This is a genomic window from Mycobacterium liflandii (assembly GCF_022354805.1).
In the GTDB taxonomy this organism is placed as follows: Bacteria; Actinomycetota; Actinomycetes; order Mycobacteriales; family Mycobacteriaceae; genus Mycobacterium; species Mycobacterium marinum.
This window is the reverse complement of sequence record NZ_CP023138.1, coordinates 3919115-4034457: the sequence shown is the minus strand read 5'-3', so window position 1 is coordinate 4034457 and position 115343 is coordinate 3919115. Positions and strand designations below refer to the sequence as shown.

Genomic DNA, 115343 nt, shown 5'->3' with positions numbered 1-115343 from the left:
GAGCCATTGCCGCTGCGCAAGCGGCTGGAAGAACTGCGTACCGACGAATCGGGGACCGGGACCGAAATAGAACGCATTGCCCTGGATGTGGAGCACCGGATCAACCGGGCCACCCCGGTGACACCCACCGCGGTGGTAAGTCTCGCGCTGTTGGGCGCGGATCGGTCATTGTCGATCAGCGAAGTGCTGGCCACGGTGCGCCCGCTGGCGAGCTACATCGCCGCCCGCAACTGGGCGGTGGCCGGTGCGGCCGACCTGACCAACCGTTCGACGATCCGATGGACCTTGCACCAGATGGTGGCCTCCGGGGTCGTGCGGGTTTATGACGCTGGTACCGAAGCCGTGTGGGGTATCGGCGAAGATCAACACCTCGTCGCCGCGTTCTATCGCAACACCGCGATCCACATTCTGGTTGATCGCGCCATCGCTGAGATGGCGTTGCTTGCCGCCGCCGAGATATCGGTGATGTCGGCGGATAGCTCGGTTGCACCGGCGACGGTGCGCGACGAGGCGTTGCGGCTGCGTGAGTTGCTGAAGTTCGAGTTCTTATTCTCGGCGCGCGCGCAGTTCGAGAAGGACCTGGCCGACGAGGTGCGCCTGATCGGGCCGGTGGAAGACATCACCAAGGCCGTCAACACGGCCGATGTCCGCGAACTGCTGGAATCGGCCGACTTGCTGCTGGCGCATTTGGTGTTGCGTCCGTTCCTGGACGCCTATCACATCGTCGCCGATCGACTGGCCGCCCTCGAGGATGAGTCGTTCGACGAAGAGGCCTTCCTGGCCGAATGTCTGGATGTCGGTAAGCAGTGGGAGTTGCAGCGCCGCATCGCCAACGCCGAGTCGAGGTCGATGGAACTTTTCAAGACCGCGCTGCGGCTTGCTCGCCATCGCGAGCTGGTGGATGGGGCCGATTTTGCGGACATTTCTCGGCGCCGGCGACAGTTCGCGGACGAGGTCGCTACGGCGACACGACGGGTTAACACGATCGCCGAGTTGGCCAGGACGCGCTGAACCGCGACTAGTCGATGTCCTTGGCGATCATCTTGAGCGCCACCGCAACGACGACCCCGACGGCGGTCGCACCCAGAACGGACGGTGCCGCGCTGCTGGTGATCGCGCCGACAAGCACGACGGTGACCAGCCCGGCTATCACGGCAAACAGCTTGTGCCGAGGCCAGGGCACGCCCGCGATCAGCACATCGCCTCGGTTCGCGGCGGCGAACGTCGAGAATCGTTCTGCCGTGGTCATGGTTTCAGCCTACCCCACTCTGATTTTCGGGTCACCGAAAATTTGGTGTCGGCGGCGCTGATCGCGGCGGGGTGCGGGGGCGCACGGCCTAGAGTGGTGCGTATGCCGCTAGAAGGTGAATACGCACCCAGCCCACTCGACTGGTCTCGTGAACAGGCCGACAAATACTTGGAATCGGGTGGTACCGAGGGCACACAGTTACAAGGGAAACCGGTAGTGCTACTGACCACCGTCGGGGCCAAGAGCGGCAAACTGCGCAAGACCCCGCTGATGCGCGTCGAGCACAACGGGGAGTATGCGATCGTCGCATCGCTGGGTGGGGCCCCCAAAAACCCGGTTTGGTGCTACAACGTCGTGCAGAATCCTCGAGTCGAGCTTCAGGACGGCACTGTCATCCGCGACTATGACGCTCGTGAGGTGTTCGATCACGAGAAGTCGATTTGGTGGGAACGGGCTGTAGGGGTGTGGCCGGACTACGCCGAATACCAGAAAAAGACCGACCGTCAGATTCCAGTTTTTGTGCTGACGCCGGTGAGCTGAGTTGCTTATTGGTCGGCATGGCACCATTGACCGGTGTCCGCCGAACTGAGTCAGACTCCAAGCAGGTCGCCGCTGTCTGCGGCTGATATCGACAACGCTGCTGAGCGGATCGCCCCCGTCATTACCCCCACCCCGCTGCAGCTGTGCGAGCGGTTGTCCGACATCACCGGCGCGACGGTCTACCTCAAGCGCGAGGACTTGCAGATCGTACGGTCCTACAAGTTGCGCGGCGCCTATAACCTGCTGGTTCAGCTAACGGCCGAGGAGCTGGCCGCGGGCGTGGTGTGCTCTTCGGCGGGCAACCACGCACAAGGCTTCGCTTTCGCCTGCAAAACCCTGGGTGTGCGCGGTCGGGTTTATGTACCGGCCAAGACGCCCAAACAGAAGCGGGATCGCATCCGCTACCACGGTGGAGAGTTCATCGACCTGATCGTTGGTGGGGAGACCTACGATCTTGCCGCCGCCGCGGCTCGTGAGGATGTCGAACGTACCGGTGCGACTCTCGTGCCGCCCTACGATGACCTGCGCACGATGGCCGGACAGGGCACCATCGCCGTCGAACTGCTCGCCGAACTCGATGCGGAGCCCGACCTGGTGGTGGTCCCGGTCGGTGGTGGCGGCTGCATCGCCGGCATCACCTCCTACCTGGCGGAGCGGACGACCAAGACGGCGGTGCTGGGCATCGAGCCCGCTGGGGCCGCCGCAATGATGGCTGCGCTGGCAGCGGGTGAACCGGTCACGCTGGACCATGTTGACCAATTCGTCGACGGCGCGGCGGTGAATCGGGCGGGGGCGCTGCCCTATGCGGCATTGTCCGCGGCCTGCGACATGGTGTCGATCACCACCGTTGACGAAGGTGCGGTCTGCACGGCGATGCTTGACCTCTATCAGCACGAGGGCATCATCGCCGAACCCGCGGGAGCATTGTCGGTCGCGGGATTGCTGGAAGCCGATATCGAACCCGGATCGACCGTGGTGTGCCTGATCTCGGGGGGCAACAACGACGTCTCCCGCTACGGGGAGATCCTGGAGCGTTCGCTGGTGCACCTGGGCCTCAAGCACTACTTCTTGGTGGACTTCCCACAAGAACCCGGCGCGTTGCGACGATTCCTCGACGAGGTGCTTGGTCCCAACGACGACATCACCTTGTTCGAGTACGTCAAGCGCAACAACCGGGAAACCGGTGAGGCGCTGGTCGGTGTCGAGCTGGGGTCTGCGGCGAATCTCGATGGCCTGCTGGCTCGGATGCGTGAGACCGAAGTTCACGTGGAACCCCTTGCCCCGGGTTCGCCGGCATACCGGTACCTCCTGTAACCGCAGCCCGGCGCGGGGGCGGCGCGGTCACCGCAGATAGGCCGGCAGTGGGGTAGCGGGGTCTAGATCCGCGGCGGGCTCCGGGGTTCCGGCCCTGAGCGCTGTGGTGGCGGCTAGTTCACGCGGGTTCGGGCCCCGGCAGTCCGCGGCGCGCCCGGCTTGGATGTGGTCGAGTAGCGCATGCAAGGCCAGCAGCTTCTCGTCCGGGTCTTCCACCACACGCGCGGTGCCCAACACCATCACCGAGCGGTAGTTCAGGGAATGGTGCATTGCCGAGCGGGCCAGCACCAGCCCGTCCACGAGGGTGACGGTGATGCAGAGGGGCAGTTCGGCGACCCTTGCCGCGAGCATTGGGCCGCTGCCGGTGGACCCATGGATGTAGAGCGTTTCGCCGCGGCGTGTGTGGGTGGTTGGCAAGACCACCGGCTCGCCGTCCCGGATGTATCCCAAGTGGCAGATCAAGGCCTCATCGAGGATTCGATGGACGGTCTCGCTGTCGTAGCGTGCTCGCTCCCGGTAGCGGGTGGGAGTGGTGCGTGCCGTCGGGCCGTAGGAAGTGGTCATGTGGTTGCCTGTTCAATATGTACTAGTACATATTAGTAACTATGCCAGTACAATATAGGAGAGCGGGTGGTGGCGCCGAGTCCATAGCGGCCAGCATTGAATCGGCCATCTCCCAGGGCGGCTTGGCGCCCGGCGACGCTCTGCCGTCGATCCGCGAAGTCGCCGGTCAGCTGGGTGTGAATCCCAACACCGTGGCCGCGGCCTACCGCCTGTTGCGTGATCGCGGGACGGTCGAAACCGCGGGACGGCGCGGGACCAGGGTGCGCGACCGGCCGGCATCCACGCCCCGGTCCTCGCTTGACCTTGGGGTGCCTGCCGGCGCGCGAGATCTCTCGACCGGCAACCCGGCCCCCGAGCTATTGCCGCTGGCCGCCGTCGGATGGCCGGACGGTTCGGTGCTGCCGTTGCTCTACGGTGCTCCGGCAATGTCAGCGGAGCTGGTCGACTACGCTCGAGCCGCTTTGGCGGCCGACGGTGTAGCGGCCGACCATCTCGCGGTGACCAACGGTGCGCTGGACGGTATCGAGCGAGCGCTGAGCGCGAATCTGCGCCCGGGGGACCGGGTTGCCGTCGAGGACCCGGGCTGGGCAAACCTCCTGGATCTCCTTGCCGCACTTGGGCTTCCCGTTGAGCCGATGGGCGTCGACGACGACGGTCCGCTGGTTGCTGACCTGCAGCGGGCGCTGGGCCGCGGGGTGAGGGCGGTCGTGGTCACCAGTCGCGCGCAAAACCCAACCGGAGCGGCGCTGTCGGCGGCCCGGGCCGAGGAGCTGCGTGAGGTGTTGAGCCAGGGTGCTGAGGAGGTGCTGCTGGTTGAGGACGATTATTGCGCCGGCATCGCCGGCGTACCCCTGCACACCCTGGCCGGGGCGACGCAGCACTGGGCCTTCGTCCGGTCGGCGGCCAAGGCCTATGGGCCGGATCTACGGCTTGCCGTGTTGGCCGGGGACCAGCGCACGGTCGAGCGGGTGCACGGGCGGCTGCGCCTAGGGCCGGGCTGGGTGAGCCACATTCTGCAGGATCTCGCCGTGCGGCTCTTCGCTGACGATGCCGCTACCGGGCTGGTTCGCCAGGCGCAGGAGCGCTACGCAGACGCCCGCGGCCGGTTGTGCGCCGCGCTGTCCGCCCGCGGTGTCGCCGCACATGGCCGGTCTGGGCTCAATGTCTGGATTCCCGTCCCCGACGAAACCGCGGCGATTACCCGCCTGCTGAACCGGGGTTGGGCCGCTGCGCCGGGCGCGCGGTTCCGGATCCGTAGCGCGCCGGGGATACGGGTCACCATTGCGGGTCTAAGCGCCGAAGAGATCGAGCCTCTTGCCGATGCGATTGCCGAGGCGATACAGCGCACCGGGCGCCCCACCGTCTAGCGGCGACGACGCTCAGGCGGGCTCGGCGGGCGCCGTCGATTGGTCACAGCGCAGCACCGCAACCGAATGCCCGGCTAGTTCGGTGCCGGAGTCGCTGGTGTTCGGCTCACCCCAACCCAGCACCAGCGCACCGGATAGCGGCACCGTCGTCGCCTCGGTACCGAGATTGCACGCAATGCCAAACCGGCTGCGGCGCATGATGATCCAGCTCTGCTGCTCGTCATAGTCGATCACCAGGTGGTCCAGCCACGGATCGGCCAGGTCGGTCTCGTGGTGTCGCAACGCGATCAGATCGCGGTAGAAGCGCAGTAGCTGGGCATGCTCGCCTGAATCGCCTTCGCCCCAAACCAGTTTGGAGCGCAGAAAAGTCTGCGGATCTTGGGGATCGGGGATCTCGTCGGCATCCCATCCGTGCTCGGCGAACTCCGCTTTGCGTCCCTGCGCGGTGGCAACCGCCAACTCGGGCTCGGGGTGCGAGCTGAAGAACTGAAAAGGACTGCTGGCCCCCCATTCCTCGCCCATGAACAGCATCGCCGTGTAGGGCGAACCGAGTACCAATGCGGCTTTGATGGCCAGCTGGCCGCTGGTCAGGTTTTGTGAAGGGCGGTCGCCAAGCGCACGATTGCCGACCTGATCATGGGTGCAGGTGTAGGCGAGCAGACGGGTGGCCGGAATCGTGGCCGTGTCCAGCGGACGTCCGTGGCGGCGGCGCCGGAACGACGAATAGGTACCGGCGTGGAAGAAGCCCCGACGAAGTGTGTGTGCCAGCGTGGCCATCGAATCGGAATTGGCGCCGAAGTCCGCATAGTAACCCTGGCGTTCCCCGGAAACCGCTGTGTGAATCGCGTGATGGATGTCGTCGTCCCATTGCGCGGTGATCCCGTAGCCACCACCATCGCGCGGGGTGATCAGCCGCGGATCGTTGAGGTCGCTCTCGGCGACCAGCGACAGCGGGCGACCGACTTGCTTTGACAGCCAGTCGGTCTCGGTGGCCAGTTCTTCGAGGATGGGTACTGCGGTGGTGTCCACCAACGCGTGGACGGCGTCCAGCCGCAGACCGTCGGCATGGAATTCGCGCATCCAGCGCAGCGCGGCGCCGATGATGTAGCGGCGAACCTCGTCCGAGTCGGCGTCGGCGATATTGATGCCTTCCCCCCACGGGTTGCTCGCCGAGGACAGGTAAGGCCCGAATCGGGGCAGATAGTTTCCCGAAGGCCCGAGATGGTTGAACACCGCATCGATCAGCACTCCCAGACCGCGCGCATGGCAAGCGTCGACGAACCGGACCAGTCCGGCGGGGCCGCCGTAGGGCTCGTGGACGCTGTACCAGAGCACACCGTCATATCCCCAGCCGTGAGTGCCGGCAAAGGAGTTCACCGGCATCAGCTCGACGAAGTCGATCCCGAGATCGACTAGGTAGTCCAGCTTCTCGATGGCGGAGTCAAATGTGCCCGCGGCGGTGAAGGTGCCGACATGCAGCTCGTAGATCACCGCGCCGGTCACGGAGCGACCGGTCCAGGCGCCGTCGGTCCAGGTGGCCGCGGCGGGGTTCCACAGCTGGGAGCAGGCGTGCACCCCATCGGGCTGGCGGGCAGATCTGGGGTCGGGCAGCACCTTGGGGTCATCGTCGAGCAGAAATCCGTAGCGGGCAGCTGGCGCAGTCTCGATCGCGGTGTGCCACCAGCCGTCGTCGGTGCGCCTCATCGGGTACACGCCGCCCTCGACATCTAGCCGCACCAATTCGGGCTTGGGCGCCCACACCCGGAATTCAGTCATGCTTGGCGCTCCAACAGGACGACGGGCAGCTCAGAGAACAGTTCGGCGGCAGGTGCCGGCCCGCTTGCCAAGGCGCCGGTGAGAGTGTCGGTCCAGGACCCCTCGGGCAACGGCAATACCGTGTCATCCCAGCCATTTTCTTGCAGTCCTACCGTCCAGCGGGTCACCGCGACCAGGATGTCCTCGCCACGGCGAAACGCCACGATGTGATCTTCGGCGGTGCCACTGGCAAGCACCGGAATGTAGGCGCCGCGCAGGAAGCACTCCGGGTGGGAACGCCGCATTCGAAGGGCCGTGCTTACGACCCGGATCTTGGGATGCCGCAACTCTCGCAGCGCGGCTCGGCGGGCGGCGTAGTCGACGGGGCGCCGGTTGTCCGGATCGACCAGGCTGTCCTCCCACAGCTCGGTGCCTTGATAAACGTCGGGTATCCCGGGCACGGTCAGCGCGAGCAGCTTCTGGCCCAGCGCGTCACTGGCGGCATGGGGATTGAGGCGATCCACGAGTTGGGTCAGCTGCCCGGCCACCGGACCATCCAGGACAGCGTCCAGCCACCGGTGTACCGCGTCTTCGAAAGTGGAGTCCGGGTCGTTCCAGCTGGTGTGCCAAGCCGCTTCCCGAATCGCTTTCTCCGCGTAGCTGTGCAGCCGGTCGCGCAGCTGCTCGCTGACTTCCCCGGTGACCGGCCAGACGCCGAAGATGTTCTGCCACAGGAACTGTCCCGTTGCTCGGTCAGGGGAGGGGGCTTGGCTTTCGGCGCGGGCGACGAATTCGGCCCATAGTGACGGAACCTGGGACAACACGCTGATTCTCGCTCGCACGTCTTCGCCGCGTTTGGTGTCGTGGGTGGTCAACGTCGTCATGGTCTGCGGCCACATCCGGGTGCGGGTGGCCGCACTGTGATGAAACTCTGCGGCGCTGACTCCAAACCGGTGCGGCTCGCCACCCACCTCGTTGAGTGACACCAGCCGGGCGTCTCGGTAGAACAAGCAGTCCTCGACGGCCTTGGCGGTCACCGCGCCGCACAGTTGCTGCAGCCGGTTGGCGGGTTCGCCGCCGTGGGCCAAAGCCATCGCCACCAGCTGCAGCGGCGGGCCTAATTCGGGTGCCGCAATACAGGTTTCGGCGATCGCGGTCGGCATGATCGAGGCCAGCCCGGGGTAGTCGCAGCGGTAGACGCCGATATGGGTAAGCAACGCGGCCACCGCCTCACCCAGCAGCGGATGATCCCGGCCGGCCGTTGCGGCAATGCTTCGTCTCAACCGGCTCAATTCGCTGGACAGGGTGTCGGTTGTCGCCCGGATCTTGAGATCGGCCAACAGTGCCGCCATGGCCTGGTAGTCCACGTCGGCGGACTCGACCAGCGCGGTGAGCTCTGCCGCTCCGGCCGGGTCGGCGAAGAGTCCGCCGAGTTCTCGTAGCACGTCATAGCCCGTTGTGCCGTCCACCGGCAGCGTGGGCTTCAACGCCTCGTCGGCGGCCAGGATCTTCTCGATCACAATCCAGGCCTGCTGGCCGACCAGTTCGCGCAGCCATTGCAGATAGCCGCAGGGATCGGACAGCCCATCGGGGTGGTCGATACGAAGACCATCGACGAGTCCGTCGGCGAACCAACGTGCGATCTCGACATGGCTGGCATCGAAAACCGCGCGATCCTCTTGGCGTAGCCCGGCCAACGAGGTGATCGAGAAAAACCGGCGATAACCGCACAGGCCGCGTCGCCAGCCCACCAATCGGTAGTGCTGGCGCTCATGCACCTCGGCTCCGGTGCCGGTACCGGTACCCGCAGCGATGGGGAATGCCAGCGAGCCCAGCCGCAGCAGGTCCCCGTCGACCAACAGGTCGGCCACGTCTGCGTCAGAACCCAGCACCGGCAGCACGATTCGACCGTGCTCGTCGAGATCCCAGTCGATGTCGAAATACCCCGCATACTCGGAGTTGCGGCCGTGACGCAGCACATCCCACCACCACATGTTCTGTTGCGGCCGATCGACACCCACGTGGTTGGGCACGATGTCCACAATCAGGCCCATGCCGCGAGCCCGCGCCGCCGCGGATAGCCGCGCCAAGCCGTCGAGGCCGCCGAGCTCGGCTGACACCGTGGTCGGGTCGGTGACGTCATAGCCGTGGGAGGACCCCGCTACGGCGGTCAGGATAGGGGACAGGTAAAGATGGGAAACACCAAGCTCGCTGAGGTAATCCAGCACATTCTCGGCGTCTGCGAAAGTAAATCCGAATCCGCTTGATGGGCCGCGCAGCTGTAGTCGGTAGGTGGACAGGACGGGAAAGCCCATGGGCTACGCGGTCTTACGCAGCAAGATCAGCGAACGGCCGGGCACAGATACGGTGTCTTCGGCCTTCACCACCGCGTCGGCATCGCCGGCTGGATGGTTGGTGTCCAGCTCCACCGTCCATTCGTTGGCATAGTCATCGTGCGGCATGACGAACTCCACCGTTTCGTCATGGGCGTTGAAGCACAACAGAAATGAGTTGTCAACGACTCGTTCACCGCGGGCGTTGGGTGCGGTGATCGCCTCACCGTTGAGGAACACCGCAACGCACTTGTGGAAGCTGCGGTTCCAATCGTCGTGCAACATCTCCTGGCCGCTCGGGGTCAGCCAGGCGATGTCTCGCACCTCGTCGCCGGTTCGGATCGGCTCACCCTCGAAAAACCGTCGCCGACGAAAGACCGGATGGTTTCTGCGCAACGTGGTCACCTTGCGGGCGAATGCCAGCAGGTCGGCATTCGCTTCAACCAATGACCAGTCCATCCACGATATTTCGGAGTCCTGGCAGTAGACATTGTTGTTGCCCTGTTGGGTGCGCCCGATTTCGTCGCCATGGGCAATCATCGGTGTGCCCTGGCTGACCATCAAGGTGGCCCAGAAGTTGCGCATTTGGCGGTAGCGCAGCGCCACGATGTCGGGATCGTCGGTGGGGCCCTCGATGCCGCAGTTCCAAGAGCGGTTGTGACTTTCCCCGTCACGATTGTCTTCGCCGTTGGCGCTGTTGTGCTTTTCGTTGTAAGAGACCAGGTCGTTGAGGGTGAACCCATCATGAGCGGTGACGAAGTTGATGCTGGCGCTCGGCCGTCGACCGGTCGCCTCATAGAGATCCGACGACCCGGTCAGCCGGGAAGCGAATTCGCCAAGGGTTGCGGGCTCGCCCCGCCAGTAGTCACGCACAGTATCGCGGTATTTCCCGTTCCACTCCGTCCACAAACCGGGAAAGTTGCCGACCTGGTAGCCACCTTCGCCGACGTCCCACGGCTCGGCAATCAACTTGACCTGGCTGACCACCGGATCCTGCTGCACCAGGTCGAAAAACGCGCTCAGTCGGTCTACGTCGTGCAACTCGCGGGCCAAAGTCGCGGCCAGGTCGAAGCGGAATCCGTCGACGTGCATCTCGATCACCCAGTAGCGCAGCGAGTCCATGATCAGCTGCAGCACGTGGGGGTGGCGGGCGTTGAGGCTGTTGCCGGTGCCGGTGTAGTCCTTGTACCAGCGCAGGTCGGAGTCAACCAGCCGGTAGTACGCGGAGTTGTCGATACCGCGGAAGTTGATCGTTGGGCCGAGGCGATTGCCTTCGGCGGTGTGGTTGTACACGACGTCGAGGATGACCTCGATGCCTGCTTCGTGCAGGCTGCGCACCATGGACTTGAACTCTCCCACCGCGCTGCCGGCTTGGCGGTTGGCTGCGTATTGGTTGTGCGGGGCGAAGAATCCAAAGGTGTTGTAGCCCCAGTAGTTCCGTAGGCCTAGGTCCAGCAGTCGCGAGTCGTGCATGAATTGGTGCACCGGCATCAGTTCGATGGTGGTGACATTGAGGGACTTCAGGTGGTCGATGATCGCCGGGTGGGCCAGCCCAGCGTAGGTGCTGCGAAGTTCCTCGGGGATGTCCGGATGGGTCTGGGTCATGCCTTTGACGTGGGCTTCGTAGATGACGGTCTCGTGGTAGGGAATCATCGGAGCCCGGTCATAACCCCAGTCGAAGAACGGGTTGATCACCACACTTGTCATGGTGGAGCCCAGGGAGTCGACCATGGGAGGGATACCGGGGTCGGCCGAGCCCAGGTCGACAGTCTTCATGTCATAGGAGAACAGCGCCTGCCCGAAGGTGAAATCGCCGTCGAACGCCTTCCCGTACGGGTCGAGCAGCAGCTTGCTCGGGTCACAGCGGTGCCCGGCCGCGGGGTCGAATGGCCCGTAGACCCGAAAGCCGTAGCGCTGGCCGGGGCTGATGTTGGGGAGATAGGCGTGCCAGACGTATCCGTCGACCTCCTCGAGAGAGATCCGCGATTCGCTATCGTCGTCGGCGATCAGGCAGAGGTCGACCCGGTCGGCGATTTCGGAAAAGAGCGAAAAGTTGGTGCCGGCGCCGTCATAGGTGGCTCCCAGTGGATACGCGCTGCCCGGCCATACGGTGGGCAGCGGAGGTGGCGTTACGCCAGAGTCCACGGCGTTGTTCGGCGACATCGTATGACCTTATCCGCGTTGGGGGTTGGTCCGCGTATTTCGCGCTGACAAGCCCGGCGCCCTGTCGGGCCGGCGCGGCCGGACAGGCGAGGGCGGATCTCACCACCAGCCGGTGATTGCTGCGATCTGCCGCCCGAGTTCGGGGGCCATGGTGCGGGCATAGGTGGGTGTCATGTGGTGAGCGTCACGGTAGATCAGCACATTTCCCTCGACCGCGCGACAGTAGTCGGGCCGACATATCGCGTCTGACATGTCGATCGGTTTGAGGTTCGGGAACCGGTCTACGAAAGCCAACGTGGTGTTGTAGTCCGACAGCAGTTCAGAGCGCTTGATTCCGCAGGACTGCGCATCGCCCCCCTTGGCCAGGCAGTCCGCCGGTTTGAACGGCTGGCCGTCCTTGACCATCCAGGGGGTGTCCCGAACCGCGAGGACGGGAATGTTGTTGTCGGCAAATGTTTGCCAGATACCGATGTAGGTGGCCGGCATGACGTCGCCCGGCTTGATGTTCCACGGCCGTGTCGACGTGGTGAACACATAGTCGGGACGGTCGGTGACCAGTTTCTCCATCGTCTTCTGCACCCACTCGCGGCACTGCGGGTACGGGGCGTTGTTGCCCATGATCAGCGGGACTTCTTCGGTGGACAGCGGGCAGCCCATCTTGAGGTACGTCACCACCTTGAAGTGATGCAGACGCCCGAGTAGATCCAGTGCCGGAAGCCAATGTTCGGCGTGCGAACCTCCGGCGAGCGCGATGGTCCGGGAAGCGTCCACATCGCCGTAGGTGCAATTGACCAGCGCCGGATTGACGAAGTCACTGATGCAGCCGTCTCGAGTGGAAGCGGGAAAGTCGCCTTTGGCTTCGAACACGGTGGGGCGCATCCGCAGTTTGGGCACCCGGACATGGTCGGTCAGGGCACGTGCTCCGGGATAGTCGTTGGCGCTGAGTCCCCGGAGCTCTTTGCCGGAGGCGCGTTCGACGATCACGTGCTCTCGCCAGGTGAACGACGTAGCGGTCAGGGTGACGCCCAGCAACACCACGACCGACCCCATCGCGATGGTCGGCCGGCGCAACCGGAGCTGCCAGGGAATCGCTTGCGTCTTGACTGCGGCGGCGGTGCCCGACGGCGCGCGATACCGCAATGGGTCTTCGACGTGGCGAGTGGTCAGAAATGCCAGTACTCCCGATACCAGCAGTATCGCTGCACCCTCGATGAAGTTTGCGTGCCGGTGGCCGGTGTAGGAGAGCCAGAAGATCAGCAGCGGCCAGTGCCATAGGTACAGCGAGTAGGCCATCGCGCCGAGCGTCACCAGTGGCCCGGCGGCCAGCAGTCGATTGGGTAGCGGAAGACGGTCGCGGGTGCTCGGATGGGCCTGCCGGTTGGCCCCAGCCATGATCATCAGCATCGCGGCGCCGACTGGTACCAACGCCCATGGGCCAGGAAATTCTTTGACGCCGTTGATCAGGGCGCCGCACGACAGGACTATCGCCAACCCCACGGTGGCCGCGATGGTGCGCAGCCACATCGGCCAGCGAATGTAGGGCACCAGCGCACCCACCAGCGCCCCCAGGAGCAGCTCCCAGGCCCGCGCAAAGCTGTTGTAGTACGCGGTCGGCTGGTAGGCCTGGTGGGCGATGATCGCATAAACAAAGGACGCGATCGTGAGCGCGCTGAGCAGCACCACGAACATGGTCCGCAGATGGGTGCCGAGCAGACGCCGGAACAAAAAGGTGCACCCGGTGATCAAAAGCAGGAAGGCCAGATAGAACTGGCCCTGCACCGACATCGACCAGATGTGCTGTAGCGGGCTGACCGCTTCGCCGGCGCGCAGGTAGTCCGCGGCAGAGTTGGCCAGTTCCCAGTTCTGGTAGTAGCCCAGACTGGCCAGGCTCTGGTCGGCGAACGCTTCCCATCGGGTCTGCGGTTGAACCAGGATGGTGAGCAACGCACAGGCGGCTAGGACCACGACCATGGCCGGCAGCAGCCGGCGGATCAGCCGGATCAGCTCAGTTATCGGTGAGAGCTTCAGACTCGGATTCAGGGCGGTGCGCAGAATCTTGCCGCCGAAAAAGAACCCCGATAGCGCCAAGAAGACGTCCACTCCGCCGGAAACCCGGCCGAACCAAACGTGGAATATGGCTACGAGGGCGATCGCGATACCGCGCAAACCGTCCAGATCATGGCGGTAAAAGCCGGTTTTTCGGGTCCCCATAGCGACCGGCGCCGCGGCGGCGGTCGGTGATGTGGGCGGTGTCAGCGTCTGCATGGTCGACTGACAATTTACCGAAAAGCCACCTGCTTCCCTCGCTGAGCAGCGATGTCAGCGAGAGATGCAGGTGGCGTGGGTTGGGAACTACCCAGGTTGACGGTCGGTTACCGCGCGGTGGTGGCCGGAGCCGGCTGCAGCGGCACCAACTGTGTCGGTGCCTGCTGAACTGGGGATTGCTGGGTCGGCAGCTGTTGCAGGGGGACTTGTTGGGTCGGCGCCTGGCGGGTCGGTGCCTGCAGCGGTGCCTGCTGAGTCGGCAACTGTTGGGCGGGTGCCTGTTGCAGCGGTGCCTGCTGAGTCGGCACCTGCTGCAGCGGTGCCTGTCGAAGCGGGGTCTGCGGCAGCGGTGTCTGCTGCAACGGCGCTTGCGAAGCGCCGATGATCCGGACTAGGTAAGGCATCATGTCGGTGGTGCGTACCGGCGAGACCTGCACGACGTCGCCCACCTCCAACATCTGCCCGTTTCCGAGGTACATCGCCACGCTCTGGGTGCCCTCGGGGCCGTAGAAGAGCAGGTCGGCCTTGCGGGCCTGCTGCGGCAGGACCTTCTGGCCGACTTTGTACATCTCACCGGAGGAGCGCGGCAGCTTGATCCCAGCGCCGGCGTAGGCGTATTGGATCAACCCCGACGCGTCGAATCCGACGGTGTAGATGCCCGTCCCCTTGCCGCGGGACGGACCCGTGATACCGCCGCCGGCCCAGGAGAACGGCACGCCGCGCTGCGAAAGTCCGCGCGCGACCACGACGTCGGTTGCCTGCTGGTAGTCCACCGGCCGGACACTGGGGTCGGCGGCCGCGATGCCCGGGGCGGCCGCCATCGGGGCCGCCATCATCACCAAACCGATCGCGAAGGCGTAGATGCGTTTCATCGGGATTCCAATCTCCTAGGCTCTCCCAGGCCCTCTTGTGGGCCTCCTGTGCCTCAGCGCGGTGACTTCGCGCGTCCGCCGCTGTTCCATGACTCACGCGATGGCCGCTACGTCGAGACCTAACGCCGTTGCATGACAGTTGGAAACGTGAACCAGTCGGTTAGGTCGCTGTATTCACATCAGTCACTACAGCCACTTTGACAACGGATGTGTTCGCTCGCCAGGTCCCCAGGTCATTTTTTGTCTTAACGTGACCGGACGGTGACTGTGCTGGTCAGTGGCCTATCGGCGGTTGTGATTTCGGTCTCAGCAGCCTTGCTGGCCGCGCTCGGGGAACCGTGTCGGTCAGTGCCAGTAGGTTTCACTGAAGCCGGTCAGCGCGTACCCGATCACCGAAGTGACCGTGATGACGGCGATGGCGATGATCGGCCAGAAGGACATGTACCAGCCCTTCACCATGGAAACCAGCGGGCCGATCACGGCTGCGGCCACGGCCGCGCCGATGCCGCCCCACATGACCGGATAGATGTAGTAGTTGACGGCGAATGGCACAGGGGGGCAGTCCTCGGAAATGCACACGTTCTGGGAGAAGGCGAATAGCTGCGACGGCCAACTGGTCGTGGTCACCACAACCAGTAGCGCGCCCAAGAACGCGACCGTGAGGATCACATCCAGTGGAGCAATGCGCAGCGTGAGGATCTGCGGTGGCCGATCCTCGGTGTGGTCGGGGATCGGCGTTGCGTCGGTATCTGAACCGGTCGTGTGGTCGTGCTGGTTCGGCAAAGCCATGTCATGCATGCTTCCCGATGTCCGGGCTTTGTGCGACCCGCAGCCGCGTGGGCCCCGGTGCGGCCGCGTTCGGCTCGGTTACCCTCGGATTCCATGTCTGCCGCCGACACATCGAGGGGCGGTTTGACGCCCGAGCAAATCGGTGCGATCGATGCCGCCAACGTGTGGCACCCCTACAGCACCATTGGCACCACGGCCGCACCCAACCTGGTAGTGGTCTCGGCTCGCGGCGCCTGGCTGACCTTGATCCACGACGGCCAGCCGATCGAGGTGCTCGACGCGATGAGCTCCTGGTGGACCTCGGTCCACGGGCATGGGCACCCAGTGCTGGACGCGGCCGTGAGCGCCCAGGTGGGCACGATGAGCCACGTCATGTTCGGTGGGTTGACCCACGAACCGGCGGCCAGGCTGGCCAAACTGCTCGTCGATATCACCCCGGCCGGTTTGGAAACGGTCTTTTTCAGCGACTCCGGATCGGTGGCGGTAGAAGTCGCGGTGAAGATGGCGTTGCAGTATTGGCGCAGTCGTGGCCGGCCGGGAAAGCACCGCCTGATGACCTGGCGCGGCGGCTACCACGGCGACACTTTCACGCCGATGAGCGTCTGCGACCCCGAGGGCGGGATGCACTCGCTATGGACCGACATCCTGGCCCGGCAAGTGTTCGCGCCGCACGTGCCTCACGATTACGACCCCGCCTACAGTGCGGCGTTCGAAGCGCAACTGGCACAGCATGCCGCCGAATTGGCGGCCGTCGTCGTCGAACCGGTGGTGCAAGGAGCGGGCGGGATGCGCTTCCACGACCCGCGCTATCTGGCTGACCTGCGAGATTTCTGTCGGCGCCATGAGGTGCTCTTGATCTTCGACGAGATCGCCACCGGCTTCGGCCGCACCGGCGAACTCTTCGCTGCCGACCATGCCGGGGTGAGCCCGGACATCATGTGCGTCGGCAAGGCGCTCACCGGTGGTTATCTCAGTCTGGCCGCCACGTTGTGCACGACGGACATCGCGCACACCATCAGCGCCGGTGCGGCCGGCGCGCTGATGCACGGACCGACCTTCATGGCGAATCCGCTGGCCTGCGCGGTGTCGGTGGCCAGCGTCGAGCTGCTGCTCGAACAGGACTGGCGAGGCACGGTCGCCGGGATCGCTTCCGGTTTGACCACCGGACTCGAACCCGCTCGGGCATTGCCAGGGGTGACCGACGTGCGGGTACGCGGCGCGATCGGCGTGATCGAATGCGACCGACCGGTCAATTTGTCTGTCGCCACCCCAGTTGCCCTAGAGCACGGTGTCTGGCTGCGTCCGTTTCGCAACCTGGTCTACGCGATGCCGCCATACATCTGCGCCCCGGATGAGATCGCGCAGATCAGCTCCGCGATGGTCGAGGTCGCGCGTCTCGTAGGCTGAAGACTCATGGGCGCCCCCACACAGATTCCGATTGAGACGTCGCCACTGGCCTGGCTGGACGCTGTCGAACGGCAGCGCCGCGATGCTGGGCTGCGTCGCTCGCTGCGCCCGCGTCCTCCCGTCGGTACCGAGTTGGACCTTGCGTCCAACGATTACCTGGGGCTGTCCCAGCACCCCGACGTGATTGAAGGCGGTGTCCAGGCACTGCGCATCTGGGGCGCAGGCGCCACCGGTTCGCGCCTGGTCACCGGCGACACCGAGCTGCACCAGCAGTTGGAAGCCGAACTCGCCGAATACGTCGGCGCTGCCGCGGGCCTGTTGTTTTCGTCGGGCTACACGGCGAACTTGGGAGCCGTCGTCGGTCTGTCCGGGCCGGGTTCGCTTTTGGTCTCCGATGCGTACTCGCACGCGTCCCTGGTGGACGCCTGCCGCCTTTCGCGCGCTCGGGTGGTCGTGACGCCGCACCGCGACGTTGCTGCGGTGGACGCGGCGCTGGCCTCGCGCGACGAGCAACGGGCCATGGTCATCACCGACTCGGTGTTCAGCGCCGACGGCACCTTGGCCCCGCTTCGTGAGTTGCTCGCCGCCTGCCGCCGGCACCGGGCCCTGCTCGTCATCGACGAGGCGCACGGACTGGGCGTTCGCGGTGGCGGGCGCGGGCTGTTGCACGAGCTGGGGCTGGCGGGTGCGCCCGATGTGGTGCTGACCACGACGCTGTCGAAAGCTCTCGGCAGCCAGGGTGGTGCCGTTCTGGGGCCGGCCGCGGTGCGTGCGCACCTCATCGATGCGGCCCGGCCGTTCATCTTCGACACCGGTTTGGCGCCGGCCGCAGTGGGCGCGGCGCGGGCCGCGCTGGGTGTGCTCAAGGCCGAGCAGTGGCGGCCCGACGCGGTGTTGCAGAACGCCCGTGAACTCGCGGACATCTGCGACGTGCCCGAGACGCCGCAGTCCGCGGTGGTGTCCGTGTTGCTGGGCGACCCGGAGGTGGCGCTGGCCGCCGCGGCGGCCTGTCTGGACGCCGGTGTCAAGGTGGGGTGCTTCCGGCCCCCGACGGTGCCCGCCGGGACATCACGGCTGAGACTGACGGCGCGCGCGTCGTTGAGTCCTGACGAGATGGAGCTGGCCCGGCGGGTGCTGACCGACGTTCTTCTCGGCCCTGCCGCGGCATGCCGTTGACCGTCCTGTGCGTCACCGGCACCTGCACCGGGGTCGGCAAGACGGTCGTCACCGCGGCGCTGGCGTCCCAGGCGAACCAAGCGGGTATCGACGTGGTTGTGTGCAAACCCGTTCAGACTGGCACCGGCAACGGCGACGACGATCTGGCCGAGATAGGTCGGCTATCCGGGGTAACCGAGCTGGTCGGCTTGGCGCGTTACCCGTTGCCGATGGCGCCTGCCGCGGCGGCGGAGCAGGCCGGGCAGCCGCTGCCCAGCCGCGATCAGTTGGTGCAGCACATTCGGGGTCTGGACCGTCCGGGCCGGTTGACGCTCGTCGAAGGTGCAGGCGGATTGCTCGTCGAGCTCGCCGACTCCGGCGGCACGCTGCGGGACCTCGCCGTCGATCTGGGTGCCGCCATGCTGGTGGTGGTCGCCGCGGGACTGGGCACGCTCAATCACACTGCATTGACCCTGGAAGCGCTTGCGGCGCAGAAGGTTTCATGCGCCGGTCTGGTGCTCGGCAGTTGGCCGGCGCATCCCGGATTGGTGGAATCCTCGAATCGGGACGCCCTGGCTCGCTTGGCTCCCATGCGGGCCGTGCTTTCCGCCGGAGCCGCGCAGCTCAGCGTTGCGGACTTCGCGGTCATGAGTGCGGGCGCGTTCGACCGCGAATGGGTAGCCACGTTGGTCGGTTGAGATGGTGCATTCGATCGAGCTGGTCTTTGACCGCGACACCGAGGCCGCGGTCCGCCGCATCTGGGAGGAGCTGGCCGGTGCCGGGATCCCCAGCCAGGCGCCGGCGAGCCGTCCGCACGTGACAATGGCCGTCGCCGATCGGATCAGCTCCGAGGTGGACGAGCTGCTGAGCCCGGTTGCCGCAACACTTCCCCTGAGTTGTGCGATCGGTGCGCCGGTCTTGTTCGGCCGGGCAAGTGTGGTCTTCGCACGCCTGGTGGTGCCAACAGTCGAGCTGTTGGCACTGCACTCCGAGGTACACCGGTTGTGTGCGCCCTATCTGGACCCGGCGCCGATGCCGAATAGCCTGCCCGGGCATTGGACCGGCCATGTCACCCTGGCCCGGCGGGTCGGTGGGGCCCAGCTGGGGCGGGCATTGCGGATTGCCGGCCGCCCCGCACAAATCAATGGCAGTTTCGCCGGCCTGCGCCGCTGGGACGGGAACAAACGCGCTGAGCAACCGATCACATGACGGTGCTCAGCACGGTGAAATCACAGCACAGCGCGCGGTGGGCTACCGCGTCAGGTTTGTGCAGCCGTGCACGGCTACCCTAAGTTGGCAGTTCTGTGCTCGACAGGCTCGGGCCAGACCACAGATTTTGACGAAGACCAGGGGAGTACTTGGTGACTCAGGCGGCTACTCGACCCAGCAATGACGCCGGCCAGGATGGCGTGACCGAACCAGACATTCTGGCCGTGGCGCGGCAGCAGGTGCTGGAGCGTGGGGCGGGCTTGAATCAGGAGCAGGTCCTGCAGGTCCTGCAGCTATCGGAGGACCGCCTGGAAGAACTGCTGGTGCTGGCCCATGACGTCCGGATGCGCTGGTGCGGCCCCGAGGTCGAGGTCGAGGGCATCATCAGCCTAAAGACCGGTGGCTGCCCGGAGGATTGCCACTTCTGCTCGCAATCGGGCCTGTTCAGCTCGCCGGTACGCAGCGCCTGGTTGGACATCCCCAGCCTGGTCGAGGCGGCCAAGCAGACGGCCAAGTCCGGCGCTACCGAATTTTGCATCGTGGCGGCGGTCCGCGGTCCCGATGCCAGGCTGCTGTCCCAGGTCGCCGCGGGCATCGAGGCGATTCGAAACGAAGTTGAAATCAACGTCGCCTGCTCGCTGGGCATGCTGACCGCCGAGCAGGTGGAACAGCTCGCGGCGATGGGTGTGCATCGCTACAACCACAACCTGGAGACCGCTCGCTCGTACTTCACCAACGTCGTTACGACGCACACGTGGGAGGAGCGCTGGCAGACGCTCACGATGGTGCGCGACGCCGGCATGGAGGTGTGCTGCGGCGGCATCCTCGGTATGGGGGAGACGCTGGAGCAGCGCGCCGAATTCGCCGCCAACCTGGCCGAGCTGGACCCCGACGAGGTCCCGTTGAACTTCCTCAACCCCCGCCCCGGCACCCCCTTCGGTGACCTCGAGGTGCTGCCGGCCGGCGAAGCGCTCAAGGCGGTTGGTGCGTTCCGATTGGCGCTACCGCGCACGATGCTGCGCTTTGCCGGTGGCCGCGAGATCACCCTCGGCGACCTGGGCGCCAAGCGTGGGATCCTGGGCGGCATCAACGCGGTGATCGTCGGAAACTACCTGACCACGCTCGGCCGTCCGGCCGAAGCTGACCTGGAACTGTTGGAAGACCTACAGATGCCGTTGAAGGCGCTCAACGCAAGTTTGTAGGAAATCAAGGACATTGTGGTGGGAAGTCTCGGTGCTCCGGTCACTGCCGGCGTCTACAACGTCTACACCGGCGAACTGTCGGGTACGACCACGCCCACAGCGGCCCAGTTAGGTCTGGAGCCGCCGCGGTTCTGTGCCGAATGCGGACGGCGGATGATCGTGCAGATTCGTCCCGATGGTTGGTGGGCACGATGCTCGCGGCACGGGCAGGTGGACTCTTCGGAGTTGGAGACGCGTCGGTGACCGAGGAATCGGTGCCTGCTGTTCCCACCACGTCCCACGAGCCGCAGCCGCCCGTCGACGCGGTGGGGTTGCCGGATTCCGGTGGCCCTCGAACGTCGCGAACCCGCGCAATCACCACCGTGATGCTCGGTCTTACCGCGGTTGGCCTCTTGGTTGGCGGACTTTGGGCCTGGGTGGCGCCGGCCGTTCATGCCGTGGTCGCCGTCACCCGGACGGGCGAGCGTGTGCACGATTACTTGGGTAGCGAGTCAGAGAATTTCTTTGTCGCACCGTTCTTGATGCTCGGGCTGTTGGGTGTGGTGGCCGTGGTGGCGGCGGTGCTGATCTGGCAGTGGCGTGAACACAGAGGGCCCGCGATGGTGGCCGCCTTTGCGGCCGGGCTGGTGGGCGCCGCGGCGGCGGCAACCGCCGTCGGTGCGTTGCTGGTGTACTGGCGCTATGGCGCGTTGGATTTCGACACGGTGCCGCTGGCCAGCGGCGATCACTCGTTGACATACGTGATCGAGGCGCCGCCGGTGTTTTTCGCCCGCCACGCGTCTTTGGTAGCGGCCACCCTGTTGTTGCCCGCGGCCGTCGGGTCACTGGTGTACGCACTGATGGCGGCCGGAACCGTGCGTGATGATCTGGGCGGTTACCCGCCGGTCGAGCCCCGGCCGGCCGCACCCGCAAAAGCCCCCGAAGCGCCCGTGCCGTAACGGATTTCGGTGCGGCTCAAAGTGGACAATCCACGGTGGGCGGCCTTACAGCGGGCGGCGATGAATCTTGCGTCCGGTGATCATCTTGGCGGCGATGACGGCCAATCGTGCCATGCTCGCATAGGTCATCGGGTTGAACATCGTCGGCCACGTGGTTCGAATGACGTGTTCGGTCAGCGGCAGGCCTGCGAATCGGTCGGTGAGCCAGCGCAGCGTCATCGGGGCGGACAGCGGGTGCAACATCATGTGCTCGTTGAAGGCATCCCGGTGGTAGGTAACCCTGGCACCACCCGTCGAATAGGACTCGGCCAGCGTGTCGATGTCATCGACGGAGATGAGATAGTCGTGGACGGCCTGCACGATCAACACCGGGGGTGCCGGCACGGCGGCGCCCAGTTTGATGTCGTCGAAGACGTGCACAACTTCTGGTGTGGACAGAACATCTTCGAGCGGCTCGTCCAGGTAGTGGCCCAAGTCGTTGTTGGCCATCCGGATGACCGCTTCGGCGGTGGTCATCTGCTCGAGCCGCTCGAGCAACTCGATCCCATCTTCGTTGGCATGTTGTTTGATCACCCGGTCCAGCCCCGGGTAGGCGTGTCCGAGGGCGGCCACCACCATTGCGGGCAGGCCCGTAAGCAGGGTTCCGTTGAGCCGACGGAAGGTATTACCCAGGTCGCCGACCGGCGAACCCAGCACGGCTCCGACGATGTTGAGCTCAGGCGCGTACTCGCCGCACATTTCGGCAGCCCATGCGCTGGCCAGGCCCCCGCCCGAGTAGCCCCACAATCCGATCGGCGCCGATTGCGGCAGCGCCAGACGTTCGGCGCTCAGGGCCGCCCGGATACCGTCCAGGACCCGGTAGCCCGGCTCGTAGGGCGTTCCCCAAAGCCCCCGGACACCCTCGTGGTCAGGTACTGAGACCGCCCACCCCTCGGCAACGGCGGCGGTGATCAGCAGCAGCTCCAACTGGGTCAATGAGCCGATCGCTTTGGCTCCGCGGCGCAGCGCGTAGGAGGGAAAGCAGCGCGAGGACATGGCGTCGATCGCGCACTGGTAGGAGAGCAGCGGGTAGGTCTGTCCGGGCGCAACTTCGGCGGGAAGAATCACCGTGGTCACGGTGGCCTCGGGATTGCCGTACATGTCCGTGGTCCGGTACAGCAGTTGAGTGGCGGTGATGGACTGCGGGATCAAGCCCAGAAACGCCAGCTCGACCTCGCGCGAGCGCAGCACGGTACCCGGTTCGGCATGGTGGTAGCCGGCGGGCGGGTCATAAAACGGATCGTCACTCGGCAGCAGGGGACGTACCTTGCGCTGCAGTTCCTCATGCGGCGGCCGGCCGATCCATTCGGCGGCGCGCGCGTCTGCCAGACTGCCGAGCTTCACCATTAAGGCTCCCTTCATGGCCTTCGGCATTCTCGCGCACGATCCATCCCGAACCAGATGGGATGGCAGCGCAGTAAGCCAGTTACGGTTCTGTGCCGGCAGCCGAACGGCGCCAGCATCTCTTAACGAACTCTTAGTAGTCTCATACAAGCTACAGGATTCAACCGCGAAATTGACATTGACATGGCGTGGTCCCGGTCACAATTTGCACCGGGCTTGGATCGGCAATGTCGGTTGTTTCGTAACGGCACCCTGGGGCCCGCCAAAATGCCACTACAGGCTGGGTATTTGGAATCGGGCTCGGGTATTTGGCGGTGGCGAAAAAATGGTGGTTGATGCCGGTCTCAAGCCGGCCGGCCTCAGCCTGGAGGGCGCAGCGCCGCGAACTCGTCGGTGACTCTGAGCTGGGAATCGGTAAACCTGTACATCGCTGCGGGGCGGCCGCCGCTGCGGCCGGACTGCGCGAAGGTACCGGTCTGGGTGATCACCTTTCGGCGGGCCAAGACTCGTTGCAGATTCGTCGTATCGACCTGATAGCCCAGTGTCGCGCCGTAGATGTCGCGCAACGTGGAGAGTGCGAATTCTTTAGGTGTCAAGGCAAATCCGATATTGGTATACGACATTTTCGCCACCAGTCGAGCGTGGGCGTGGGTCACCATCGGGCCGTGGTCGAATGCCATCGGGGGCAGTGCATTCACCGGATGCCAGCGCGTGTCGGCCGGCAGCTCGGGGGTGGCCGGGGAGGGGACCAGGCCGAGGAATGTCGACGCGATGACGCGGGTGTCGCCCGGCACCCGGTGCGGATCCGAGAACACCGCGAGTTGCTCTAGGTGGGACAATTCGCGCAGGTCAACTTTCTCCGCGAGCTGGCGACGCACCGAGGTGGTCAAGTCCTCGTCGCTGCGCAGCCGCCCGCCAGGTAGTGACCAGGCGCCTTTCTGTGGATCTTGCGCACGTTGCCATAGCAGCACGTTAAGCTGCGGTTTCCCCCCTCGAGATGCCGCTGTGATCTGGCGAACCTGAAAGACCGCAGCCAGAACTTCATGAGCGGTGTTACTATTGGGCATGTTTTCAATTGTAAGTCGAAAACCTCCTGGGCGTGAAAGGAGCCGCCGTGACGGTCTTGAATCGCATGGACACGCTCGCTTGTGACGTGAGTGGTATGACCGACCGCATCAGCGATTCGCCGCTGGGCTACGTCGGGGTCGACGGTGACCAACAGTGGGCCGCAGAAGTTCGCCGGTTGGCGCGGTTACGAGGAGCTACGCTGCTGGCGCACAACTACCAGCTGCCGGCCATCCAAGACGTAGCCGACCATGTGGGGGACTCGCTGGCGCTGTCGCGCATCGCCGCCGAGGTGCCCGAAGGCACCATCGTGTTCTGCGGGGTGCACTTCATGGCCGAGACCGCGAAAATCCTGAGCCCGAACAAGACGGTATTGATTCCCGATCAACGAGCCGGCTGTTCATTGGCCGACTCCATTAGTCCCGACGAATTGCGGGCCTGGAAAGCCGAGCACCCGGGTGCTGTCGTTGTCTCTTACGTCAATACCACCGCGGAAGTGAAAGCGCTCACCGACATTTGCTGCACCTCGTCGAACGCCGTCGACGTGGTCGCGTCTATCGATCCGGACCGCGAGGTGCTGTTCTGCCCCGACCAGTTCCTGGGCGCCCACGTGCGTCGCGAGACCGGCCGCGAAAACCTGCACGTCTGGGCCGGTGAATGTCATGTGCACGCCGGGATCAACGGCGATGAACTCAGTGAGCAAGCTCGCGCCAACCCCGATGCTGAACTCTTTGTGCACCCCGAGTGTGGGTGCGCCACCTCTGCGCTCTACCTGGCCGGAGAAGGTGCCGTCCCCGCGGAGCGGGTAAAGATCCTGTCCACCGGCGGGATGCTCGACGCGGCGCACGAGACCCGCGCGCGCAAGGTGCTGGTGGCCACCGAGGTCGGGATGCTCCATCAACTGCGCCGGGCCGCACCGCAGGTCGGCTTCCAAGCGGTTAACGACCGGGCGTCATGCAAGTACATGAAGATGATCACTCCCGCAGCCCTGCTGCGTTGCCTGGGCGAAGGGGCCGACGAAGTTCATGTCGATCCCGACGTGGCGGCAGCGGGCCGGCTCAGTGTCCAGCGGATGATCGAAATCGGCCAGCCCGGTGGTGGCGAATGAGGACGAGTCCCACTTGGCGGGATGCGGCCGACGTCGTCGTAATCGGCACCGGTGTGGCCGGTCTGGCCGCCGCACTGTCCGCTCATCGTGCTGGCCGTAGCGTCGTCCTGCTCAACAAGGCCGCCGACACCGTTGGAGCCACCGCAACCCACTACGCGCAGGGCGGCATAGCGGTGGTACTGCCGGGCGGCGACGATTCGGTCGATGCGCACGTGGCTGACACCGTGACCGCGGGTGCCGGGCTGTGCGATCTCGAAGCCGTGTACTCGATCGTCGCTGACGGGTTCCGCGCGGTGATCGACCTGGTCGGCGATGGTGCGAAGTTCGACGAAACATCAACCGGTCGTTGGGCTCTCACGCGTGAAGGTGGGCACTCGCGGCGGCGCATCGTGCATGCCGGAGGCGACGCGACCGGTGCCGAAGTCCAGCGCGCACTCGATCAAGCCGCTGGTTTGCTGGACATCCGCGCCAGCCACGTGGCGCTGCGAATACTGCACGACGACACCGCGGTAACGGGAGTGTTGGTGCTCAACCCGAACGGTGTGGGCATCATCAGCGCGCCGTCGGTGATCTTGGCCACCGGTGGGCTGGGGCAGTTGTACAGCGCGACCACCAACCCCGATGGCGCCACCGGTGACGGAATCGCGCTGGCGCTATGGGCCGGCGTCACGGTCAGCGATCTCGAATTCATCCAATTCCACCCGACCATGCTGTTCGACGGGAGCAGTGGTGGCCGTCGTCCGCTGATCACCGAGGCAATTCGCGGCGAAGGCGCGATATTGCTTGACCGGCAGGGCCGGTCGATTACCGCCGGTGTTCACCCGCTGGGAGACTTGGCGCCTCGTGATGTGGTGGCGGCGGCCATTGACGCGCGGATGAAGGCCAACGGAGATCCATGCGCCTACCTGGACGCGCGCAGCATCAAGGGTTTCGAGTCGCGGTTCCCGACCGTCACCGCATCGTGTCGGGCGGCTGGCATCGATCCCGTTCGGCAGCCGATACCGGTGGTCCCGGGAGCCCATTACAGCTGCGGCGGCGTCATTACCGATGTGTACGGAAACACCGAGCTGCCAGGCTTGTTCGCGGCAGGTGAGGTGGCCCGCACCGGCATGCACGGTGCCAACCGGCTGGCGTCCAACAGCTTGCTCGAAGGGCTGGTGGTCGGTGGCCGGGCCGGCAAGGGCGCGGCCGCGCATGCGGCGGCCGCCGGGCTTGCGCACGCGACGATGCCCGAGCCGATTGCGCATACCGCGCCCCGCCGTGATGACCTGCAGCGGGCGATGAGTCGGGACGCGTCGGTGGTTCGCGATGCGGCGGGGTTGCACCGGCTGGCCGAGATGCTGGACGGGCCGACTCGTGGCATTGCCGACCGCAATGATTTCGAAGACGTGGCCCTGGCGCTCGCCGCCCGCGTCGTGGGTGCTGGCGCCCTGGCGCGCAACGAAAGTCGCGGTTGCCACCACCGCGCCGAGTACCCGGACGTGGTGCCCGAGCAGGGACGCGGCATCGTGGTCCGATTGGCTGGCGACCAGGACACGGTTTGTGTGGAGGCGTTGGCGGCGGTGGGTTGATGACGCTTACCGATCAAGAACGCGACGCGGCGCGCGAGACCATTCGGCGCGGCCTCGACGAGGACCTCCGCTACGGGCCCGATGTCACCACGATCGCGACGGTGCCGGCTGATGCGACCGCGACGGCGTCAATGGTTCCCCGGGAGGCCGGAGTGATCGCCGGGGTGGACGTCGCGCTGATGGTGCTCGATGAGGTCATCGGTAAAGACGGCTATCAGGTGCTCGGCCGTGTCGACGATGGCGCCCGGTTGCAGACCGGCGAGCCGGTGCTGACGATCCGGGCGCAAACGCGAGGTCTGCTGACCGCCGAACGCACCATGTTGAACCTGGTCTGCCACTTGTCGGGGATCGCGACGGCAACGGCAGCCTGGGTAGAGGCGGTGGACGGAACGAAGGCCAAGATTCGCGACACCCGCAAAACCCTGCCCGGCCTACGGGCCTTGCAGAAGTACGCGGTTCGCGTTGGCGGCGGAGTCAACCACCGGCTCGGTCTCGGCGATGTCGCGCTGATCAAAGACAATCATGTCGCCGCCGCCGGATCGGTGCTTGAAGCATTGCGGGCCGTGCGGGCTGCGGCGCCCGATCTGCCCTGTGAAGTCGAGGTTGACTCCCTCGAACAGCTTGACGAGGTACTGCCCGAGAAGCCCGAACTGATCCTGCTGGACAATTTCCCGGTTTGGCAGACCCAGACGGCGGTGCAGCGGCGGGATTCGCGAGCACCCACCGTCTTGCTCGAGTCCTCGGGCGGGCTCAGCCTTGACACCGCGGCGACCTATGCGGCGACAGGTGTGGACTACCTCGCAGTCGGTGCGCTGACCCATTCGGTGCGGGTGCTCGACATCGGTTTGGACATGTGAGCCCTGGCTGACGGGATCATCCGCGCGCCGACGCTGCCGTTGCTGTGGCAGCGTGCGGGCCTCAGGCGATATCCCAGGGCTCCGGCGTTGTTGATTAGCAGGCTTGTGAGCTGGGGAATTGTGGATTGAGGAGGTCTAGGCGGCGGTTGGCGGTCAAAGCGGTGATCCGGCAGGCTTCGGTGATGTTGTCGGCGCCGTTGAGGCGGTGCAGATTGATCGCGGTGTTGCGTAGCGTTGCTAGGACCTGTGCGCCGTTTCCGGTATGTGCCCTTTGACGGTCTTCGTCGAAGGTGACGTCGCGTATCCAGTGCAGGCTGTTCTCGATTCCCCAGTGTTGACGCATCCAGGTCATGATCGCGGTAGGGCGGGCGTGCTCGAACGGCAGGCTGCAGATGGCATAGACCACCTCCACGCTGCGCTGGTCGGTGGCGGTGATCAAGCGTTCACGAGTGATCCGGATGATTTGTTTTGCGTAGGGGAAGCCGATTCCTCGTACAGCGGTGATGATTTGCAGGGTGCGGGTCTCGACACGGCCGTGGCCGCGGGAGTCGTCGGTAGCGGCTGTGGGCACCTCGGCCCAGGGCAGCGCGGTGATACGCGCAAGTATTTTGGCTTGGTTGGACTTGACGATCATCAGGTAGTGCGACTTCAAGGTGGCGCAGATCAACTTCGCGGTGACGACCTGGGTATGCATCGCATCCACGGTGACCAGCCACCGCAAGCTACCCGGCAGCAGCGTGAGCAGGGCACGTACGCAGGGAATTTCATTGCTTTTCTCGGCGACAGCGAGTTGACCGAGCACCAATCGGGCACGGTGGGCGAACACCGACACGAGATGCGTGGCTGTCGCTTTGGCGCGTAAAGCACCACGCAGCATCTTGCCGTCCAACGCGATCGGCACCAATCCACTGGGGTCGCTGCTGGCCACGTGTGCAGTGAAGTAACTGCCCATCCTGGCGTTGAGGTCGGCGGGGTCTAGCCGAGACAAAACAGCGCGGAAGGTCTTCTCACTGGGCCGCCGGAACCGGACCCCTAATTGGGCCAACACATCATCGGGAGCGGTGGCCGCCCATGTGGCAAAACCAGCATAGCCGCGCATCCCCGCGGCAGTGGCCAGAACCGCGATCGCCAACAAAGCCATCAGCGAATACCTCCGACCGCGTGGGTCCCTCGGGTCTGGCACCGAGGCCAACACATCGAGAAACTCCGATCCGATGAGCTCGCTGCGCTCACCAGGACTCCAGCGGTCGAACACCTCTGGAACCGACGACACAGGCAATACTGAAACGGTAGGCACGGGCAACTCCAGACCAACGACGAACAGTAACCAACTCGATCGTTCTCCAGATAGCCCGTGCCTACACTCCGGCCCCAATAGCGCGGCGCCAAAGATCATCAACCCAGCTCACAAGCCTGCTAATCAACAACGCCGGAGCCCTGGTTCGGCGTCAAGCGCGGACTGCTCGGCAAATTGATGCCGGTCAAACGCACGACGTTTGTCATCGACACCGATCGCAAAGTTCTCAACGTGATCTCCAGCGAATTCAGCATGGACACCCACGCGGACAAGGCTCTAGAGACCCTCCGCGCCCGCGCATAACGCCCCGGCGACGCGCCCACGCTCTCAGGGGCTGACCGCAAGAAAGATGTATGCGGCCAACACCACCAGATGCAGTTCGCCCTGTAGCCGCGTCGCCCGACCAGGCAAGACGGTGAGCGCACTGACGACAACGGTCAGCACCAACAGCACCAGCTGCAGAGCTCCCAGGCCCAGCAAGAGCGGGCCGCTAAGCCAGATGGAAGCCAGCGCGATGGTCGGAATGGTGAGACCGATGCTGGCCATTGCAGAGCCGTACGCCAGGTTCAGGCTGATCTGGAGCCTCCCCTGCCGCGCCGCGCGCCCGGCGGCAAGCGTCTCCGGCAGCAGCACCAGCGTTGCGATGATCACGCCGACGAAGGACTGCGGAAAACCAGCCGCCACCACCATCCGCTCGATGATGGGCGACTCCATTTTGGCCAGTCCGACCACGGCGACCAAGGCAACCACCAAAAGCGCAAGACTCGTCATCGCCGCCCGGGTACTCGGCGGATCGGCGTGCTGGTCATCGTCGACGGCGCCTTTTTGCGCCACCGGCAGGAAGAAGTCCCTATGGCGGACGGTTTGGGTGAAAACAAACAGCAGATAAAGCGCCAGCGAGGCGACCGCGGCAAAACCGAGCTGGCCAGGTGAAAACTCGGGACCCGGCTGACTAGTGGTGAACGTGGGCAGCACCAGGCTCAGGGTCGCCAAGGTAGTCACCGTGGCGAGCGCGGTGCCGCTGCCATGGGCGTTGAACAACGTCACGCCGTACCGCTGCGAACCAAGCAGCAATGACAGCCCAGCAATCCCATTAGTAGTGATCATCACCGCAGCAAACACGGTGTCGCGTGCCAGCGTGGCCGCCTGGTGCCCGCCAGAAGCCATCAGGGTGACAATCAGAGCCACTTCAATGACCGTTACCGCGACCGCGAGCACCAGTGAACCGAATGGCTCACCGACCCGGTGCGCGACAACCTCGGCGTGATGCACGGCGGCCAGCACCGCCCCTGCGAGCAGCACTGCTTCCAGCAGACCCACCACGGGGCCGATGTGCTGGCCCCAGGAAAGTACCAACGCGACAAGCGCAAGCAGCGGGGCCATCACGGTCCACGACAGGCGTTTCCACATCAACTGCCATTGTTGCTGAGGGCTCCAAACAGCCGAGCACCCCCCAAGGCCGCTGGTCAACTCCGCAGCCTGTGTATTGTGCTGCGACGCGACACCCCCCGAGCATCGGGGCACCAACGTGATTGGTGAACTTCGAGATTGCTATCCGGCTTCTGTCCGGCAGCCACAGCCCCGGCCTGGGAGTCACCACTGCTCTGGGTAGTTTCCCGATGGCCCCCTCGGCGCGATCAGTAGCATGCTCACATGCCGACAAGCGCTGGCCACAGCGAAGGCCTCCAAGAAGGTGAGCTGTTCGCCGGGTACACCATCGTGCGCCGGTTAGGTGCGGGCGGAATGGGTGATGTGTACCTGGCGCAGCACCCCCGACTGCCCCGGCGCGACGCACTCAAGATCCTGCCCGCCGAGTTCACCTCCAGCCAGGAGTTCCGTCAGCGCTTCAACCGTGAGGCCGACCTCGCCGCAACCTTGTACAACCAGCACATAGTCGGCATCCACGATCGCGGCGAATTCCACGGACAACTCTGGATCTCCATGGACTACGTGGAGGGAACCGACGCCGCTCGACTACTGAACACCCAGTACCCGACCGGAATGCCATATGCCTAGGTGGTGGAAATCATCGCGGCGGTGGCCGACGCGCTTGATTACGCCCATTCACAGGGCTTGCTCCACCGCGACGTAAAGCCGGCCAACATTCTGCTGGGCGAAGCCAATCACCGACGCCGAATCGTGCTTGCCGATTTTGGGATCGCTCGCGAAGTCGGCACGATCAGTGGGCTGACCGCGACCAATATGTTGATGGGAACCACCGCATACTGCGCCCCCGAACAATTGCAGGGCGCGCCTCTGGATGGACGCGCCGATCAGTATGCACTCGGCTGCACCGCGTTTCACCTGCTGGCCGGTTCTGCCCCATTCCAACACACCAATCCGGCGGTGATCATCACCCAGCATCTGTCCGCACCACCGCCACTAATCAGTGCGCGCCGCCCCGAATTGGCGCATCTCGATGGCGTCATTGCCAGAGCTCTGGCCAAGAACCCCGCAGAGCGTTATCCCACGTGCTCGGATTTCGCGGCCGCGCTGGCGGGTCAGCACCCTTTAGCCCCACCAATCGCGCTGAACCCCGTCGCATTCGGGTCCGCGCCGACACAGGTGATCGCGACACCACCTGCAGCGGCACCGACCGCACACGGGAGGCGAATCAAGCCCGCGACCCTGATTGCCGGGCTGGTCGCCGTCGCATTGGTCGCGGTCGCGGCGGTACTCGGTATTCAGCTGTTGAGCGACCGATCCAGCAGTGCGGATCGCGGTGCCGCATCCTCATCGGCACCCCCGGGCGTCGGCGCGACACCGCCGTCAAAGCCAACCCTTCAGTTGTCTGACCACGTCACCGACCAGTCGGCGGTATTGACTCCGGCCGAGCGCGTGGTCATCGCGCGAGCGGTCACCAAGCTCTACAACCAGCGCGGCATCGGCCTCTGGGTGGTCTACGTCAAGGATTTCGGCGACCTCACGCCGGCGAAGTGGGTCGAGAACACCATGCGCGCCAACGGCTTTGCCGACACTGAGGCGATGCTCGCGGTGGCCACCGAGACGCCGGAATTCTCCTTCCGGGTCCCGGCCGCGGTCAGTTCCGGACGGGTGGTTGCTATCGAGGTGATCCGCCGTCAGCGCATCGAACCGGCCGTGTCCCAGCGCGAATGGACTCGCGCGGCGCTGGCCGCAGCCGAAGGCCTCGCCAACCTTTCCCCCTAGCTACTTCAGCCGAAAAAGCGCGCGCGTGTGGGTTGCGGGCTTCGGCCGACGTTTTCCAGCCGAGTGTCTTTCTGGGCCTGATGTTGTGGGCGTGAGCGACTGCTTCGATGTCTTCAGCGGACCATCGGGATAGATCGGAGCCTTCGGGAAGTACTGGCGCAGTGCGCCATTGGTGTTCGGTTAGCGCCACACCCTCACCGTCGTCAGTGATCCCGCTGCGCCAGAACGTCACTGTCGCCGGCATCGGCTGGCATGGCACCGATCACGCCGTCACTGCCATCGTTCAACGCACTGTGATGGCGGCCCCACACGAAGTAGAACACCAGCACCACCGAGACCCCATATGGAGAACGCCAACCAGGTGTACCAGGGCAGGCTGAACAGGATGTACCCACACGCCAGGACCGACAACACCGGTGTCACGGGGTAGAGGGGCACTTTGAATCCACGCGGGAGATCGGGTTCACGCACCCGCAGGATGACGACGCCGACGGACACGACGATGAACGCGACCAGGGTGCCGATGGACACCACGTCCGCCAGATAGCTCAGCGGGACGAAGCCGGCAAGAATGCAGATCACCACCGCGACGATGATGGTGTTGTACACCGGTGTCATGTTGGGTGGGCGAACCTTGGCGAACACTGGGGGCAGAAGACCGTCCCGGCCCATGGCGAACAGGATTCGAGTCTGGCCGTACAGGACCACAAGTGTGACCGAGAATATGGAGATCACTGCGCCGGCCGCCAAGACCGAGCCCCAGTAGTGGCCTGAGACGACTCTGTCGAGGACGGTGGCCAGGCCAGCTTGCTGGCCCTCGAAATCCCGCCAGGGCTGCGCGCCCAGTGCGGCCACGGTAACCACCACGTAGACCGTTGTCACGGTCACCAACGCGGCCATGATCGCCAAAGGCATGGTCTTCTGCGGATTCTTGACTTCGTCACCGGCGGTGGACACCGCATTCAGGCCGATGTACGAGAAGAAGATCGTGCCTGCCGCCGCGCCGATTCCGGCGACACCGAAGGGCGCGAACTCAGCGAACCGATCGGCGTCGAAGGCCGTTAAGGCGATGACGGCGAACATCACCAGAACGCTCAGCTTGATCAGCACCATGATGGTGTTGACCTTCGCCGACTCGCTGGCTCCGCGGATGAGAAGGACGGCGCACAACCCGACCAATACGACAGCGGGAAGGTTGATGATTCCCGGGGATGCGTCACCCCACGGCGCAGCGGAAAGCGCCTGGGGCAGATGATGGCCGAAGAAATTGTCAAGCAGCTTGTTGACGTACTGGCTCCAACCCACCGCAACCGCGGCGGTGGACACGCCGTATTCGAGCAGCAGGCAGGCCGCCACACCCATTGCGACCAGCTCGCCGAGAGTGGTGTAGGCGTAGGAGTAGGTTGACCCCGAAACCGGTACGGCTGAGGCGAGTTCGGCATAACAGACCGCGGCAAGTCCTGCCGCGATTCCGGCGATCACAAATGAGGCAACAACCCCAGGACCGGCTTCTGGAACCGCCTCGGACAGCACGAAGAAGATGCCTGTGCCGACGGTGGCACCTACCCCGAACAGCGTGAGTTGGAACGTGCCGATACTGCGTTTCAGTTGATCGGAGGCGCCGTGAGCCACGGGCGCCCCGATCACGGGCCGTCGGCGCAGCATCTGCTGGATCAGGCCGATTGTCGGGGCCGCCATGCGCTCCTCCTTGATTGGGTCCAAGCTGATTGTCGGCCCTAACCGCTACGCTTGCCTGTCGAACGATTGCGCTCAACCCACCCGCGAAGGCCCGACTAATTGAAACAGTCGAATGGAATGGTTCGTGGGCTAACCCAGTTAAGCCGCGCAGCAGGACCGGCGGTTCCTGCGATAAAATCTGCCGCCGCCATGCCGATGGCAAGACTCGCGCAGGCAATACACAAGAATGCGCGGGGGCCACGATGTCGGGATTTCCGAGCGAAAACTAGCGAGCACGTTTGATCGGCGTTATCGATCCAGATACCGCAATAACCGCTGTAGCGGCCTGCCAGTGGTAGCGCGGGAATACCGCCACACTGTGCCCCAGACTCTCCGGGCGGCGACCACCGGGCCAACACTCGGCCCCGGTCCGGTCGGGTTGCCGGCGTTGGCCGGTCACCCTCTCCCCTCACCCATAAGGAGCCAGGTTCCTCGTGATGCTCCGGTTCTGCGGATGAGCGTTCCGCATGTTGGACTATGCTCCACTGCGTTGCGCGGCTCTGTCTGACCGCGTTCTCGTGTGCAGACACCCGACGCTTGATGAGGATGCCCCATTGAATATCGATTCCATTTCGGTCTAAGTCGGTCCGAACGTTCATGCGCTGGAGGCGGTAATCCGGCTCCAAGTGGACGTCAAGCCGAGCTATGCGGAAACCCTCAGGGGCCTGGGGGCGGGCGTGATCGACAAACTGGCAGCGGTGTTGCCGGGGCTTGCGCTCGAACATTCCGAGTGGGTTGCCGCATTGCACGCCGGCGCGGGGCTTTCCATCGGCGATCTGGTCGCAAGGCTGGCTTTGGCGCTCGAGCATGCCGCTGGCATTGACGGCACACTGGCGTGGTCGAGATCGACGGACGATCCCGATATCGTCGAGGTGTTCTACAGCTATGGCAATGAAGACATCGGTATCGAGGCCGGCGAGGTTGCCTGCGACATGCTCGCGGCCATTGCCCGCGCCGACTCCGATGATCAAGAGGCTCCCGACCTCGACAAGAACGTCGAGGATTTCCTGACCTATGCCGACAGGCGTTCGCTGGGGCCCTCGGCCATGAAATTGGTGCGTACGGCCCAGGCCCGCGACATTCCGGTCTACCGGCTCAACGACGCCAGCCTGATCCAGATCGGCCAGGGCAAGTACCAGCAGCGGATTGAGGCGGCGCTGACGTCGAAAACCTCGCATATCGCCGTCGAAATCGCCTCTGACAAGAATCTCGCCAATAACCTCCTTGCCGATCTCGGTCTGCCCGCCCCGAGGCAGAAGCTGGTCTACAGCGTGGACGAGGCAGTGGGGGGCGGCCGAACGCATCGGCTATCCCGTGGTTATCAAGCCGCTCGACGGCAATCATGGCCGGGGCGTCACCGTCAACATCACGTCCGAGGACGGCATCGCCGAGGCCTTCGAGACCGCCGATGCCGAGGGATCGGCGGTGTTGGTGGAGACCATGCTGCGCGGCGACGACCACCGGCTTCTGGTGGTCAATGGCCAGCTCGCCGCCGCCGCGCGCCGGGTGCCGGGTCATGTGAAGGGCGACGGGCGCCACACCATTGCCGAGCTGGTGAATATCGTCAATCAGGACCCTCGCCGTGGCGTCGGGCATGAAAACGTGCTGACCCGGCTCGAACTCGATGACCAGGCGACGCGCTTGCTCGAGGAAAAGGGCTACACCGCAGAGACGGTCCCCGCCGAGGGCGAGGAAGTGTATCTGCGCAAGACCGCAAATATTTCGACGGGCGGCACGGCGGTGGATGTCACCGACACGATCCATCCCGACAACAAGCTGATGGCCGAGCGGGTGATCCGGGCGATCGGGCTCGATGTCGGCGCCGTAGATTTCCTGACCACCGATATCACCAAGAGCTATCGCGAGACCGGCGGCGGCATCTGCGAGATCAATGCGGGACCAGGCCTGCGCATGCACATCGCGCCCTCCGAGGGCACGCCGCGCGACGTGGGCGGAGCGATCATGGACATGCTCTTCCCGCCCGGAACCCAGGCGCGCGTTCCCATCGCCGCCTTGACCGGAACGAACGGCAAGACCACGTGCTCGCGCATGCTGGCGCACATCCTGAAAATGGCGGGTCATGTCGTGGGGCAGACCTCGACCGACGCCGTGCTGATCGACGGCAACGTGACCGTCAAAGGCGACATGACCGGGCCCGTCTCCGCCAAGATGGTGCTGCGGGATCCCTCGGTCGACATCGCAGTCCTGGAGACGGCGCGCGGCGGCATCGTCCGCTCCGGCCTGGGCTACAACTTTTGCGATGTAGGCGCGGTGCTGAACGTCGCGTCCGATCATCTGGGGCTTGGCGGCGTCGACACGCTGGATGACCTTGCCCGGGTGAAACGCGTCGTCGCCGAAGTCACGCGCGGCACGGTGGTGCGGAACGCCGACGACGAGCAGACACTGAAAATGGCGGCCTTCTCGCCCGCCAGGCAGGTCATGTATGTGACGCGCAACCCGGAACATGAACTGGTGCGCGAACATATCCGGCTCGGCAAGCTTGCGGTCGTACTCGAGCAGGGCGTGAACGGCGACCAGATCGTGATCTACGACAACGGCACCCAAATGCCGCTGATGTGGACCCAGCTCATCCCGGCGACTCTGGAGGGCAAGGCACTACACAACGTCGAAAACGCCATGTTCGCCACCGGCATGGCCTATGCGCTCGGCAAGACACTGGATCAGATCAGCGCCGGATTGCGCACCTTCGACAACAGCTTCTTCCAGAGTCCAGGCCGGATGAATGTCTTCGATGAACACGGATTCCGGGTGATCCTCGACTACGGGCACAACGAGGCGGCGGTGGGGGCCATGGTCGACCTGGTCGACCGGCTCAAGCCGCGCGGGCGCCGGATCGTCGGCCTCACCTGCCCGGGCGACCGGCGCGACGAGGACGCGACGGCGATTGCGGCGAAGGTCGCCGGCCATTTCGACACCTATATCTGCCACCGCGACGACAATCTGCGCGATCGCGAGCCAGACGAAGTGCCCGAGCTGTTGCGCGACGCCCTGATCGCCGAGGGCGTCGCGCCCGACGCGATCAGCATCATCGGAGAGGAAGAAAAGGCCCTCGACGCGGCGCTCGAGCAGGCGCAGCCCGACGATTTGGTGCTGTACTTCTGCGAGGCGATAACGCGCTGTTGGAAGCAGATCATCCACTTCACCCCGAAATTCACCGCGCCCGAACCGGAGTCCGTCGCAAAGCGTCTGGCAACGTCCATATTCGACGTTCCCGATGGCTTCGCTCTCACGTCGGATGATCGAGGTGTGCTGATCGTTCCGGCGAAATGACACGGCAGCTCAGCAGAATCTCACTCACTGACCGTGGGAGCGCAACCCCGAAACTGGCGATCATCGGCGGCCGACTGGAGGACGACAATGCCGCCGTCTATCACGAGATGCACCGTCTGGCAGGCGGAAGGATCGTCGTCTTCCCGACGGCTTCGTCGGTGCCTGATGAGGTCGGAGCCGAAGCGGTCGGTGTGTTTCGCGCCTATGGTTTCGATGCCGCCCTGGCCGGGGTTTACGGCGCCGGGGCGGCGGCGGCCGCGCAGGACACGGCGATCGCCGATCTCGTCGAGGACTATGGCAGCGTCTATTTCACCGGCGGCGACCAGGCCCTGATCACCGGGGCGCTGGCGCCGAAGGGCACGGAAAGCCGGGTGCTGAAGGCGATCCGCACAGCGCAGCTCAACGGTGCGATGGTCGCCGGGTCGAGTGCTGGGGCCGCCATGATGTCCGATGTGATGATTTCCGGCGGCACATCGCTGGAAGCTGCGACCTACGGTGTCGTCGATGACCCGGACGAGCCCGGAATGCTGCTGGAGCCGGGGCTCGGCTTCTTTCCCTGGGGCATGGTCGACCAGCATTTCATCAAACGCGGCCGATTCGGCCGGTTGGTCGTCGGCATGCAGGCGTCCGGCGCCAAGCGCGGCTTCGGCATAGACGAAAACACCGCGTTGTTCATCGAGGGCACGAGTGCGCGGGTGATCGGCGAATATGGCGCCTTCGTGCTCCATCTCCAGGAGGCGAAAGTCGATCGCCGCCGCAAGCTGATCGAAAGCATCGGTTTCAGCTATGCCGACGACGGTGACAGCTATGACCTGGAAACGGGTGAGGTCCTCCCCGGTCCGAGCAAGCGGCCGGTGACCCAGCGCGACATCACCTACCGGGCCCCCGCCCGCTCGCTTCGCAACGTCTTCGCCGCCTATACCCTCTACGACCTCACGGCGCGGCTGGTGTTGGGGGACCCCGAGGCCTATCCGGCGGATCGGGCGCGCGCGATAGAGCCCAAGGCGGGTGCCGCCACCAGCGTCGAAATATCCCGCCAGGGCGGCCGTGCGGCCGCCTACATTCCCGGAGCCGGGCGTGATTTCCGCATGACGGCGGTGGATTTTCGGGCCAGCAGGCGCACCCGCCAGCTCAATGCGGCGCAACTGGCGGAGAACCGGTGGGCGGCGCTGTCCCGCGACTACGGTATGAAGTCGGGGCAGCAGGCGCGCATGATGATGCTGGGCTCGGCGCCACTCGACCGCGGCAGTCCGCTGCTTGCGGAACTGGCGGCGCAGTGTGAGGGGCCGGTCGGTGTGCTTGCCGCCGCGTCCGCCGAGCCCAACGCGGCCGCGCGCGAGTACATCGGCGCCTTGCGCGGCCACGGCGTCGAGGCCACCGATCTGCGCGTCACCATCGACAATGTTGATCGCCGGATGCGCGAGGAAGCGTTGGTCGAGCAGATCGCCGCCCTGCGCACCATCATCCTGACCGGCGGTAACCAGATCAGGCTGGTGGAATCCTTGCTCTACCGTGGCGATGTCACGCCGCTGCTGACCGCCATTGCGCGGGCGCGGGCCGCCGGCGCCATGATCGTCGGGGTCGGCGGTGCCGCCTCGGCGCTGTCCGGTTTCATGATCGGAGGCGGCACGTCCTACGAGGCGCTGCGCTTCGGCATCGCCTCGGATATGGGACGGCACGGATTGGTGATCCAGGAAGGGTTGGGGTTTTTCGGCGCCGCCATCGTCGACCAGAAACTGTCGTCCTCGCTTCGTCTCGGCCGCCTCGCCGTCGCCTGCGCCGAGGAAAGCGTGCGCTTCGGACTCGGTCTTCTCGAAGACAGCGGGGTCATCGCCAACCACGACAACACCCAACTCACCGCGATCGGCGCGCGCGGCGCCGTCCTGGTCGAGCTCGATCCGCTCAAGACCGAGCTGGCTGGGGACGATTTCATCGCACCCGACACCAAGCTGTGTTTTGCCGGTCCAGGGGATGTCATCGATATGGTGACCGGGACCGTCACCCGGGCGGCGCCGGCCACCGCGTCCGCCGCCGCGCTGGACACGCTGGTGGACGCACTGATCAAGGATTGCGTTGGCGATGCCGGCCCGGTAACCACGCCCGGTGCCACACACGAAGCGCATATTGCCTTGCGCTATCGCTCACACGATGATGGCACCGGCCATCTCGATATCGAAAGCATCCGTGATCGGCACGGATGAAAATCAATAGAAAGGACAGACATGTATTTCGATGGGACCACCCTGACCACACTGCTTTCCGATACGGAGAAAGCGGCTGCAAACGCCCCCGTCATTGCCGCCGCAGGGCCGCGCTACACCTCGGCGCTCGCCGTCATCGAGGCCGCCATGGAGCTGCCGGAATTGGGTGAGGCCGGCGTGACGAACTTTCTCGATGTGCAGGGAATCGAACTGCGCGACATGCCCCCCGGTCATCGTTTGATCGCAGGGGCGCTGGCGACGGAAGGCAAGCTGAACGATCGCCTGCATGCCGCCTGCGCGGCCTATTTCGAGACAGAGGTGTTCGTGCTTCCGACCGGTGAGCCGGCTGCTCCGCCGACGGAGTGAGAACGTGCTGCGCCAGACCCACGAACTGCCGGGCTCGCCACATCGACTGACTGTGCTCAGCTTCGGTGCGGCGGGTACGGGCAGGAAAGCCTATTTGCAGGCCGGCCTGCATGCCGACGAGTTGCCCGGCATGCTGGTCTTGCGCATTCTGGCCGGGCATCTGGCCGAAGCGGAAGCTCGCGGCGCGGTCCATGGTGAAATCCTGCTGGTGCCGCAGGCAAACCCGATCGGCCTGACACAGACCGAAACCAGCTTCCTGTTCGGTCGGCTCGAAAGCGGCACCGGGGAAAACTTCAACCGGAACTATGCCGATCTGTCAGACCTTCCAAGCCTGTCGCTGGGACCGGATGCGGCGGCGAACGTCGAAACGATCCGGGCCGCGATGTCCGCGCGGCTTGCGGCGATCCCCCCGGATGGAGCCTTGGCGCAGCTGCGCCACAGATTGCTGACGCTCGCCCATGACGCCGACCTCGTGCTCGATCTTCACGCCGACAACGAGGCTGAGCCGCACATGTATGTCGGCCCGGCGCTATGGCCGGCGGCCAAGGACATCGCCGCCGCGATCGATGCGCGAGCAGTGCTTCTGGCAGAGGTGTCGGGCGGTCGCCCCTTCGATGAGGCCTGCGCCGGTCCGTGGTGGGCGCTGGCCGCGAACCATCCCGGTCTGCCCATTCCGCCGGCCTGCCTGGCCGCCACGCTGGAAATGGGCTGCAATGACGATGTCGATCCCGAACGTGCCGCCGATCAAGCCATGGCGCTGCTGCGCATGTTGGCCGGACGCGGCTTTGTCGATGGGCCGGGCGGGCAGCCGGCTTTGTCCTGCCGCGCCACGGCGTTGACGGCCATGGCGCAGCTGCGCTCGCCGGTCACGGGGCTCGTCGCCTATCGCCGCCGGCTGGGAGATCTGGTCCGCAAGGGCGATCTCGTCGCCACGGTGATCGATCCGCTTGGCGAGGAGACGGAATTGCGGGCCGAGACCGACGGGCGGCTCTTTGCTCGCCATAGCCAGCCTTATGCCTGGCCGGGACGGGTGATCGGCAAGATCGCGGGCGAGATTCCGCTGGAGGGTAGAAAGGGCAATTTACTTTCGGATTGATGCAGGTCGCGCGGAATGTGTCGCGGCAGCCCGATCCGGCGGTCCTTCACTTCCCGTGCGTCACTTCACTGTTCGTCGGAAGGCTGGCCGCTGCTGTTTCGGCTCGGCGGCACCTTCCCCGTTCAAAGCAGCACGGTGGCGTCGAAGCAGGTGTGGTCACCCGTGTGGCAGGCCCCACCCACCTGATCAACGGTGAGCAGCACCGTGTCACCGTCGCAGTCCAACCGCACGGAGTGCACATACTGGGTGTGTCCAGAGGTCGCTCCCTTGACCCACTGTTCGCCGCGAGATCGCGAATAGTAGGTTGCTTCACGGGTTTTCAAGGTCCGATCCAAAGCATCGTCATCCATCCAGGCGACCATCAACACGTCCCCGCTGCCACGCTCCTGGACCACGGCGGTGAACAATCCGTCGGCGTTGCGCTTCAGGCGGGCGGCGAGGTTTGGGTCAAGAGTCATCGCACGGTGATCCCTTCTGCGGCCATCGCGGCCTTGACCTGGCCGATCGTCAGCTCCCGGAAGTGAAAGACACTGGCCGCCAATACCGCGTCAGCGCCGGCGGCAACAGCGGGAGCAAAATGGTCCACGTTCCCGGCGCCGCCGCTGGCGATCACCGGAACCGTGACCGCCGCGCGAACCGCGCGCAACATTGCCAGGTCGAATCCCGCCTTTGTGCCGTCAGCATCCATGGAATTCAACAAGACCTCCCCTACTCCAAGGTCGGCGCCGCGGGCGGCCCATTCCACGGCATCGATACCGGTGCCGCGGCGGCCGCCGTGAGTAGTGACCTCCCAGCCCGAAGGTGTCGGGGCTGAGCCAACCGGCACCTTGCGCGCATCCACGGACAACACGATGCATTGGGACCCGAATTGCGTTGCCATGTCGGCCAGCAGGTCAGGGCGAGCGATCGCGGCCGTGTTCACCGAAACCTTGTCGGCCCCCGCACGTAGCAATAGATCGACATCAGCCACGGTACGCACCCCGCCGCCAACCGTGAGCGGAATGAACACTTGCTCCGCGGTGTGGCGCACCACTTCCAACATGGTGGCCCTGCCCGACGACGACGCGGTGACGTCGAGAAAGGTAAGTTCGTCGGCTCCCTCGGCGTCATATGCGGCCGCAAGCTCCACAGGATCGCCCGCATCCCGCAGATTCTCGAAATTGACCCCCTTGACCACCCGTCCGGCGTCAACATCCAGGCACGGGATGACGCGCACCGCAAGGCCGGTATCCGTGTACATATCAGTCAGTAGTCCTCCGGGTCGCCTGTCTTACGCACGATCTCAAGGATCTCTTCGTGGACTCCCGGCGCCGCGGCCAGCACCGAACGCGAGGTTGGGGTCCACGGATCACCGGTCAAGGTCGTGACGGTACCTCCCGCGGCCCGCACCTGCGCGACTCCCGCAGCATGATCCCAAACCTGACCACCGAAACTAATTGCACCGCCTAGGATCCCGTCGGCTACATAAACAAGGTCGATGCCGGTGGACCCATGGATACGCAACCGCGACGACACCCGGCTGAGGTTCTCCAGCACCGCAAGCCGATAACGCCCCGGAAAACGGCCCCGGGAGTCGGCGCTGAATGTGCCTACACCCATGAGGCTCTCCGACAACTTCGCGGGAGCCAGCGATGCCTGCGGGAGGCCATTTCTCAGCAACGGGCCACCTGCCACCGCGGTGTAGCGCTCGCCGATGAACGGTAACCAGGTCAGGCCGGCCACCGGTTCACCCTCGTGCAGCAGGCCCAGCAATATGGCGGCCATCGGCGAGCCGGCGGCATAGTTGAAAGTGCCGTCGACCGGGTCGAGCACCCAAACCCAGGGCGAATCCACATCGGTACCACCGAATTCTTCGCCGTGTACCCCGATTCCGGTAGCAGCTTCCAGCGCCGCAACGACTTGTCGCTCAATCGCGAGATCCACCTCTGTGGCAAAGTCGTTGCCCTTCTTGGGAACTGCCGAATCGGCACGGTGGCCGCCGAGGAACCTCGGCACCGCGGCATCCAAAATTGCCGACGCCTGCTCAACCAAGGTGACCAACCGTGCAGCCAAATCCATTGCGGTCTACTCCCGTACCGCGGTCAGCGCCTGCGGCAAGGTGAACCTTCCGGCGTAGAGCGCTTTACCCACGATGGCACCCTCGACCCCCTGGCCCGTCAGGGTTGCGATCGCACGTAAGTCATCCAGGCTGGAAACACCGCCGGATGCGATCACCGGCGCCTCGGTACGACCGGCCACACCTGCCAGCAGTTCGAGATTGGGGCCTGCCAACGTGCCATCTTTGGTCACGTCGGTGACGACGTAGCGTGAACATCCTTCGCTATCCAGGCGCTGCAGCACCTCCCACAGATCACCGCCGTCGGTTTCCCACCCCCGGCCGCGCAGTCGATGCTTGCCGTCCACGATTTGGACGTCGAGTCCGACCGCCACCTTCTCACCATGCTCGGCGATCATCCGGGCGCACCATTGTGGGTTTTCCAGCGCCGCGGTACCCAGGTTCACCCTGGCGCAACCGGTTGCCAGTGCCGCGGCCAGCGAGTCGTCGTCGCGAATACCCCCGGATAGCTCTACCGCAACGTCGAGTTTGCCCACCACCTCCGCGAGTAGTTCGCGGTTTCTCCCTCTGCCGAATGCGGCGTCGAGGTCGACCAGGTGAATCCACTCCGCGCCGTCGCGCTGCCAACCCAGCGCGGCATCCAGCGCCGAACCGTATTCCGTTTCACTGCCGGCCTTGCCTTGGACCAATCGCACGGCGCGACCCTCGACCACGTCGACAGCGGGCAACAATATCAATGGCACAGTCTCTTCCTTCACAAGTTTTCTACCCAGTTGCTCAGTACGGCCGCACCGGCGTCCCCGCTCTTCTCCGGGTGGAACTGGGTTGCGGCCAGCGGGCCATCCTCGACCGCGGCCAGGAAAGGTACCTGATGGGTGGCCCATGTCAATCGGGCTCCGGACGACCCTTCCCAGCGCTGCGCGGCATAGGAGTGCACGAAATAAAACCGGGCCTTGGGCTCCAGGCCTTTGAACAGCACACTGTCCGCGGGAGCGGTCACGACGTTCCAGCCCATGTGCGGGATCACCGGGGCGTCCAGCCGGGTAACGGCACCCGGCCACAGGCCACACCCCTGAGTTTCCACCCCGAACTCCACCCCGCGGGCGAACAGAATCTGCATGCCGACGCAGACTCCGAGCACCGGGCGCCCCGCGGCAACCCGCGCGGCGATGATGCGTTCACCGCCGATCTTGCGCAGACCGGTCATACAAGCCTCGAACGCGCCAACCCCCGGCACCACCAGTCCGTCCGCGGCCATCGCAGCCTTCTCGTCGGCGGTCACGACGGTGTCGGCACCAACCCGCTGCAAGGCGCGCTGCGCCGACCGCAGATTACCGGAACCGTAGTCGAGCACGACCACCGATTTTGGCCGCGGCGTGCCACTCATAGAACGCCTTTGGTGGACGGCACGCCCGATACCCGAGGATCCGGCTCGACGGCTTGGCGCAACGCCCGGGCAACAGCCTTGTACTGCGCTTCAGTGATGTGGTGTGGATCGCGACCGTAGAGCACCCGAACGTGCAGCGCGATCCGGGCATTCATGGCCAGCGACTCGAACACGTGCCGGTTGATCACGGTGTGGTAAGGCACCGAATTCCCGGCAATAGTGGTGTGCTGCAGGTGATCCGGCTCTCCGGTGTGCACACAGTACGGGCGCCCGGACACGTCCACCGCGGCGTGGGCCAGTGTCTCGTCCATCGGAATGAAGGCGTCTCCGAACCGCCGGATGCCTTTCTTGTCACCCAGGGCCTGCCCGAGCGCCTGGCCCAGCGCAATCGCGGTGTCCTCGACGGTGTGATGCGCCTCGATCTCAACATCGCCCTTGGTACGCACCGTCAGATCAAAGCTGGCGTGACTGCCCAGCGCCGTGAGCATGTGGTCGAAGAACGGCACACCGGTGTCGACGTCGACTTGTCCGGTGCCATCCAGATCCAGGTCGATGACGATGTCGGATTCGCGGGTGCGCCGCTCGATGCGCGCCCGACGGACGGCGGTGCCTGTTTCGGTGGCTGTCATGGTGCTCCTACGAGGCTTGCTGCAGCTGGGGCCAGGTCGGTGGCAGCAATCCGCGCACTCGCCCGCAGAAACGCATCGTTTTCGTCGGCCAGCCCGGTAGTTGCCCGCAAGTAGCCGGGTATCCCAACGTCACGGATCAAGACACCCTGGTCGAGGTATCGCTGCCAGGCGGCCGGGGCATCGGCGAATTCGCCGAACAACACAAAGTTGGCATCGCTTGGTATCACCCTAAAGCCCATGCCGGCCAACTTTTTTGACACACGCTCACGCTCGGCGATCAACGTCGCGACACTGCCCAGGGTGTCCTGGGCGTGCCGTAGCGCGGCTCGCGCTGCCACCTGAGTTACCGACGACAAGTGGTAAGGCAGCCTCACCAGTAGTAAGGCATCAATAAATGCCGGCGTAGCCACCAGGTAGCCGAGCCGCCCGCCGGCGAACGCGAACGCCTTGCTCATGGTGCGGGTGACGACCAGCCGGGTCGGGTACTCCTCGATCAATCCCACCGCGCTGGGCTGCGAGGAAAACTCGCCGTAGGCCTCGTCGACAATCAGAATGCCCGGGACCACGTCGAGCAGCCTGCGCAGTTCCGTCAGCGAAACGCTCTGTCCAGTGGGGTTGTTGGGACTGGTAATGAATACGACATCCGGTCTGCGGTCGGACACGACGGCGATGGCAGCGTCGATGTCAAGGCCAAAGCCATCGGCCCTGGCTGTCTCGACCCATTCCGTGTGAGTGCCGTCGGAGATGATCGGGTGCATCGAGTACGAGGGGACGAAACCGATGGCGGTGCGGCCCGGCCCGCCGAATGCCTGCAGAAGTTGCTGCAGAATCTCGTTGGAACCGTTTGCGGCCCAGACGTTCTCGAAGCCGATGCGGGTACCGGTCTGGGCGGTCAGGTAATTAGCGAGGTCGGTACGCAGGGCCACGGCGTCGCGGTCGGGATAACGGTGCAAGTCGACCGCCGCCTCCCCCACCGAACGCACCACATCGTCAACGAGCGCCTGAGTGGGCGGGTGCGGGTTCTCGTTGGTGTTCAGACGTACCGGAACCGCCAGTTGTGGCGCTCCGTAAGGCGATTTGCCACGCAGATCCTCACGCAAGGGCAGATCGTCCAGGGTGGGCCGTGGCCGGGGCGCGCTGGTCATCGTTCGAACCTCCGCCTTACCGCTTCCCCGTGCGCCGGCAGATCTTCGGCCTTGGCGAGGGTAAGCACATGCCCCGACACGTCTTTGAGAGCCGCCTCGGTGTAGTCGACAACGTGGATGCCACGCAGGAAGGTCTGCACCGACAGGCCGCTGGAATGCCGCGCAAATCCCGCGGTCGGCAACACATGGTTGGACCCCGCGCAGTAGTCACCGAGGCTCACCGGCGCCCACGCCCCAACGAAGATGGCGCCAGCCGAACGTATCCTGCTGGCGACTTGTGGCGCGTCTGCGGTCTGGATCTCGAGGTGCTCAGCCGCATAGGCATTCACCACCTTGACGCCGGCATCGAGATCGTCGACCAAGATGATCGCCGACTGGCGACCCCCCAACGCGGTTGTCACTCGCTCGTGATGCACCGTCGTCGACAACTGAGCAGCCAGTTCGGCATCGGTGGCATCGGCGAGGTGCTCACTCGGGGTAACCAGCACACTGGCAGCCATCTCATCGTGCTCGGCCTGACTGATCAGATCCGCGGCAACGTGTGCGGGGTCGGCTGTGTGGTCGGCCAGGATCGCGATTTCGGTCGGCCCCGCTTCGGCGTCAATGCCTACCTGCGAACGGCACAGCCGCTTTGCGGCCGTGACGTAGATGTTGCCCGGCCCGGTGATCATGTCGACCGGCGCCAACTCGTGACCGTCGACGTCGGTGCCGCCATAGGCCAGCAAGGCAACCGCCTGTGCCCCTCCGACCGCCCATACCTCGTCGACTCCCAACAGGCGGGCCGCGGCCAGAATGGTCGGATGCGGCAGCCCGCCATGGCTGGCCTGGGGCGGGCTGGCGACCACGAGCGAATCCACCCCCGCCGCCTGCGCGGGCACCACGTTCATCACCACACTGGACGGGTAGACCGCGTTGCCCCCCGGCACGTACAAACCGACTCGCTCGACGGGGATCCAACGCTCGGTCACGGTAGCTCCCGGGCCGAGCGTCGTGACGACATCGGTTCGGCGCTGATCGGCGTGCACCGCCCGGGTCCGCTCGATCATCACCTGCAGCGCGTCGCGAACGTCTGGGCTGAGCTCGTCCAGCGCCGCTGCCAGCGCGGCCTGGGGCACCCGGACGGCCGCGGGCCGCACCCCGTCGAACGACTCACAGAATTCCAGCGCGGCCTGCGCCCCGCGTTCGGCCACCGCCGCCACAATCGGCCGGACCTTCGGCAAGACCGCCTCCACGTCGGCTCCGCCACGCGGTAGAGCGGCCCGCAACCCGGCGGCAGTCAACTCTGCTCCCCGTAGGTCAACACGGGCCAACAGTGAACGCGGTGTACTCACGCCAACCATTGTCCCATAGCAACTCAAGTCGAATTCCGACCGGTACAGTGCCGGTAGAGCCGCCCAGGTACGCACTTGCGAAAGGGAGCCAACATGTCGGCAAAGGACCACCCGAACAACGCTCCCGGCGTGCCGATGGTGTTCCCGCCCTGGTTCGAGCGTTTCCAGATCAAATACATCAATCCCGCACTCAAACCCATTGCGCGCTACCTTCCGGGTACGGCCACTATCACCCACCAGGGCCGCAAATCCGGCAAACCGTACAAGACAATGGTGACGGTGTACCGCAAGGGCAATGTGTTGGCCATTGCGCTGGGTCACGGAAAAACCGACTGGGTGAAAAACGTTCTGGCCGCGGGCGAAGCCGATGTTTTCTTTGCCCGCCGTCAGGTGAACATCGTCAATCCGCGAATTCTGCCGGCCGGCTCCCAAAGCGATGAGCTGCCGATGATGGCGCGTGTGCAATTGCGCCGCATCGGAGTATTCGTCGCGGATATCGCCCAGGGCTCCGGCGTTGTTGATTAGCAGGCTTGTGAGCTGGGTTGATGATCTTTGGTGCCGCGCTATTGGGGCCGGAGTGTAGGCACGGGCTATCTGGAGAACGATCGAGTTGGTTACTGTTCGTCGTTGGTCTGGAGTTGCCCGTGCCTACCGTTTCAGTATTGCCTGTGTCGTCGGTTCCAGAGGTGTTCGACCGCTGGAGTCCTGGTGAGCGCAGTGAGCTCATCGGATCGGAGTTTCTCGATGTGTTGGCCTCGGTGCCAGACCCGAGGGACCCACGCGGTCGGAGGTATTCGCTGATGGCTTTGTTGGCGATCGCGGTTCTGGCCACTGCCGCGGGGATGCGCGGCTATGCTGGTTTTGCCACATGGGCGGCCACCGCTCCCGATGATGTGTTGGCCTAATTAGGGGTCCGGTTCCGGCGGCCCAGTGAGAAGACCTTCCGCGCTGTTTTGTCTCGGCTAGACCCCGCCGACCTCAACGCCAGGATGGGCAGTTACTTCACTGCACACGTGGCCAGCAGCGACCCCAGTGGATTGGTGCCGATCGCGTTGGACGGCAAGATGCTGCGTGGTGCCTTTACGCGCCAAAGCGACAGCCACGCATCTCGTGTCGGTGTTCGCCCACCGTGCCCGATTGGTGCTCGGTCAACTCGCTGTCGCCGAGAAAAGCAATGAAATTCCCTGCGTACGTGCCCTGCTCACGCTGCTGCCGGGTAGCTTGCGGTGGCTGGTCACCGTGGATGCGATGCATACCCAGGTCGTCACCGCGAAGTTGATCTGCGCCACCTTGAAGTCGCACTACCTGATGATCGTCAAGTCCAACCAAGCCAAAATACTTGCGCGTATCACCGCGCTGCCCTGGGCCGAGGTGCCCGCAGCCGCTACCGACGACTCCCGCGGCCACGGCCGTGTCGAGACCCGCACCCTGCAAATCATCACCGCTGCACGAGGAATCGGCTTCCCCTACGCAAAACAAATCATCCGGATCACTCGTGAACGTTTGATCACCGCCACCGACCAGCGCAGCGTGGAGGTGGTCTATGCCATCTGCAGCCTGCCGTTCGAGCACGCCCGCCCTACCGCGATCATGACCTGGATGCGTCAACACTGGGGAATCGAGAACAGCCTGCACTGGATACGCGACGTCACCTTCGACGAAGACCGTCAAAGGGCACATACCGGAAACGGCGCACAGGTCCTAGCAACGCTACGCAACACCGCGATCAATCTGCACCGCCTCAACGGCGCCGACAACATCGCCGAAGCCTGCCGGATCACCGCTTTGACCGCCAACCGCCGCCTAGACCTCCTCAATCCACAATTCCCCAGCTCACAAGCCTGCTAATCAACAACGCCGGAGCCCTGGACGCCGAACTGGCCGGCGACGGTGCCTTCGGCATCTGACAGCAGGGGATAGTCGAAATGCTGCATGTCGGCGAACTTGGCCTGCTTTTGCACGGAGTCAGCGCTGATACCGACGCGGCTCGCGCCGACTGCGGTGAATTCGGCGGCCAAATCGCGGAAATGACAGGCTTCCTTAGTGCACCCCGGGGTCATCGCCGCGGGGTAGAAGAATAGAACCACCGGCCCGTCGGAAAGTAGAGCGCTGAGCTTGCGTTGTTTTCCCGTCTGATCGGGAAGCTCGAAGTCGGCCACGGTGTCACCAATTTTCATGGCCGTCAGGCTACGCTCGGGCCGGATGGCGCGTCTGATTGGATAGGCCGATGCGCGCAGACCTTGCAACCACGATTACTCGTGAAAATTTCCGCTCATTGGCCGCGGAACATCGGGTGGTTCCCGTCACGCGCAAGGTGTTGGCCGACAGTGAAACTCCGCTGTCGGCGTACCGGAAGCTGGCTGACGGCCGGCCGGGAACTTTCTTACTCGAGTCGGCGGAGAATGGCCGGTCGTGGTCGCGGTGGTCGTTCATCGGTGCCGGGGCGCCAACAGCATTGACCGTGCGGGACGGCGAAGCGGTGTGGCTGGGTACCGCGCCCGAGGGCGCTCCGACCGGTGGGGACCCGCTGCGCGCCTTGCAGTCCACCTTGGAGGTGCTTGCCACGGGCGTGATGCCGGGGCTTCCGCCGCTGTCCGGCGGCATGGTCGGCTTCTTCGCCTACGACATGGTGCGCCGGCTCGAGCGTCTGCCGAACCTGGCCGTGGATGATTTGCATCTTCCCGAGATGCTGTTGTTGCTGGCCACAGATTTGGCGGCGGTCGACCACCACGAAGGCACGATCACCCTGATCGCCAATGCGGTGAATTGGGATGGCACCGACGAGCGAGTCGATTGGGCCTATGACGATGCCATCGCCCGGCTGGATGTGATGACCGCTGCCCTGAGTCAGCCTTTGCCGTCGTCGGTGGCCACTTTTAGCCGACCGGAGCCCCACTACCGTGCTCAGCGCACCGTCGAGGAGTACGGCGCGATCGTCGAGCACCTGGTGGAAGAGATTGCTGCCGGCGAAGCTTTTCAGGTGGTGCCGTCGCAGCGTTTTGAGATGGACACCACGGTGGACCCGATCGACGTCTACCGAATCCTGCGGGTCACCAATCCGAGTCCCTACATGTACTTGATTCAGGTTCCGAATGACCATGGCTCGGTTGAGTTTTCGATTGTTGGGTCAAGCCCGGAGGCGTTGGTCACCGTTCATGACGGCTGCGCAACGACTCACCCGATCGCCGGAACCCGCTGGCGTGGTGAGACCGACGAAGAGGATCAGCTCCTGGAGAAGGAGTTGCTGGCCGACCAGAAAGAACTGGCTGAGCACCTGATGCTGGTCGATCTGGGGCGCAACGACCTTGGACGGGTGTGTATACCGGGCACGGTTCGCGTTGAGGACTACAGCCACATCGAGCGTTATAGCCACGTCATGCACCTGGTCTCCACCGTGACAGGTCTGCTCGACGCGGGCCACAGCGCTTTGGATGCGGTGACCGCGTGCTTCCCGGCCGGGACGCTGTCTGGTGCTCCCAAAGTCCGGGCCATGGAGCTGATCGAAGAGATGGAGAAAACTCGCCGTGGTTTGTACGGCGGTGTGGTCGGCTACCTCGATTTCGCCGGGAATGCTGATTTCGCAATCGCTATCCGCACCGCGCTGATGCGTAACGGCACGGCGTACGTCCAAGCCGGTGGTGGTGTCGTGGCCGACTCCAACGGGCCCTACGAATACAACGAAGCGCGAAACAAAGCGCGGGCGGTACTGAATGCGATTGCGGCCGCTGAGACCCTGGCCCGTCCGGATGCGGCGTGCAGTGACTGATACTGGGAATGACCGCCGGGCGCGGCGGAACAGCCGACTAATGATCGGGATCGCCCAGTTGTTGCTGGTGATCTCGGCCGGCGTGCTGTGGATTGCTTCGCGGTTGGGGTGGGTTGTCATCCGGTCATTCGACGGACTCGGCCCGCCCAAGGAGGTGACCCTGTCGGGCGCGACGTGGTCCACCGCGCTGCTGCCCATGGCGCTTCTGATGTTGGCCGCCGCGGTCGCGGCGCTGGCAGTGCGTGGCTGGCCACTGCGGGGGCTAGCGGCCTTGCTGGCGATGGTGAGCCTCGCGGTCGGATATCTCGGTGTCAGTCTGTGGGTGATTCCCGATGTCGCACTGCGTGGGGCCGAGCTCGCTCAAGTCTCGGTGATCACGTTGGTGGGTAGCGGGAGGCACTACGTGGGGGCGGGACTCGCGGTGGGCGCTGCCGTGTGCACGCTGGCCGCCGCGGCGTTGTTGATGCGCTCGACATCGATCGTCGAATCACTCGGCGACAACGCCACAAAGTACGCGTCGCCCGCTTCCCGTCGTTCCGTGGCGCGTGCCCAGGACGCGGCTATAGCCACGGAAAAGGCGTCGAAGAGCGCGGAATTGGACATGTCGGAGCGCACGATCTGGGATGCTCTGGACGAGGGCCGGGACCCTACCGATCGGCCGCCTGAGCCAGACACCGAGGGTCGGTGAACAAGGGTGCGCCGACGGTCGCTACCCTTCATGGACGTCGTCGTAAATCGGCTGTAGAGCCTGGTTTAAATCGGAAGGAAACGACAGGCATGAGTCCGGCAACAGTGCTTGACTCGATTCTCGAGGGAGTCCGGGCCGACGTTGCCGCGCGCGAGGCGCTTGTCGGCATGACCGAGATCAAGGCCGCCGCCGCGGCGGCGCCGCCGCCACTGGACGTGATGGCCGCCCTGCGTCAGCCGGGTATTGGTGTCATCGCCGAGGTGAAGCGTGCCAGCCCATCTGCTGGCTCGTTGGCGCCCATCACCGACCCCGCCAAGCTGGCGCGTGCCTATGAGGATGGCGGCGCGCGCATCATCAGTGTGTTGACCGAGGGCCGGCGTTTTCAGGGTTCGCTCGACGATCTCGATGCGGTGCGCGCGGCAGTCTCTATTCCGCTATTGCGCAAAGACTTTGTGGTTCAGCCCTATCAGATCCATGAGGCGCGGGCGCACGGTGCGGACATGCTGCTGCTCATTGTCGCCGCATTGGACCAGTCAGCGCTGGTGTCCATGCTGGACCGGACCGAATCGCTGGGGATGACCGCGCTTGTCGAGGTGCACACCGAGCAGGAGGCGGACCGGGCATTGAAGGCTGGGGCCAAGGTCATCGGCGTCAATGCGCGCGATCTCACCACCTTGGAGGTGGACCGGGACTGCTTCGCGCGAATCGCTCCGGGATTACCCAGCAACGTGATCAGGATTGCCGAGTCCGGCGTGCGCGGCACCAATGATCTGCTGGCGTATGCCGGTGCTGGCGCAGACGCCGTGTTGGTCGGCGAAGGGCTGGTCAAGAGTGGTGACCCACGGGCGACGGTTGCTGATCTGGTCACCGCAGGCACCCATCCGTCCTGCCCAAAACCAGCCCGCTAACCGGGGATGACAACCGTGCCCGTTGAGCTTCGGTGATGGCTGACCTATCTCGCCCGGACCTGCCGCGGACCAGTTCCGCGATTGCAGAACGGACCTCCCACGATCCCGATTCAGGCGGGCATTTCGGCGCCTACGGTGGCCGTTACGTCCCAGAGGCGCTCATGGCGGTGATCGAAGAGGTCACCGTCGCGTACGAGAAAGAGCGGGTAAACCAGGACTTCCTGGACACGCTCGATCGGCTGCAAACGCACTACGCCGGTCGGCCGTCGCCGCTGTACGAAGCCACCAGGCTCAGCGAGCACGCTGGCTCAGCTCGAATCTTCCTGAAGCGAGAAGACCTAAACCACACCGGCTCTCACAAAATCAACAATGTGCTCGGTCAGGCATTGCTGGCCCGCCGGATGGGGAAGACCCGGGTGATCGCCGAGACCGGCGCCGGACAGCATGGTGTGGCTACGGCCACCGCGTGTGCGCTGCTGGGCCTGGAATGTGTCATCTACATGGGGGCCGTTGACACCGTGCGTCAGGCGCTCAACGTAGCCAGGATGCGGTTGCTCGGCGCTGAGGTCGTCGCCGTGGAAACCGGTTCAAAAACCCTCAAAGACGCCATTAATGAGGCATTCCGGGATTGGGTCACCAACGCCGATCGCACCTACTACTGCTTTGGTACCGCGGCTGGGCCCCATCCCTTCCCGACCATGGTTCGCGATTTTCAGCGGATCATCGGCATGGAGGCTCGTGTGCAAATCCAAGGTCAGGCGGGCAAGCTGCCTGATGCGGTCGTGGCATGCGTCGGTGGAGGATCCAATGCAATCGGGATCTTTCATGCATTTCTCGACGATCCCGATGTTCGATTGGTGGGATTTGAGGCGGCAGGCGACGGCGTCGAGACGGGTCGGCACGCGGCGACGTTTGCCGGTGGTTCGCCCGGAGCGTTCCAGGGCTCCTTCTCCTACTTGCTGCAGGACGAAGACGGTCAAACCATCGAATCCCATTCGATCTCAGCGGGTCTGGACTATCCCGGGGTCGGCCCCGAACATGCCTGGCTCAAGGACATCGGGCGCGTCACTTACCAGCCGATTACCGACTCCGAGGCGATGGAGGCATTCGGCCTGCTATGCCGGATGGAAGGCATCATCCCCGCCATCGAATCCGCCCATGCGGTGGCCGGTGCTCTCAAGCTGGGTCGTGAGCTGGGAAAGGGTGCGGTGATTGTGGTGAATTTGTCGGGGCGGGGCGACAAGGATGTCGAAACGGCCGCCAAATGGTTCGGTCTGCTGACGCCTGGCGGCAGCGCGAACAAGTCGGTTTGATCATGACTGTTGAACAACGGGAAGCCAGCAGGCTGGGACCGCTTTTCGATTCGTGCCGCGCAGAAAATCGCGCGGCGTTGATCGGATATCTGCCCACCGGTTACCCCGACGTGAACACATCGGTGCGAGCGATGACTGAGCTCGTCGAATCAGGTTGCGACATAGTCGAAGTCGGCGTTCCCTACTCGGATCCGGGCATGGATGGCCCGACTATCCAGCGGGCTACCGAGGCGGCGCTGAGCGGGGGAGTGCGAGTCCGGGACGCGTTGACCGCGGTCGAATCGATAAGCAAGGCCGGCGGGCGTGCCGTTGTGATGACGTACTGGAACCCGGTGCTGCGGTACGGGGTCGATGCATTCGCACGGGATCTGGCGGCCGCCGGCGGGCACGGGCTGATCACTCCCGACCTCATCCCCGACGAGGCCCAACAGTGGCTTGCCGCCTCCGATGAACACGGGCTGGACCGCATCTTTCTGGTGGCGCCGTCGTCAACACCCGAACGCCTGGCCAACACCGTCGCGGCGTCACGCGGGTTTGTATATGCCGCGTCGACCATGGGGGTGACCGGCGCGCGCGACGCTGTGTCGAACGCTGCGCCCGATCTGGTGGCGAGGGTCAAGGCGGTGTCTGACATACCCGTCGGTGTTGGTTTGGGGGTGCGGTCGCGGGAACAGGCCGCCGAGATCGGCCGCTACGCCGACGGTGTCATCGTGGGATCGGCGTTGGTATCGGCGTTGGGCGACGGATTGCCGAGTTTGCGCTCACTGACGGAGGAACTTGCCGCTGGCGTTCGCCAGAGGAACTCGCCATGACGGCGACCGTACTTGCGTATTTCCCCAGTCCGCCGCGTGGCGTCTGGCATCTCGGGCCACTGCCGATTCGCGCGTACGCATTCTTCATCATCATCGGGATCGTTATGGGCCTGATGATCGGTGACCGGCGTTTCGCCGCACGCGGCGGTGAGCGCGGGGTGATCTACGACATCGCTTTGTGGATGGTCCCGTTTGGTTTGATCGGCGGGCGTCTGTACCACCTGAGCACCGACTGGCAGACATACTTTGGCGAAGGCGGCGCCGGGTTGGGCGCGGCGCTGCGCATCTGGGATGGCGGCCTCGGTATCTGGGGTGCAGTGACGCTGGGCACCGTTGGAGCCTGGATCGGCTGTCGTCGTCGCGGAATTCCACTACCTGCCTTCTTGGACGCGGTCGCACCAGGCGTGGTGATGGGCCAAGCGATCGGTCGGCTCGGGAATTACTTCAACCAGGAGCTGTACGGCCGCGAGACCACGGTGCCGTGGGGCCTGGAGATTTTCTATCGTCGGGATCCCTCCGGATTCGTCGACGTTCATTCGCTCGACGGCGTCTCGACCGGGCAGGTCGCGGTCGTGGTGCAACCGACGTTCCTCTACGAGTTGATTTGGAACCTGCTGGTATTCGCCGCGTTGATCTATCTGGACCGCCGCTTCACAATCGGTCACGGTCGATTGTTCGCGTCCTATGTGGCCTTGTATTGCGTCGGGCGGTTCTGCGTCGAGTTGTTGCGCGACGACACCGCTACACACATCGCTGGCATCCGAATCAACTCTTTCACGTCGACGTTCGTGTTCATTGGCGCAGTTGTCTACATCATCTTGGCGCCCAAAGGCCGCGAGGATCCGGCAAGCGTGCGTGGTACGGCCGCCGCTGCTGACGAAGTGCCCGAACCCGAACCTGCCGGCGAGGTCGCGACCGCCGCAGCGCCAGCTGGCGATACGGAAGGCGACGAGCCAACCGGACTGGCAGAAACGGCCAAGGCGGCCGAAGTCGCCGAACCAGAAACCGTTGGTTCGGCGGTCGCCGGAGATGAGTCGACAGCCGATACGAAGCGTCCGACGCGGTCGAGGGTGAGGTTGGCGAGGCTGCTGAGGCTGAGGCGCCTGAGGCTGAGGTGGGTGAGGTAGAGGTTGCTGAGGCGGTCGCGGGTGAGGTTGAGGAGGCTGAAGAGGCTGAGCCGGGTGAGGTAGAGGTTGCTGAGGCGGTCGAGGGTGAGGTTGAGGAGGCTGAAGAGGCTGAGCCGGGTGAGGTAGAGGTTGCTGAGGCGGTCGAGGGTGAGGTTGAGGCGGCTGCTGAGGCTGAAGAGGCTGAGGTGGGTGAGGTAGAGGCGGTTGACGAGGCGGCTGAGGCTGAGGCACCCGAGGTGGGTGAGATAGAGGCTGCCGAGGCGGTCGAGGGTGAGGTCGAAGTGGCCGCTGAGGCCGAAGAGGCTGAGGCGGGCGAGGACGAGCCAAAAGAGGCAGAAGAGGTCGCTGAGGCCGAGGGGTCTGAGGCCGAGGACAAGACAGCGCAGGCCATAGATGGTGGCCAAACGGGGGTTGACGAGGCAGGCGAGGCCGATGCTGAGCCAGACGACGACTCCACCGCGGCAGAACCCGAGGTCGTGGTCGAGCAAGCAGATATCGAAGAGATCGAACCCCAAGAGCCCGAAGCGGAGGCGGTGGCGGCCGCTGAAGCGACGGACGCCGACGAGGGTGATGGCGAGCCCGCCGAGCCGGCGAGCGACGATCTCGACGCTGTCGCGGCCGAGGACGCTGACGTTGACGGTGACGCCACGGCAACCGAAGCCGAAGAATCCGGCGATGAGTCGCCCGAGCCCGCCGCAGACTCCGAGGAGCCCGAAGCCGACGAGTCCGCACCGGAGGACTCGGCCGAGGACACTTCGTCCGGTGAATCCGACACCCAAAGTGAGTTGGAGCAGAGCCAAACTATCGAGCAGGGCTCCGACCAAACCTCGGCTGGCGACGGCGAGGGCCCGCCTCCGAGCGCGGCGGTGGACGGCGATACCGGCCCAACCCGGCAAGGTTGGCGTGGCCGGCTGAGGAACCGGATGCGTCGTTCGGGCCGGTAGCCGTCAGGCCGCCAAGTTCGGCGAGCGGCTCGGGCACCAGCTCATCGGATCTGGCATGCTGAAATGGTGACTGACCAGTCGTGGGCCGGCGGCGGCGCTGGTCCCGGACAGCAACCGGGATACCCACCGCCATTTCCGCCGCCGTACTATCCGGACTACTCGGCGCCCCGCAGTTACTACGACCCAGCGGCGCCTTTTGGCCGGCATCCCGTTACCGGCCAGCCGTTTTCAGATAAGTCGAAGACGGTTGCGGGGTTGCTGCAGCTACTGGGGCTGTTCGGAATCGCGGGCATCGGCCGGATCTACATGGGTCACACCGGGATGGGTATCGCGCAATTACTTGTGGGCTGGTTGACGTGTGGCCTAGGCGCCTTGGTCTGGGGTGTCATTGACGCGGTGCTGATCTTGACCGACAAAGTCAGCGACCCGTGGGGTCGCCCGTTGCGTGATGGAACCTAGTCAGGGCTGCGCCGAGCCGGGGCGGCGCGATGTACATAGCCAGCGCCCCGGCCGCTATGGCGCCGTAGCGTCGGCCGGATTGTTGGCCGCGGCCCTTGGCTACATCGGTTTGGTCGACCCGCACGGCGCGAATTCGGCCTACCCAGCGTGTCCGTTCAAGTGGCTCACCGGTTGGGATTGTCCCGCCTGCGGCGGCCTACGGATGGTGCATGACCTGTTGCACGGTGACCTGGTGGCCAGCATCAACGACAACATCTTCCTGCTTGTCGGGATCCCTGTGCTGGGAGCGTGGGCCCTGCTGCGCCGACGCCGGGGCCGCACATCGCTGCCGCTAGCGGCGATGATCGTGGTCGGGGTAGCGATGATCGTATGGACGGTGCTGCGCAACCTGCCCGGATTTCCGCTGGTGCCCGCCGTCTATGGTCCTTGACCGCGGTCGAGGGCACCGTCCTCAGTTGCCGAAACCGGACGACGGAGCCGGCACCGGCCCGCCTGGGTCTCCACCGAGTCGGCTGGCGGCAAACGCCACCCCCTGATCGACCACGGCCCCGTCGTCGGCGTAGGCATTATGCGCGGCGAAATTGAGGCCGTCGGAACAAACCGGATCCTCGGGGACGCAGACTTTGATGGTCTTCGCCTGGTAGGCAGGGCCGATTTCAACGGCGGGTTCACCCAGAAAGTCCATGGCCCGCACATTCGGCATGCCGAACAGGACCACCGCAGCGACGTGCTCAGCCACATCCGGTTGCAGCGGCTTGGGGACGGTCGCGGGATCGACTCCGGCTGGCACCGCAGCAGAGGTGACAAAGCCCATCACCGCTGCGCCCTGTGAGTAGCCGCCCAGCACCATCTTGGTCTGGGGGCATTGTCCCGCCATCGAAACGACATGAGTGCCCGCATCTCTGATGCCGTCCAGGCCGGTGTCCCAGTTGTCGCTGGCCGGATAGTTGACCGGGTACACGTCGAGTGATCGCCCGCCGATGTGCGAACGCAGAGAGTTGACGAATGCCTGGCCGGTGGGGCCAAGGCCGGGCGGTTCGCCGGTGCCGCGGGCAAACACCACCTCGACATCGGGGCATGGCTCGGCGGATGCAGACGGAATGGCGACGGCAGAAAACACGGAAGCGCTGAGGCCGCAAGCCGTTATCACCGCCGGCCCTAGGAAACGGACGACGTGAGATGCATTCATGCCGCTGTAGTTGCCCATGTGACCAGTTTCTCAAACTGGGAATTGTTCGGCACCTTTTGCAAGAGGCGTGTCCGGCATCTCCGCCGGACCCGCGCACGCCCTTGCCCGCGGGGCTGTTGAGCTGAAACTCGCGTTCGGCTGGCGGCGGGCCCGCGCGTGCGTCGACCCGCGCCGCGCTGGCCCGGATCCCAAAGTTGCCCGGGCAGCGCAGACTTCCAGCGCCGGATCCAGCCCCGCATCCGAGGTTGGCGGCGGTGGACGCGGGTGACGATGTGCCTTGGTCACCGCGGGTTTTGGTGCCCCGCCAGAGGACTCCGTTGCACTAACGGTGAGCGAAGCCGCGGTTGATGATCCGCGGATCCAATCCGGGCCGATATCAGTGCGAAACACCGGCGACTCACAACCACGACTATGCTTTGACGGCGTGACTAGACGCGGAAAGATCGTCTGCACCCTCGGGCCGGCTACGCAACAGGACGACTTGGTCAAAGAGCTGGTCGAAGCCGGAATGGACGTCGCCCGAATGAACTTCAGCCACGGCGACTACGCGGATCACGAAGCCGCATATGAACGCGTGCGTGCTGCCTCTGACGCCACGGGGCGTGCGGTCGGCGTGCTCGCCGATCTGCAAGGCCCGAAGATCAGGTTGGGCCGCTTCGCTGATGGGCCGACCTATTGGGCTGACGGGGACACGGTCCGGATCACGGTCGAGGAGTGTGAAGGGTGCCGTGACCGGGTATCCACCACCTACAAGAGGCTGGCCCAGGATGCGGTAGCCGGTGACCGAGTGCTCGTTGATGACGGCAAGGTCGGATTGATCGTCGATCACATCGACGGCAACGACGTGGTCTGCACAGTCGTAGAAGGCGGCCCGGTCAGCAACAACAAGGGAATCTCCCTGCCGGGGATGAATGTATCTGCGCCGGCGCTATCGGAGAAGGACATCGACGACCTCACGTTCGCGCTCAACCTGGGTGTCGACATGGTCGCGCTGTCCTTCGTGCGGTCGCCTTCGGACGTGGAACTCGTGCATGAGGTGATGGACCGGATCGGCCGGCGAGTTCCGGTGATCGCGAAGCTGGAAAAGCCCGAAGCGATCGACAATCTCGAAGCCATCGTGTTGGCATTCGACGCCGTCATGGTGGCCCGCGGCGACCTGGGGGTAGAGCTGCCGCTGGAAGAGGTCCCGCTGGTACAGAAGCGGGCCATCCAGATCGCCCGGGAGAACGCCAAACCGGTGATCGTGGCGACCCAGATGCTCGACTCGATGATCGAGAACTCGCGGCCCACCCGTGCCGAGGCCTCTGACGTCGCCAACGCCGTGCTTGACGGCGCCGATGCCCTGATGCTGTCCGGTGAGACCTCGATGGGCAAGTACCCACTTGCTGCGGTCCGGACGATGTCGCGCATCGTCTGCGCGGTTGAAGAGAACTCGACGGCGGCCCCGCCGTTGACCCATGTGCCGCGCACCAAGCGGGGAGTGATCTCCTATGCGGCCCGCGACATCGGTGAACGACTCGACGCCAAGGCGTTGGTCGCCTTCACTCAGTCCGGCGATACCGTGCGACGGCTTGCTCGGCTGCATACCCCATTGCCGCTGCTGGCCTTCACCGCTTGGCCCGAGGTGCGCAGTCAGCTCGCGATGACCTGGGGCACCGAGGCTTTCATCGTCCCGGAGATGGACTCGACTGACGGCATGATTCGGCAGGTCGACAAATCGCTGCTAGAACTCGGCCGCTACAAGCGTGGTGATCTGGTGGTCATCGTCGCGGGTGCACCGCCGGGGACCGTGGGTTCGACCAATCTGATTCACGTGCACCGGATCGGTGAGGACGACGTCTAACCTGGCCCAGGAGCCGGGGAATTGAGTCCCACCCAGGAATCCGCGCGACCGCGAAGCGCCGCCTGAGCTGGGCCGCCGAATCTGGAGGAGAGCGAGCCCATGCCGGCCGGCGATGAGCCCAACGTGCGAGACGAAGCCAAGTCGGACTTCGAGGAACTGCTCGCGGTCCTAGACCTCAAACGCGTCGCGGATGATCGGTTCATCGGGGCCCATCCCAGCAAGAACCCGATGCGAACATTCGGTGGGCTGCTGATGGCTCAGTCATTTGTTGCCAGCAGCCGCACGTTGCTTCGAGACGATCTACCGCCCAGCGCGCTCTCGGTGCACTTCATCAACGGTGGCGACACGACGAAAGACATCGAATTCCAGGTGGTGCGGCTGCGCGACGAGCGTCGTTTCGCCAATCGACGGATCGACGCGGTGCAGAATGGGACGCTGCTGTCCTCGGCGATGATCTCCTACATGTCGGGCGGGCGTGGGCTCGAGCATGGTGTCGAGCCGCCGCCGGTGGCCGATCCAGAAACTCGCCCGCCCATTGGCGAGCTGCTGCGCGGCTACGAGGAGACCGTTCCGCACTTCGTCAACGCGCTGCAGCCGATCGAATGGCGCTACACCAACGATCCGTCCTGGGTGATGCGTGACAAAGGGGAGCGGCTGCACTACAACCGGGTCTGGGTAAAGGCTTTGGGTAAACTGCCCGACGATCCGATCCTGCACACCGCGACGATGCTGCATTCCTCGGATACCACCGTGCTGGACTCGGTGATCACCACCCACGGCCTGTCCTGGGGGTTTGACCGCATTTTCGCCGCCTCGGCCAACCATTCGGTGTGGTTTCACCGGCAGGTCGACTTCAACGATTGGGTGCTGTATTCCACATCGTCACCGGTGGCGGCAGACTCACGCGGCCTGGGCACTGGGCACTTCTTCAATCGCACCGGCCAGCCGGTGGCGACGGTGGTGCAGGAAGGCGTGCTGAAGTATTTCCCCGCCGCACGACGATAGACCCCGCGCGAGGATGCGCGCAGCGGCGACGACAAGCACCTGAACTTGGGCCGGTCCGGCTCTGCTCAGGCGTAACGTTCCTGGTAGTAGGCGCACCGCCCAGCTGAGAATCGCGCTGTCGGGAGGTGAGTGTGGACGGATCGTCGGTCGAGGTTGTGCCGCGCGTTCGGGCACGCGAACGCGTTGTCGTCAACGTCGACTCTGTCACCGCCCGCTGCGTTGGGGCACTGGCGGTGTTCTGCGCGGCCTGCTGGCTCATTGCGTTGCTGGCCCGAAACTACCGGCACGAGGATTGGCAGGCCGCTGGCCGGCTGAGCTGGTCGTTGACGGTGCTGGCCGCGGTGGCGCTGATCGCGCGAGGCATCTTCCTGGGGCGCCCGGTGACTGCGATGCATGCGATTGTGGCCGCCTTGATCCTGGTCCTTGGCTTGGGCGCGCATGTGTTGTCTTTTAGTCTGGCCGGTGAACTATTGATCGCCGGATCGGGACTGGTGCTGATGTGGCCAACGTCGGCGCATCCGCGGCCCGAGGAACTACCGCGAGTGTGGGCCTTGATCAACGCCACCAGTGCGGATCCGTTGGCGCCGTTCGCGATGCAGGCGGGCAAGTGCTATCACTTCAACGCGGCCGGCACCGCGGCGCTGGCATATCGGACGCGGATGGGTTTTGCGGTCGTCGCCGGCGACCCCATTGGTGCGGAATCGCAGTTTCCGCAACTGATCGCCGACTTCGCCGCCATGTGTCACACCCACGGCTGGCGGATCGCGGTCTTGGCTTGCAGCGAGCGGCGGCTTGACCTATGGGCCGACCGTGCGGTGGTCGGCCAATCCCTGCGCGCGGTTCCCATCGGTTGCGATGTCGTCATCGACGTGCGGAGCTTCGCCATGGTGGGCCGAAAGTTCCGCAACCTGCGTCAGGCCGTCAAGCGCACCCGCAACGCGGGCATCACCACCGAAATCGTGGCCGAGCAGGAGCTCGACGACACACGGCGGGCAGAGCTGGCCGAGATGCTGCTGGCATCACCCAAAGGGGCCCGAAACGACCGTGGCTTCTGCATGAGTCTGGACGGCGTGCTCGAAGGTACATACCCCGGGGTGCAGCTGATCATTGCTCGCGATGTTTCCGGGCGGGTACAGGGATTTGACCGGTTCACGACGGCCGGGCGCGGTAGCGACTACTCCCTGGATGTGCCGTGGCGTCGGAGTGGGGCCCCGAACGGGATCGACGAACGGCTCAGCGTCGACATGATCATTGCTGCCAAAGACGCGGGGGCGCAGCGACTGTCACTGGCATTCGCGGCGTTTCCGGAAATCTTCGACGAGTGTCACCGTAGCCGGCCGCAGCGCCTGTTCTACCTGTTGATCCACTTGCTTGACCCCTTGATCTCCCTCGAGTCGCTGTACCGCTACCTGTGCAAGTTCCACGCGCTCGACCAGCGGCGGTATGCGTTGATCACCGTGACTCAGGTCATTCCGCTGCTGGTCGTACTGCTCTCACTGGAGTTCATGCCGCGCCGGCGTCACCTTCGGTGAAACCTCTTGCCGGGAAGGGATGTTCATTCGGTCACACCGAATGTTTTCGGAGAGGTGGTGGGTGGCCACCACGATGGTCTTGGCGACGGGTAGCAGACCGGTCTCCGAGGATAGGAGGTCACGAAGAATGCGATCGGCGTCGATTGCGTCGAGGTGCTCGGTGGGTTCGTCGAGGAGCACGATCTGGGCAGGCGAAAGCGCTGCGCGGGCGAGCAGGAGCCGTCGGCGCTGGCCCGCGGAGACCGCCTGCGCGCCACCGATCAAGACCGTCGACAGGCCGTGGGGAAGACCGGCGAGCCACGCGCCGAGGCCGACCCTATCCAGGGTGGTCACCAGCTCGTCATCGGTGCAATCTCCGCGGACAACCAGCAAGTTGTCGCGCACGGTAGTCGCGAAGATGTGCGCGTCTTCAGCGAAAAACCCAATGGTGCTGCGTAATTCGGCGTCATCGAACCGGGTCAGACTGATTCCGTTCAATAGCACCTGCCCCTGTAGCGGCGATAGCAGCCCGGCCAGGGTCATTAGTAGGGTCGTCTTTCCGGAGCCGCTGGGGCCCGTGACGGCCAGCGGAGCCCCCGGTGACAGCTCGATCGTGGTCCGGGTGGCGTGGGCCCGTGAATGGCCGGAATAGATATCCGCTGACAGCTGGCCGAGCGTGGGGGATTCCAGCGTTGCGATCGCGGTATCGGTCGGCGGGTTGACGTCGCGCCCAGCGAGTTCGATCAACCGGTGCAACGCGATTCGGGACCGGGTCAGCTGAACCGCAGCGGCCGGGAGAGCGTTCGTGGCCTCGAAGGCAGACAGGGGCAACAACATCAGGACCGCCAGGGTGGTGGGCGCGACGGTGGGGGCCATGAGGATTCCGGCCACCACCGCTCCGAGCACGCTTGTTCCGATTGCCGCTGTCGGTACGGCTTCGGCGATCGCGGCGGGACGCGCCGCCGCATCCATGGCCTCGCCCCAGGCATGTTGTTGCCGTTGTGATTTCGCGATCACTGCAGGTAGCACGCCGCCGACCCGGAGCTCGGGGGCATGTTCGAGGGCGACCATCGCCGACTCATCCCGGCCGGCATGATGCTGGCGGGCCAGCGCTTCCTGTGATTGCGCCGCTCTGCGGGCAAGCGACGGCGCAATTATCCCGGCCACGATGAAGCACATCGTCAACACGGCAGCTGCCGGCAGTGATATGACCGCGACCGCCCCGATCGCAGCCGGTGCCAGCACCGCCGCCACGCCCACCGGAACCAGGGCGCGCACCAGCACGTCAGCCAAGGTGTCAACGTCGCTACCGACGCGCGCCACCAGGTCGCCGCTGGATAACCGGAATGCCGCTGCTACCGGTCCTTCGGCTAGTCGCTGATAGATCCGGGCACGCGCGGTGCCTGCCGCGCGTAGCGCGATGTCGTGGGTGGCCAGTCGTTCGCAATAGTGCAGAACGCCCCGCGAGATCGCGAACGTCCGCACCGCGACGACGGCGATCGATAGGTCAAGCACCGGCGGCATCTGCGATGCCCGGGTTATCAGCCAGGCCGACACGCCGGCCAGTGCCAGGGCGCTGCCCAGGGACAACACCCCCAGGGCGATCGCGGCGAGCACCCGGGGCAGCCTCGGACGCAACAGGTCGTATGCGGCCGATAGGGAATCAGACCGGGACATAGCCGGCCTGAGTATCGAGTCCGTCGCGGGTTACCTCGACTACCTGGTCGCCGATGGCAACCACCGGTTCGCGATGTCCGACCACCACCACGGTCGCACCGGTGCGGGCCCGTTCGGCGATGGCCTGCAGCACTTGCTCCTCGGTGCGCGAGTCCAGGTGTGCGGTGGGCTCGTCGAGTAGCAGCACCGGGGAAGGCGATCCCAGGACGCGGGCCAGGGCCAAACGTTGTCGCTGCCCCAGCGACAAACCGACGCCGTCTCGGCCCAGCACCGTGTCCAATCCGTCCGGGAGCTCAGCCAGGACCGCGTCGAAGCCCGACGCCGCGCAGGCGCTGTCCAAATCGGCCGGCTCACCAAGTAGCACCAGGTTGTCACGGACCGTTCCGGGGATCAGCACCGAACGCTGCGGCAACCAGGACAACTGGCGCCACCAGTCGACGGGATCCAGCTCGCTGATGTCGATTCCAGCGACGGTAAGCCGCCCGTTTGACGGCGTGGTGAGCCCCGCGATCAGCTGCAATGTGGTGCTCTTGCCCGCGCCGTTTTGTCCGGTCAGCACCGTCACCTGGCCGGGTTCGATGGTGGCGGTCAAGTTGTGTGGTGATCGGCCGTCGCGTCCGGTGACGCTGAGATTTTGGAGGTGGATCGTCGCCCCACGGGCGGTTACCGCTCGTCGAGCCGGTGGGGTGCAAGCCGTTTCGCCGATGAGCGTGAATGCCTGGTCGGCCGCGGATTTCCCGTCCTGGGCGGCGTGAAACTCCACGCCAATGCGGCGCAGCGGCCAGTACACGTCCGGGGCCAGCAGTAACACCGTGAGACCGGCGGTCAGTGTCATTTCACCGAACACCAAGCGCAGTCCGATGCTGACGGCAATCACAGCCACGCCCAGAGTCGCCAGCAGTTCGAGCACCAGAGCTGACAAGAAGGCAATTCGCAGTGTCGCCAGGGCCGAGCGCCGATGCGCGGCGCTGAGCTCGGCGATGCGTTGTTCAGGGCCGGAGGCTCGGCCCAGCGCCCGCAGGGTGGGGATTCCGGCGATCAGATCCAGCAATCGGGCCTGCAAGGTGGCCATTGCGGCCAGAGCCGCCGCTGACCGCTCAGCGGTAGCCAACCCGATCAAGACCATGAAGACCGGGATCAGTGGAAGGGTGATCACCGCGATCAGCGCCGACTTCACGTCGTAGACCGCGATCATGACCACGGTGGCCGGGGTCAGGATCGCCGCAAGAAACAGCGTGGGCAGGTAACCGGTGAAATAGGGTCGCAAGCCGTCCAGTCCGCGGGTTACCACCACCGCGGCGGCATCGCGTTGTGCCGCCAATTCGTTGGGCTGGTGGGCCGTCACCGACTCCAGCACCTGCCCACTGAGCTCGGCGATCACCGCGCTGGCCCCGCGCTGGCCCAGGCGCGCCTGTAGCCAGTGCGTCACCGCGCGCAACGCCCACAGCGCCGACAACATCAACAGCGAGCCCAGCCAGCAGCGTAGACACCGTGCCGAGGGGTCGCTGGCGACGCGCGCGACCATGCTCGCCAGCACGATCGCCGACGCAATGGCACAGCCCGAGATGACCACTCCGCAGGTCACCGAGGCGATCAGATAGCACCGCAACGCGGCCGACGCCCGCCACAGCCGCGGGTCCAGCGGCGCGCGGGTGGTCGAGGCCCTTGCGGTCAGGAGGGGCGCCTAGCCAGACCTATCGACGGCGGTATCCGCTCGGCCGAAATCCGCTGCCGGAAGGCCCAGTACGTCCAGGCCTGGTAGACCACCGTCAGCGGGGCGAACAACGCGGTAACCCAGGTCATGATCTTGAGCGTGTAGGGCGTCGAGGAGGCGTTGTAGATCGTTACGTTCCATCGCTCGTTGAGCGTCGACGGCACCAGATTCGGGTATAGGGCACCGAACAGCAGGAGCACCACGGCCGCCACTACCACCGCGATGCAGAGGAACGCCCAGCCATCGGATACGCGTCGCCAGACCAGCAGCACCGCCGCCAGCTGCGCAACCACGGCCACCCCCAGCAAGGCCCAGGTCCACTGCTTGCCATAAGCCAACTGGGTCCAAACCCCAAATCCGGCGACCAGGACCGTGACGGGAAGCGACAACACGACGGCAAACCGGTATGCGTCGTCGCGAATCGGGCCCGCCGTCTTCAAGGCGACAAACACCGCCCCGTAGAACAGAAACAGGCCGGCGGTGGCCAATCCGCCCAACAGGGTGTACGCGTTGAGCACATCGCCGATCGACAGGGCCACGCGACCGTTGGCATCGACGGGCAGGCCTCGCACCAGGATGGCGAATGCGACGCCCCAGAGTATGGCCGGCAACCAGGACCCGGCTGCAATGCCGAAGTCGGCCAGCGCCCGCCACTTTGGGTCATCGACCTTGCCGCGCCACTCGATGGCCACCGAGCGCACGATCATGCCGAACAAGATGGCCAGCAGCGGCAAGTACAGCGTGGAGAACACCGTGGCGTACCAGCCGGGAAATGCGGCGAACATGGCCGCGCCGCTGGTGATCAGCCACACCTCGTTGCCGTCCCAAACCGGTCCAATGGTGTTGAGAGCGGTGCGCCGGTGGATCTCCGGATCACCCGTGCCGAAATGTGCGAAGGGTGCCATCAGCATGCCTACGCCGAAGTCGAATCCCTCGAGGATGAAGAATCCAAGGAACAGCACCGCGATGACAGCGAACCACAACTCTTGGAGTCCCAACGGTCAGCTCCCTTCTCTTGAGTTGGTGGCTTGGGCCTTGCCCGGTCTCAATAGGCGAACGACAGAGGTGCTACCTCGTCGTCGTCGGGTGCGCGTGGTGGAGCAGGCTCGGCGTCGTGTTCCAGCGGGCCCTCGACTATGTAGCGTTTGAGCAGCCAAAACCAGATGACCGCGAGCACCGCGTAGACAAGCGTGAATGTCACCAGGGAGGTGACGACCGTGGCGGTGGTCAGGTTGGACACCGCGGTTGCGACGGTGAGCCGAACGTTGGGGTCACCGGTTGGGTTCGGGGCCACGATCCAGGGCTGGCGGCCCATCTCGGTGAACACCCACCCGGAGATGTTGGCCAGGAACGGAGTCGGAATCGTCAGCAGCGCAAACCATCCGAACCAACGCTTGTCCGGGATGCGTCCACCGCGAGTCAGCCACAGCGCAAGCAACGCGAACAGGACTGGGATTGCCAGGAATCCGATCATGGCGCGAAACGACCAGTAGGTGACGAAGAGATTGGGGCGGTAGTCATTTGGACCGAATCGCTGTTGGTAGTCCCGTTGCAGGTCACGCACGCCTTGCAGGGTGACGTTGGTCGGCCTGCCCTGCGCCAGGATCGGTAATACATAGGGCACCTCGATGACTCGGGTGAGGCCATCGCAGTTGTTCTGCCGGCCCACCGTGAGGATGGAGAAGTTCGGATCGGTTTGGGTGTCGCACAATGACTCTGCCGAAGCCATCTTCATCGGCTGCTGCTGAAACATCAGCTTGCCTTGGTAGTCGCCGCTGAAGAACAGGCCGACCGTGGCGATCAACGCTACCCAACACCCCAGGATGGTCGCCGGACGGTACATGGCCCGGGTACCCGGCGGTACGGGGGAATTCTTGGAACGCACCAGCCACCAGGCGCTCACGGCGGCGACGAACGTCCCGGCGGTGAGGAATGCGCCCGTGACCGTGTGGGCAAATGCGGTTCGCCCGGTGTTGTTGGTGAGCAAGGCCACGATGCTGTTCAGTTCGGCACGGTGGGTTTCGGGGTTGTAGTGCGCACCGACCGGGTGTTGCATGAACGAATTGGCCGTGATGATGAAGAACGCGGACACGTTCACGCTGATCGCGACTATCCAGATGCAGGCCAGGTGGACAAGGCGGGGCAACCTGCTCCAGCCGAAGATCCACAATCCGATGAAGGTGGATTCGAAGAAGAAGGCCATCAGGCCCTCCATGGCCAGGGGGGCGCCGAAGATGTCGCCGACGAACCGTGAGTACTCGCTCCAGTTCATTCCGAACTGGAATTCTTGGACGATCCCCGTCGCCACGCCGATGGCGAAGTTGATCAGGAACAATTTCCCGAAGAACTTGGTCAGTCGGTACCACGCGGGGTTGTCGGTGATCACCCAGGCCGTCTGCATGATGGCCAGCAGGGGAGCAAGGCCGATCGTGAGCGGTACGAAAATAAAGTGGTAGACGGTGGTGATACCGAACTGCCAACGCGAAACATCGACGACATTCATGTGCCATCTCCCGGGCCTGCGGGTGGTCTTACCGTGCTACGACGAAGTGTAGTAGGCCGGGCGGCTCCGACGCTAGCGTCAATTGAGCCACCCGGCCCGAGGGTCAGAGCCCTAGCGACTTAGATGCCTTGCGGATACCGAAGGACGACACGACTTCGAACGCGCCGATGACCACCAGCCACACGCCCACGACGATGGCCAGGGTGATGATCGACTCGAACGGCGCGCCCATCACCACCACGCCGGCGATCAGGCTGATGACACCGATGAAAATCGACCATCCGCGACCCGGCAGGGTGGGGTCGCTGATTGCCGACACCGTGGTGGCGACGCCGCGGAAGATGAATCCGATGCCGATCCAGATAGCCAGCAGCAAGACCGCATTGCCGAAGTGGCGGAAGGCCAGCACGGCCAGGATCAGCGAAGCCGCGCCGCTGATGAACAGCAGGATTCGACTGCCCGCCGACACATGCAGGCTGAACGCGAACATGACCTGCGCGATCCCGGTCAGGATGAGGTAGACGCCGAAGGCGACGGCAGCAACCAAGACCGAAATTCCTGGCCAGGCCAGGATTAGCGCGCCAAGGATCAGCGACAGGATTCCCGATGTCAGCGTTGACTTCCACAGATGCGGTAACAAGCTTGGGACAGGTGAGGTTTCCATGGCCGCAGTGTGACACATGTGACGGTCCTGGCAAAGGGGCAAAGGGTTGTGTCTAGTGGGCCGACCGGACGTGCCGAAAACTAGACGCGCGCGGCGTTCGGCTCATCGGCGGGCACGGCGGTGGGTTCGTCGATCGGCTTGCGGCCGATCAGATACCAGGTGCGCATCACACCTTTTCCTTTGACATTGATGTGTCCGCGCTCCTGGAGCACAAAGTCTTTGTTGAGCCGCTCGTAGACCTCATCCGGCACCTGGATCTTGCCCACCGAGTCGGTGGATTCCATCCGGGACGCAACGTTGACGGCGTCGCCCCAAACGTCATAGAAGAACCTGCGTGAGCCCCACCACACCCGCGACGACGGGGCCGGTGGCCAGGCCGACCCGTAGCGGCACTGAACGGTTGTGCGGATCTTTCATGCCGGCGGCGACATCAACCATGTCGAGCGCAAAATCTGCCAACGCCTGCACATGATCGGGCCGTGGCCGTGGCACTCCGCTGACCACCATGTAGGAGTCGCCGCTGACCTTGATCTTTTCCAGCCCGTATTTGTCCACCAGGGCGTCGAAAGCGCTGTAGAGACGGTCTAGGAATCGAACCAGATCGGCCGGCGCGGTCGAGCTCGCGCGCTCGGTGAAGCCGACGATGTCGGCGAACAGCACGGAGGCCTCTTCGTATTTGTCGGCGATGATGTTTCGCTCGGGCTCCTTGAGCCGGTCCGCCACACTCACCGGCAGCATGTTGGCCAGCAGCGCCTCTGAACGGTCGTACTGCGCCTCCATGACGGCCTCGGTACGCGCGGTGTCTCGAAGGGCAAACCACACCGTGACGAACACCAGGAGGCACGCGGAGACGGTGGTGATGATGAAGCCGAGGGATTGGAGCCATGCCGACTGGGCGCCGGTGTTACGCGGAACCACGAATTCCACGGTGATGATCAGGGCGGCGGCGAGCGCCGCGAGGCCGCTCGCAAGCACCACGTGTTCAATGCCCAGCACCAGCACGACCAGGCAGGCACCCACCAGGAAGAACATCTGAGCTCCCGACCCGGTGCCCACATTCCAGCAGCTGGCGAAAACCGAGACATAGGCTGCGCCGACAAACGTCAGCGGCGCCACCAGCTCCCCGAAGCGGTGCAGCATCGGGACGGTCGCAAAGACCAACGTTGCGGCGATGTTGATCAGGGTGATCTGCCAGATCCACGCCTGTGTGAGGAATTGCACCAGGATGAAGCTGCTGCTGATCAGCACCGCCAACAAGGCGGCGATGCTCAGGACCCGGGCACGGCGCGCCGCACTGTGGGCGTAGTGCTGATTGAGGTCACGGGTTTGCTCGCGGACGGCCGCGACCGAGTCCGGGCGGGGCAAGCCGTCAGACGATCGCCGTGCGGTACGACACTTCTTAGCCGATTTCTTGGCCGGCACGGCTCAAAGCCTACCGGTGCGCCCGTTGTCTACCCAGTCGAACGACCACGTCCCGGCGCGTTTTGGCTGCTTGCTGCGCCGGTAGTTCGCTGCTGAGCTGGTGCCCTCGGTGAGATTCGAACTCACACTGGACGGGTTTTGAATCCGTTTCCTCTGCCAGTTGGGATACGAGGGCCTGTCGCTTGTCCGTTGCGGCTTACTACCTTAGATGAGCCTCAAACCATAGTGGATTTGACTCCTCGTCCCGACTCACCGCCCCCCAAGGTTCCTGATTCCAGCCGCTCACGTCACAATGTCCGTCATGACCGGCCCCACCACCGATGCCGATGCCGCGAAGACACGCCGAGTCCTGATCGCGGAAGATGAAGCGCTCATCCGCATGGACTTGGCCGAAATGCTGCGAGAGGAGGGGTACGACATCGTCGGCGAGGCCGGCGACGGCCAGGAGGCCGTCGAGCTTGCCGAGCTGCACAAGCCCGATCTGGTGATCATGGATGTGAAGATGCCGCGCCGCGACGGCATCGACGCCGCGTCGGAGATCGCCACTAAGCGCATTGCGCCGATCGTGGTGCTGACCGCGTTCAGTCAGCGCGATCTGGTCGAACGCGCTCGCGATGCCGGGGCGATGGCGTACCTGGTGAAGCCTTTCACCGTCAGTGACCTGGTTCCGGCGATTGAACTGGCGGTGAGCCGGTTCAGCGAGATCAGTGCGCTGGAAAACGAAGTCGCCACACTGTCGGACCGTCTGGAAACGCGCAAGCTCGTTGAGCGTGCCAAAGGCTTGCTGCAGGCCAAACAAGGGATGACCGAGCCAGAGGCTTTCAAGTGGATCCAGCGGGCCGCCATGGACCGGCGGACCACCATGAAGCGGGTGGCTGAGGTGGTCCTGGAAACCCTGGATACCCCCGACGAGGCCTAGTCCCGGGCGCGCCGACCCGTCACGCCAGACACAGCGCGTCGCCGCTAGCGCGCCACGATCACCGAGGAACCGTGCCCGAACAGGCCCTGGTTCGCCGTCACGCCCACCCTGGCGTTCTCCACTTGCCGGCCGGTGGCCTGACCGCGCAGCTGCCAGTTCAACTCGCAGACTTGGGCAATGGCCTGAGCGGGGATTGCCTCGCCGAAGCAGGCCAGCCCACCGGACGGGTTGACCGGCACCCTGCCGCCGATGGTCGTCGCTCCGCTGCGCAGCAGCGCCTCTGCTTCACCTTTCGGGCACAGACCCAGGTGCTCGTACCAGTCAAGTTCTAGCGCGGTGGACAGGTCGTACACCTCAGCCAGGCTCAGGTCCTCGGGGCCTATGCCGGCTTCGGTATAGGCCGCATCGAGGATCTGATCCTTGAACACTCGCTCCGGTGCGGGGACTACCGCCGTGGAATCCGTTGCGATGTCCGGCAATTCGGGCAGATGTTGTGGGTAGCGCGGGGTCACGGTGCTGACCGCGCGCACCGATGGCACCCCGTCGAGCGAGCCCAGGTGTTCGCGAGCGAACTTTGCGCTGGCCACGATCAAGGCCGCCGCGCCGTCGGAGGTGGCGCAGATATCCAGCAACCGCAACGGTTCAGCCACTACCTGGCTGGCCAGCACGTCCTCGACCGAGACTTCCTTGCGGTAGCGGGCGTTGGGGTTTTGCAGGCCGTGCCGGGAGTTCTTGACTTTCACCTGGGCGAAATCCTCGAGGGTGGCCCCGTACAGGTCCATCCGGCGCCGCGCGAGCAAGGCGAAGTAGACCGGGTTGGTAGCCCCGATCAGGTGGAATCGCTGCCAATCGGGATCGTTTTTGCGCTCACCGCCGACCGGGGCGAAAAACCCTTTCGGGGTGGTGTCGGCGCCGACCACCAACGCAACATCGCAGAATCCGGCCAGAATCTGGGCCCGCGCGCTTTGCAGCGCCTGGGAGCCGCTGGCGCACGCGGCGTAGCTCGAACTGACCGGCACGCCGTTCCAGCCGAGCTTCTGCGCGAAGGTGGCGCCGGCCACAAAGCCCGGGTATCCGTTGCGGATGGTGTCCGCGCCGGCCACCAGCTGGATCTGGCGCCATTCCAAACCGGCTTCGCGCAGGGCGGCGCGGGCGGCAGCGACCCCGTATTCGGTGAAGTCGTTGCCCCACTTGCCCCACGGGTGCATTCCGGCGCCAAGGATGTAAAGGGGTTCGGGGGCACTCATCAGGCGATCCTCCAGGCGTACACGATGCGTTCGACGCCGTCCTCGTCGGTGAACAGCGGCATGGTCGTCAGCTCCATCTCCATGCCGATCTTCAAGTCGGCGGCCAGCGTGCCTTCGACAACTTTGCCTAGCACGATCAGCCCCTCGTCGGCGAGCTCCACCGCGGCGACGGCGAACGGCTCAAAGGGGTCGGGGGACGGGTAGGGCGGGGGCGGAGCGTAACGGTTCTCGGTGTAGCTCCACAGCTTTCCCCGACGGGATAAAGCAACGGACTCTAGTTTGTCGTTGGCGCAAGCCGGATTGGGGCAGTTGTTCTCGCGAGGGGGGAAAACATAAGTACCGCACGGGGGGCACTTACTGCCGATCAGATGGGGGCTTCCGGCTTCATCGGTGGTGAACCAACCCGCGACCGCCGGTTGTTGACTGGTGACCTCTGGCACCGGGCCAGCCTACCCAGCACGAGCACAAAACTGAAACGTGTTGCAGTTCTGCCGGTGGTTGGGCTCGGTCGGCGCGTCGCACCGGATGCCTAGAGTGTGAGCCGTGAGTGTCGCGACCGAGCAATCCACAAAGCCGACGCTGATGTTGCTAGACGGCAATTCGCTAGCCTTTCGCGCGTTCTATGCGCTGCCCGCGGAGAACTTCAAGACCCGCGGCGGGCTAACCACCAATGCCGTCTACGGCTTCACCGCCATGTTGATCAATCTCCTGCGCGACGAAGCGCCCACGCATATCGCGGCGGCATTTGACGTGTCACGGCAGACTTTCCGCTCCGAGCGCTATCCGGAGTACAAGGCCAATCGAAGCTCGACCCCCGACGAGTTCCACGGTCAGATCGACATCACCAAGGAAGTTCTCAACGCGCTGGGGATCACGGTGCTGGCCGCACCGGGATTTGAGGCCGACGACATCATCGCGACGTTGGCCACCCAGGCTGAAGGGGAGGGGTACCGGGTGCTGGTCGTCACCGGCGACCGAGACTCCCTGCAACTGGTCAGCGATGACGTGACCGTGCTCTACCCGCGCAAGGGCGTCAGCGAACTCACCCGCTTCACCCCGGAGGCCGTCGTGGAGAAGTACGGGCTCACCCCAGTGCAGTATCCCGACTTCGCCGCCTTGCGCGGTGATCCCAGCGACAACCTGCCCGGCATTCCCGGAGTGGGGGAGAAGACCGCGTCCAAGTGGATTGTCGAATACGGTTCGTTGCAGGGGCTGGTCGACCAGGTTGACTCGGTGCGCGGCAAGGTTGGCGACTCGCTGCGGGCGAATCTGGCCAGCGTGGTGCGCAACCGGGAACTCACCGATCTGGTGCGCGACGTGCCGTTGGCGCAGACCCCAGAGGCCTTGCGGCTGCAGCCCTGGGACCGCGACCAGATTCACCGGCTGTTCGACGACCTCGAGTTCCGGGTGTTGCGCGACCGGCTCTTCGATACGCTGGCCGCCGTCGAACCCGAGGTCGACCAGGGGTTTGATGTTCGCGGAGGTGCGGTGTCGCCCGGCGCAGTGGCGCAGTGGCTGGCCGAGCATGTCGTGGACGGGCGTCGCTGCGGCCTGACGGTCGTGGGTACCCATCTGCCCCATGGTGGCGACGCCACCGCACTGGCCATCGCCGCCGCCGACGGCGAGGGCGGCTACATCGACACCGCGACGCTGACCCCCGATGACGACGCGGCGCTGGGTGAGTGGCTGGCCGACCCCGCCAAACCCAAGGCACTGCATGAGGCGAAGCTGGCTATCCACGATCTGCGGGGCCGAGGCTGGACGCTCAACGGTGTCACTTCCGACACCGCGCTGGCCGCCTATCTGGTTCGTCCGGGCCAGCGCAGCTTCACTCTCGACGATCTCTCACTGCGCTACCTGCGCCGCGAATTGCGGGCAGAAACACCTGAGCAGCAGCAACTTTCGCTGCTCGATGATGACGACACCGACGTCGCGGCCGCCCAGACCGCAATCCTGCGGGCGCGCGCCGTCATAGACCTCGCCGATGCGCTGGACGCCGAGCTGGACAGGATCGACTCCACCGGGTTGCTGGCCGACATGGAGTTGCCGGTGCAACACGTGCTCGCGGAAATGGAAACGGCCGGCATCGCGGTCGATCTGACGATGCTCGGCGGGCTGCAAAGCCACTTCGCCGACCAGATCCGCGATGCCGCTGAAGCCGCCTACGCCGTGATCGGCAAGCAGATCAACCTGGGCTCACCCAAGCAACTGCAGGTCGTGCTGTTCGACGAGCTGGGAATGCCGAAGACCAAGCGGACCAAGACGGGTTACACCACCGACGCGGACGCGCTGCAGTCGTTGTTCGACAAGACCGGACATCCTTTTCTGCAGCATTTGTTGGCGCACCGCGATGTCACCCGCCTGAAGGTGACTGTGGACGGGTTGTTGAACTCGGTCGCCGACAACGGCCGGATTCACACCACCTTCAATCAGACCATCGCCGCAACGGGCCGGTTGTCGTCGACGGAGCCCAACCTGCAGAACATCCCGATCCGTACCGACGCCGGCCGCCAGATCCGCGACGCTTTCGTGGTCGGCGACGGATACAGCGAGCTGATGACCGCCGACTACAGCCAGATCGAGATGCGGATCATGGCTCACCTGTCGCGCGATGAGGGTCTTATCGAAGCCTTCAACACCGGCGAGGATCTGCACTCGTTTGTGGCCTCGAGGGCCTTCGGTGTGCCCATCGACGAAGTAACCGGTGAGTTGCGCCGCAGGGTGAAGGCGATGTCCTACGGGTTGGCATACGGGCTGAGCGCCTACGGGCTGTCCAGCCAGCTCAAGATCTCCGCCGAGGACGCCAAGGTCCAGATGGATCAGTACTTCTCTCGATTCGGTGGGGTGCGTGACTACCTGATGGCCGTCGTCGAGCAGGCTCGCAAAGACGGCTACACCTCCACGGTGTTGGGGCGTCGGCGCTACCTTCCCGAGCTGGACAGCAGTAATCGACAGGTACGGGAGGCAGCGGAGCGCGCCGCGCTCAACGCACCGATCCAGGGCAGCGCCGCCGACATCATCAAGGTGGCGATGATCGAGGTCGACAAGGCGTTGAAAGAACACGCCCTCAAGTCGCGCATGTTGTTGCAGGTACACGACGAATTGCTATTCGAAGTAGCGGCCGGTGAGCGCGAACAGATCGAGGCGCTGGTACGCGACAAGATGGGCAGCGCTTATCCGCTCGATGTGCCCCTGGAGGTGTCGGTCGGCTTCGGCCGCAGCTGGGACTCGGCCGCGCACTGATCGGTGCCGCGCGGCCCGAGCTGGCTCTGCAACGCCGCACTGCTTGTCGCCCGTTCGGCCCCGCTGTCGAGCATCGTCATCGCCAATGATGTGTTCATTTCAACCGACGCTCGGGGCCTGGCTACCCGGTTGCGCCGCTGGTACAGGTGCCGCTGATGCTGCTGAAACGGTCGCGCTGCTTTGGCGGACACCCGCCCTGGGCCGGCGGGGCGCCGCAGGGTAGGCTGATCCCGATTCACCGGCTGGGCAGGCCGAGTTTGTCCAGCATGCACGCCGTCGAGTAGCCTCGACGCATACCCGCTGGTGCTCGATGGCGGGTTACACCAAAAACAATTGTCCTAAGTCCCTACGATCGACCCTGTCCGGAGCAACCCAACAATATGCCGAGTCCCACCGTCACCTCGCCGCAAGTAGCCGTCAACGACATTGGCTCCGCCGAGGACTTTCTCGCCGCAATAGACCAAACGATCAAGTACTTCAACGATGGTGACATCGTCGAAGGCACCATCGTCAAAGTGGACCGGGACGAGGTGCTCCTCGACATCGGCTACAAGACCGAAGGGGTAATCCCCGCCCGCGAGCTCTCGATCAAACACGACGTCGACCCCAATGAGGTCGTTACCGTGGGCGACGAGGTCGAGGCCCTGGTTCTCACCAAAGAGGACAAAGAGGGCCGGCTCATCCTCTCCAAGAAGCGCGCACAGTACGAGCGCGCTTGGGGCACCATCGAGGCGCTCAAGGAGAAGGACGAGGCCGTCAAGGGCACCGTCATCGAGGTGGTCAAGGGTGGTCTGATCCTCGACATCGGGCTTCGTGGCTTCCTGCCTGCCTCGCTGGTCGAGATGCGCCGGGTTCGTGATCTGCAGCCGTACATCGGCAAGGAGATCGAAGCCAAGATCATCGAGCTGGACAAGAACCGCAACAACGTTGTCTTGTCGCGGCGGGCCTGGCTGGAGCAGACCCAGTCCGAGGTGCGCAGCGAATTCCTCAACCAGCTGCAGAAGGGCACCATCCGCAAGGGTGTGGTTTCCTCCATCGTCAACTTCGGCGCGTTCGTCGATCTCGGCGGTGTTGACGGTCTGGTGCACGTCTCCGAGCTGTCCTGGAAGCACATCGACCACCCGTCCGAGGTGGTTCAGGTGGGCGACGAGGTCACCGTCGAGGTGCTCGACGTCGACATGGACCGCGAGCGGGTTTCGTTGTCGCTGAAGGCGACTCAGGAAGACCCGTGGCGCCACTTCGCCCGCACCCACGCCATCGGCCAGATCGTGCCGGGCAAGGTCACCAAGCTGGTGCCCTTCGGTGCGTTCGTCCGCGTCGAGGAGGGCATCGAGGGTCTGGTGCACATCTCCGAGCTGGCTGAGCGCCACGTCGAGGTGCCCGACCAGGTGGTCGCCGTCGGCGACGACGCGATGGTCAAGGTCATCGACATCGACCTGGAGCGTCGCCGGATCTCGTTGTCGCTCAAGCAGGCCAACGAGGACTACACCGACGAGTTCGACCCGGCCAAGTACGGCATGGCCGACAGCTACGACGACCAGGGCAACTACATCTTCCCCGAGGGCTTCGATCCCGAAACCAACGAATGGATGGAAGGATTCGACACCCAGCGTGCCGAATGGGAAGCCCGCTACGCCGAGGCCGAGCGCCGGCACAAGATGCACACCACGCAGATGGAGAAGTTCGCTGCTGCGGAGGCGGCCGGACATGGCGACAACGGTGGTGGCTCGTCGAGCAGCAGCTCCTCGGAGAAGTCCGCGGGTGGATCGCTGGCTAGTGATGCCCAACTGGCCGCGCTGCGCGAAAAGCTCGCAGGTAACGGGTAGTCGCGTTCACGGATGCTGCGCATCGGGCTTACCGGTGGCATCGGTGCCGGAAAGTCGGCGCTGTCTGCGACATTCGCACAATGTGGCGGCATCATCGTCGACGGCGATGTGCTGGCTCGCGAAGTAGTTGAGCCGGGTACCGAAGGACTGGCCGCGCTGGTCGATGCCTTCGGCCATGACATCCTGCTGCCCGATGGGGCACTGGATCGGCCGGGGCTGGCTGCCAAGGCGTTTCGGGATGAGGCGTCACGCTCGAAGCTCAACGGCATCGTGCACCCGCTGGTGGCCCGCCGTCGCGCCGAGATCATCGCGGCAGTATCCGATGACGCGGTTGTCGTAGAGGACATTCCGCTGCTGGTGGAATCGGGGATGGCTCCGCTGTTCCCGCTCGTGGTTGTCGTGCATGCCGACATGGAGGTACGGCTTCGACGACTGGTCCACCAGCGCGGCATGTCCGAAGACGATGCCCGCGCCAGGATTGCCGCACAGGCTAGCGATGAGCAGCGTCGTGCCGTCGCCGATGTCTGGCTAGACAATTCCGGCAGCCTCGATGCGTTGGTCGAGCGTGCGCGGGACGTGTGGAACAACAGGATCCTGCCTTTCGCCCACAACCTGAGCGTGGGTCAGATTGCGCGGTTTCCTGCCCGTGTGGTGCCGGCAGACCCAAGTTGGCCAGAGCAGGCGCAGCGCATCGTTGCGCGCCTCAAGACCACATGCGGTCACAAGGCGTCGCGGGTCGACCACATCGGCTCGACCGCTGTCGCGGGATTCGATGCCAAGGACGTCATCGACATCCAGGTCACCGTCGAATCACTTGCGGTAGCAGACGAACTGGCCGAGGGGCTGCGCTCGGCCGGTTATCCGCGCCTTGAGCACATCACCCAGGACAACCCCAAAGAAGACCCGCGCAGCCTCATCGACCACTACGACCACGGTCGTGACCCTGCGTTGTGGCATAAGCGTTTTCATGCCTCCGCGGACCCAGGCCGACCGACGAATGTGCACATTCGGGTGGATGGCTGGCCCAATCAGCAGTTCGCCCTGTTGTTCGTGGACTGGCTGCGGGCCAATCCCGGGGCCCGCGCCGATTATCTGACCATCAAGCGCGACGCAGAAAAGCAGGCGGCGCTCGCTGGCGGCGGCGGCGGCGTGGAGCATTACGTCACCACAAAGGAGCCCTGGTTTCTCGACGCCTACCGGCGGGCATGGGAGTGGGCCGACTCGACCGGATGGCGGCCGTAGCCGGTCCGGTGGTGCGCCGCGCGGTTTCGCAGTTTGGGATGCGCTGTTGCGATTCCATGCCACCGGTTGGCGGCCCAGCCCCATGTGGTGCCGATCGGTCGGTGGGCGCGAGTAACGTCACGGCGATTCGGGTTCGTTTCCCATCGCTTGGCTGGGTGCAACGGCATGATCGTCGCTGCGTTTGACCAGTAGCCAGGCCTCTTCGCTGCCCTCCCGAATCCGGGTGAGGGCGTAGCCGCCCCTAAACTTCTGGCCGTGCAAGTGAAACGACAGATGACCTCGATCGAGCCCTTTGGTCATTTCATGTTGGGTTCTGTTGGCGTAGGTGCCCTGGTCCCAGACGACGACAGCGCCGGCACCGCATGCGGCGTCGGGAATCACTCCCTTGGATGAGGCCCATTTGACGGGGTGATTCTCGGTGCGACGGGCCATCCGCTTGTACTCGGGGTTGGTCGACGGACCGCTGGGGATCGCCCAGGATACGAGGACACCGCCGATCTCGAGGCGGAAGTCATAATGATCGCTGCCTGCCGCGTGATGCTGGACGACAAAACGCGGCCCTTCGTCGGGTTTGCGCTTCTTCCAGCGGCGCCGTCCCCGATGTCGGACGCCTTGGTCGGATTGCCAGTTGTGGCGGTTGTCGCGGAGGGGCATACGACAGGATTACCCACTAGCCAATTCTGGAAACGACCCAGAAAGGGCGTCGGGTGATGCGCTCACGTGGGCCGCCATGTGAGCGCCATGCCCTTGGATGCCAGCCACCGCACCAGGTCGTAATCGTGGTGGGCCAGCCCATCGACAGCGGACACCGCCCTGTGCACCGCTTGCTCGGCCGCCTCGGGGGTCAGCAGGCCGTGGTGGAAGGCGCCCAGCAACTCGTCGACGTCAGCCAGTTTCGCCCCCTGACCAGTGCGAACTTCGATGTCGATGTAGTGGTCCTCGGAGTGCCATTTCGCGGGACCCGCGGTGTATTCGCCCACGTCGAGGTAATAGTCGAAATCGCGCTCATGCCCCGGATTGAAGTGGAAGACCGTGGCGCGCAACCCCAACGACGGCAACAGCCACGACTCGAGGTAGTGGAACTGGGCGCGGCCCGGAGTGGGCCGGGCCAGGTAGAGCCCCCACGGGTGCACCGCATACTCATCGACCGCCCGCACGATGCCTTTGGGATCGGTATTGGTGCGGGAGGCCACGTCGAAGGATTCGTGCTTGGGCGGATGAATGATGACACCCTACCGACCGCTCAGACCCGTGGTTGTCTCCCTCCGGCATCAGGGTGCCGGCGGGCATTGCGGGTACGCTCGCCGGGCTTCTTGTCGGTGTCTGCCTTTACCCTGGTGGCATGGCTTTTGCCACTGAGCATCCTGCCGACCACGTGCCGGTCGCGCATTCGGAATACCGTGCCGTCGATGACGTGGTGCGTACCGGCGCCAGTTTCGAGGTAATCAGCCCGCACGCTCCAGCCGGCGATCAGCCGGCCGCGATCAACGAACTGGAACGCAGAATCCGAGCCGGCGAGCGTGACGTGGTGCTGCTCGGCGCCACCGGAACCGGAAAGTCGGCTACCACGGCGTGGCTGATCGAACGATTGCAGCGGCCCACCCTGGTGATGGCGCCGAACAAGACCCTGGCTGCGCAGCTGGCCAATGAGCTGCGAGAGATGCTGCCGCACAACGCTGTCGAGTACTTCGTGTCGTACTACGACTACTACCAGCCCGAGGCGTATATCGCCCAGACCGACACCTACATCGAAAAGGACAGTTCCATCAACGATGACGTGGAGCGGCTGCGGCACTCCGCGACCTCCGCGCTGCTGTCGCGGCGTGACGTGGTGGTGGTGGCCTCGGTGTCCTGTATCTATGGTCTGGGCACCCCACAGTCCTACCTGGATCGTTCGGTCGAACTGCAGGTCGGCACCGACGTCCCACGCGACGGCCTGCTGCGGCTGCTGGTGGACGTGCAGTACACCCGCAACGACCTGTCTTTCACTCGCGGTTCCTTCCGGGTGCGCGGTGACACCGTGGAAATCATCCCGTCCTATGAGGAGCTGGCGGTCCGCATCGAGTTCTTCGGCGACGAAATCGAGGCGCTCTATTACCTTCACCCGCTGACCGGCGACGTGGTCCGGCAGGTCGATTCGCTACGCATCTTCCCGGCCACCCACTATGTGGCCGGGCCGGAGCGGATGGCACAGGCGATCTCCACGATCGAGGAGGAGCTTGCCGAGCGCCTCGCCGAACTGGAGGGCCACGGCAAGCTGCTGGAGGCGCAGCGGCTGCGGATGCGCACCAACTACGACATCGAGATGATGCGGCAGGTCGGGTTCTGCTCGGGCATCGAGAACTACTCGCGCCACATCGACGGACGGCCCGCCGGCTCAGCTCCTGCAACGCTGTTGGACTACTTCCCGGAGGATTTCCTGCTGGTCATCGACGAGTCACACGTCACCGTTCCGCAGATCGGCGGCATGTATGAGGGCGACATTTCGCGCAAGCGTAACTTGGTGGAGTTCGGATTCCGGTTGCCCTCGGCGGTGGACAATCGTCCGTTGCAGTGGGAGGAGTTCGCCGATCGGATTGGGCAGACGGTGTACCTGTCGGCCACGCCGGGGCCCTACGAACTGAGCCAGTCCGGCGGTGAATTTGTCGAGCAGGTGATTCGTCCGACCGGCTTGGTGGATCCCAAGGTGGTGGTCAAACCGACCAAGGGACAGATTGACGATCTCATCGGCGAGATCCGGCAGCGGGCCGAGGCCGACCAGCGGGTGCTGGTGACGACGCTGACCAAGAAGATGGCCGAAGACCTCACCGATTACCTGCTCGAGATGGGTATCCGGGTTCGCTACCTGCACTCCGAGGTCGACACGTTGCGCCGGGTCGAGCTGCTGCGCCAGCTGCGCCTTGGTGAGTATGACGTGCTGGTCGGCATCAACCTGCTTCGTGAGGGCCTGGACCTGCCGGAAGTGTCGCTGGTGGCCATCTTGGACGCCGACAAGGAGGGCTTCCTGCGGTCGGCGCGCAGCCTGATCCAGACGATCGGCCGCGCCGCCCGCAACGTATCCGGTGAAGTGCACATGTACGCCGACAAGATCACCGACTCGATGAAGGAAGCGATCGACGAAACCGAGCGGCGGCGGGCAAAACAGGTCGCCTACAACGAGGCCAACGGGATCGACCCCCAGCCACTGCGCAAGAAGATCGCCGACATCCTCGACCAGGTCTACCGGGAGGCGGACGACACCGAAGCCGCGGAGTCAGTTCCGATCGGTGGGTCGGGTCGCAACTCATCCCGGGGCCGGCGGGCCCAGGGTGAACCCGGCCGGGCCGTCAGCGCCGGGGTATTCGAGGGTCGCGATACCTCGGCTATGCCCCGCGCCGAGCTGGCCGACCTGATCAAAGACCTGACCTCGCAGATGATGGTCGCGGCGCGCGACCTCCAATTCGAGTTGGCCGCCCGGTTCCGCGACGAGATCGCCGATCTCAAGAAGGAATTGCGCGGTATGGATGCCGCCGGGTTGAAATAGCGCAGGCGGCGATTCCTCACCTCCTACGGTGTAGAGGTGACCGAGACCGCGAGGGAGACCGGTAGCTGGCGAGAGCTACTTCGCGGGCATCTGGGGACAGCCTCCCTGCTGGCCGGCGGTGTCGCGATGTACGCGACCAACGAGTTTCTCACCGTCAGCCTGCTGCCAAGCACCATCGCCGAAATCGGGGGCAGCCGGCTTTATGCCTGGGTGACGACCCTGTATCTGGTTGGCTCGGTCGTCTCGGCCACCACGGTCAACGCGATGCTGCTGAAGGTCGGCGCTCGCATGTCGTATCTGATGGGGCTGACCGTGTTCAGCTTCGCCAGCCTGGTCTGTGCGGCCGCGCAGAACATGGAAATGCTGGTCGCCGGGCGGACCCTGCAGGGGGTGGCCGGTGGATTGCTGGCAGGGCTGGGTTATGCGCTCATCAATGCGGCTTTGCCGCACAACCTATGGACCCGCGGGTCGCCGCTGGTCTCGGCGATGCGGGGCGTCGCGACCTTGATCGGGCCCGCCACGGGCGGATTGTTCGCGCAGTTCGGATTGTGGCGGTGGGCGTTTGGCGTGATGGCGACGATGGCCGGGTTGATGACGCTCTTGGTCCTGGTCGTGCTGTCCAACGGGGTGGCAGTGGGCGGCGAGAAACCGGTGGCCCCGGCGCACAAGGTGCCGGTGTGGTCGCTGTTGCTGATGGGCGCGGACGCGCTGGCCGTCAGCGTCGCCGAAATCCCGCAGTATCTGGTGGCGACCGCCGGGCTGCTTGTCGCTGGCGCCTTGCTAGTCGGCATCTTCGTGATTGTCGACTGGCGCATGCATGTCGCGGTCCTGCCGCACAGCGTGTTTGGTAGCGGACCATTGAAATGGATCTATCTGACTATGTCGGTGCAGATGGTTGCCGCGATGGTCACGACGTATGTGCCGCTGTTTGGTCAGGGGTTAGGGCACCTGACGCCGGTGGCTGCCGGATTCCTCGGTGCGGCTTTGGCATTCGGTTGGACGGCCGGCGAGATCGTCAGCGCTTCACTGACCAACCCCAGACTCATTGGCTACATCATTGCGGTAGCGCCGCTGGTGATGGCGTCGGGTCTGGCGCTGGGTGCCGTCACGCAGCGCGCGGATGCGTCGCTGCCGACCGTGGCGCTTTGGGCGCTTGCGCTGTTGATCACCGGGGCCGGTATCAGTATCGCGTGGCCGCATCTCACGGTGCGCGCAATGGATTGCGTCGACGACCCGGCCGAGAGCAGCTCGGCGGCCGCGGCGATCAACATTGTGCAGTTGGTCTCGGCGGCGTTTGGCGCCGGACTGGCCGGGGTGGTGGTCAATACCGCGACCGGTGGAGAGGTGGCCGCTGCCCGGTGGCTCTATACCGTCTTCACTGTGCTGGCCGCGGTCGGCTTCATCGCGTCCTACCAGGCGACCCACCACGATCGTCGCTCACCGGGTTGACTTGATGACCTGCGAGTAGTGGAACTGCCATCGCTCGACGATGTGGAATCCCAGGTAGTGGGGGAATAGGTAGACCGGGGTTTTGCCGAACGCCGTCCCCGGCGACAACGCCGGCCCGACTTCATGGTCAGGAAGTGCGTTGTCGCGATTGGAGATCGTCCACAACGTCGAGCACTTGTTGATCTTCTCCGTGGTCAGCCACACGGCAACATGGCCGTCCCACAAGGTGCCGACCTTGGGCCCGTAGGCGCCGCGCTCCACGTCGATCAGCGACCGGAACGCGGCCGGCCGGATGGCCAGTAGCGCGCGGACCGGCCCCGGCTTCCAGGGCACGGTGTTGTCCACCAGCAGACAGTCTCCCGGTGCGGCATGGGCGCTGATGACATCGGCCACTTGGCTGTAGTCCCAACCCTCCTTGGCGTATGGGCCGCGTTGGGTGAAGAAATAGTTCGGGAACGCCGCGACGGCCAGCAGCACCACGACACCGGTGATGAGCCAGGGTTTGCGGGCAAGCGTGACGATGCACACCGCCAGGATGACGGCGGCCGCCGGGGCGGTGAGGATCAGATAGCGGGGGTAGTAGATCGGTTCAACGATCGCCGAGTACAGCAGAACGATGCCAGTGGGTATGACAACCCAAGCGATGCTGGCCAGCAGTAGCGGGCGCGTCCCCTCGCCCGGCCTCGCTATGCCGGTCAGCCGCACGGCGATGGCGGCGACGACAAGCACGCCGGCCAGGATGGCGAACGCGACACTGTGGTCGAAGTATTGGCGGTGCACCACGTCCAGGAACAGATTGCGGTTCAGCCCCGAGATCCATCCGACCTGCCAAACCTGCCCGTGCGCGAACAGCACGAACGGCGTCATTGCCCCAATCGCGACCACCGAGGTGACGGCCCACCAGATGCCGGGAGATTTTCGAGATTTCTTGGGGGCCAGCAGCGGTAGCAGCGCGCCATAGACGGGCACCAACAACCCCAGGTTGATGTTGATCAGGATCGACACCATCAACACCAGCGCGTAGAGCAGCCATAGCCATGGCCGGTTACGCCGCACCGCGGCGACCAGCAGCACGGTCAGCCAGACCGCGGCCGCCACCGACAAGGCCGAGGAGCGGGCCTCGATTCCCGCCCACGTCACCCGCGGCAGGATGGCAAAGACGGCACCCGCGCACAACGCGGTGGAGCGTCCGGAGAACTGCTTGGTGAACACGACTACACCCGCGGCGGCACCGCCGATGGCCAAGCTGCTGGGCACCCGCGACCAGAATTCCGTCGGCGGAAAGATCGCATACCAGCCGTGCATCAGCAGGTAGTAGAAGCCATGCACGGCATCGATGTGGCCCAGCAGTTTCCACAGCTCCGGCAACGTCCGGTTCGCGGCCGCCGAAATCGTTGCGCCCTCGTCGAACCACAGAGAGGGCCTACCGGCCCAGGCGACGCTGATCAGCGTTGCCAGCAAAGCCATCAACCACGGGTCGAGCCGCCGGCCACGTGGGCGTACGCGCTCGGCCTTGTCGGTAGCCGTCGCGCCCTGCTCGAGCGTCGGTGTGGACATGATGCTTGTCACTGTAAGGGCCCAGCGATGATCCTGGTCACGCGTCATCTTTCGGGGGTTGGACGGCCGTTGACCGCGAGGTTTGGGGGGCCCGCCCGGCTGGGCGGCCCATAATCGCGAAAAGTGTTGTGCTGCTTGAAATTTCAAAGCCGGCGTTGAGGTTTGGGGGCGTTGTCATTGGCAATAGTGTCCGATGAACCCCGCTGGTCAGGCAAATAGATGCTTGCGCCACGCCGTTCCGTTGTGGTTAATCTGAGCCATCTACATCAGGCAAAGAGATACTGTCTGGGGTTGGCGTAGCAACCGACACTGGGAGGTTTAATGGGCGCCTATGGGACCGTGGTGGTAGGAACCGACGGTTCGGACTCGTCGTTGCGTGCGGTGGACCGCGCCGCGCAGATCGCCGGTGCCGATGCCAAGTTGATCATCGCGTCGGCGTACCTGCCTCAGCACGAAGACGCGCGGGCGGCTGACGTGCTCAGGGAAGAAAGCTACAAGGTCACGGGAACCGCCCCGATCTACGAGATCCTGCACGATGCCAAGGAGCGGGCGCACAACGCCGGTGCCAAGAACGTCGAGGAGCGCCCGGTGGTCGGCGCTCCCGTCGATGCGCTGGTGAACCTGGCCGGGGAAGTGAAGGCCGACCTGCTGGTTGTCGGCAATGTCGGGCTCAGCACGATCGCGGGCCGGTTGCTGGGATCGGTGCCGGCCAACGTCTCGCGGCGGGCCAAGGTCGACGTGCTGATCGTGCACACCACCTAGCGGTCAAACTTTGCTGCCGGGTTTCCGGCTTCGCTTACGTCATTCGTTGACGTGATGGACGTCCGGTCCATCTGGTAACGGTTCGTCGTAGCTGGGCTTGCCGCTGTCGAGGTGATGACGGCCGCTCGCGCCGTTGTTTCATGCCTGCGGCCATCGAAGATTGAGCGCAGCGGCGGCGGATGATATCAGAAAGACTGTCGCAGCCTGGGAAATTCTGTGTTTAGTATCTGTGATTTCCCTGTGTGTGGGCGTAGATTTGAGCCGGCGGCGAATGGTCTGACTGATCCGAGGGCCGACCGAGACCGACTCCCGTGACCTTGCCAAGCCTGTCGTGGCCGAAATGTCGGGTCGCACGAAGGGAATCGACGATGTCGGAACAAGAAGAAAACATCGAGCGGATCAGGCAGGGATACGCGGCGTTTGCTGCCGGTGACATCGAGAAGGTGATGAGCCTGTTCGATGACAACATCGAGTGGGTCCAGCCCGGTGAGAGTGAAATCAGCGGCACCTACCACGGCAAAGGTGAATTCGGCCAGTTCCTGGCTCGGCTGGCGGAGAAGTCGACGACGGCCACACCCCACAAGTTCCTTGCCGACGGTGACATGGTTGTCGCGCTCACCGATGTCAGTGTTGGCCAGGAGAGAGGTCAGGACGCTGACGTCTACACGCTTCGCGACGGCAAAGTGGTGCGGGTGCAGGTGCACACCGATACCGCGTTGATGGAGCGCGTCTACGGGCGCAAGCAGGTCGCGGCAAGCTAGCAGCGTGGACCGCGATCGTCCGTCTTAGTTCCTACTGTTGAATCATCAGAAAGGCTCGGCCCGTCATCCCGGTTCGGGGGACGGGCCGACTGCTGCTCGGAGTCCGACCGCGATCGGGGCTACCAACCCCGCTCGCGCCATTCGTGGAGATGAGGACGTTCGACGCCCAGCGCGGTGTCATCACCATGGCCGGGGTACACGACCGTGGAATCCGGGTAGACGTCGAACACGCGGCTGCTGACGTCCTCCACTAGCTGGGTGAAGTCACCCGGCTGCCAGGTCTTGCCGACCCCGCCCGGGAATAGACAGTCACCGGTGAACAGTTGGGTGACTCCGCCCGTGGCAGCCCCGTCCAGGGCCAGCGCGATGGATCCGGGGGTGTGTCCGCGCAGGTGGATCACGTCGAAGCTGAGCTCGCCGATTTGTACTCGGTCCCCGTTGGCCAACAATCTGTCCGGTTTGACTGGTAGGGGTTCGGCGTCGATCTCGTGTGCGGCCGTTGGGGCGCCGGTGGCTTCGGCCACCGCCTGCAGCGCCTGCCAATGGTCAAAGTGTTGATGGCTGGTGACGATCAGCGCGATCTTGGGGGCGTACCGCCGGATCAGGTCGATCAGCACCTCGGCGTCATTGGCGGCATCGACCAGCAGCGTCTGCCCGGTCGCCGAACAGGTCACCAGGTAGGCGTTGTTGTCCATGGGGCCGACCGACGCCTTGAGGATGGTGGCACCAGGCAAAGTGCGCCGAGCCACGGTCCCGGGGTCGACGTGTCCGGTGTAGTTGTCATCGACGACGGTCATAGGCGTCAGGTTACTGCGGCGCCCGAGCTGGCCTGACCAAACCCCAACCGTCCCGCCTTGTTCAGCCCTTGTCATAGGGGCCACCTAGCATGGAATGCGGCCCATGCCGTGCCGCGTTCGTATTGGCTGATATGGGGTCACAAGTCGGAAGCCCGACCGGCATTCCGGCAAACGAACTTCTGTGAAAGGGACAGCGTGGCTGACCGCCTGATCGTCAAGGGTGCGCGCGAGCATAACCTCCGCGGTGTCGACCTCGACTTGCCCCGTGATGCGCTGATCGTGTTCACCGGTTTATCCGGATCGGGCAAGTCCTCGCTGGCCTTCGACACGATCTTCGCTGAAGGCCAGCGCCGCTATGTGGAATCACTGTCGGCCTATGCCCGCCAGTTCCTGGGACAGATGGACAAGCCGGACGTCGATTTCATCGAGGGACTTTCCCCGGCGGTGTCCATTGACCAAAAGTCGACCAACCGCAACCCGCGTTCGACCGTTGGCACCATCACCGAGGTGTACGACTACCTGCGCCTGTTGTACGCACGGGCGGGCACTCCGCACTGTCCGACCTGCGGTGAACGGATCGCGCGTCAGACCCCGCAGCAAATCGTCGATCAGGTGCTGGCCATGGCGGAGGGCACGCGATTCCTGGTGCTGGCCCCGGTGGTCCGCACCCGCAAGGGTGAGTTTGCGGACCTGTTCGACAAGCTCAACGCCCAGGGCTATAGCCGGGTACGGGTCGACGGGGTGGTTCACCCGTTGACGGATCCGCCGAAGCTGAAGAAGCAGGAAAAGCACGACATCGAAGTGGTGGTGGACCGGCTCACCGTCAAAGCGGCCGCCAAGCAGCGGCTGACCGACTCGGTGGAGACGGCGTTGAATCTGGCCGATGGCATTGTCGTGCTGGAATTTCCCGACGATCACGATGAGCACGATCATCCTCGCGAACAGCGATTCTCCGAGAAACTGGCCTGTCCCAACGGGCATCCGCTGGCCGTTGACGACCTGGAACCACGGTCGTTTTCGTTCAACTCGCCTTACGGCGCCTGCCCCGAATGCAGCGGTCTGGGGATTCGCAAGGAGGTCGATCCCGACCTGGTGGTGCCCGACCCGGATCGCACACTGGCCGAGGGCGCGGTAGCGCCGTGGTCTACCGGCCACACCGCCGAATACTTCACGCGCATGCTCGCCGGGCTGGGGGACGCACTCGGCTTCGATGTCGACACCCCCTGGCGCAAGCTGCCCGCCAAGGCTCGCAAGGCAATTCTGGAAGGTGCCGACGAGCAGGTACACGTGCGCTATCGCAACCGGTACGGACGCACCCGGTCCTACTACGCCGACTTCGAAGGCGTTCTGGCATTTCTGCAACGCAAGATGGCGCAGACCGAGTCCGAGCAGATGAAGGAACGCTACGAGGGCTTCATGCGCGACGTGCCCTGCCCGGTGTGTGACGGGGCCCGGCTCAAGCCGGAAATCCTGTCGGTCACGTTGGCCGCGGGGGAGCAGGATGCAAAGTCGATCGCCGAGGTCTGTGAGCTGTCCATCTCAGACTGCGCAGATTTTCTGAACGCGCTCACCCTGGGTGCGCGCGAGCAGGCGATCGCCGGTCAGGTGCTCAAGGAGATCCAGTCGCGACTCGGCTTCCTGCTCGATGTCGGGCTGGAGTACCTGTCTTTGTCGCGTGCGGCGGCCACGCTGTCCGGAGGCGAGGCACAGCGCATCCGGCTGGCCACACAGATTGGGTCTGGTCTGGTCGGCGTCCTGTATGTGCTTGACGAGCCGTCGATCGGGCTACACCAGCGCGACAACCGTCGGCTGATTGAAACTCTCACCCGCCTGCGGGATTTGGGCAACACGCTGATCGTGGTCGAGCACGACGAGGACACCATCGAGCATGCCGACTGGGTCGTCGACATCGGGCCGGGGGCCGGCGAGCACGGCGGCAGCATCGTGCACAGCGGGCCGTATCAGGAGTTGCTCCGTAACCAGAGTTCCATCACCGGTGCCTTCCTGTCCGGGCGGGAAGGGATAGAAATTCCGACCAGCCGTCGGTCCGTCGACTCCCGCCGACAACTCACCGTGGTTGGTGCCCGCGAGCACAACCTGCGCGGTATCGATGTGGCGTTTCCGCTCGGGGTGCTGACCTCGGTGACGGGAGTTTCGGGTTCGGGAAAGTCAACACTGGTCAACGACATCCTGGCCGCGGTGTTGGCGAATCGGCTCAACGGCGCCCGCCAGGTGCCGGGCCGGCACACCCGCATCACCGGGCTTGACCACCTGGACAAGCTGGTGCGTGTGGACCAATCGCCGATTGGCCGTACGCCGCGATCCAACCCGGCCACCTATACGGGGGTGTTCGACAAGATCCGCACCTTGTTCGCAGCCACCACCGAGGCCAAGGTCCGCGGCTATCAGCCGGGACGTTTCTCCTTCAACGTCAAGGGCGGCCGGTGTGAGGCCTGCACCGGCGACGGGACCATCAAGATCGAGATGAACTTCCTGCCCGACGTGTACGTGCCGTGCGAGGTCTGCCAGGGCGCGCGCTACAACCGGGAAACCCTCGAAGTGCACTACAATGGCAAAACCATCTCCGAGGTGCTGGACATGTCGATCGAGGAAGCCGCGGACTTCTTCGAGCCCATCTCCGGCATTCACCGCTATCTGCGCACCCTGGTCGACGTCGGCCTGGGCTACGTGCGGCTCGGCCAGCCCGCGCCGACACTGTCCGGGGGTGAGGCGCAACGGGTCAAGCTGGCATCCGAGCTGCAAAAGCGCTCGACCGGCCGCACGATCTACATCCTCGACGAGCCCACCACCGGTTTGCATTTCGATGACATCCGAAAGCTGTTGAACGTCATCAGCGGCCTGGTGGACAAAGGCAACACCGTGGTCGTGATCGAACACAACCTCGACGTCATCAAGACCTCGGATTGGATCATCGACATGGGACCGGAGGGGGGTGCCGGCGGCGGCACCGTCGTCGCTCAGGGCGCGCCGGAGGATATCGCCGCGGTGCCGGAAAGCTACACCGGGAAGTTTCTGGCCGAAGTCTTGGCCGCCCGGCGCCCATCGACTACTGCGCGCCGGACGAACCGGCGGCGAAAAGTCAGCGCCTGAGTCCGCCGCGTCGGTTGGGCACGGCGGCGGCGCACCGATCGGGTGTCCTCACGTCGGTACCTTGGCGGCCATGGTGTCGGCGATCTCGCTGGCTTGGTCGGTGACATTGGGCGCGCACACGTTGACGTCCAGGACGATGTTGGACACCGCGCTGAGCACGTGTTGGCAGACCACGACGCTGTCGGCCAAATCGCGCTGCAGCGAGATCTTGGGTGGGGCGCCGCTGACGTCCCGGAAGGTCCATCGGGATGTCTTGCCATTGTTGAGTTGGGTCACGTCTTTCCCGGCGCAGCTGCGCCACTGATCGGCCTGAGTCGCCACAAATCCGACGGCCTGGTCTGCGGATGCGAAGATCACGGCGCCCTGAACCACAACGTATCCGGGTGTGCTGCGCGGCTTTTGCATCAGCTGGGCAAGCATGCCGGTGTACCCGCTGCTCTTGTACGTCCGGGTCTGGTAGCCGATGAGTGCGCCAAGGCATTGCTCGGTTGACAGCGAGTTTTCCGGACCGGGATCGGTCATCTCGGTCGCGTTGTGGTCAATGACGATGCCCGTTGTGCCGACAATGGTGTTGATCTGTTCGGGACTGAGCAGAAACGATTCCAATTGCGTGGGCGCCACGGTCGGGCCGGCTGTCGCAGTGGTGCCCGACGGGGCCCCAGCAGTCGTGCTGACGCCACCGGTGGGACCGCTAGCGGGCTCCTTGCGGGCCAAGAAGATGCCGGTGCCGACGACCACGATGACAACAACCAGGACTGCGACCGCCAGGAGCCACGGTGTGCGGGTGCGCCGCGCCGGTGAGGTCCACGGTGGCGGGGCCCACGGCATCGGACCCCTAGGTGGCGCGGCGAGCTGGTGGGTACCGGCGATCAGGGTCGCCGCGCGTTCTTGGTCCCCAGCGCTCAATGCCTGCCGGGCGGCACGCGCCAGCTCACCGGCGGTGGGCTAGCGCAAAGCGGGGTCTTTGGCCATGCCCCGGGCGATCACCTCGTCAAAGGCGGTCGGGATGTCGGGGCGGTGCCGGCTGGGGCGGGGGATCGGCTGCATCAGGTGTGCGCCCATCAGCGTGCTCAGGTTCTGGGTCTGGTAAGGCGGTGTGCCAGTGAGGCATTCGTAGAGCACACAGGCCAGCGCGTAGATGTCCGAACGGTAGGTGACTTCGTCGTCGCCGAATCGTTCTGGCGCCATGTAGCTCCAGCTGCCCACCGCGGTTCCGGTCTTGGTGAGGTGTTGGTCGGTGGCTGCCGCCGCGATCCCGAAGTCGACCAGGTAGGCGAAGTCGTTGCCGGTGATCAGGATGTTTTCGGGTTTGATGTCGCGGTGCACGACTCCGCCCCGGTGCGCGGCATCGAGCGCTTCAGCCACCTGGCTGACGATGGCCACGGCGCGTGGTGCGGGTAGCGCGCCGCGCTTGAGCACCGAACCCAGGTCAGTGCCTTCGATGAAGCGCATGTCGATGAACAGTTGGCCGTCGATCTCACCGAAGTCGTGAATGGGCACGATGTGCGGTTCTTGCAGGCGGCCGGCGGTATGGGCCTCCCGCTGCATGCGACGGCGAAATGTGCTGTCTGAGTTGAACTGTTGGGACATGAGTTTGAGCGCCACGGTGCGGTCTTTGACGGTGTCGTGGGCTTCGTAGACTTCGCCCATCCCGCCGCGGCCGAGCAATCGCCGTAGCCGGTAGGGCCCGAATTGGGTGCCTACCCGCGAGGTGGGGACAGTGTCACTCATGCTCGCGCATCGACTCGCGGATCTGTGCCAACCGCTCAGCCGCGGCCCGCTGGCGTTGCTCGTACTGTTCCTCGACGGTGCGTCCTTCGGATGTCTCCGCGTCGAGTTCCGCCGCGCCCAGCGCCGTCGCGTAGCGGGACTCGATCTTTTCGCGGACCGACTCGAAGGTCGGCGTGCCGGCGTCGTCGTACCCCGGGTCGGGGGGTGCAGACGGCGTCTCGGCGGGAGGCTCTGGTTGGTCGGGCATCCCGCCACGTTACTGCGGGCGGCGATCGAACTAGTGCCGTCTGTTCCACGACCAACGCCGGAACCAACGCCATCAGCACCAGCTGTGGCGATGTTGGGCCGCGGGTTGCTTCAGCCGTTCGAGGGGGACAACGAAATCACCGGCCGGCAGGAACCACCTGAGTCGCCGGAGACGCCGTGCCTGGCAGCGGAATACGAGGCACTCCCGGGGTCCCCAGCTGACCGGCCAGCCACGGCAGCGCCCGGGCGAACACCTGGTCGGCGAAGGGCCAGTCGTGCCGTCCCGGCTGGGGGACCACCGCGCAGTCGATGCCGTTGGCGCGACCCAGTGCGCACAAGGAGTTGGCCGCGGCGGTCTGGTTGCTCGGATTGGCGGCGGCTTCGCGTCCGGCCAGCCGCATCACGGCGGGGTCGGTGATCGCGACGTCACGCGCGGCTCCCGGCCCCGCCGGTACCGAAATGCTGAACCAGCCCGAAATTCCGGTGTACTGCCCATGTCGGTTGATCACCGTTGTCGGGTCGAACGCGGCCCAGGCGTCAGCATTGCCGCCGAAAAGCCTGGTGATGGTTTCCGCCTTGTTTCCCGCGTTTGGGTAAAAGTCGCCCGCAACATCAACAAAGGCGCTGAACAGGGAAGGGTGCATGACGGTCAGATCTACCGCGCAGGTCCCGCCCATCGACCAGCCCACAATGCCCCAGTTTGATGGTTCGGGGCTGACATCAAACGCCGAGATCATATAGGGCACAACATCTTTAGTTAGATGGTCGGCTGCGTTGCCGCGCCGCCCGTTGACGCATTCGGTGTCGTTGTTGAAGGCGCCCCCGGAATCCACGAACACCAGCACCGGTGCATTGCCGTTGTGGGCGAGCGCAAAATCGTCGATCGTGCGCACGGCGTTACCGGCGCGCGCCCAGTCGGCGGGCGTGTTGAACTGGCCGCCGATCATCATCACCGCCGGCAGCCGCGGCGGCGGCGGATAGCTGGCGAACCAGGCGGGAGGCAGATAGACGAGTTCACCCCGGTGTTTGAAGTGCGACGCGTTGGACGGGATCGCCACCGGAACCATGCTGCCGTGCGCTGGGCGCACTCCCTTGCCGGCCATCGCGACAACCGCGGCCGGGTCCGCCTGATCCGGCAACGGGCCAGAGCTCAGCTGATTCCACGCGGCCTGCACGGTCGGGAAGTAGCCGACCCAGATGTTGAGCCCCAGCGCCGCGCAAAGCGCACAGAGTGGAACTGCGACCAGGGAGGCGGTGCGGCGTCGCCAGCGGGCCCCGCGCCAGCCCACGACCAGCATCGCCGCGGCCACCGCGGTCAACCCGACCCACACCCACAACGCCGCCGGGACGGGCTCATTGGCCAGTGTGCCCAGGTACCAACGGGTTGCCCAGGCCGCTATGGCGCCAAAAATCACGGCCGCGGGTAGTCGCCGCCGAGATCGCCAACCGATGGCAAGCAGCAGCACGATCGCGGTCACGACCTGCACGGTGTCCGGCACCCAACCATGCATCAAAGAGGTGTGAGTACTGGCCAACACGCGCGCCAGGGCAGGCGGCGACGTTGTCACGGTCTCATTGTCAAACATCACCGGCCCCCAACCGCGGGGAATAGCTGTGAGCTGGCTGGGATTAGTGCGGCTTGGCCAGCGGAAATGGGAGCGTTTCACGGATGCTGCGCCCGGTGATCAGCATGACGACCCGGTCGACGCCCATGCCGAGGCCCCCGGTGGGCGGCATCGCGTATTCCATGGCCTGCAGGAAGTCTTCGTCGAGCTGCATCGCTTCGGGATCCCCGCCGGCGGCGAGCAAAGACTGCTCCTCCAAGCGGAGCCGCTGTTCGACGGGGTCGGTGAGCTCGCTGTAGGCGGTACCAAGCTCGACGCCCCAGGCCACCAGGTCCCAACGTTCGGCGATTCCGGGCTTGCTGCGATGCGGCCGGGTCAGCGGGGACACCGAGGTCGGGAAGTCGAGGTAGAACGTCGGCTGCTCGGTGCGGCTCTCCACCAGGTGTTCGTAGAGCTCCAGCACCACCGCGCCGGCATCCCACTGCGCCCGATAGGGGATGCGTGCGGCGTCGGCCAGCCTGCGCAGGGTGGCCAAGTCGGTAGCGGCGTCGATCTGCTCACCGAGGGCCTCTGACACCGCGTCGTGCACGGTCTTGACCGCCCAGACCCCCGAGATGTCCACCGGTTCGAGGCGGCCGCCGCCGGCCGGGCGCATCGCGACGGGTGCACCGTTGACGGCCTGGGCGGCGTTTTGGATCAGCTCGCGGCAGCTGTCGATCCATACCCGGTAGTCGGCGTGCGCTTGATAGGCCTCCAACAGGGTGAACTCCGGGTTGTGGCTGAAGTCGACGCCCTCATTCCGAAAGGCCCGGCCGAGTTCGAAGACCCGTTCCACCCCGCCGACGCACAGTCGCTTGAGATACAGCTCCGGCGCGATGCGCAAGAACAGGTCCATGGAGTAGGTGTTGATGTGGGTGATGAACGGGCGGGCCGTTGCGCCGCCGTGTACCTGTTGCAGGATGGGTGTCTCGACCTCGATGAACCCCTTGGCGGACAGGGTTTCTCGGACGGAGCGCAGCACCGCGCTGCGGGCCGTGATGAGGGCGCGCGACTCGGCGTTGACAGCGAGGTCTACGTAGCGGGTCCGCACTCGGGCTTCGGGATCGGTCAACCCCTTCCACTTGTTGGGCAAGGGGCGCAGGCACTTACCGATCAGACGCCAGCGGCGCACGATCAGTGATCGCGTTCCGGTCTTGCTCGAACCCATCTGCCCGGTCATCTCGACCAGGTCACCAAGGTCTATGGCCGCGTTGAAATCCGCGGCGCGGCCCTGCTCGAGTCGCGAGTTGTCCAGCAGCACCTGAATCTCGCCGCTCCAGTCGCGCAAGTGCGCGAACAGCACTCCACCGTAGTTGCGTACCCGCAAGATCCGCCCGGATACCGACACGCTCGCCTGGTCGTCGGCGTCCATCGCTTGCGCGACTGTATGAGTGGGCGGTTCGCCCACCGGATAGGCGTCAATGCCGCTGCTGCGCAATTTCTTCAACTTGTTCAGCCGCACCCGGACTTGCTCGGGCAGCCGACGTTGGGGGTCGTCGCCGTCGGCAATTGCCGATTGCCGCAGCCCGCTGACGTCGGGCGCCGATCCGTCATGGTGCAACAAACCGGTGGCCGCCAGCCGTTCGGGGACCGCGGGATGGTGACCGGTGTGCACCTTGTTGCGCCGGCTGAATGGCAATACCAGGAACCCCTCGGCGATCACGGAGGCGACACCCACCTTGGGGATCACCCGCGCGTCCTCATAGCAGGCGTAGCGGGGCACCCATTGCGGCTGATACTTCTGGTTGGATCGGTACAGCGTCTCGATCTGCCACCACCGGGAAAAGAAGACCAGCAGCCAACGCCACAAGCGGGCCACCGGCCCGGCGCCCAATTGGGCGCCTTGCTCGAAAGCCGACCGGAACATCGCGAAGTTCAGCGAGATGCGGCTGATGCCGAGGCCTTCGGCGCGCAGCGCCAGTTCGCTGACCATCAGCTCGATGGTGCCGTTGGGCGATTGCGGAGAACGTCTCATCAGGTCCAGGGAGACCCCGCTGGTACCCCAAGGCACCAGCGACAACATCGCCACTACCAGGTCGTCGGGGTCAAGCGCCTCGACCAACAAGCAGTCGGTGTCGGCCGGGTCGCCGAGGCGGCCGAGCGCCATCGAGAAGCCGCGCTCGGATTCGGTGTCGCGCCAGCCGTCGGCGCGATCGATCGTCTGTTCCATTTCGGCGTCGGAGATATCCCGGTGACGCCGGATGCGCACCGTCAGACCGGCGCGACGTGCCCTGGTCACGGCTTGGCGCACGCCGCGCATGTCGGGGCCGGACAGCGTGAAATCGGCGGGCACCAAGATCGCCTCGTCGCCGAGTTCAAGCGCGTTCAAACCCGCCTCGCGATATGCCTTGGCCCCTTGTGAACTGGCCCCCATCACACCGGGCGACCAACCATAGGTCTGGCACAGCCGTAGCCATGCGTCGATCGCTTGCGGCCACGACCGCGGGTCGCCTACCGGATCGCCACTGGCCAGGCAGACACCGATTTCGACCCGATAGGTGATGGCGGCACGGCCGCTGGAGGCGAATATCACCGACTTGTCGCGACGGGTCGCGAAGTAGCCCAGCGAGTCGCTGTTGCCGTACAGCTCGAGCAACCCCCGGATGGCCGACTCGTCCTCGCCGGTCAACGCGTTGTCGGCACGCTGGGACTGAAACAGCACGATGGTGGCCGCAATTAGGGCGAGAGCGCCGAACAAGCCGAACATGGCGTTGAGGAAGACGTGTGGCCGGCCGGTGAACAGGTCGGGATCGGCCAGGGCGAAGCCGATCACCCGGTTGGCCACGTAGGGCAAACGGTCGTGCGGCGCGAGGGATCCCGGAAACAGCTCGACCAGGCCCCAGGACACCAGGATTCCGATCGCACCACCGGCCACCAGCACCGCGGCCGCCTTGAACAGTGCACCCCTGCGGACCTTGGCCCAGAACTGCCGATATCCCAGCACCAGCACGACGATCGCCACCACGTGTACTGCGAACCCGAGGTTTTCGCCGAAGTTCTGGGCCGCGGTGTTGCCGCCCGCGGCGATGTCGGCGGCGTTGAGGAAAGCCGCCAAGACGACGTTGGTCAGCAGCAGTAGCCAGGCGATCCGTTTACGCGCGGCCAGGGCCGCCGCCAGCAGTGCCAGCACAAAAGACCAGGCGAAGCTGGTGTCGGGAAAATTGAACAGATAACTGTTGATGAATTCTCGGGGAACCTTGATGATCCACCGAACCAGCGGCGAAATGCTGGCCAGCAGTGACAGGGTCGCGATGACCCCGACGGCCCAGCCAGCGGCGGCCGGAACCCAGTCATACCGAGAGATGTGCCTACCCTGCACCGAGCGAGGCTTTGTGACGGTCACAGACCGCGAGGATATTCCTTATGAACCGGAAAATCCCGGCGAAGTGGCAGCCGAGTCCTACCGCCCTGGTGCGCGCGGGTCGGCGGCTGGGTGAGCACATTGTCCGGGTAGAGCGTCGTGGCTGCTAGACTGACGGTCGCGACCATCCCGGCGAAGGCCAGGGACAGTTAAGTGGAGTCCCACTCCCACCGCTAGCCACGAGAACTTTCTCGGTTTTCAAGGTTGTGCGGTCCGGTAACAGGCATCACGAAATTGCCTGTTCTGCGTGTGACGCAGGCGGCTGCAGTAGTCACTACTGGGCCCGCGATCGGTCGGCATTGGGCCCTGCTAGCGCAGGGCTTTTTGCTGATGGCTTGGCATTCCACCGCGCTGATTCCCGCCCGTCCGGGCTCTGACCGCCGTGGAATAAGACCAACCAGGGAGGCCCCATCAGCACTGAGACCCGCGTCAACGAGCGCATTCGGGTACCTGAAGTCCGATTGATCGGCCCAGGAGGGGAGCAGGTAGGCATAGTGCGTATCGAAGACGCACTCCGCGTCGCCGCGGATGCCGACCTCGACCTTGTCGAAGTTGCCCCGAACGCCAGACCACCGGTCTGCAAGATCATGGACTACGGCAAGTACAAGTACGAGGCGGCGCAAAAGGCGCGTGAATCCCGCCGCAACCAGCAGCAGACCGTTGTCAAAGAACAGAAGCTGCGGCCGAAGATCGACGACCATGATTACGAGACCAAAAAGGGCCACGTGATCCGCTTCCTGGAGGCGGGATCGAAGGTCAAGGTCACCATCATGTTCCGCGGGCGCGAGCAGTCCAGGCCGGAGTTGGGCTACCGACTGCTGCAGCGGCTGGGTGCCGATGTCGCCGAGTACGGGTTCGTCGAAACCTCCGCCAAGCAGGACGGGCGCAACATGACGATGGTGCTGGCACCGCACCGCGGCGCAAAGACACGTGCCAGGGCCCGGCATCCTGACGACCCCGCGGCCCATTCGGCCGACGGTGACAACCAACCGAACTAACTCGTTAGCGAATACCAGAACTGAGGAAAAATGCCCAAGGCTAAGACCCACAGCGGGGCCTCGAAGCGCTTCCGGCGTACCGGTACCGGAAAGATTGTCCGGCAGAAGGCCAACCGTCGGCACCTGCTCGAGCACAAGTCGAGCAAGCGAACCCGGCGCCTGGATGGCCGCACCACGGTGGCCGCCAACGACACCAAGCGAGTCAAATCGCTGCTGAATGGCTAACCCGCCGTCTCAAAGACCGGCCGGCGCCAGCACCTGACCAACCACGTCCGAATGAGAGTAGGAACAACCCATGGCACGCGTTAAGCGGGCAGTTAATGCCCACAAGAAGCGGCGCTCAGTCCTAAAAGCCTCGAAAGGCTATCGCGGCCAGCGGTCGCGGCTCTACCGCAAAGCCAAAGAGCAGCAGCTGCATTCACTGAACTACGCCTACCGTGACCGTCGCGCGCGCAAGGGCGAGTTCCGGAAATTGTGGATCTCGCGCATCAATGCGGCCGCGCGTGCCAACGACATCACCTACAACCGGCTGATTCAGGGGCTCAAGGCCGCTGGCGTCGAGGTGGACCGCAAGAACCTGGCTGACATCGCGATCACCGATCCGGCGGCGTTCACCGCGCTGGTCGATGTTGCCCGCGCTGCGTTGCCGGAGGATGTCAACGCCCCCTCCGGAGAGGCTGCTTAACCTGGCGACGATGCGGGCTGTGCCCGGCCCGACGAGGAGCCGGGCACTTTCGTCGCTATCCGGCGACCGCGTATGCCGTGCACGAATCTGAGCGGAGCCGGCCCACCGGCCCCGCTCAGATTCTCACCGAGCGCTCGGCCAGGGTTTCGGCAGCGGCAAAATTGCAGCGCCACGTGGGGCGTCGCCGCACGAGCCGCTTTCTCGCCGAAGGGCCTAACCTCGTCGAGGCCGCGGCGGCGCGCGGGCTGATCCGCGAGCTGTATGTCACCGAGGCCGCCGAGCAACGGCACGAGCCGCTGCTAGCCCGGCAGGATGCGCCGGTCTATGTGGTGACAGAGCGTGCCGCAAAGGCTTTGTCCGACACCGTTACCCCAAGCGGCCTCGTTGCCGTCTGCGAAATGCCGACGACCGGATTGGCGGAGGTACTCAGCGGTGCGCCGCGGCTGGTTGCGGTGGCCGTCGAGATCGGCGAGCCGGGCAACGCGGGCACACTCATCCGCATTGCCGATGCCATGGGGGCCAACGCGGTGGTTCTGGCCGGCAACAGTGTCGATCCCTATAACGGGAAGTGTTTGCGCGCATCGGCCGGCAGCATCTTTGCGATTCCCGTCATCGTCGCGCCTGACACCAGCGCAGCGCTTGGTGCGTTACGTGGGGCCGGTCTACAGGTGCTGGCCAGCGTGCTAGACGGTGAGAAGTCCCTCGACGACATCGACCAACTGCTCGAAGCTCCCACCGCGTGGCTGTTCGGCCCGGAAGCACACGGATTGTCGGCCGAGGTCGCTGCTGCGGCGCATCACCGCGTCCGCATTCCGATGTCTGGGGGAGCGGAGAGCCTCAACGTGGCCGCGGCCGCGGCCATTTGTCTGTATCAGAGCGCCCGGGCATTGAGCAGCGATCGCTGATTCCTAGGCCGCGGTCGTGGTGCGACTCCGACCGCGAGCGGGCCGCAGCCCGGCGATCGAGAGGGTGCTGTGGACCAGCGATCCCGCCCGTTCGAGCAATACCTTGGCCGGGTGGGCGCGTGGCGGGAAGTAATGCATGGGCAGGCCACGGCGATCCGATAGAGGCGCCATGAAACTGGGCGCCTCGACCAGTGGAGCGTCACGTTTGACTCGTCCCTCAGCCCGTCGGTAGGCGGCCAGCGCCCGGGGGTGTAGCCGGATCTCATCGGGCACCGCCAGAAACGCCAGCTCGACGGCCTTGCCGAACAATCGCAACAACACCTCGTAGCCCTGGGTCCAGTGCATGCCCGCCTTCTCACGGACGGCCGGCTCGAACAGGCCGGCGGCAATCCAGCGCTGACCGGCCACCAGCGGTCGGAACAGCTGGTCCCAGATGCCTGTGGGCATGAGTACGAACTTCGGCTTGGGGATGCGCATATTGAAAATGTCGAGGGTGGCCTGATTGATCTCGAGTTCGTCGCGGCCCACCCGCTCCCAGAAATCCTGAAAGTCTTCCCACGTCTCGGGTACCGGGCGCATGCTCATCCCATACATCCGGTACCACTGCACGTGCTCGTCGAACAACTTGCGCTTCTCGGCCTCGGTCAAGCCACCGCAGAAGTATTCGGCCACCTTGACCACCAGCATGAAGAACGTGGCATGTGCCCAGTAGAAGGTTTCCGGATTGAGTGCGTGGTAGCGACGTCCATCGGCGTCCACGCCCTTGATGGTTCGGTGATAACCCTTGATCTGCTGTCCGGTCTGAGCGGCGCGGTCGCCGTCGTAGACAACACCCATGATGGGGTAGACCGACCGGGCCACCCGCTGCAGTGGCTCGCGGAGCAGGATCGAGTGTTCCGTGACGCCAGCGCCCAGCTCGGGATACATGTTTTGGATCGCGCCGATCCACACGCCCATCATCCCGGTGCGCAGGTCGCTGAAGTACTTCCAGGTCAGCGAGTCTGGCCCGAGCGGGTTGGCCGCTGGCGGAGAGGTGGCTGTCATCACGGCCTCCATGCGTTCAATTTGCGCTCACGATAGGCGGTGACAACGCACGTTGTCTACGGTTTCGGCGGATATCCGGCGATGGTGTTACCGAGTGTCCACAGTGGTGTAGCAACGGCGTGATCAGCCTGTTTGTTGTCCAGAAATTCGGTCCCGGCCGCTCCCGTGAGGGCCGCTGACTGGCGGTTGGGGCGGCACCTGAACCGTGGCTGGCCGACATCGCGGGTAGCGGAAATCCGGCCTCGGGGAGAGCTCCCAAGAAATTGTTATAAACAGGACGTTTGCTCGGCTGTACACTAACTTTCGCGGGGTTTAGCTGGTGAATCTTTTGGTCAATCAAGGGAGACAGAGCTATGTCGTTTCTGAACGTGGCGCCCGAAATGGTGGCCGCAGCGGCCGACAATGTGGAAAGCATTGGCTCGGCCCTAACTGCGGCCCAGGCTGCTGCCGCGGCACCGACGATCGAGCTTGTCGCACCCGCGGCCGATGGAGTTTCGATAGCCGTCACCGCTGCATTTGGGTCGGCCGCCGAGGAGTTCCAGGAGCTGGGCGCCCAGGCAGCCGCGTTTCATGAGCAGATCGTCGCCCTGTTGAACACCGCCGCAGCCGCGTATGCCGGCGCCGAAGTCACTGCCAAGCAGGCGTTACTCGGTGTGGTCAATGGGCCAGCCCAGGCGCTACTGGGGCACTCATTGGTTGGGCCGACCGCAGGCGGCTACACCGCCGCCGCGGCCGACGGGACCAGCGGTGGCGTTGTCGGCGCGTTGCTCGGTGACCCACTGTTGGGCGTGCCGTTCAGCGCTCCCTACAGCTTCGATACTCCATTCGGTCCGGTGGCCCGGACGCTGAACGGGACAGCCTCGCCACTGGGAGAAGTCGTCATCGACTCGGGATCGCTCAACGTCCCCCTCCCGCTCCGGCTCGGGGTGAACGCGCTCGGCCCGGCGATCACCACGGCGGCTGCGCTGCAGGCCAGCGGCACGGCATTTTCGGGCGCGGTGCAAAGTGGGGACCTGCTAGGGGCGGCCGGTGCCCTGCTGACAGCTCCCGGCAGCGCGGTGAACGGCTTCCTGTTCGGCCAAACCGCAATATCGCAGATGGTTCCCGCGCCGGACGGGTCTGGATACACGTCGGTGGATGTCAGTGTCCCGGTTGGGGTCTGCTGGCTCCCACCAGCGTCGCTACGCTCACGTTGACACCGACTAGTGGTGCGCGCCGACCGCCATTCTCTTGGACGGAAGCAAGTTTGGTGGCCTGATCACGGGCCTCTTGGATGACTTCGTGCCCGGTTTCTAGACGTGTCCAACGCCTCAGATCCACGGTGATCTGGGCGTTTGTTCGGAGGGTGTGGCACACCCGCTTGGCCGTCGTTGCCTGGGTCAGCCACCACCACCTACCCTTGCGAGGTGGAAGTCGGCGCTGACAACGGGGATCCCGGCGTGCCCGATGAGACGGCGATCACGCTGGCTGCGACTGCCCCGCGTCGACGCTCTCCGGTCGAGTGGCTGAGATCCACGAACCACAGTCCTGGTGTGGTGGCTTTCGTCCGACGAGCGCGGCGATTATTGCCCGGCGATCCTGAGTTCGGTGATCCGCTATCCACCGCCGGTGACGGCGGTCCCCGTGCCGCGGCGCGGGCCGCCGACCGGCTGCTGGGGGATCGCGATGCCGCATCGCGGGAGGTCAGCCTGAGTGTGCTTCAGGTGTGGCAGGCGTTCACCGAGGCGGTTTCGCGCCGGCCGGCGAATGCGGAGGTGACGCTGGTCTTCACCGATTTGGTGGGTTTCTCGACGTGGTCGCTGCAAGCCGGCGACGACGCGGCCCTGAAATTGCTGCGGCAGGTGGCGCGGGCCGTCGAGCCGCCGTTATTGGATGCCGGTGGACATATCGTCAAGCGCTTGGGTGACGGGATCATGGCGGTGTTCCGCAACCCCACCGTCGCGGTGCGTGCCGTCCTGATTGCTCAAGATGCCGTGAAAGCTGTTGAAGTGGAGGGCTATACGCCGCGAATGCGAGTCGGTATCCACACCGGCCGACCGCAGCGGCTGGCGGCTGACTGGCTCGGAGTCGACGTCAACATCGCAGCTCGGGTGATGGAACGCGCTACCAAGGGCGGCGTCATGATCTCGAGCCCCACCCTGGACTTGATCCCACAAAGCGAGTTGGATGCCATGCGCGTCGTCGCCAAGCGGGCACGCAGGCCGATGTTTGCCAGCAAGCTAACCGGGATTCCGCCGGACTTGGCGATTTATCGCCTCACCACTCGTAAAGACCTGACAACTATTGGTGACACCGCGGACACAGATTTGCAGGCATAGTAGAAGGCAATGACTTACGCGATTCAGTGGATTTTCGCCATCGTGTGCCGGCTCGCGCGGGTCCGCTTCACGGTCAGCTACCTAGCGGCGCTCGCCTCGGTGAGCATCGCAATGCTGATGCTTGGTCCGCAGGCTCACGAGCGAGTGATTCGCCATGCCAGCACCAACCTGCACAATCTGGCGCATGGCCGCTTGGCAACCCTGTGGAACAGCGCCTTCGTCATCGACGAGGGTCCGCTCTACTTCTGGCTCCCGTGCCTGGCCTGTCTGCTCGCCCTTGCCGAGCTCCACTTGCGCACCGCGCGGCTTACCGTCGCGTTTTTCGTCGGCCATCTAGGGGCGACGCTACTAGTAGCGGCGACGCTTGCCGGTGCGGTCGAGTTCGGTTGGTTGCCCGTTTCGATCGCCCACGTCAGCGACGTCGGTATGAGCTACGGCGCGCTGGCGGTGTTGGGGGCGCTTACCGCGGCAATTTCGCGACGGTGGCGGCCGGCGTGGATTGGCTGGTGGGTTGCCCTGGGCTTGGCGGCTGCGGTCGCCGGCGGCGATTTCACCGACTCGGGTCATGCCGTTTCGTTGTTGCTTGGCATGCTGGTGACCGCGCGCTTCAGGCACCCGATTCGCTGGACTCCCGCGCGCTACGCGTTACTGATGGTCTCGTCGGGGTTCGGTTTCCTGCTATTGGCACATACCCGCTGGACATCGGCGAGTGGGGTGGCGCTGGGGGCGGTGGGTGCGTTGGTCGCATACGGCTTGGCGCGCTGGACAACGATGCGGGTCGCGTCGGCTTAGGCGCAGCGCCGACCGGTAGTGAATGTCTGGGTACAGTGGGGTTCGCTGAAGCGAACCGATCATGACTTATGATCGGCATCTGCGTCGTACCCGTGCCGTGACCCCACCCCGCGATGACGTGGGTCCTTTGAGGACCCACTTGTTGGACGGGGGACGGACTGAGGTGGGTGGCCCCCTGCGGGGTACAAGCACCACTCCCGTGCGGGGGGAAGCCAGGCAGCTATACCCAACCTCGTCAGCAAGGAGAGTGTCGCCGCGTGGGTGATCAACCCGTCGACCTTTCGCCGCAAGGATTGGCGAACGTAGTCAAACTTGCCCATCAGGCCTTTGCTTCGGCCGACAACCTGGAGGCATTGGCACGCGCCAAGACCGAGCACCTCGGCGACCGCTCGCCGCTGGCGCTGGCCCGCCAATCCTTGGGCACGCTTCCCAAAGAACAGCGCGCGGACGCCGGTAAGGCGGTGAACCTCGCTCGCGGTGACGCGCAGTGCAGCTATGACGAACGGTTGGCGGTCCTGCGGGCCGAACGTGACGCGGCCGTGTTGGTGGCCGAGCGCATTGACGTCACATTGCCGTCGACCCGGCAGCCGACCGGCGCGCGGCACCCGATCACGATATTGGCCGAGCACATCGCCGACACCTTCATCGCGATGGGATGGGAGCTGGCGGAAGGGCCGGAGGTCGAGACCGAGCAGTTCAACTTCGATGCTCTGAACTTTCCGCCTGATCACCCCGCGCGCAGCGAACAAGACACCTTCTACATCGCGCCGGAGGATTCTCGGCAGTTGCTGCGGACCCATACCTCGCCGGTGCAGGTACGGACCTTGCTGGAGCGCGAGTTGCCGGTCTACATCATTTCAATCGGCCGGACATTCCGAACCGACGAGCTCGATGCCACCCACACGCCGGTGTTCCATCAGGTAGAGGGTCTTGCCGTGGACCGTGGGCTGACCATGGCGCACCTACGCGGAACGCTGGATGCCTTTGCCCGCTCGGAATTCGGGCCACTGGCGCGCACCCGAATTCGGCCGCACTTTTTCCCATTCACCGAACCCTCCGCCGAGGTCGATGTATGGTTTGCCAACAAGAAGGGCGGAGCTGACTGGGTGGAATGGGGCGGCTGCGGAATGGTGCATCCAAACGTGTTGCGGGCCGCGGGAATTGATCCAGAAGTGTATTCAGGATTTGCATTCGGTATGGGTCTTGAGCGAACGCTGCAGTTCCGCAATGGAATTCCAGACATGAGGGACATGGTTGAAGGCGACGTCCGGTTCTCGTTGCCGTTCGGGGTTGGTGCCTGATGCGTGTCCCTTATAGCTGGCTGCGTGAGGTTGTTGCGGCCGGTGCGCCGGGGTGGGATGTCTCGCCGGAGGAGCTCGAGCAGGCGCTGGTGCGCATCGGCCACGAAGTCGAAGCGGTGACTTCGGTGGGACCTGTGACCGGGCCGTTGACCGTTGGCCGCGTGATCGAGATTGAAGAGCTCTCCGGGTTCAAGAAGCCGATCCGTGCCTGTAGTGTCGACTTCGGTGAGGGCGAGGGCCGCGAGATTGTTTGTGGCGCAACCAACTTTGCGGTTGGTGACCTGGTCGTAGGGGCCCTGCCCGGCACCATCTTGCCCAGTGGATTCGAGATCGTCGTCCGCAAGACCTATGGCCGCAAATCAAAGGGGATGATGTGCTCGGCGGCCGAACTCGGTCTGGGGGCTGAGCATTCCGGGATCCTGGTGTTGCCGCCCGGAACCGCCCAGCCTGGGGCAGCGGCCGCCGACATCCTGGGTTTTGATGACGTGGTCTTCCATCTGGCCATCACCCCCGACCGTGGTTATTGCATGTCGATCCGCGGTTTGGCCCGTGAGATCGCGTGCGCATTCGACCTGGACTTTGTCGATCCCGCCGATGTCGCACCGTTACCGGCCGAGGGCGAAGCATGGCCGTTGAACGTGCACCCCGAGACCGGCGTGCGCCGGTTTGCGCTGCGTCCCGTCACCGGCATCGACCCGGGTGCTGTGTCGCCATGGTGGCTGCAACGCCGGCTGTTGATGTGCGGTATGCGCGTGACCTCGCCGGCAGTGGATGTGACCAACTACGTGATGCTGGAACTGGGTCACCCGATGCATGCGCACGACCGCAACCGGATCAGCGGGGCGTTCAGTGTGCGCTTTGCCTGGCCCGGGGAAACCGTGGTCACTCTCGACGATGTGGAACGCCGGCTCGATCCCACCGACGTGCTGATCGTCGACGAGGTCGCGACCACCGCGATCGGGGGCGTCATGGGCGCGGCCAGCACCGAGGTGCGCGGCGATTCCACCGATGTGCTGCTCGAGGCGGCGATATGGGACGCCGCCGCGGTATCACGCACGCAGCGGCGACTGCACTTGCCCAGTGAGGCGGCGCGCCGGTACGAACGGTCGGTTGACCCCGCAGTTTCGGTGGCCGCTCTGGATCGCTGTGCGGCGCTGCTCGCCGACATCGCCGGGGGAGCGGTGTCGCCGACGCTGACTGACTGGCGGGGTGACCCGCCGCGCGATGACTGGTCGCCACCACCGATCCGGATCGACGCTGACCTGCCGGATCGGTTTGCGGGAGTGGTCTACGGCCCGGGCACAACAGCCCGGCGGCTGGCCCAGATCGGTGCTGAGGTGCTTGTCGATGACCAGGCGGCGTTGACCGTGACACCGCCAAGTTGGCGACCGGACCTTCAGCAGCCCGCTGACCTCGTTGAGGAAGTGATGCGGTTGGAGGGGCTCGAGGCTATTCCCTCGGTGCTGCCCTCCGCGCCAGCGGGTCGCGGGCTGACCGCTGGCCAGCGGCGCCGCCGCGCGATCGGAAAGTCGCTGGCACTGTCCGGATTCACCGAGATCCTGCCGACGCCTTTTCTGCCCGCCGGCGTATTTGACCTGTGGGGGCTGGCCGCCGACGATCCGCGACGGGCGACGACAAATGTTGTCAATCCATTGGAGGCCGACCGTCCCCAGCTGGCCACGACATTGCTTCCCGCGCTGCTTGAGGCACTGGGGCGCAACGTCTCCCGGGGTCTGGCAGATGTCGCGCTCTACGCCGTGGCGCAGGTGGTCCAGCCAACTGATCAGACTCGCGGCATCGAGCTAATTCCCGTGCACCGCCGGCCCACCGACGGGGAGATTGCCGCGCTGGATGCGTCCCTGCCCCGCCAACCACAGCACGTCGCTGCGGTGCTGACTGGCCTACGTGAACCGCGGGGACCGTGGGGCCCGGGTCGCGCCGTCGAGGCCGCCGACGCCTTCGAAGCGGTGCGTATCATCGCGCGCGCCAGCGCCGTCGACGTGATGCTGCGGGCCACGCAACACCTGCCGTGGCATCCGGGGCGATGCGCGGAGGTGCTCGTCGGTGAAGCCGTCGTCGGTCACGCCGGCCAGCTGCATCCCGCGGTGATCGAACGGGCCGGCCTGCCGAAGGGCACCTGCGCGCTCCAGCTAAATCTCGACGCGATACCCATTGTCGAAACGCTGCCAGCACCGCGGGTTTCACCCTTTCCCGCGGTGTTCCAGGATCTCAGCCTGGTGGTGGCCGCCGACGTCTCGGCACAGATGGTCGCCGATGCCGTCCGAGACGGTGCCGGAGATCTGCTGGAGGATCTGCAGCTGTTCGACGTCTTTACCGGCCCGCAAATCGGGGACGACCGAAAATCGTTGACCTTCGCGCTGCGGTTCCGCGCACCGGATCGCACGCTGACCGAAGACGACGCGAGCGCGGCACGCGACGCCGCGGTGCAATGCGCTGCCCAGCGAGTCGGCGCCGTGTTGCGCAGCTGAACGATTGACCAGGCGTCGGGTGACCCGGCCACATCCACCCGAGCCGGGGGCACTTTCGTGCCGATTCGCCACGGCCCCCGCACCGGTGCCTTCTGATTCCGCACGCTCCTGTCCGGTTCCGTAGTGAATGCTGTCAGTTCGCTTCGACTTTCGCGCACGTCGCCGTTGCCGCACTAGTTTTGTTCCTGCCTGGTGACCAGCGGTCATCGTCGCAGCGGAGCGAGAGGCAAGCGATATGTCGTTTGTGAATGTGGTGCCAAACACGGTGGCGGCCGCGGCGGGCGATTTGGCGAGCATTCGCTCGGCGCTCAGTGAGGCCACTGCGGCGGCGGGGCCGACGACTGACGTGCTGGCCTGCCGGCGGCGACGAGGTATCGACGGCGATCTCGCAGCTATTTGGCGCCCACGGCCAGGAATTCCAGGTCGTGAGCGCCCAACTGAGGGGATTTCACGACCAGCTGGTGAGGTTGATGCGGGCTGGTGCGGCTGCCTATGCCAGCGTCGAGGCCACCGCGCAACAAGACTTGTCCATGGCCGAGCAGGGGCTGGTGAACGCGGTCAACGCGCCTGCCCAGGCGCTGTTGGGGCACCCGATAATCGGCACCGGCGGATCCGGCAGTCAGTCCGCGACCACGGGAACATCGACCTCGGGCGTGACGAGCGGTTCGGTCGCGTCCGGCTCGGCAGCCGGTTCTGTTTCGTCCGGTGCGACCGCTGGCACTGTCTCGGCCGGTGCGACGGATGGTGCGGTTACCTCCGGCACTACCGCCTCGTCGTCCGACGGGACGACTGTGTCCGCGGGTGGCGTCGCTGCAACTGACCCCGGCTCCGATGGTGGTGTCGCGGTGAGTGACCCCGGCTCGGATGGCGGTGTCGCGGTGAGTGGGTCTGGTTCCGGCAGCGGCGTTGCGGTGGGCGGCACAGACACGCCAGGGACATCCGCGCCGGCTCCTGTCACCCCAAACACATTCGGCGACGTCGTCGCCGCGCCGTATCAGACGCTGATCTCCAATACGGTCACCAACCTGCAAAGTCTCGACGGCGCCTGGGCGGCCAATCCGGCGCCGTTCCTACATCAGCTGATCGCCAACCAGATGGGCTACGCGCAGACTGCCGCGACTGCGCTGCAAAGCTCAGTCAGCAATTTGCCCGCGGCGTTGGCGCACTTGCCGGCCGATATCCAGCTCGGTACCCACTCCCTAATGGCCGCTGACCCGGGCGCGTTCCTACACTCGCTGGTCACCAATCAGCTCGGCTACGCCCAGACGATCAGCACGGCACTGCAAAGCGCTGCCCATGACTTTGGTACCGGAGCGGCGGCATTGCCGGCGGGTTATCAGGCGGCCTTCCAAGACTTCATGGCCGGCAACGTCAGTGGCGCGGCCGACCATCTCGAATCGGGTTTGGCAAACCTGTTCATCACGGGTCTTGACGTGACTGCCGGTTCGGATGCCGTCCTGAGCATCACTCCGACGGGGACAGTTGGAGACCTCTTGCCGATCTTGGGCATTCCTGGGCAGATGGCGCAGAACTTCACCAACCTGCTGCCAGCCGGATCGGTACCGGAACTGGTATCGCAGAACTTCACCAACATCGTCAACGCCGCCACAAACACGGCCGTTACCTCAACGCTGACCCTCGTCGTAGATCCGAGCAGCCCCACCGGTATCGGGGTGGCCATCGACGCCACTATGGGTTTGCCGTTGGCGTTAGGAGTTGAAGCCCTCGGCGGACCTGTCGATGCGATTGATGCGTTTGGTACCAGCGCGACAGCGTTCGTCACTGCGGCGCAAAGCGGAAACGTCTTGGCGGCGACCGCCGCAGTGCTGGATGCTCCTGCTGTCGTTGCGAATGGCTTGCTCAACGGTCAGTCCACATTCCCGTTGACGATCGACGCATTGGGCATCCCAACGACGCTGAATCTGCCGATGGACGGAATTCTTGTGCCGGCCGGCCCCTACACCGCGACCATTCCGGATCTTGGCGTCACGGCCACCGTCAATGGAACACCGCTTGGCGGCGTTGCACCGGGGCTCCTGACCTTGCTGCCCGAACAGCTTGCCGAGGCGATCGGCGCAAGCCCAGTCACTGACTGAGCTTGCCGCGACGCCCGATCATCGGCGGTGCCGCCAATCTGTCCTTCGTCCTCGCGGGCGCGCCGACCAGCCGTTGAGGTGTTCGCCGTTTGCTTTGACGTGAGTGGGTTCACCTCGCCCCATTTCGTGGGTATCGGACTCCCACAGGATCTGGCCCGGAGCGGAGGGGTCATATCTTAGGGCGCGAGAACAAATTCATCAGTTTTCCAGCGGGTTAATACAGTGCCCTATTAGTCTCGACCTGCCTTGGTGATTATCGGGAGGTCGCCACGGCGGGGCGAGAGGAGCCAAGGATGTCGTTTCTACTTGTGCAGCCGGAGATGGTCAGGGCGGCCACGGAAAGCCTTACGGCAATCCGCTCCGCGTTAGGCGAAGTCAGTGCGGCAGTCGCGGGTCCCACGACCGCGGTGGTGGCCGCCGCCGGTGACGAGGTGTCGGCGGCGATCTCTCAAGTGTTCGGTGCCTATGGGCAGGAATTTCAAGCGCTCAATGCCCAAGCGGCGGCGTTTCAAGCCGAGTTCGAGGGTTTGCTGAGTGGCGGCGCTGCGGCATATGTCAGCGCCGAGGCGTTGAACTCTTCGGTCTTCGGGCCGCCGATGCAGGAATTGCTCAAGGTGGTCAATGCGCCGACGCAAATGCTGCTGGGACGGTCGCTGATCGCCGACGGGGCCAACGCGACGGTGGCCGGCGGCGATGGCAGGCCCGGTGGAATCTTGATGGGCAAGGGCGGCGACGGGGCGCCCGGCGGCCCCGGTCAGCCCGGCGGTAACGGCGGGGCCGCTGGCTTGATCGGTACCGGCGGTGCCGGAGGCAAGGGAGCGCCGTCTATGCCCGGCGGGCTCGGGGGCCGCGGCGGGTTGCTGTGGGGCGACGGCGGCAAGGGCGGCGATGGCGGTGCTCCGGTGTATGATAGCCTGGGGCTATTTGCTTGCTGAAGCCGGTACTGGCGGCGCGGGCGGCTTGCCGGGAATATTCGGTGGGCTGCCGGGAGTTGCGGGCGCCTGGGGCGGTGAGGTGCCTACCGCGCCTGCGGCCCCGATGGCTCTGTCGGCGGCGGCGAGCAGCCCCGCTGCAGTCGGCGGTGCCTACCAGACCCTATTCGACAACACGTGGACCAACCTGCAAGCCATCGGCGCCACCTGGAATGCCGATCCGGCGCCCTTCCTGAGTCAATTCATCGCCAACCAACAGACCTACGCCAATACGGTGTTTACGTCCTTGTCGAACTCGGTCCAAGACTTCGGGGCGGGATTGGTGGCGTTGCCGGCGGCCTACCAGGGGGCCTTCCAAGCACTCATGACCGGCAATGTCAGTGGAGCGGTCGAGATCCTGGGGAAGGGCTACCTCGGTTTGGTCTTTAACGGCTTCGATTACACCAATGTGCCAGTTGTTACCGCGCAGGGCGCCTTGGGCGATCTCCTGCCCATGACCACCATCCCCGGTCAGATTTCGCAGAACATGACCAACGTGCTGCAGACGGTTACCGACACATCGATCATGGCCAACATCTCCTTGTTGAACCCATCGTTCACCACTGGTTTTCCTCTGACGCTTGCTCTTGATGCGCTGGGGGCGCCGATCGTCACCGGTCAGGCAGCTTTGCAAAGTGCGACGACCTTTATTGATGCGGTCCAGGCTGGCGATGTCGCGGGGGCATTCGGTGCCATTGTTGATGCGCCTGCCGTCATCGCCAACGGGTTCCTCAATGGCGAAGGGACGATAACGCTGGATCTGCCGACCTACCTGTCGCCCATTTCTGGAACAGAGTCGTTGACGTCAGCGATCCCGATTGGTGGGATTTTGACTCCGCTGCAGCCTGTGGAGTCGACCATAGTGTTCCGGGTGCTCCCGCATACGCCGCCGGTCACTCAACATATAACCCTCGGTGGTACGGAGTTTGGAGGCCTCATCCCTGGCCTGCAGAGCGCGTCCGCGCAGCTAGCGGATGCGATCAAGCTCAGCTAGTAGATGACGCGAACCTGTCCGTGTGGGCCTCGATGCACGGTCAGGCGCGACGTGGTGGTCGGCTCCGGCGGTGACGGTGTCGCGTTGACTGAGAGCCGCAACCACGGCCATCCGGTTGTCTTGGCATGCCTCGAACAGATTCGTGGCTCCAATCTCCTGCGGCCAATTCTTCGCCTAACAGGTTTGGGGCTGACACCCTCTGGGTACCCGCGCCCTGCGCCGTGCGTCACGCGTTGGGCAACGAGGGGAGCTGACTATGTCGTTCGTGATCGCTGATCCGGAGATGGTGACGGCAGCGGCGGCAGATTTGGCGGGCATCCGCTCGACGCTCGGGGCGGCCGCAGAGGCGGCCGCAGGGCCAACAACCGGCGTGGCGGCTGCGGCCGCCGATGAGGTATCGGCGGCCATCGCGCACCTCTTCGGTGCGTATGGGCAGGAATTTCAGGCTCTCAACGGCCGAGCGGCAGCGTTTCATGCCGAGCTCGTGCGCTTGTTGAACGGTGGCGCTGCAAGCTATCTGAGTGCCGAGGTCGTCAACGTCGAAGCATTGCTCGGCCAATCGCTGAACGGCGGTGCGGCCGCTGCCGCCGATCCTCTCAGCGGGCTTCTGGGATCGATCCTCGGCACTAGCTCAGGAGGTAGCGGAAGCGTTGGCGGGATCCTCGGTGGTAGCGGGGGGCTGTTGGACCCGATCCTGTTCGGGGGCACTGGTGGGCTCCTTGGCCCGCTGGTGGGGGGCAATGGCGTGCTGACTTCGCTCGTCGGCTCCGGACCTTTGGGCCCGTTCTTCAACGGTGTCGGAGGGGAGATCGGCGTCGTCACATCCGCTCTGATCGGCGGCGACGGCGCCGTGTTGCTGTCTGATCAGATCGGCGGCATCACGGGCGCCCTCACTAGTCTGCCCGGATTGAGCGGCCTGCAGACATTGCTACCGGGTCTGTTCCCGTCCTCCGGGGACACAACCACAACACCTGCGCCTGGCGGTGCCTGGCAGCAACTCTTTGAGCACACCAGCTCGAACCTGAATGCCCTCGGCACAGCATGGTCTGAAGACCCATTCCCGTTGCTGCGTCAGGTGATCGCCAATCAGCAGGGCTATGCGTACACGCTCGGGCAGGATCTCAGCCTCGCGATCCAGAACCTACCCACTGAGCTGGCACACCTGCCGGAAAATATCGAGACCGGGATCCAGGGATTTCTAGCTTTCAACCCCGGCCTCTACGCTCAGCAGTTCGTCGCCGGCACGATGAACGACTTCCACACGATCGGCACGTCGCTCTCGGAAGCGGGTCAGGACCTTCAGATCGGGCTGGCCGGCTTCCCGGCCGACATGCAGCCAGCCTACGAGGCGTTCGCGGCCGGCAACTACAACCTGGCGGTCAACGACGCGACGAAGGCCTTGCTCAATGTCTTCATCACCGGATTCGATACCAGCAACTTGAACGACATCAGATTGCTGGGGCCGGTAGCGGACCTGTTCCCGATCCTGGCCCTCCCCGGGCAGGATGTTCAGGGCTTCAGCAACCTGTTGCCTGCCGGCTCGATTCCCGCGCAGATGACTCACAACCTCGCCAACGTGCTCAATGCGCTTACCGATACCAGCATTTCGACGACGATCTCCGGAACCTTGGATCCGCCCGCACTTGTACTCGACGCCAACTTCGGTCTGCCGTTGTCGATCCTCTTCGGTGTCGCGGGCGCGCCGGTTGCGGGTCTCGACGGACTGGCCACCGCCGGGACAACGATTGGCACTGGCGTAGCAACCGGGAACCCGTTCATGGTGGTCGGTGGCCTAATCGACGCGCCGGCGGTCGTCTTGGACGGCTTCCTCAATGGCGAAACGATTGTCGACATGTCGTTGCCGGTGACCTTCGATGTGCCAGTCCTCGGGCCGCTAAACATACCGGTCGTCATTCACCTTCCCTTCCAAGGGCTTTTGGTTCCGCCGCATCCGATTACAGCGACGGTGCCGCTGGAGATTCTTGGGGTCGACATCCCAATCAACCTGACGCTCGGTGGCACCCAATTCGGGGGGCTGGTGCCCACGCTGGTGAACTACACGTCCCGGCACCTGGCCAACGCAATAACGCCCGCCGCGTAGTGCCCCCGGCGCCGCCGAAACCTGCAGGTGCTTGCCGGTGATCGTCACTGGCGCGTAAGTCGCTCGGAGCAAATGATTCTGCTCATTCCAATCTCACAGGGTGTGCAGTCGTGGGTCACTTGGCAATGGCTTGATGTGTCCCAGCGAACCTGGGTGACCTGCCTGCTTTGCGCGCAATTGTGGGATAGCGGCCGATCATTTGGGGCCACAGAAATCGTGGGTCGTTTTGGCGTGTCCCGCGCCGCTGCAAGCCGGGAAAAGATGCATAATTTTCGCCGCCGATTCATCGGGTTGCCGAAGGGCTGGCTAGCGGATTGATGCCCGCCTTCGTCATGTGTGGAATAACGGCCTTGCGGTGCAAATCCGAAGGAGGATTGGGCAGGGCTCCGGCGTTGTTGATTAGCAGGCTTGTGAGCTGGGTTGATGATCTTTGGTGCCGCGCTATTGGGGCCTGAGTGTAGGCACGGGCTATCTGGAGAACGATCGAGTTGGTTACTGTTCGTCGTTGGTCTGGAGTTGCCCGTGCCTACCGTTTCAGTATTGCCTGTGTCGTCGGTTCCAGAGGTGTTCGACCGCTGGAGTCCTGGTGAGCGTAGCGAGCTCATCGGATCGGAGTTTCTCGGTGTGTTGGTCTCGGTGCCGGACCCGAGGGACCCACGCGGTCGGAGGTATTCGCTGATGGCTTTGTTGGCGATCGCGGTTCTGGCCACTGCCGCGGGGATGCGCGGCTATGCTGTTTTTGCCACATGGGCGGCCACCGCTCCCGATGATGTGTTGGCCTAATTAGGGGTCCGGTTCCGGCGGCCCAGTGAGAAGACCTTCCGCGCTGTTTTGTCTCGGCTAGACCCCGCCGACCTCAACGCCAGGATGGGCAGTTACTTCACTGCACACGTGGCCAGCAGCGACCCCAGTGGA

At 64.7% G+C, this 115343-nt stretch carries 89 protein-coding genes, 1 tRNA gene and 12 pseudogenes (2 of these 102 running past the window's edge); 60 read left to right on the top strand and 42 right to left on the bottom strand.

Annotated features, from left to right (window positions below):
- Positions 1-1011, top strand: the 3' portion of a protein-coding gene (locus tag CKW46_RS17975) for a lysophospholipid acyltransferase (RefSeq protein WP_117436792.1). Its footprint begins 864 nt before the window's first position; the window shows 1011 of its 1875 coding nt (coding positions 865-1875); the start codon falls outside the window, past its left edge; it ends in the stop codon at positions 1009-1011.
- A gap of 7 nt (positions 1012-1018) precedes the next feature.
- Here CKW46_RS17975 and CKW46_RS17970 read toward each other — a convergent pair whose 3' ends face one another.
- Positions 1019-1249, bottom strand: a complete 231-nt coding sequence (locus CKW46_RS17970) for a hypothetical protein (protein ID WP_015356023.1) — start codon at positions 1247-1249, stop codon at positions 1019-1021.
- Positions 1250-1351: 102 nt separating this feature from the next.
- Between CKW46_RS17970 and CKW46_RS17965 the strand changes: the two genes are divergently transcribed.
- Together CKW46_RS17965 and ilvA are read left to right on the top strand one after the other, a co-directional pair.
- Complete coding sequence (locus CKW46_RS17965) at positions 1352-1789, top strand: nitroreductase family deazaflavin-dependent oxidoreductase (RefSeq protein WP_015356022.1); 438 nt, start codon at positions 1352-1354, stop codon at positions 1787-1789.
- A 33-nt stretch (positions 1790-1822) separates the two neighbouring features.
- Positions 1823-3103 (top strand): threonine ammonia-lyase, encoded by a 1281-nt coding sequence (gene ilvA / locus CKW46_RS17960; protein ID WP_117436774.1) that lies wholly within the window; start codon positions 1823-1825, stop codon positions 3101-3103.
- A 27-nt stretch (positions 3104-3130) separates the two neighbouring features.
- Here the strand turns inward: ilvA and CKW46_RS17955 are convergent, their stop codons facing one another.
- Positions 3131-3667 (bottom strand): pyridoxamine 5'-phosphate oxidase family protein, encoded by a 537-nt coding sequence (locus tag CKW46_RS17955; RefSeq protein ID WP_020787715.1) that lies wholly within the window; start codon positions 3665-3667, stop codon positions 3131-3133.
- Between the two features lie 41 nt (positions 3668-3708).
- Here CKW46_RS17955 and CKW46_RS17950 point away from each other — a divergent pair, with 41 nt between their 5' ends.
- Positions 3709-5034 (top strand): aminotransferase class I/II-fold pyridoxal phosphate-dependent enzyme, encoded by a 1326-nt coding sequence (locus CKW46_RS17950; protein ID WP_015356020.1) that lies wholly within the window; start codon positions 3709-3711, stop codon positions 5032-5034.
- A 12-nt stretch (positions 5035-5046) separates the two neighbouring features.
- On the opposite strand, the gene treZ is transcribed toward CKW46_RS17950, so the two are convergent.
- The 6 genes from treZ to CKW46_RS17920 form a co-directional block, all read right to left on the bottom strand.
- On the bottom strand, positions 5047-6810 hold the full coding sequence (gene treZ, locus CKW46_RS17945) for a malto-oligosyltrehalose trehalohydrolase (RefSeq protein WP_482052218.1): 1764 nt from the start codon (positions 6808-6810) through the stop codon (positions 5047-5049).
- Positions 6807-9104, bottom strand: coding sequence for a malto-oligosyltrehalose synthase (gene treY / locus CKW46_RS17940; RefSeq protein WP_482052217.1), 2298 nt, complete (start codon positions 9102-9104; stop codon positions 6807-6809). The genes treZ and treY overlap by 4 nt, the downstream gene beginning before the upstream one ends.
- Positions 9105-9107: 3 nt before the next feature.
- Complete coding sequence (gene glgX / locus CKW46_RS17935) at positions 9108-11285, bottom strand: glycogen debranching protein GlgX (protein ID WP_482052216.1); 2178 nt, start codon at positions 11283-11285, stop codon at positions 9108-9110.
- Positions 11286-11384: 99 nt separating this feature from the next.
- A complete protein-coding gene (sucT, locus tag CKW46_RS17930; protein WP_015356016.1) occupies positions 11385-13550 on the bottom strand; it encodes an acetyltransferase SucT in 2166 nt (721 codons plus the stop codon).
- Positions 13551-13657: 107 nt separating this feature from the next.
- Positions 13658-14422, bottom strand: coding sequence for an NlpC/P60 family peptidoglycan-binding protein RipD (gene ripD / locus CKW46_RS17925; RefSeq protein ID WP_015356015.1), 765 nt, complete (start codon positions 14420-14422; stop codon positions 13658-13660).
- 345 nt (positions 14423-14767) lie between these two features.
- Positions 14768-15211, bottom strand: a complete 444-nt coding sequence (locus CKW46_RS17920; protein ID WP_012394130.1) for a hypothetical protein — start codon at positions 15209-15211, stop codon at positions 14768-14770.
- Between the two features lie 93 nt (positions 15212-15304).
- Here CKW46_RS17920 and CKW46_RS17915 point away from each other — a divergent pair, with 93 nt between their 5' ends.
- The 7 genes from CKW46_RS17915 (at position 15305) to CKW46_RS17885 (ending at position 21122) form a co-directional block, all read left to right on the top strand.
- Positions 15305-16618: an adenosylmethionine--8-amino-7-oxononanoate transaminase gene (locus tag CKW46_RS17915; RefSeq protein ID WP_015356014.1), complete on the top strand. Its 1314-nt coding sequence runs from the start codon at positions 15305-15307 to the stop codon at positions 16616-16618.
- Positions 16619-16624: 6 nt separating this feature from the next.
- Complete coding sequence (locus tag CKW46_RS17910) at positions 16625-17794, top strand: 8-amino-7-oxononanoate synthase (protein WP_015356013.1); 1170 nt, start codon at positions 16625-16627, stop codon at positions 17792-17794.
- Positions 17791-18471, top strand: a complete 681-nt coding sequence (bioD, locus tag CKW46_RS17905; RefSeq protein WP_041300365.1) for a dethiobiotin synthase — start codon at positions 17791-17793, stop codon at positions 18469-18471. The genes CKW46_RS17910 and bioD overlap by 4 nt, the downstream gene beginning before the upstream one ends.
- Position 18472: 1 nt before the next feature.
- Complete coding sequence (locus CKW46_RS17900; protein WP_020787707.1) at positions 18473-18982, top strand: 2'-5' RNA ligase family protein; 510 nt, start codon at positions 18473-18475, stop codon at positions 18980-18982.
- Positions 18983-19134: 152 nt separating this feature from the next.
- On the top strand, positions 19135-20184 hold the full coding sequence (bioB, locus tag CKW46_RS17895; protein WP_117436782.1) for a biotin synthase BioB: 1050 nt from the start codon (positions 19135-19137) through the stop codon (positions 20182-20184).
- Between the two features lie 3 nt (positions 20185-20187).
- Positions 20188-20427, top strand: a complete 240-nt coding sequence (gene bsaP, locus CKW46_RS17890) for a biotin synthase auxiliary protein BsaP (protein WP_117436783.1) — start codon at positions 20188-20190, stop codon at positions 20425-20427.
- Between the two features lie 122 nt (positions 20428-20549).
- Positions 20550-21122: a DUF2567 domain-containing protein gene (locus CKW46_RS17885; protein ID WP_231395692.1), complete on the top strand. Its 573-nt coding sequence runs from the start codon at positions 20550-20552 to the stop codon at positions 21120-21122.
- A 45-nt stretch (positions 21123-21167) separates the two neighbouring features.
- On the opposite strand, the gene CKW46_RS17880 is transcribed toward CKW46_RS17885, so the two are convergent.
- Positions 21168-22508 (bottom strand): lipase family protein, encoded by a 1341-nt coding sequence (locus CKW46_RS17880; protein WP_482053436.1) that lies wholly within the window; start codon positions 22506-22508, stop codon positions 21168-21170.
- Between the two features lie 356 nt (positions 22509-22864).
- Positions 22865-23572, bottom strand: a complete 708-nt coding sequence (locus CKW46_RS17875) for an NUDIX hydrolase (RefSeq protein WP_012394138.1) — start codon at positions 23570-23572, stop codon at positions 22865-22867.
- 47 nt (positions 23573-23619) lie between these two features.
- Between CKW46_RS17875 and nadA the strand changes: the two genes are divergently transcribed.
- Genes nadA through nadC form a run of 3 tightly spaced genes read left to right on the top strand, consistent with a single transcriptional unit; the run spans position 23620 to position 27106 of the window.
- Positions 23620-24678, top strand: coding sequence for a quinolinate synthase NadA (nadA, locus tag CKW46_RS17870; protein ID WP_015356006.1), 1059 nt, complete (start codon positions 23620-23622; stop codon positions 24676-24678).
- Positions 24675-26249 (top strand): L-aspartate oxidase, encoded by a 1575-nt coding sequence (locus CKW46_RS17865; RefSeq protein ID WP_482052215.1) that lies wholly within the window; start codon positions 24675-24677, stop codon positions 26247-26249. Before nadA ends, CKW46_RS17865 begins: the two co-directional genes overlap by 4 nt.
- A complete protein-coding gene (gene nadC / locus CKW46_RS17860; RefSeq protein WP_015356004.1) occupies positions 26249-27106 on the top strand; it encodes a carboxylating nicotinate-nucleotide diphosphorylase in 858 nt (285 codons plus the stop codon). The genes CKW46_RS17865 and nadC overlap by 1 nt, the downstream gene beginning before the upstream one ends.
- A 94-nt stretch (positions 27107-27200) precedes the next feature.
- Here the strand turns inward: nadC and CKW46_RS17855 are convergent, their stop codons facing one another.
- The gene (locus CKW46_RS17855; RefSeq protein WP_499019300.1) at positions 27201-28403 is read right to left on the bottom strand and encodes an ISAs1-like element IS2404/ISMul1 family transposase; all 1203 of its coding nucleotides are present in this window, start codon (positions 28401-28403) and stop codon (positions 27201-27203) included.
- Positions 28404-28547: 144 nt separating this feature from the next.
- Between CKW46_RS17855 and CKW46_RS17850 the strand changes: the two are divergent.
- Positions 28548-28706: pseudogene (locus tag CKW46_RS17850) on the top strand (peroxiredoxin); the annotation flags it as partial.
- 24 nt (positions 28707-28730) lie between these two features.
- Here the strand turns inward: CKW46_RS17850 and CKW46_RS17845 are convergent.
- The gene (locus tag CKW46_RS17845) at positions 28731-29813 is read right to left on the bottom strand and encodes a calcium:cation antiporter (protein ID WP_117435485.1); all 1083 of its coding nucleotides are present in this window, start codon (positions 29811-29813) and stop codon (positions 28731-28733) included.
- Positions 29814-30056: 243 nt separating this feature from the next.
- On the opposite strand from CKW46_RS17845, the pseudogene CKW46_RS17840 reads away from it, so the two are divergent.
- A pseudogene (locus CKW46_RS17840) lies at positions 30057-31571 on the top strand (serine/threonine-protein kinase).
- A 25-nt stretch (positions 31572-31596) separates the two neighbouring features.
- On the opposite strand, the pseudogene CKW46_RS17835 reads toward CKW46_RS17840, so the two are convergent.
- Positions 31597-31748: pseudogene (locus CKW46_RS17835) on the bottom strand (IS30 family transposase); the annotation flags it as partial.
- A gap of 26 nt (positions 31749-31774) precedes the next feature.
- Positions 31775-33269: pseudogene (locus CKW46_RS17830) on the bottom strand (amino acid permease).
- 665 nt (positions 33270-33934) lie between these two features.
- Here CKW46_RS17830 and CKW46_RS17825 point away from each other — a divergent pair.
- From CKW46_RS17825 to CKW46_RS17805, 5 genes are all read left to right on the top strand, one after another.
- Complete coding sequence (locus CKW46_RS17825; protein ID WP_482052214.1) at positions 33935-34906, top strand: cyanophycin synthetase family protein; 972 nt, start codon at positions 33935-33937, stop codon at positions 34904-34906.
- Positions 34907-35087: 181 nt separating this feature from the next.
- Entirely contained in the window at positions 35088-36599 is a 1512-nt protein-coding gene (locus tag CKW46_RS17820) for a glutamate ligase domain-containing protein (RefSeq protein WP_478212300.1), read from the top strand.
- Entirely contained in the window at positions 36596-38800 is a 2205-nt protein-coding gene (locus CKW46_RS17815; RefSeq protein ID WP_482052213.1) for a cyanophycinase, read from the top strand. Before CKW46_RS17820 ends, CKW46_RS17815 begins: the two co-directional genes overlap by 4 nt.
- Positions 38801-38821: 21 nt before the next feature.
- On the top strand, positions 38822-39166 hold the full coding sequence (locus CKW46_RS17810) for a hypothetical protein (protein WP_015355997.1): 345 nt from the start codon (positions 38822-38824) through the stop codon (positions 39164-39166).
- A 4-nt stretch (positions 39167-39170) separates the two neighbouring features.
- On the top strand, positions 39171-40262 hold the full coding sequence (locus CKW46_RS17805) for a succinylglutamate desuccinylase/aspartoacylase family protein (protein WP_015355998.1): 1092 nt from the start codon (positions 39171-39173) through the stop codon (positions 40260-40262).
- A 122-nt stretch (positions 40263-40384) separates the two neighbouring features.
- Here the strand turns inward: CKW46_RS17805 and hisI are convergent, their stop codons facing one another.
- From hisI to hisD, 8 genes are read right to left on the bottom strand one after another with little or no spacing between them, the layout of a single operon-like run.
- Entirely contained in the window at positions 40385-40720 is a 336-nt protein-coding gene (hisI, locus tag CKW46_RS17800; protein ID WP_117435487.1) for a phosphoribosyl-AMP cyclohydrolase, read from the bottom strand.
- The gene (gene hisF, locus CKW46_RS17795) at positions 40717-41502 is read right to left on the bottom strand and encodes an imidazole glycerol phosphate synthase subunit HisF (RefSeq protein ID WP_202097060.1); all 786 of its coding nucleotides are present in this window, start codon (positions 41500-41502) and stop codon (positions 40717-40719) included. The genes hisI and hisF overlap by 4 nt, the downstream gene beginning before the upstream one ends.
- A gap of 5 nt (positions 41503-41507) precedes the next feature.
- Entirely contained in the window at positions 41508-42320 is an 813-nt protein-coding gene (locus CKW46_RS17790) for an inositol monophosphatase family protein (protein WP_012394147.1), read from the bottom strand.
- Positions 42321-42326: 6 nt separating this feature from the next.
- Positions 42327-43061: a bifunctional 1-(5-phosphoribosyl)-5-((5-phosphoribosylamino)methylideneamino)imidazole-4-carboxamide isomerase/phosphoribosylanthranilate isomerase PriA gene (priA, locus tag CKW46_RS17785; RefSeq protein ID WP_117435493.1), complete on the bottom strand. Its 735-nt coding sequence runs from the start codon at positions 43059-43061 to the stop codon at positions 42327-42329.
- 11 nt (positions 43062-43072) lie between these two features.
- Positions 43073-43705, bottom strand: coding sequence for an imidazole glycerol phosphate synthase subunit HisH (gene hisH, locus CKW46_RS17780; RefSeq protein ID WP_012394145.1), 633 nt, complete (start codon positions 43703-43705; stop codon positions 43073-43075).
- Positions 43702-44334 (bottom strand): imidazoleglycerol-phosphate dehydratase HisB, encoded by a 633-nt coding sequence (gene hisB, locus CKW46_RS17775; RefSeq protein WP_011739705.1) that lies wholly within the window; start codon positions 44332-44334, stop codon positions 43702-43704. The genes hisH and hisB overlap by 4 nt, the downstream gene beginning before the upstream one ends.
- Complete coding sequence (locus tag CKW46_RS17770; protein ID WP_015356002.1) at positions 44331-45479, bottom strand: histidinol-phosphate transaminase; 1149 nt, start codon at positions 45477-45479, stop codon at positions 44331-44333. Before CKW46_RS17770 ends, hisB begins: the two co-directional genes overlap by 4 nt.
- A complete protein-coding gene (hisD, locus tag CKW46_RS17765; RefSeq protein WP_482053435.1) occupies positions 45476-46792 on the bottom strand; it encodes a histidinol dehydrogenase in 1317 nt (438 codons plus the stop codon). Before hisD ends, CKW46_RS17770 begins: the two co-directional genes overlap by 4 nt.
- Positions 46793-46903: 111 nt before the next feature.
- Between hisD and CKW46_RS17760 the strand changes: the two genes are divergently transcribed.
- Together CKW46_RS17760 and CKW46_RS17755 are read left to right on the top strand one after the other, a co-directional pair.
- On the top strand, positions 46904-47335 hold the full coding sequence (locus CKW46_RS17760; protein WP_482052211.1) for a nitroreductase family deazaflavin-dependent oxidoreductase: 432 nt from the start codon (positions 46904-46906) through the stop codon (positions 47333-47335).
- A gap of 119 nt (positions 47336-47454) precedes the next feature.
- Positions 47455-48658: pseudogene (locus CKW46_RS17755) on the top strand (ISAs1-like element IS2404/ISMul1 family transposase).
- Positions 48659-48675: 17 nt separating this feature from the next.
- Here the strand turns inward: CKW46_RS17755 and CKW46_RS17750 are convergent.
- Positions 48676-48987 (bottom strand): annotated as a pseudogene (locus CKW46_RS17750) (peroxiredoxin); the annotation flags it as partial.
- A 50-nt stretch (positions 48988-49037) separates the two neighbouring features.
- Between CKW46_RS17750 and CKW46_RS17745 the strand changes: the two are divergent.
- From CKW46_RS17745 to CKW46_RS17705, 9 genes are all read left to right on the top strand, one after another.
- Complete coding sequence (locus CKW46_RS17745) at positions 49038-50576, top strand: anthranilate synthase component I (RefSeq protein ID WP_015355992.1); 1539 nt, start codon at positions 49038-49040, stop codon at positions 50574-50576.
- A 40-nt stretch (positions 50577-50616) separates the two neighbouring features.
- Positions 50617-51264, top strand: a complete 648-nt coding sequence (locus tag CKW46_RS17740) for a TIGR02234 family membrane protein (protein ID WP_117437491.1) — start codon at positions 50617-50619, stop codon at positions 51262-51264.
- An 89-nt stretch (positions 51265-51353) separates the two neighbouring features.
- Complete coding sequence (trpC, locus tag CKW46_RS17735; protein WP_117437492.1) at positions 51354-52172, top strand: indole-3-glycerol phosphate synthase TrpC; 819 nt, start codon at positions 51354-51356, stop codon at positions 52170-52172.
- Positions 52173-52207: 35 nt separating this feature from the next.
- On the top strand, positions 52208-53485 hold the full coding sequence (trpB, locus tag CKW46_RS17730) for a tryptophan synthase subunit beta (protein WP_117437493.1): 1278 nt from the start codon (positions 52208-52210) through the stop codon (positions 53483-53485).
- Positions 53485-54297 carry a tryptophan synthase subunit alpha gene (trpA, locus tag CKW46_RS17725; RefSeq protein ID WP_036427377.1) on the top strand — a complete coding sequence of 271 codons (813 nt, stop codon included), beginning with the start codon at positions 53485-53487 and terminating at the stop codon, positions 54295-54297. The genes trpB and trpA overlap by 1 nt, the downstream gene beginning before the upstream one ends.
- Positions 54294-55424, top strand: coding sequence for a prolipoprotein diacylglyceryl transferase (locus CKW46_RS17720; protein WP_020787688.1), 1131 nt, complete (start codon positions 54294-54296; stop codon positions 55422-55424). The genes trpA and CKW46_RS17720 overlap by 4 nt, the downstream gene beginning before the upstream one ends.
- Positions 55412-56368, top strand: coding sequence for a prolipoprotein diacylglyceryl transferase (locus tag CKW46_RS17715; RefSeq protein ID WP_482052210.1), 957 nt, complete (start codon positions 55412-55414; stop codon positions 56366-56368). The genes CKW46_RS17720 and CKW46_RS17715 overlap by 13 nt, the downstream gene beginning before the upstream one ends.
- A 63-nt stretch (positions 56369-56431) precedes the next feature.
- Positions 56432-56827, top strand: coding sequence for an NINE protein (locus tag CKW46_RS17710; RefSeq protein WP_012394163.1), 396 nt, complete (start codon positions 56432-56434; stop codon positions 56825-56827).
- Entirely contained in the window at positions 56817-57257 is a 441-nt protein-coding gene (locus tag CKW46_RS17705) for a DUF2752 domain-containing protein (RefSeq protein WP_015355989.1), read from the top strand. The genes CKW46_RS17710 and CKW46_RS17705 overlap by 11 nt, the downstream gene beginning before the upstream one ends.
- A gap of 21 nt (positions 57258-57278) precedes the next feature.
- Here CKW46_RS17705 and CKW46_RS17700 read toward each other — a convergent pair whose 3' ends face one another.
- A complete protein-coding gene (locus CKW46_RS17700) occupies positions 57279-58034 on the bottom strand; it encodes a cutinase family protein (protein WP_012394165.1) in 756 nt (251 codons plus the stop codon).
- 406 nt (positions 58035-58440) lie between these two features.
- On the opposite strand from CKW46_RS17700, the gene pyk reads away from it, so the two are divergent.
- The 3 genes from pyk to CKW46_RS17685 all read left to right on the top strand — a co-directional run bounded on the left by pyk (position 58441) and on the right by CKW46_RS17685 (position 62396).
- Positions 58441-59859: a pyruvate kinase gene (gene pyk / locus CKW46_RS17695; protein WP_482052209.1), complete on the top strand. Its 1419-nt coding sequence runs from the start codon at positions 58441-58443 to the stop codon at positions 59857-59859.
- Positions 59860-59958: 99 nt separating this feature from the next.
- Positions 59959-60864: an acyl-CoA thioesterase II gene (locus tag CKW46_RS17690; protein ID WP_015355987.1), complete on the top strand. Its 906-nt coding sequence runs from the start codon at positions 59959-59961 to the stop codon at positions 60862-60864.
- Positions 60865-60995: 131 nt separating this feature from the next.
- A complete protein-coding gene (locus tag CKW46_RS17685; RefSeq protein WP_015355986.1) occupies positions 60996-62396 on the top strand; it encodes a bifunctional lysylphosphatidylglycerol flippase/synthetase MprF in 1401 nt (466 codons plus the stop codon).
- Here CKW46_RS17685 and cydC read toward each other — a convergent pair.
- The 7 genes and pseudogenes from cydC to CKW46_RS17650 form a co-directional block, all read right to left on the bottom strand.
- Complete coding sequence (gene cydC, locus CKW46_RS17680; RefSeq protein ID WP_482052208.1) at positions 62358-64052, bottom strand: thiol reductant ABC exporter subunit CydC; 1695 nt, start codon at positions 64050-64052, stop codon at positions 62358-62360. The genes CKW46_RS17685 and cydC overlap by 39 nt on opposite strands.
- Positions 64039-65637 carry a thiol reductant ABC exporter subunit CydD gene (cydD, locus tag CKW46_RS17675; protein WP_051045872.1) on the bottom strand — a complete coding sequence of 533 codons (1599 nt, stop codon included), beginning with the start codon at positions 65635-65637 and terminating at the stop codon, positions 64039-64041. Before cydD ends, cydC begins: the two co-directional genes overlap by 14 nt.
- Before the next feature lie 86 nt (positions 65638-65723).
- Complete coding sequence (gene cydB / locus CKW46_RS17670; protein WP_117437500.1) at positions 65724-66764, bottom strand: cytochrome d ubiquinol oxidase subunit II; 1041 nt, start codon at positions 66762-66764, stop codon at positions 65724-65726.
- A gap of 47 nt (positions 66765-66811) precedes the next feature.
- The gene (locus CKW46_RS17665; RefSeq protein WP_012394172.1) at positions 66812-68269 is read right to left on the bottom strand and encodes a cytochrome ubiquinol oxidase subunit I; all 1458 of its coding nucleotides are present in this window, start codon (positions 68267-68269) and stop codon (positions 66812-66814) included.
- A 103-nt stretch (positions 68270-68372) separates the two neighbouring features.
- On the bottom strand, positions 68373-68951 hold the full coding sequence (locus CKW46_RS17660; protein WP_011739729.1) for an HdeD family acid-resistance protein: 579 nt from the start codon (positions 68949-68951) through the stop codon (positions 68373-68375).
- Between the two features lie 62 nt (positions 68952-69013).
- Positions 69014-70355 (bottom strand): annotated as a pseudogene (locus CKW46_RS17655) (adenylate/guanylate cyclase domain-containing protein).
- A 98-nt stretch (positions 70356-70453) separates the two neighbouring features.
- Positions 70454-70530: transfer RNA gene (locus CKW46_RS17650), tRNA-Leu, on the bottom strand.
- 126 nt (positions 70531-70656) lie between these two features.
- Here CKW46_RS17650 and CKW46_RS17645 point away from each other — a divergent pair.
- Positions 70657-71274 carry an ANTAR domain-containing response regulator gene (locus CKW46_RS17645; RefSeq protein WP_012394174.1) on the top strand — a complete coding sequence of 206 codons (618 nt, stop codon included), beginning with the start codon at positions 70657-70659 and terminating at the stop codon, positions 71272-71274.
- Between the two features lie 44 nt (positions 71275-71318).
- On the opposite strand, the gene CKW46_RS17640 is transcribed toward CKW46_RS17645, so the two are convergent.
- Positions 71319-72521 (bottom strand): lipid-transfer protein, encoded by a 1203-nt coding sequence (locus CKW46_RS17640; protein WP_012394175.1) that lies wholly within the window; start codon positions 72519-72521, stop codon positions 71319-71321.
- Positions 72521-72961: a Zn-ribbon domain-containing OB-fold protein gene (locus CKW46_RS17635; RefSeq protein ID WP_011739731.1), complete on the bottom strand. Its 441-nt coding sequence runs from the start codon at positions 72959-72961 to the stop codon at positions 72521-72523. Before CKW46_RS17635 ends, CKW46_RS17640 begins: the two co-directional genes overlap by 1 nt.
- A gap of 142 nt (positions 72962-73103) precedes the next feature.
- Here CKW46_RS17635 and polA point away from each other — a divergent pair, with 142 nt between their 5' ends.
- The 3 genes from polA to coaE all read left to right on the top strand — a co-directional run bounded on the left by polA (position 73104) and on the right by coaE (position 78832).
- Positions 73104-75764 carry a DNA polymerase I gene (polA, locus tag CKW46_RS17630; RefSeq protein ID WP_482053434.1) on the top strand — a complete coding sequence of 887 codons (2661 nt, stop codon included), beginning with the start codon at positions 73104-73106 and terminating at the stop codon, positions 75762-75764.
- Positions 75765-76144: 380 nt separating this feature from the next.
- Complete coding sequence (gene rpsA, locus CKW46_RS17625; protein ID WP_011739733.1) at positions 76145-77590, top strand: 30S ribosomal protein S1; 1446 nt, start codon at positions 76145-76147, stop codon at positions 77588-77590.
- Positions 77591-77602: 12 nt separating this feature from the next.
- The gene (gene coaE, locus CKW46_RS17620) at positions 77603-78832 is read left to right on the top strand and encodes a dephospho-CoA kinase (protein WP_482052207.1); all 1230 of its coding nucleotides are present in this window, start codon (positions 77603-77605) and stop codon (positions 78830-78832) included.
- Between the two features lie 117 nt (positions 78833-78949).
- Here the strand turns inward: coaE and CKW46_RS17615 are convergent, their stop codons facing one another.
- A complete protein-coding gene (locus CKW46_RS17615) occupies positions 78950-79486 on the bottom strand; it encodes a DNA polymerase ligase N-terminal domain-containing protein (RefSeq protein ID WP_015355979.1) in 537 nt (178 codons plus the stop codon).
- A gap of 62 nt (positions 79487-79548) precedes the next feature.
- Positions 79549-79989 (bottom strand): ribonuclease FAU-1 family protein, encoded by a 441-nt coding sequence (locus CKW46_RS17610; protein WP_011739736.1) that lies wholly within the window; start codon positions 79987-79989, stop codon positions 79549-79551.
- Between the two features lie 185 nt (positions 79990-80174).
- Between CKW46_RS17610 and uvrB the strand changes: the two genes are divergently transcribed.
- Complete coding sequence (gene uvrB, locus CKW46_RS17605) at positions 80175-82355, top strand: excinuclease ABC subunit UvrB (protein WP_482052206.1); 2181 nt, start codon at positions 80175-80177, stop codon at positions 82353-82355.
- Positions 82356-82391: 36 nt separating this feature from the next.
- Positions 82392-83804, top strand: coding sequence for an MFS transporter (locus tag CKW46_RS17600; protein WP_482052205.1), 1413 nt, complete (start codon positions 82392-82394; stop codon positions 83802-83804).
- Here CKW46_RS17600 and CKW46_RS17595 read toward each other — a convergent pair.
- A complete protein-coding gene (locus tag CKW46_RS17595) occupies positions 83793-85409 on the bottom strand; it encodes a mannosyltransferase (RefSeq protein ID WP_085981858.1) in 1617 nt (538 codons plus the stop codon). The genes CKW46_RS17600 and CKW46_RS17595 overlap by 12 nt on opposite strands.
- 273 nt (positions 85410-85682) lie before the next feature.
- On the opposite strand from CKW46_RS17595, the gene CKW46_RS17590 reads away from it, so the two are divergent.
- Positions 85683-86123 (top strand): universal stress protein, encoded by a 441-nt coding sequence (locus CKW46_RS17590; protein ID WP_117437506.1) that lies wholly within the window; start codon positions 85683-85685, stop codon positions 86121-86123.
- Positions 86124-86491: 368 nt separating this feature from the next.
- Positions 86492-86884 (top strand): nuclear transport factor 2 family protein, encoded by a 393-nt coding sequence (locus tag CKW46_RS17585; protein ID WP_012394184.1) that lies wholly within the window; start codon positions 86492-86494, stop codon positions 86882-86884.
- A 119-nt stretch (positions 86885-87003) separates the two neighbouring features.
- Here CKW46_RS17585 and CKW46_RS17580 read toward each other — a convergent pair whose 3' ends face one another.
- Positions 87004-87681 carry an MBL fold metallo-hydrolase gene (locus tag CKW46_RS17580; RefSeq protein ID WP_482052204.1) on the bottom strand — a complete coding sequence of 226 codons (678 nt, stop codon included), beginning with the start codon at positions 87679-87681 and terminating at the stop codon, positions 87004-87006.
- A 195-nt stretch (positions 87682-87876) separates the two neighbouring features.
- Between CKW46_RS17580 and uvrA the strand changes: the two genes are divergently transcribed.
- Positions 87877-90792 (top strand): excinuclease ABC subunit UvrA, encoded by a 2916-nt coding sequence (uvrA, locus tag CKW46_RS17575; protein WP_117437508.1) that lies wholly within the window; start codon positions 87877-87879, stop codon positions 90790-90792.
- A gap of 48 nt (positions 90793-90840) precedes the next feature.
- Here uvrA and CKW46_RS17570 read toward each other — a convergent pair.
- The 4 genes and pseudogenes from CKW46_RS17570 to lysX form a co-directional block, all read right to left on the bottom strand.
- A pseudogene (locus tag CKW46_RS17570) lies at positions 90841-92523 on the bottom strand (serine/threonine-protein kinase PknH/PknJ).
- Positions 92516-92770 (bottom strand): hypothetical protein, encoded by a 255-nt coding sequence (locus CKW46_RS17565; RefSeq protein WP_012394188.1) that lies wholly within the window; start codon positions 92768-92770, stop codon positions 92516-92518. Before CKW46_RS17565 ends, CKW46_RS17570 begins: the two are co-directional and overlap by 8 nt.
- A 136-nt stretch (positions 92771-92906) precedes the next feature.
- A complete protein-coding gene (locus CKW46_RS17560; protein ID WP_482052203.1) occupies positions 92907-94355 on the bottom strand; it encodes an alpha/beta hydrolase in 1449 nt (482 codons plus the stop codon).
- A 43-nt stretch (positions 94356-94398) separates the two neighbouring features.
- A complete protein-coding gene (gene lysX / locus CKW46_RS17555) occupies positions 94399-97716 on the bottom strand; it encodes a bifunctional lysylphosphatidylglycerol synthetase/lysine--tRNA ligase LysX (protein ID WP_482052202.1) in 3318 nt (1105 codons plus the stop codon).
- 428 nt (positions 97717-98144) lie between these two features.
- Here lysX and infC point away from each other — a divergent pair, with 428 nt between their 5' ends.
- The 4 genes from infC to CKW46_RS17535 all read left to right on the top strand — a co-directional run bounded on the left by infC (position 98145) and on the right by CKW46_RS17535 (position 100322).
- The gene (gene infC / locus CKW46_RS17550; protein WP_081435700.1) at positions 98145-98732 is read left to right on the top strand and encodes a translation initiation factor IF-3; all 588 of its coding nucleotides are present in this window, start codon (positions 98145-98147) and stop codon (positions 98730-98732) included.
- Positions 98733-98762: 30 nt separating this feature from the next.
- On the top strand, positions 98763-98957 hold the full coding sequence (gene rpmI, locus CKW46_RS17545; RefSeq protein WP_011739748.1) for a 50S ribosomal protein L35: 195 nt from the start codon (positions 98763-98765) through the stop codon (positions 98955-98957).
- Between the two features lie 70 nt (positions 98958-99027).
- On the top strand, positions 99028-99417 hold the full coding sequence (gene rplT / locus CKW46_RS17540; RefSeq protein WP_012394192.1) for a 50S ribosomal protein L20: 390 nt from the start codon (positions 99028-99030) through the stop codon (positions 99415-99417).
- A 119-nt stretch (positions 99418-99536) separates the two neighbouring features.
- Positions 99537-100322, top strand: a complete 786-nt coding sequence (locus tag CKW46_RS17535) for a TrmH family RNA methyltransferase (protein WP_036427376.1) — start codon at positions 99537-99539, stop codon at positions 100320-100322.
- Positions 100323-100325: 3 nt separating this feature from the next.
- Here CKW46_RS17535 and CKW46_RS17530 read toward each other — a convergent pair whose 3' ends face one another.
- On the bottom strand, positions 100326-101366 hold the full coding sequence (locus tag CKW46_RS17530) for an oxygenase MpaB family protein (RefSeq protein WP_117437518.1): 1041 nt from the start codon (positions 101364-101366) through the stop codon (positions 100326-100328).
- 353 nt (positions 101367-101719) lie between these two features.
- Between CKW46_RS17530 and CKW46_RS17525 the strand changes: the two are divergent.
- The 12 genes and pseudogenes from CKW46_RS17525 to CKW46_RS17470 form a co-directional block, all read left to right on the top strand.
- Positions 101720-102662, top strand: a pseudogene (locus tag CKW46_RS17525) (PE family protein).
- A 110-nt stretch (positions 102663-102772) separates the two neighbouring features.
- A complete protein-coding gene (locus tag CKW46_RS17520) occupies positions 102773-103684 on the top strand; it encodes an adenylate/guanylate cyclase domain-containing protein (protein WP_482052201.1) in 912 nt (303 codons plus the stop codon).
- A 9-nt stretch (positions 103685-103693) separates the two neighbouring features.
- Positions 103694-104476 (top strand): rhomboid-like protein, encoded by a 783-nt coding sequence (locus tag CKW46_RS17515; RefSeq protein ID WP_015355968.1) that lies wholly within the window; start codon positions 103694-103696, stop codon positions 104474-104476.
- A 257-nt stretch (positions 104477-104733) separates the two neighbouring features.
- Positions 104734-105777, top strand: a complete 1044-nt coding sequence (pheS, locus tag CKW46_RS17510) for a phenylalanine--tRNA ligase subunit alpha (RefSeq protein WP_015355967.1) — start codon at positions 104734-104736, stop codon at positions 105775-105777.
- Positions 105777-108266 (top strand): phenylalanine--tRNA ligase subunit beta, encoded by a 2490-nt coding sequence (gene pheT, locus CKW46_RS17505; RefSeq protein ID WP_482052200.1) that lies wholly within the window; start codon positions 105777-105779, stop codon positions 108264-108266. The genes pheS and pheT overlap by 1 nt, the downstream gene beginning before the upstream one ends.
- 235 nt (positions 108267-108501) lie before the next feature.
- A pseudogene (locus tag CKW46_RS17500) lies at positions 108502-108570 on the top strand (hypothetical protein); the annotation flags it as partial.
- A 7-nt stretch (positions 108571-108577) separates the two neighbouring features.
- Positions 108578-108718: pseudogene (locus CKW46_RS17495) on the top strand (PE family protein); the annotation flags it as partial.
- An 18-nt stretch (positions 108719-108736) separates the two neighbouring features.
- Entirely contained in the window at positions 108737-110362 is a 1626-nt protein-coding gene (locus tag CKW46_RS17490) for a PE family protein (RefSeq protein ID WP_482053507.1), read from the top strand.
- A gap of 293 nt (positions 110363-110655) precedes the next feature.
- Complete coding sequence (locus CKW46_RS17485; protein WP_482052199.1) at positions 110656-111297, top strand: PE family protein; 642 nt, start codon at positions 110656-110658, stop codon at positions 111295-111297.
- Entirely contained in the window at positions 111251-112327 is a 1077-nt protein-coding gene (locus CKW46_RS17480) for a hypothetical protein (RefSeq protein WP_499018043.1), read from the top strand. Before CKW46_RS17485 ends, CKW46_RS17480 begins: the two co-directional genes overlap by 47 nt.
- 256 nt (positions 112328-112583) lie before the next feature.
- Positions 112584-114428: a PE family protein gene (locus CKW46_RS17475; RefSeq protein WP_482052197.1), complete on the top strand. Its 1845-nt coding sequence runs from the start codon at positions 112584-112586 to the stop codon at positions 114426-114428.
- Positions 114429-114950: 522 nt separating this feature from the next.
- Positions 114951-115343, top strand: a pseudogene (locus CKW46_RS17470) (ISAs1-like element IS2404/ISMul1 family transposase); it runs 811 nt beyond the window's last position.

Excerpts from the sequence above, each read along its gene's own strand:
- CKW46_RS17920 (WP_012394130.1), bottom strand. The coding sequence starts at position 15,211 with ATGGCTTTGCCGAACCAGCACGACCACACGACCGGTTCAGATACCGAC.
- CKW46_RS17690 (WP_015355987.1), top strand. The coding sequence starts at position 59,959 with ATGCCGGCCGGCGATGAGCCCAACGTGCGAGACGAAGCCAAGTCGGAC.
- CKW46_RS17530 (WP_117437518.1), bottom strand. The coding sequence starts at position 101,366 with ATGACAGCCACCTCTCCGCCAGCGGCCAACCCGCTCGGGCCAGACTCG.
- hisB (WP_011739705.1), bottom strand. The coding sequence starts at position 44,334 with ATGACAGCCACCGAAACAGGCACCGCCGTCCGTCGGGCGCGCATCGAG.
- pheT (WP_482052200.1), top strand. The coding sequence starts at position 105,777 with ATGCGTGTCCCTTATAGCTGGCTGCGTGAGGTTGTTGCGGCCGGTGCG.
- CKW46_RS17480 (WP_499018043.1), top strand. The coding sequence starts at position 111,251 with ATGGCGGTGCTCCGGTGTATGATAGCCTGGGGCTATTTGCTTGCTGAA.
- CKW46_RS17810 (WP_015355997.1), top strand. The coding sequence starts at position 38,822 with ATGTATTTCGATGGGACCACCCTGACCACACTGCTTTCCGATACGGAG.
- CKW46_RS17515 (WP_015355968.1), top strand. The coding sequence starts at position 103,694 with ATGACTTACGCGATTCAGTGGATTTTCGCCATCGTGTGCCGGCTCGCG.
- CKW46_RS17585 (WP_012394184.1), top strand. The coding sequence starts at position 86,492 with ATGTCGGAACAAGAAGAAAACATCGAGCGGATCAGGCAGGGATACGCG.
- CKW46_RS17955 (WP_020787715.1), bottom strand. The coding sequence starts at position 3,667 with ATGACCACTTCCTACGGCCCGACGGCACGCACCACTCCCACCCGCTAC.
- CKW46_RS17820 (WP_478212300.1), top strand. The coding sequence starts at position 35,088 with ATGGCCGAGCGGGTGATCCGGGCGATCGGGCTCGATGTCGGCGCCGTA.
- CKW46_RS17705 (WP_015355989.1), top strand. The coding sequence starts at position 56,817 with ATGGAACCTAGTCAGGGCTGCGCCGAGCCGGGGCGGCGCGATGTACAT.
- CKW46_RS17745 (WP_015355992.1), top strand. The coding sequence starts at position 49,038 with ATGCGCGCAGACCTTGCAACCACGATTACTCGTGAAAATTTCCGCTCA.
- CKW46_RS17845 (WP_117435485.1), bottom strand. The coding sequence starts at position 29,813 with ATGTGGAAACGCCTGTCGTGGACCGTGATGGCCCCGCTGCTTGCGCTT.
- CKW46_RS17760 (WP_482052211.1), top strand. The coding sequence starts at position 46,904 with ATGTCGGCAAAGGACCACCCGAACAACGCTCCCGGCGTGCCGATGGTG.
- CKW46_RS17770 (WP_015356002.1), bottom strand. The coding sequence starts at position 45,479 with ATGACCAGCGCGCCCCGGCCACGGCCCACCCTGGACGATCTGCCCTTG.
- CKW46_RS17740 (WP_117437491.1), top strand. The coding sequence starts at position 50,617 with ATGATCGGGATCGCCCAGTTGTTGCTGGTGATCTCGGCCGGCGTGCTG.
- CKW46_RS17865 (WP_482052215.1), top strand. The coding sequence starts at position 24,675 with ATGAGGACGAGTCCCACTTGGCGGGATGCGGCCGACGTCGTCGTAATC.
- CKW46_RS17970 (WP_015356023.1), bottom strand. The coding sequence starts at position 1,249 with ATGACCACGGCAGAACGATTCTCGACGTTCGCCGCCGCGAACCGAGGC.
- trpB (WP_117437493.1), top strand. The coding sequence starts at position 52,208 with ATGGCTGACCTATCTCGCCCGGACCTGCCGCGGACCAGTTCCGCGATT.
- CKW46_RS17490 (WP_482053507.1), top strand. The coding sequence starts at position 108,737 with ATGCGGGCTGGTGCGGCTGCCTATGCCAGCGTCGAGGCCACCGCGCAA.
- hisH (WP_012394145.1), bottom strand. The coding sequence starts at position 43,705 with ATGAGTGGCACGCCGCGGCCAAAATCGGTGGTCGTGCTCGACTACGGT.
- trpC (WP_117437492.1), top strand. The coding sequence starts at position 51,354 with ATGAGTCCGGCAACAGTGCTTGACTCGATTCTCGAGGGAGTCCGGGCC.
- treZ (WP_482052218.1), bottom strand. The coding sequence starts at position 6,810 with ATGACTGAATTCCGGGTGTGGGCGCCCAAGCCCGAATTGGTGCGGCTA.
- CKW46_RS17910 (WP_015356013.1), top strand. The coding sequence starts at position 16,625 with ATGGGCGCCCCCACACAGATTCCGATTGAGACGTCGCCACTGGCCTGG.
- sucT (WP_015356016.1), bottom strand. The coding sequence starts at position 13,550 with ATGCAGACGCTGACACCGCCCACATCACCGACCGCCGCCGCGGCGCCG.
- CKW46_RS17880 (WP_482053436.1), bottom strand. The coding sequence starts at position 22,508 with ATGGTGAAGCTCGGCAGTCTGGCAGACGCGCGCGCCGCCGAATGGATC.
- CKW46_RS17790 (WP_012394147.1), bottom strand. The coding sequence starts at position 42,320 with ATGGATTTGGCTGCACGGTTGGTCACCTTGGTTGAGCAGGCGTCGGCA.
- cydC (WP_482052208.1), bottom strand. The coding sequence starts at position 64,052 with ATGTCCCGGTCTGATTCCCTATCGGCCGCATACGACCTGTTGCGTCCG.
- CKW46_RS17710 (WP_012394163.1), top strand. The coding sequence starts at position 56,432 with ATGGTGACTGACCAGTCGTGGGCCGGCGGCGGCGCTGGTCCCGGACAG.
- treY (WP_482052217.1), bottom strand. The coding sequence starts at position 9,104 with ATGGGCTTTCCCGTCCTGTCCACCTACCGACTACAGCTGCGCGGCCCA.
- CKW46_RS17640 (WP_012394175.1), bottom strand. The coding sequence starts at position 72,521 with ATGAGTGCCCCCGAACCCCTTTACATCCTTGGCGCCGGAATGCACCCG.
- polA (WP_482053434.1), top strand. The coding sequence starts at position 73,104 with ATGTTGCTAGACGGCAATTCGCTAGCCTTTCGCGCGTTCTATGCGCTG.
- rpsA (WP_011739733.1), top strand. The coding sequence starts at position 76,145 with ATGCCGAGTCCCACCGTCACCTCGCCGCAAGTAGCCGTCAACGACATT.
- hisF (WP_202097060.1), bottom strand. The coding sequence starts at position 41,502 with ATGTACACGGATACCGGCCTTGCGGTGCGCGTCATCCCGTGCCTGGAT.
- CKW46_RS17560 (WP_482052203.1), bottom strand. The coding sequence starts at position 94,355 with ATGTTTGACAATGAGACCGTGACAACGTCGCCGCCTGCCCTGGCGCGC.
- coaE (WP_482052207.1), top strand. The coding sequence starts at position 77,603 with ATGCTGCGCATCGGGCTTACCGGTGGCATCGGTGCCGGAAAGTCGGCG.
- CKW46_RS17900 (WP_020787707.1), top strand. The coding sequence starts at position 18,473 with ATGGTGCATTCGATCGAGCTGGTCTTTGACCGCGACACCGAGGCCGCG.
- CKW46_RS17665 (WP_012394172.1), bottom strand. The coding sequence starts at position 68,269 with ATGAATGTCGTCGATGTTTCGCGTTGGCAGTTCGGTATCACCACCGTC.
- CKW46_RS17615 (WP_015355979.1), bottom strand. The coding sequence starts at position 79,486 with ATGCCCCTCCGCGACAACCGCCACAACTGGCAATCCGACCAAGGCGTC.
- ripD (WP_015356015.1), bottom strand. The coding sequence starts at position 14,422 with ATGAAACGCATCTACGCCTTCGCGATCGGTTTGGTGATGATGGCGGCC.
- CKW46_RS17580 (WP_482052204.1), bottom strand. The coding sequence starts at position 87,681 with ATGACCGTCGTCGATGACAACTACACCGGACACGTCGACCCCGGGACC.
- CKW46_RS17590 (WP_117437506.1), top strand. The coding sequence starts at position 85,683 with ATGGGCGCCTATGGGACCGTGGTGGTAGGAACCGACGGTTCGGACTCG.
- CKW46_RS17875 (WP_012394138.1), bottom strand. The coding sequence starts at position 23,572 with ATGCCCAATAGTAACACCGCTCATGAAGTTCTGGCTGCGGTCTTTCAG.
- CKW46_RS17700 (WP_012394165.1), bottom strand. The coding sequence starts at position 58,034 with ATGGGCAACTACAGCGGCATGAATGCATCTCACGTCGTCCGTTTCCTA.
- rpmI (WP_011739748.1), top strand. The coding sequence starts at position 98,763 with ATGCCCAAGGCTAAGACCCACAGCGGGGCCTCGAAGCGCTTCCGGCGT.
- CKW46_RS17885 (WP_231395692.1), top strand. The coding sequence starts at position 20,550 with ATGCTCGGTCTTACCGCGGTTGGCCTCTTGGTTGGCGGACTTTGGGCC.
- CKW46_RS17475 (WP_482052197.1), top strand. The coding sequence starts at position 112,584 with ATGTCGTTCGTGATCGCTGATCCGGAGATGGTGACGGCAGCGGCGGCA.
- CKW46_RS17915 (WP_015356014.1), top strand. The coding sequence starts at position 15,305 with ATGTCTGCCGCCGACACATCGAGGGGCGGTTTGACGCCCGAGCAAATC.
- hisI (WP_117435487.1), bottom strand. The coding sequence starts at position 40,720 with ATGACTCTTGACCCAAACCTCGCCGCCCGCCTGAAGCGCAACGCCGAC.
- glgX (WP_482052216.1), bottom strand. The coding sequence starts at position 11,285 with ATGTCGCCGAACAACGCCGTGGACTCTGGCGTAACGCCACCTCCGCTG.
- CKW46_RS17815 (WP_482052213.1), top strand. The coding sequence starts at position 36,596 with ATGACACGGCAGCTCAGCAGAATCTCACTCACTGACCGTGGGAGCGCA.
- CKW46_RS17965 (WP_015356022.1), top strand. The coding sequence starts at position 1,352 with ATGCCGCTAGAAGGTGAATACGCACCCAGCCCACTCGACTGGTCTCGT.
- CKW46_RS17595 (WP_085981858.1), bottom strand. The coding sequence starts at position 85,409 with ATGACGCGTGACCAGGATCATCGCTGGGCCCTTACAGTGACAAGCATC.
- CKW46_RS17485 (WP_482052199.1), top strand. The coding sequence starts at position 110,656 with ATGTCGTTTCTACTTGTGCAGCCGGAGATGGTCAGGGCGGCCACGGAA.
- CKW46_RS17645 (WP_012394174.1), top strand. The coding sequence starts at position 70,657 with ATGACCGGCCCCACCACCGATGCCGATGCCGCGAAGACACGCCGAGTC.
- uvrB (WP_482052206.1), top strand. The coding sequence starts at position 80,175 with ATGGCTTTTGCCACTGAGCATCCTGCCGACCACGTGCCGGTCGCGCAT.
- CKW46_RS17720 (WP_020787688.1), top strand. The coding sequence starts at position 54,294 with ATGACGGCGACCGTACTTGCGTATTTCCCCAGTCCGCCGCGTGGCGTC.
- CKW46_RS17950 (WP_015356020.1), top strand. The coding sequence starts at position 3,709 with ATGCCAGTACAATATAGGAGAGCGGGTGGTGGCGCCGAGTCCATAGCG.
- rplT (WP_012394192.1), top strand. The coding sequence starts at position 99,028 with ATGGCACGCGTTAAGCGGGCAGTTAATGCCCACAAGAAGCGGCGCTCA.
- nadC (WP_015356004.1), top strand. The coding sequence starts at position 26,249 with ATGACGCTTACCGATCAAGAACGCGACGCGGCGCGCGAGACCATTCGG.
- CKW46_RS17565 (WP_012394188.1), bottom strand. The coding sequence starts at position 92,770 with ATGCCCGACCAACCAGAGCCTCCCGCCGAGACGCCGTCTGCACCCCCC.
- CKW46_RS17660 (WP_011739729.1), bottom strand. The coding sequence starts at position 68,951 with ATGTGTCACACTGCGGCCATGGAAACCTCACCTGTCCCAAGCTTGTTA.